The organism is Bifidobacterium adolescentis ATCC 15703, from assembly GCF_000010425.1.
In the GTDB taxonomy this organism is placed as follows: Bacteria; Actinomycetota; Actinomycetes; order Actinomycetales; family Bifidobacteriaceae; genus Bifidobacterium; species Bifidobacterium adolescentis.
In genome coordinates this window covers 922,745-1,038,087 of sequence record NC_008618.1, presented here as the reverse complement: position 1 = coordinate 1,038,087, position 115,343 = coordinate 922,745, and the positions used below count along the sequence as shown (strand labels likewise).

101 protein-coding genes, 7 tRNA genes, 2 pseudogenes and 1 riboswitch (2 of these 111 running past the window's edge) are annotated in these 115,343 nt (G+C 58.2%); of the genes and pseudogenes, 24 read left to right on the top strand and 86 right to left on the bottom strand.

Features of this window, described 5'->3' with window-relative positions:
• A protein-coding gene (gene tal, locus BAD_RS04445) for a transaldolase (RefSeq protein WP_011743200.1) crosses the window boundary here: on the bottom strand, window positions 1-1,011 show its 5' portion. 93 nt of this gene lie to the left of the window's left edge; the window shows 1,011 of its 1,104 coding nt (coding positions 1-1,011); its start codon is at window positions 1,009-1,011; its stop codon lies off the left edge, out of view.
• A gap of 89 nt (window positions 1,012-1,100) precedes the next feature.
• Window positions 1,101-3,209 (bottom strand): transketolase, encoded by a 2,109-nt coding sequence (tkt, locus tag BAD_RS04440; protein WP_003809218.1) that lies wholly within the window; start codon window positions 3,207-3,209, stop codon window positions 1,101-1,103.
• A 374-nt stretch (window positions 3,210-3,583) separates the two neighbouring features.
• Here tkt and hrcA point away from each other — a divergent pair, with 374 nt between their 5' ends.
• A complete protein-coding gene (gene hrcA / locus BAD_RS04435) occupies window positions 3,584-4,711 on the top strand; it encodes a heat-inducible transcriptional repressor HrcA (protein ID WP_011743199.1) in 1,128 nt (375 codons plus the stop codon).
• Window positions 4,712-4,763: 52 nt separating this feature from the next.
• On the top strand, window positions 4,764-5,915 hold the full coding sequence (gene dnaJ / locus BAD_RS04430) for a molecular chaperone DnaJ (RefSeq protein ID WP_011743198.1): 1,152 nt from the start codon (window positions 4,764-4,766) through the stop codon (window positions 5,913-5,915).
• A 108-nt stretch (window positions 5,916-6,023) separates the two neighbouring features.
• Here dnaJ and BAD_RS04425 read toward each other — a convergent pair whose 3' ends face one another.
• Entirely contained in the window at window positions 6,024-6,815 is a 792-nt protein-coding gene (locus tag BAD_RS04425) for a fructosamine kinase family protein (RefSeq protein ID WP_011743197.1), read from the bottom strand.
• A 168-nt stretch (window positions 6,816-6,983) separates the two neighbouring features.
• Here BAD_RS04425 and BAD_RS04420 point away from each other — a divergent pair, with 168 nt between their 5' ends.
• The gene (locus BAD_RS04420; protein ID WP_003809231.1) at window positions 6,984-7,868 is read left to right on the top strand and encodes an undecaprenyl-diphosphate phosphatase; all 885 of its coding nucleotides are present in this window, start codon (window positions 6,984-6,986) and stop codon (window positions 7,866-7,868) included.
• A 92-nt stretch (window positions 7,869-7,960) separates the two neighbouring features.
• On the opposite strand, the gene BAD_RS04415 is transcribed toward BAD_RS04420, so the two are convergent.
• Window positions 7,961-8,788, bottom strand: a complete 828-nt coding sequence (locus BAD_RS04415) for a PAC2 family protein (protein ID WP_011743196.1) — start codon at window positions 8,786-8,788, stop codon at window positions 7,961-7,963.
• A gap of 152 nt (window positions 8,789-8,940) precedes the next feature.
• Here BAD_RS04415 and BAD_RS04410 point away from each other — a divergent pair.
• The 9 genes and pseudogenes from BAD_RS04410 to BAD_RS04375 all read left to right on the top strand — a co-directional run bounded on the left by BAD_RS04410 (window position 8,941) and on the right by BAD_RS04375 (window position 11,711).
• Window positions 8,941-9,013: transfer RNA gene (locus BAD_RS04410), tRNA-Gly, on the top strand.
• A 30-nt stretch (window positions 9,014-9,043) separates the two neighbouring features.
• Window positions 9,044-9,114 (top strand) — tRNA-Cys (locus tag BAD_RS04405).
• Between the two features lie 40 nt (window positions 9,115-9,154).
• Window positions 9,155-9,226, top strand: a tRNA-Val gene (locus tag BAD_RS04400).
• Between the two features lie 30 nt (window positions 9,227-9,256).
• Window positions 9,257-9,329, top strand: a tRNA-Val gene (locus BAD_RS04395).
• A 277-nt stretch (window positions 9,330-9,606) separates the two neighbouring features.
• Entirely contained in the window at window positions 9,607-9,738 is a 132-nt protein-coding gene (locus BAD_RS09360; protein ID WP_003809244.1) for a hypothetical protein, read from the top strand.
• A 100-nt stretch (window positions 9,739-9,838) separates the two neighbouring features.
• On the top strand, window positions 9,839-10,030 hold the full coding sequence (locus tag BAD_RS04390; RefSeq protein ID WP_034984388.1) for a hypothetical protein: 192 nt from the start codon (window positions 9,839-9,841) through the stop codon (window positions 10,028-10,030).
• A gap of 81 nt (window positions 10,031-10,111) precedes the next feature.
• Window positions 10,112-10,549, top strand: a complete 438-nt coding sequence (locus BAD_RS04385; RefSeq protein ID WP_003809247.1) for an FHA domain-containing protein — start codon at window positions 10,112-10,114, stop codon at window positions 10,547-10,549.
• 109 nt (window positions 10,550-10,658) lie between these two features.
• Window positions 10,659-11,280, top strand: a pseudogene (locus tag BAD_RS04380) (MerR family transcriptional regulator).
• Between the two features lie 65 nt (window positions 11,281-11,345).
• Window positions 11,346-11,711, top strand: a complete 366-nt coding sequence (locus BAD_RS04375) for a hypothetical protein (protein WP_041777308.1) — start codon at window positions 11,346-11,348, stop codon at window positions 11,709-11,711.
• Window positions 11,712-11,891: 180 nt separating this feature from the next.
• Here the strand turns inward: BAD_RS04375 and BAD_RS04370 are convergent, their stop codons facing one another.
• The 6 genes from BAD_RS04370 to BAD_RS04345 all read right to left on the bottom strand — a co-directional run bounded on the left by BAD_RS04370 (window position 11,892) and on the right by BAD_RS04345 (window position 19,566).
• Window positions 11,892-12,605: an HAD hydrolase-like protein gene (locus BAD_RS04370; protein ID WP_003809254.1), complete on the bottom strand. Its 714-nt coding sequence runs from the start codon at window positions 12,603-12,605 to the stop codon at window positions 11,892-11,894.
• 105 nt (window positions 12,606-12,710) lie between these two features.
• On the bottom strand, window positions 12,711-13,058 hold the full coding sequence (locus BAD_RS04365) for an RNA polymerase-binding protein RbpA (RefSeq protein ID WP_003809256.1): 348 nt from the start codon (window positions 13,056-13,058) through the stop codon (window positions 12,711-12,713).
• A 108-nt stretch (window positions 13,059-13,166) separates the two neighbouring features.
• Complete coding sequence (locus tag BAD_RS04360; protein WP_041777307.1) at window positions 13,167-15,770, bottom strand: DEAD/DEAH box helicase; 2,604 nt, start codon at window positions 15,768-15,770, stop codon at window positions 13,167-13,169.
• Between the two features lie 14 nt (window positions 15,771-15,784).
• Window positions 15,785-16,102 carry a hypothetical protein gene (locus BAD_RS04355; protein ID WP_003809260.1) on the bottom strand — a complete coding sequence of 106 codons (318 nt, stop codon included), beginning with the start codon at window positions 16,100-16,102 and terminating at the stop codon, window positions 15,785-15,787.
• A gap of 13 nt (window positions 16,103-16,115) precedes the next feature.
• The gene (locus BAD_RS04350) at window positions 16,116-18,029 is read right to left on the bottom strand and encodes a helix-turn-helix transcriptional regulator (RefSeq protein ID WP_011743192.1); all 1,914 of its coding nucleotides are present in this window, start codon (window positions 18,027-18,029) and stop codon (window positions 16,116-16,118) included.
• Between the two features lie 142 nt (window positions 18,030-18,171).
• Entirely contained in the window at window positions 18,172-19,566 is a 1,395-nt protein-coding gene (locus tag BAD_RS04345) for a UTP--glucose-1-phosphate uridylyltransferase (RefSeq protein ID WP_050731478.1), read from the bottom strand.
• Window positions 19,567-19,846: 280 nt separating this feature from the next.
• On the opposite strand from BAD_RS04345, the gene BAD_RS04340 reads away from it, so the two are divergent.
• Both BAD_RS04340 and BAD_RS04335 read left to right on the top strand, forming a co-directional pair.
• Window positions 19,847-19,923 (top strand) — tRNA-Pro (locus BAD_RS04340).
• A 224-nt stretch (window positions 19,924-20,147) separates the two neighbouring features.
• Entirely contained in the window at window positions 20,148-20,561 is a 414-nt protein-coding gene (locus tag BAD_RS04335; protein ID WP_003809266.1) for a hypothetical protein, read from the top strand.
• 125 nt (window positions 20,562-20,686) lie between these two features.
• Here BAD_RS04335 and der read toward each other — a convergent pair whose 3' ends face one another.
• Both der and BAD_RS04325 read right to left on the bottom strand, forming a co-directional pair.
• Window positions 20,687-22,816 carry a bifunctional cytidylate kinase/GTPase Der gene (gene der, locus BAD_RS04330; protein ID WP_041777306.1) on the bottom strand — a complete coding sequence of 710 codons (2,130 nt, stop codon included), beginning with the start codon at window positions 22,814-22,816 and terminating at the stop codon, window positions 20,687-20,689.
• Window positions 22,813-23,586, bottom strand: coding sequence for a pseudouridine synthase (locus BAD_RS04325; RefSeq protein ID WP_021913311.1), 774 nt, complete (start codon window positions 23,584-23,586; stop codon window positions 22,813-22,815). The genes der and BAD_RS04325 overlap by 4 nt, the downstream gene beginning before the upstream one ends.
• Window positions 23,587-23,698: 112 nt before the next feature.
• Here BAD_RS04325 and BAD_RS04320 point away from each other — a divergent pair, with 112 nt between their 5' ends.
• Window positions 23,699-24,634 (top strand): MIP/aquaporin family protein, encoded by a 936-nt coding sequence (locus BAD_RS04320; protein ID WP_011743187.1) that lies wholly within the window; start codon window positions 23,699-23,701, stop codon window positions 24,632-24,634.
• Here the strand turns inward: BAD_RS04320 and BAD_RS09255 are convergent.
• From BAD_RS09255 to BAD_RS04145, 36 genes are all read right to left on the bottom strand, one after another.
• Window positions 24,548-24,832: a DUF3017 domain-containing protein gene (locus BAD_RS09255; RefSeq protein WP_080505085.1), complete on the bottom strand. Its 285-nt coding sequence runs from the start codon at window positions 24,830-24,832 to the stop codon at window positions 24,548-24,550. The two genes, BAD_RS04320 and BAD_RS09255, sit on opposite strands and share 87 nt — an antisense overlap.
• 156 nt (window positions 24,833-24,988) lie before the next feature.
• Entirely contained in the window at window positions 24,989-26,617 is a 1,629-nt protein-coding gene (purH, locus tag BAD_RS04315; RefSeq protein WP_011743186.1) for a bifunctional phosphoribosylaminoimidazolecarboxamide formyltransferase/IMP cyclohydrolase, read from the bottom strand.
• Window positions 26,565-27,953 (bottom strand): cell division protein PerM, encoded by a 1,389-nt coding sequence (locus tag BAD_RS04310; protein WP_041777305.1) that lies wholly within the window; start codon window positions 27,951-27,953, stop codon window positions 26,565-26,567. The genes purH and BAD_RS04310 overlap by 53 nt, the downstream gene beginning before the upstream one ends.
• Window positions 27,950-28,873, bottom strand: coding sequence for a succinate--CoA ligase subunit alpha (gene sucD / locus BAD_RS04305; RefSeq protein WP_011743184.1), 924 nt, complete (start codon window positions 28,871-28,873; stop codon window positions 27,950-27,952). The genes BAD_RS04310 and sucD overlap by 4 nt, the downstream gene beginning before the upstream one ends.
• 1 nt (window position 28,874) lies before the next feature.
• Window positions 28,875-30,062: an ADP-forming succinate--CoA ligase subunit beta gene (gene sucC / locus BAD_RS04300; RefSeq protein WP_011743183.1), complete on the bottom strand. Its 1,188-nt coding sequence runs from the start codon at window positions 30,060-30,062 to the stop codon at window positions 28,875-28,877.
• Between the two features lie 51 nt (window positions 30,063-30,113).
• Window positions 30,114-30,695, bottom strand: a complete 582-nt coding sequence (locus BAD_RS04295) for an adenine phosphoribosyltransferase (RefSeq protein ID WP_011743182.1) — start codon at window positions 30,693-30,695, stop codon at window positions 30,114-30,116.
• Between the two features lie 115 nt (window positions 30,696-30,810).
• Entirely contained in the window at window positions 30,811-31,188 is a 378-nt protein-coding gene (yajC, locus tag BAD_RS04290) for a preprotein translocase subunit YajC (RefSeq protein ID WP_229043300.1), read from the bottom strand.
• A 92-nt stretch (window positions 31,189-31,280) separates the two neighbouring features.
• Window positions 31,281-32,369: a Holliday junction branch migration DNA helicase RuvB gene (ruvB, locus tag BAD_RS04285; protein ID WP_011743180.1), complete on the bottom strand. Its 1,089-nt coding sequence runs from the start codon at window positions 32,367-32,369 to the stop codon at window positions 31,281-31,283.
• Entirely contained in the window at window positions 32,366-32,983 is a 618-nt protein-coding gene (gene ruvA, locus BAD_RS04280) for a Holliday junction branch migration protein RuvA (protein ID WP_011743179.1), read from the bottom strand. The genes ruvB and ruvA overlap by 4 nt, the downstream gene beginning before the upstream one ends.
• A 47-nt stretch (window positions 32,984-33,030) precedes the next feature.
• Window positions 33,031-33,612, bottom strand: a complete 582-nt coding sequence (ruvC, locus tag BAD_RS04275; RefSeq protein ID WP_003809282.1) for a crossover junction endodeoxyribonuclease RuvC — start codon at window positions 33,610-33,612, stop codon at window positions 33,031-33,033.
• 6 nt (window positions 33,613-33,618) lie between these two features.
• Complete coding sequence (locus BAD_RS04270; RefSeq protein ID WP_041777303.1) at window positions 33,619-34,374, bottom strand: YebC/PmpR family DNA-binding transcriptional regulator; 756 nt, start codon at window positions 34,372-34,374, stop codon at window positions 33,619-33,621.
• A 130-nt stretch (window positions 34,375-34,504) separates the two neighbouring features.
• Window positions 34,505-35,167: a phosphatidylinositol phosphate synthase gene (gene pgsA, locus BAD_RS04265; RefSeq protein ID WP_003809290.1), complete on the bottom strand. Its 663-nt coding sequence runs from the start codon at window positions 35,165-35,167 to the stop codon at window positions 34,505-34,507.
• Window positions 35,168-35,280: 113 nt separating this feature from the next.
• The gene (gene thrS / locus BAD_RS04260; RefSeq protein ID WP_003809292.1) at window positions 35,281-37,314 is read right to left on the bottom strand and encodes a threonine--tRNA ligase; all 2,034 of its coding nucleotides are present in this window, start codon (window positions 37,312-37,314) and stop codon (window positions 35,281-35,283) included.
• A 161-nt stretch (window positions 37,315-37,475) separates the two neighbouring features.
• Window positions 37,476-38,303 carry a DUF881 domain-containing protein gene (locus BAD_RS04255; RefSeq protein ID WP_003809294.1) on the bottom strand — a complete coding sequence of 276 codons (828 nt, stop codon included), beginning with the start codon at window positions 38,301-38,303 and terminating at the stop codon, window positions 37,476-37,478.
• A gap of 6 nt (window positions 38,304-38,309) precedes the next feature.
• The gene (locus BAD_RS04250; RefSeq protein WP_003809295.1) at window positions 38,310-38,642 is read right to left on the bottom strand and encodes a small basic family protein; all 333 of its coding nucleotides are present in this window, start codon (window positions 38,640-38,642) and stop codon (window positions 38,310-38,312) included.
• Window positions 38,642-39,613, bottom strand: a complete 972-nt coding sequence (locus BAD_RS04245; protein WP_011743176.1) for a DUF881 domain-containing protein — start codon at window positions 39,611-39,613, stop codon at window positions 38,642-38,644. The genes BAD_RS04250 and BAD_RS04245 overlap by 1 nt, the downstream gene beginning before the upstream one ends.
• A 7-nt stretch (window positions 39,614-39,620) precedes the next feature.
• Window positions 39,621-40,232: a CDP-alcohol phosphatidyltransferase family protein gene (locus tag BAD_RS04240; protein WP_003809300.1), complete on the bottom strand. Its 612-nt coding sequence runs from the start codon at window positions 40,230-40,232 to the stop codon at window positions 39,621-39,623.
• Window positions 40,233-40,245: 13 nt separating this feature from the next.
• Entirely contained in the window at window positions 40,246-41,097 is an 852-nt protein-coding gene (gene hisG, locus BAD_RS04235) for an ATP phosphoribosyltransferase (protein WP_003809302.1), read from the bottom strand.
• Window positions 41,098-41,148: 51 nt separating this feature from the next.
• Window positions 41,149-41,412: a phosphoribosyl-ATP diphosphatase gene (locus BAD_RS04230; protein WP_003809305.1), complete on the bottom strand. Its 264-nt coding sequence runs from the start codon at window positions 41,410-41,412 to the stop codon at window positions 41,149-41,151.
• A 29-nt stretch (window positions 41,413-41,441) separates the two neighbouring features.
• Window positions 41,442-42,107, bottom strand: a complete 666-nt coding sequence (rpe, locus tag BAD_RS04225; protein WP_041777302.1) for a ribulose-phosphate 3-epimerase — start codon at window positions 42,105-42,107, stop codon at window positions 41,442-41,444.
• A gap of 34 nt (window positions 42,108-42,141) precedes the next feature.
• Window positions 42,142-43,152: a prolipoprotein diacylglyceryl transferase gene (gene lgt / locus BAD_RS04220; protein ID WP_011743173.1), complete on the bottom strand. Its 1,011-nt coding sequence runs from the start codon at window positions 43,150-43,152 to the stop codon at window positions 42,142-42,144.
• 69 nt (window positions 43,153-43,221) lie between these two features.
• The gene (gene trpA, locus BAD_RS04215) at window positions 43,222-44,097 is read right to left on the bottom strand and encodes a tryptophan synthase subunit alpha (RefSeq protein ID WP_011743172.1); all 876 of its coding nucleotides are present in this window, start codon (window positions 44,095-44,097) and stop codon (window positions 43,222-43,224) included.
• Window positions 44,098-44,114: 17 nt separating this feature from the next.
• Complete coding sequence (locus BAD_RS04210; protein WP_011743171.1) at window positions 44,115-46,208, bottom strand: bifunctional indole-3-glycerol phosphate synthase/tryptophan synthase subunit beta; 2,094 nt, start codon at window positions 46,206-46,208, stop codon at window positions 44,115-44,117.
• A gap of 43 nt (window positions 46,209-46,251) precedes the next feature.
• Window positions 46,252-47,808, bottom strand: coding sequence for an anthranilate synthase component I (gene trpE, locus BAD_RS04205; RefSeq protein WP_011743170.1), 1,557 nt, complete (start codon window positions 47,806-47,808; stop codon window positions 46,252-46,254).
• Window positions 47,805-48,212, bottom strand: coding sequence for a phosphoribosyl-AMP cyclohydrolase (hisI, locus tag BAD_RS04200; RefSeq protein WP_003809316.1), 408 nt, complete (start codon window positions 48,210-48,212; stop codon window positions 47,805-47,807). Before hisI ends, trpE begins: the two co-directional genes overlap by 4 nt.
• Before the next feature lie 63 nt (window positions 48,213-48,275).
• Window positions 48,276-49,046, bottom strand: a complete 771-nt coding sequence (gene hisF / locus BAD_RS04195; protein WP_003809320.1) for an imidazole glycerol phosphate synthase subunit HisF — start codon at window positions 49,044-49,046, stop codon at window positions 48,276-48,278.
• A gap of 114 nt (window positions 49,047-49,160) precedes the next feature.
• Window positions 49,161-50,321 (bottom strand): 23S rRNA (adenine(2503)-C(2))-methyltransferase RlmN, encoded by a 1,161-nt coding sequence (rlmN, locus tag BAD_RS04190; protein ID WP_003809321.1) that lies wholly within the window; start codon window positions 50,319-50,321, stop codon window positions 49,161-49,163.
• Window positions 50,322-50,346: 25 nt separating this feature from the next.
• Complete coding sequence (locus BAD_RS04185; protein ID WP_033499459.1) at window positions 50,347-51,333, bottom strand: phosphatidate cytidylyltransferase; 987 nt, start codon at window positions 51,331-51,333, stop codon at window positions 50,347-50,349.
• Between the two features lie 56 nt (window positions 51,334-51,389).
• Entirely contained in the window at window positions 51,390-51,944 is a 555-nt protein-coding gene (gene frr / locus BAD_RS04180) for a ribosome recycling factor (RefSeq protein WP_003809323.1), read from the bottom strand.
• A gap of 52 nt (window positions 51,945-51,996) precedes the next feature.
• Complete coding sequence (pyrH, locus tag BAD_RS04175; protein ID WP_003809324.1) at window positions 51,997-52,746, bottom strand: UMP kinase; 750 nt, start codon at window positions 52,744-52,746, stop codon at window positions 51,997-51,999.
• Between the two features lie 179 nt (window positions 52,747-52,925).
• On the bottom strand, window positions 52,926-53,801 hold the full coding sequence (gene tsf, locus BAD_RS04170; RefSeq protein WP_003809325.1) for a translation elongation factor Ts: 876 nt from the start codon (window positions 53,799-53,801) through the stop codon (window positions 52,926-52,928).
• Window positions 53,802-53,876: 75 nt separating this feature from the next.
• Window positions 53,877-54,695, bottom strand: coding sequence for a 30S ribosomal protein S2 (rpsB, locus tag BAD_RS04165; RefSeq protein WP_003809326.1), 819 nt, complete (start codon window positions 54,693-54,695; stop codon window positions 53,877-53,879).
• 261 nt (window positions 54,696-54,956) lie between these two features.
• The gene (locus BAD_RS04160; protein ID WP_041777301.1) at window positions 54,957-55,442 is read right to left on the bottom strand and encodes a peptide deformylase; all 486 of its coding nucleotides are present in this window, start codon (window positions 55,440-55,442) and stop codon (window positions 54,957-54,959) included.
• A 2-nt stretch (window positions 55,443-55,444) separates the two neighbouring features.
• Window positions 55,445-57,484: an AMP-dependent synthetase/ligase gene (locus BAD_RS04155; protein WP_011743166.1), complete on the bottom strand. Its 2,040-nt coding sequence runs from the start codon at window positions 57,482-57,484 to the stop codon at window positions 55,445-55,447.
• A gap of 117 nt (window positions 57,485-57,601) precedes the next feature.
• Window positions 57,602-58,252 carry a hypothetical protein gene (locus BAD_RS04150; RefSeq protein ID WP_003809333.1) on the bottom strand — a complete coding sequence of 217 codons (651 nt, stop codon included), beginning with the start codon at window positions 58,250-58,252 and terminating at the stop codon, window positions 57,602-57,604.
• Between the two features lie 147 nt (window positions 58,253-58,399).
• The gene (locus BAD_RS04145; RefSeq protein WP_021913294.1) at window positions 58,400-59,518 is read right to left on the bottom strand and encodes a GuaB3 family IMP dehydrogenase-related protein; all 1,119 of its coding nucleotides are present in this window, start codon (window positions 59,516-59,518) and stop codon (window positions 58,400-58,402) included.
• A gap of 135 nt (window positions 59,519-59,653) precedes the next feature.
• Between BAD_RS04145 and BAD_RS04140 the strand changes: the two genes are divergently transcribed.
• Both BAD_RS04140 and BAD_RS04135 read left to right on the top strand, forming a co-directional pair.
• Window positions 59,654-60,874, top strand: a complete 1,221-nt coding sequence (locus tag BAD_RS04140) for an NADP-dependent isocitrate dehydrogenase (RefSeq protein WP_003809335.1) — start codon at window positions 59,654-59,656, stop codon at window positions 60,872-60,874.
• Between the two features lie 121 nt (window positions 60,875-60,995).
• A complete protein-coding gene (locus tag BAD_RS04135; protein WP_011743164.1) occupies window positions 60,996-62,504 on the top strand; it encodes a substrate-binding domain-containing protein in 1,509 nt (502 codons plus the stop codon).
• Between the two features lie 90 nt (window positions 62,505-62,594).
• Here the strand turns inward: BAD_RS04135 and BAD_RS04130 are convergent, their stop codons facing one another.
• Both BAD_RS04130 and BAD_RS04125 read right to left on the bottom strand, forming a co-directional pair.
• Window positions 62,595-64,424, bottom strand: a complete 1,830-nt coding sequence (locus BAD_RS04130; RefSeq protein ID WP_011743163.1) for an AMP-dependent synthetase/ligase — start codon at window positions 64,422-64,424, stop codon at window positions 62,595-62,597.
• A 113-nt stretch (window positions 64,425-64,537) separates the two neighbouring features.
• On the bottom strand, window positions 64,538-65,119 hold the full coding sequence (locus BAD_RS04125; RefSeq protein WP_113736408.1) for a M23 family metallopeptidase: 582 nt from the start codon (window positions 65,117-65,119) through the stop codon (window positions 64,538-64,540).
• 215 nt (window positions 65,120-65,334) lie between these two features.
• On the opposite strand from BAD_RS04125, the gene BAD_RS04120 reads away from it, so the two are divergent.
• Window positions 65,335-65,712 carry a hypothetical protein gene (locus BAD_RS04120; protein WP_003809340.1) on the top strand — a complete coding sequence of 126 codons (378 nt, stop codon included), beginning with the start codon at window positions 65,335-65,337 and terminating at the stop codon, window positions 65,710-65,712.
• Between the two features lie 56 nt (window positions 65,713-65,768).
• On the opposite strand, the gene BAD_RS04115 is transcribed toward BAD_RS04120, so the two are convergent.
• The 3 genes from BAD_RS04115 to BAD_RS04105 all read right to left on the bottom strand — a co-directional run bounded on the left by BAD_RS04115 (window position 65,769) and on the right by BAD_RS04105 (window position 66,741).
• Window positions 65,769-65,841: transfer RNA gene (locus BAD_RS04115), tRNA-Asn, on the bottom strand.
• 27 nt (window positions 65,842-65,868) lie between these two features.
• Window positions 65,869-65,941, bottom strand: a tRNA-Asn gene (locus BAD_RS04110).
• Between the two features lie 98 nt (window positions 65,942-66,039).
• On the bottom strand, window positions 66,040-66,741 hold the full coding sequence (locus BAD_RS04105; protein WP_011743161.1) for an ABC transporter ATP-binding protein: 702 nt from the start codon (window positions 66,739-66,741) through the stop codon (window positions 66,040-66,042).
• Window positions 66,742-66,847: 106 nt separating this feature from the next.
• On the opposite strand from BAD_RS04105, the gene BAD_RS04100 reads away from it, so the two are divergent.
• Complete coding sequence (locus tag BAD_RS04100) at window positions 66,848-68,623, top strand: bifunctional ADP-dependent NAD(P)H-hydrate dehydratase/NAD(P)H-hydrate epimerase (RefSeq protein ID WP_011743160.1); 1,776 nt, start codon at window positions 66,848-66,850, stop codon at window positions 68,621-68,623.
• 15 nt (window positions 68,624-68,638) lie between these two features.
• Here BAD_RS04100 and BAD_RS04095 read toward each other — a convergent pair whose 3' ends face one another.
• Both BAD_RS04095 and BAD_RS04090 read right to left on the bottom strand, forming a co-directional pair.
• Complete coding sequence (locus BAD_RS04095) at window positions 68,639-71,935, bottom strand: ABC transporter permease (protein ID WP_041777300.1); 3,297 nt, start codon at window positions 71,933-71,935, stop codon at window positions 68,639-68,641.
• Window positions 71,929-72,630, bottom strand: a complete 702-nt coding sequence (locus BAD_RS04090) for an ABC transporter ATP-binding protein (protein ID WP_041777299.1) — start codon at window positions 72,628-72,630, stop codon at window positions 71,929-71,931. Before BAD_RS04090 ends, BAD_RS04095 begins: the two co-directional genes overlap by 7 nt.
• Before the next feature lie 274 nt (window positions 72,631-72,904).
• Between BAD_RS04090 and BAD_RS04085 the strand changes: the two genes are divergently transcribed.
• Complete coding sequence (locus BAD_RS04085; protein WP_021913284.1) at window positions 72,905-73,540, top strand: HAD family hydrolase; 636 nt, start codon at window positions 72,905-72,907, stop codon at window positions 73,538-73,540.
• Window positions 73,541-73,701: 161 nt separating this feature from the next.
• Window positions 73,702-74,624, top strand: a pseudogene (locus BAD_RS04080) (LysR family transcriptional regulator).
• A gap of 119 nt (window positions 74,625-74,743) precedes the next feature.
• Here the strand turns inward: BAD_RS04080 and pyrE are convergent.
• The 20 genes from pyrE to lepA form a co-directional block, all read right to left on the bottom strand.
• On the bottom strand, window positions 74,744-75,439 hold the full coding sequence (pyrE, locus tag BAD_RS04075; RefSeq protein WP_011743305.1) for an orotate phosphoribosyltransferase: 696 nt from the start codon (window positions 75,437-75,439) through the stop codon (window positions 74,744-74,746).
• 36 nt (window positions 75,440-75,475) lie between these two features.
• Window positions 75,476-76,438, bottom strand: coding sequence for a dihydroorotate dehydrogenase (locus BAD_RS04070; RefSeq protein ID WP_003809360.1), 963 nt, complete (start codon window positions 76,436-76,438; stop codon window positions 75,476-75,478).
• Window positions 76,426-77,244, bottom strand: a complete 819-nt coding sequence (locus BAD_RS04065) for a dihydroorotate dehydrogenase electron transfer subunit (protein WP_011743303.1) — start codon at window positions 77,242-77,244, stop codon at window positions 76,426-76,428. Before BAD_RS04065 ends, BAD_RS04070 begins: the two co-directional genes overlap by 13 nt.
• Window positions 77,245-77,283: 39 nt before the next feature.
• Complete coding sequence (pyrF, locus tag BAD_RS04060) at window positions 77,284-78,246, bottom strand: orotidine-5'-phosphate decarboxylase (protein ID WP_011743302.1); 963 nt, start codon at window positions 78,244-78,246, stop codon at window positions 77,284-77,286.
• Window positions 78,246-79,664, bottom strand: a complete 1,419-nt coding sequence (locus BAD_RS04055; RefSeq protein WP_011743301.1) for a dihydroorotase — start codon at window positions 79,662-79,664, stop codon at window positions 78,246-78,248. The genes pyrF and BAD_RS04055 overlap by 1 nt, the downstream gene beginning before the upstream one ends.
• A gap of 4 nt (window positions 79,665-79,668) precedes the next feature.
• The gene (locus BAD_RS04050) at window positions 79,669-80,088 is read right to left on the bottom strand and encodes an aspartate carbamoyltransferase regulatory subunit (protein WP_033499450.1); all 420 of its coding nucleotides are present in this window, start codon (window positions 80,086-80,088) and stop codon (window positions 79,669-79,671) included.
• Complete coding sequence (gene pyrB, locus BAD_RS04045; protein ID WP_171024943.1) at window positions 80,088-81,050, bottom strand: aspartate carbamoyltransferase; 963 nt, start codon at window positions 81,048-81,050, stop codon at window positions 80,088-80,090. The genes BAD_RS04050 and pyrB overlap by 1 nt, the downstream gene beginning before the upstream one ends.
• A 159-nt stretch (window positions 81,051-81,209) precedes the next feature.
• The gene (locus BAD_RS04040) at window positions 81,210-84,311 is read right to left on the bottom strand and encodes a bifunctional [glutamine synthetase] adenylyltransferase/[glutamine synthetase]-adenylyl-L-tyrosine phosphorylase (protein WP_041777298.1); all 3,102 of its coding nucleotides are present in this window, start codon (window positions 84,309-84,311) and stop codon (window positions 81,210-81,212) included.
• 100 nt (window positions 84,312-84,411) lie between these two features.
• A complete protein-coding gene (metF, locus tag BAD_RS04035) occupies window positions 84,412-85,251 on the bottom strand; it encodes a methylenetetrahydrofolate reductase [NAD(P)H] (RefSeq protein WP_011743158.1) in 840 nt (279 codons plus the stop codon).
• A gap of 42 nt (window positions 85,252-85,293) precedes the next feature.
• Complete coding sequence (metE, locus tag BAD_RS04030) at window positions 85,294-87,600, bottom strand: 5-methyltetrahydropteroyltriglutamate--homocysteine S-methyltransferase (RefSeq protein ID WP_011743157.1); 2,307 nt, start codon at window positions 87,598-87,600, stop codon at window positions 85,294-85,296.
• 181 nt (window positions 87,601-87,781) lie between these two features.
• Window positions 87,782-88,186 carry a cupin domain-containing protein gene (locus BAD_RS04025; protein WP_041777297.1) on the bottom strand — a complete coding sequence of 135 codons (405 nt, stop codon included), beginning with the start codon at window positions 88,184-88,186 and terminating at the stop codon, window positions 87,782-87,784.
• A gap of 130 nt (window positions 88,187-88,316) precedes the next feature.
• Window positions 88,317-88,877 (bottom strand): SixA phosphatase family protein, encoded by a 561-nt coding sequence (locus BAD_RS04020; RefSeq protein ID WP_034984404.1) that lies wholly within the window; start codon window positions 88,875-88,877, stop codon window positions 88,317-88,319.
• A 98-nt stretch (window positions 88,878-88,975) separates the two neighbouring features.
• A complete protein-coding gene (locus tag BAD_RS04015; RefSeq protein WP_011743154.1) occupies window positions 88,976-90,031 on the bottom strand; it encodes a tRNA (adenine-N1)-methyltransferase in 1,056 nt (351 codons plus the stop codon).
• Between the two features lie 160 nt (window positions 90,032-90,191).
• Window positions 90,192-91,043, bottom strand: coding sequence for an ABC transporter ATP-binding protein (locus BAD_RS04010; RefSeq protein WP_172458534.1), 852 nt, complete (start codon window positions 91,041-91,043; stop codon window positions 90,192-90,194).
• Between the two features lie 136 nt (window positions 91,044-91,179).
• Window positions 91,180-92,424 (bottom strand): glycogen synthase, encoded by a 1,245-nt coding sequence (glgA, locus tag BAD_RS04005; protein ID WP_041777296.1) that lies wholly within the window; start codon window positions 92,422-92,424, stop codon window positions 91,180-91,182.
• A gap of 247 nt (window positions 92,425-92,671) precedes the next feature.
• The gene (locus BAD_RS04000; protein ID WP_011743151.1) at window positions 92,672-93,133 is read right to left on the bottom strand and encodes a Yip1 family protein; all 462 of its coding nucleotides are present in this window, start codon (window positions 93,131-93,133) and stop codon (window positions 92,672-92,674) included.
• Between the two features lie 121 nt (window positions 93,134-93,254).
• The gene (locus BAD_RS03995; RefSeq protein WP_011743150.1) at window positions 93,255-94,802 is read right to left on the bottom strand and encodes a glutamate synthase subunit beta; all 1,548 of its coding nucleotides are present in this window, start codon (window positions 94,800-94,802) and stop codon (window positions 93,255-93,257) included.
• A gap of 1 nt (window position 94,803) precedes the next feature.
• On the bottom strand, window positions 94,804-99,375 hold the full coding sequence (gltB, locus tag BAD_RS03990) for a glutamate synthase large subunit (protein ID WP_041777295.1): 4,572 nt from the start codon (window positions 99,373-99,375) through the stop codon (window positions 94,804-94,806).
• 211 nt (window positions 99,376-99,586) lie between these two features.
• Window positions 99,587-100,750: a radical SAM family heme chaperone HemW gene (gene hemW / locus BAD_RS03985; protein WP_011743148.1), complete on the bottom strand. Its 1,164-nt coding sequence runs from the start codon at window positions 100,748-100,750 to the stop codon at window positions 99,587-99,589.
• A 7-nt stretch (window positions 100,751-100,757) separates the two neighbouring features.
• Window positions 100,758-102,638, bottom strand: a complete 1,881-nt coding sequence (gene lepA / locus BAD_RS03980) for a translation elongation factor 4 (protein WP_041777294.1) — start codon at window positions 102,636-102,638, stop codon at window positions 100,758-100,760.
• Between the two features lie 156 nt (window positions 102,639-102,794).
• Between lepA and rpsT the strand changes: the two genes are divergently transcribed.
• The gene (gene rpsT / locus BAD_RS03975; protein ID WP_003809394.1) at window positions 102,795-103,055 is read left to right on the top strand and encodes a 30S ribosomal protein S20; all 261 of its coding nucleotides are present in this window, start codon (window positions 102,795-102,797) and stop codon (window positions 103,053-103,055) included.
• A gap of 88 nt (window positions 103,056-103,143) precedes the next feature.
• On the opposite strand, the gene BAD_RS03970 is transcribed toward rpsT, so the two are convergent.
• The 3 genes from BAD_RS03970 to BAD_RS03960 all read right to left on the bottom strand — a co-directional run bounded on the left by BAD_RS03970 (window position 103,144) and on the right by BAD_RS03960 (window position 106,062).
• On the bottom strand, window positions 103,144-103,884 hold the full coding sequence (locus tag BAD_RS03970) for a trimeric intracellular cation channel family protein (RefSeq protein WP_041777293.1): 741 nt from the start codon (window positions 103,882-103,884) through the stop codon (window positions 103,144-103,146).
• Between the two features lie 194 nt (window positions 103,885-104,078).
• Window positions 104,079-105,206 carry a branched-chain amino acid aminotransferase gene (locus BAD_RS03965; RefSeq protein ID WP_003809399.1) on the bottom strand — a complete coding sequence of 376 codons (1,128 nt, stop codon included), beginning with the start codon at window positions 105,204-105,206 and terminating at the stop codon, window positions 104,079-104,081.
• A gap of 247 nt (window positions 105,207-105,453) precedes the next feature.
• Window positions 105,454-106,062, bottom strand: a complete 609-nt coding sequence (locus BAD_RS03960; protein WP_033499439.1) for a 50S ribosomal protein L25/general stress protein Ctc — start codon at window positions 106,060-106,062, stop codon at window positions 105,454-105,456.
• 261 nt (window positions 106,063-106,323) lie between these two features.
• Between BAD_RS03960 and BAD_RS03955 the strand changes: the two genes are divergently transcribed.
• A complete protein-coding gene (locus BAD_RS03955) occupies window positions 106,324-107,325 on the top strand; it encodes an alpha/beta hydrolase (RefSeq protein ID WP_011743144.1) in 1,002 nt (333 codons plus the stop codon).
• A gap of 103 nt (window positions 107,326-107,428) precedes the next feature.
• Here the strand turns inward: BAD_RS03955 and BAD_RS03950 are convergent, their stop codons facing one another.
• On the bottom strand, window positions 107,429-107,842 hold the full coding sequence (locus BAD_RS03950) for a GNAT family N-acetyltransferase (protein WP_003809404.1): 414 nt from the start codon (window positions 107,840-107,842) through the stop codon (window positions 107,429-107,431).
• 23 nt (window positions 107,843-107,865) lie between these two features.
• Between BAD_RS03950 and BAD_RS03945 the strand changes: the two genes are divergently transcribed.
• Complete coding sequence (locus tag BAD_RS03945) at window positions 107,866-110,418, top strand: excinuclease ABC subunit A (protein WP_011743143.1); 2,553 nt, start codon at window positions 107,866-107,868, stop codon at window positions 110,416-110,418.
• A gap of 27 nt (window positions 110,419-110,445) precedes the next feature.
• Here BAD_RS03945 and BAD_RS03940 read toward each other — a convergent pair whose 3' ends face one another.
• The 7 genes from BAD_RS03940 to BAD_RS03910 form a co-directional block, all read right to left on the bottom strand.
• Window positions 110,446-111,114, bottom strand: coding sequence for a hypothetical protein (locus tag BAD_RS03940; RefSeq protein ID WP_011743142.1), 669 nt, complete (start codon window positions 111,112-111,114; stop codon window positions 110,446-110,448).
• A complete protein-coding gene (locus tag BAD_RS03935; RefSeq protein WP_011743141.1) occupies window positions 111,099-112,646 on the bottom strand; it encodes an ABC transporter ATP-binding protein in 1,548 nt (515 codons plus the stop codon). Before BAD_RS03935 ends, BAD_RS03940 begins: the two co-directional genes overlap by 16 nt.
• The gene (locus tag BAD_RS03930; RefSeq protein WP_230456865.1) at window positions 112,640-113,293 is read right to left on the bottom strand and encodes an energy-coupling factor transporter transmembrane component T; all 654 of its coding nucleotides are present in this window, start codon (window positions 113,291-113,293) and stop codon (window positions 112,640-112,642) included. The genes BAD_RS03935 and BAD_RS03930 overlap by 7 nt, the downstream gene beginning before the upstream one ends.
• Before the next feature lie 32 nt (window positions 113,294-113,325).
• Window positions 113,326-113,943 (bottom strand): MptD family putative ECF transporter S component, encoded by a 618-nt coding sequence (locus BAD_RS03925; protein ID WP_041777291.1) that lies wholly within the window; start codon window positions 113,941-113,943, stop codon window positions 113,326-113,328.
• Window positions 113,944-114,123: 180 nt separating this feature from the next.
• Complete coding sequence (locus BAD_RS03920) at window positions 114,124-114,498, bottom strand: fluoride efflux transporter FluC (protein ID WP_003809412.1); 375 nt, start codon at window positions 114,496-114,498, stop codon at window positions 114,124-114,126.
• Complete coding sequence (locus BAD_RS03915; RefSeq protein WP_041777290.1) at window positions 114,498-114,953, bottom strand: FluC/FEX family fluoride channel; 456 nt, start codon at window positions 114,951-114,953, stop codon at window positions 114,498-114,500. The genes BAD_RS03920 and BAD_RS03915 overlap by 1 nt, the downstream gene beginning before the upstream one ends.
• A 94-nt stretch (window positions 114,954-115,047) precedes the next feature.
• A riboswitch (Fluoride riboswitch) is annotated at window positions 115,048-115,125 on the bottom strand.
• A gap of 59 nt (window positions 115,126-115,184) precedes the next feature.
• Window positions 115,185-115,343, bottom strand: partial view of an MFS transporter gene (locus tag BAD_RS03910; protein WP_011743138.1) — the 3' end only. It continues 1,218 nt past the right edge of the window; only the last 159 of its 1,377 coding nucleotides appear in the window; its start codon lies off the right edge, out of view — the gene reads right to left on this strand; the stop codon is at window positions 115,185-115,187.

Sequence of the window (115,343 nt, the reverse complement as noted above, 5' to 3'; positions counted from 1 at the left end):
GTCGGTGACATCCTTGATGTTGATGCCCAGATCGGCGAGCTTGTTCATGATGGCGTGGGACTCTTCGTAGGTGCCCTTGATGGACGGAGCGCCATTGCCGTGATCGGCGAGAGCGTTCAGGGTCTTCTCCGGCATGGTGTTGACGACGAACGGAGCAACGAGCTCGTCGACGTACTTGCAGTCGGAGTATGCGGCGTTCTTGGTGCCGGTGGAGGCCCACAGCGGACGCTGCTTCTTGGCGCCCTTGGCTTCGAGAGCAGCCCAACGCGGATCGTTGGCGAACTTGTTCTCGAACAGCTCGTAAGCCAGGCGAGCGTTGGCCACAGCGGCCTTGCCCTCGAGAGCCTTGGCTTCGTCGGAGCCGTTGGCTTCCAGCAGCTTGTCCACAGCGGTGTCCACGCGGGAGACGAAGAAGGAAGCGACGGAGCCGATGTGCTTCAGGTCGTGGCCGTTGGCGTCAGCCTGGGCGATGCCCTCGATGTAGGCGTCGATGACCTGCTCGTAACGCTCCAGGGAGAAGATCAGGGTGACGTTCACGGAGATGCCCTTGGCCAGGGTGGCGGTGATTGCCGGCAGGCCTTCGAGGGTGGCCGGAATCTTGATCATGGCGTTCGGACGGTTCACCTTGGCCCAGAGTTCCTCGGCCTGCTTCTCGGTGGCCTCGGTCTCGTGAGCCAGACGCGGATCCACTTCGATGGAGACGCGGCCGTCAACGAAATCGGACTTCTCGGCAACCTCACGGAAGATGTCGGTGGCGTTGCGCACGTCGGTGGTGGTGAGCTCGCGCACGGCGGTCTCAACGTCGACCTTGCCCAGTTCCTTCAGCTGCGGATCGTACGGGCCGACCTCGTGCAGAGCCTTCTGGAAGATGGACGGGTTGGTGGTCACGCCGACAACGTTCTTGTTGGCGATGAGATCCTGCAGAGAGCCGGACTCGATGCGGGAGCGGGACAGGTCGTCCAGCCAGATCGAGACACCGGAGTCAGAGGTGCGCTGAGTTGCTTCAGTCATTGTTTTTTCTCCTTGATACCTTTTTGGATCAAATCTTGTTTATCGGTGAAAGGGGAGGGGCACATGCTGTCGTGTCCCTCCCCGTATCATCACTTGGCGGCTTCGACTTCCGCGATGGAGGCCTTGGCGGCTTCCACAACGTGCTCGGCGGTGATGCCCAGATCGATCATGTTCTGAGCGCCATCACCCTGCAGGCCGAACTGCTCGATGGACACCGGCTTGCCGTAGGAGCCGAGGTACTTGTACCACGGCATGGCAACGCCGGCCTCGACGGAGACGCGGGCCTTGACGGCGGCCGGAAGCACGGCCTCCTTGTATTCGGCGTCCTGCTCCTCGAACCATTCCACGCACGGCACGGACACGACGCGGGCCTTGATGCCCTCGCCGGCCAGGGTCTTGGCAGCGGACACAGCCCACTGGACCTCGGAACCGGTGGCCATGATGATGACGTCCGGGGTGCCCTCGGTGTCGACGAGCACGTAAGCGCCCTTCTTCACGCCGTCCTTGGCCTTCTCAGCGGTCTCGGCGAGAACCGGGACGCCCTGACGGGTCAGAACCATAGCGGTCGGCAGGGTGTTCTTCTTCTCGAAGAAGTAACGGTAGGCTTCAGCGGTCTCGTAAGCGTCGGCCGGACGAGCGACCTCGAGCTGCGGGATGGCGCGGAAGGAAGCCAGATGCTCCACCGGCTGGTGGGTCGGGCCATCTTCGCCGACTGCGACGGAGTCGTGGGACCACACGTACAGGTTCGGAATCTGCATGAGGGCGGCCAGACGCACGGCGGAACGCTCGTAATCGGAGAACATGAAGAAGGTGCCGCCGTACGGACGGGTGTGGGAGCCCAGCAGGATGCCGTTGGTGATGGTGCCCATGGTGAACTCGCGCACGCCGAAGTGGAGCTGACGGCCGTACTTGCTGCAGTTCGGCCACTGCTTGGTGGCGCACTCAGCCGGGGCGAAGGTCTCAGCGCCCTTGAGGTCGGTCTTGTTGGAGCCGCCGAGGTCGGCGGAGCCGCCCCAGAGTTCCGGCATGACGGCTGCGATGGCGTTCAGAGTGGAGCCGGAAGCGCCACGGGTGGCGACGTTCTTGCCGACTTCGAAGGTGGCCTCGAGGTCGTCGATGGCCTTGTCGAAGCCTTCCGGAAGCTCGCCGGCCTTGATGCGGTCGTACAGGGCAGCCTTGTCCGGGTTGGCCTTGCGCCATGCGTTGTACTTCTCGTCCCATTCCTTGTGGGCTTCGAGACCGCGCTCGGCGACCTTGCGGGCGTGGGCGAGGGCCTCTTCGTCAACGTGGAAGGACTCCTCCGGGTCGTAGCCGAGGAGCTTCTTGAGGCCGGCGACGGCCTCGGCGCCCAGCTTGGAGCCATGGGAGGACGGGTCGTTGGTCTTGCCCGGGGTCGGCCATGCGATCAGGGTGTCGACCTTGATGAGCTTCGGCTGGTTCGGGGCGGCGGCGCGGGCCTTGGCGATGGTGTCGGCTAGGCCTTCGACGTCCTCCTTGTAGGAGCCGTCAGGCTGGATGAAGCTGAACTCGTCGGTGTACCAGCCGTATGCCTGGAAGCGCTTGAGCACGTCCTCGGCCAGCACCAGGTTGGTGTCGCCTTCGATCTGGATGCGGTTGGCATCAAAGATCACGGTCAGGTTGCCGAGCTGCTGGTTGGCGGCGAGGGAGGCGGCTTCGCCGGAGATGCCCTCTTCGATATCGCCTTCACCGCAGATGACCCAGATGTTGTGGTCGAACGGGGACTCGCCTTCCGGAGCTTCCGGATCGAGCAGGCCACGCTGGAAACGCTGGCCATAGGCGAAGCCGATGGCGGAGGCGAAGCCCTGGCCCAGCGGACCGGTGGTCATTTCGATGCCCGGGGTCAGGCCGTATTCCGGATGACCCGGGGTACGGGTGTCAGCGCCGCCACGGAAGTTCTTCAGATCGTCCAGGGTCAGGCCGTAGCCGGAGAAGTACAGCTGGACGTACTGGGTGAGGGAGGCGTGGCCACCGGAAAGAATGAAGCGATCGCGGCCTTCCCAGTTGGGGTCGTTCGGATCATGCTTGATGAAGTGCTGGTACAGGGTGTAGGCGATAGGCGCCAGGGAGACGGGGGAACCCGGGTGGCCGTGTCCCGCACGCTCAACCGCGTCGGCCGACAGGACCTTGGCCATCTTGATGGCGCGTTCGTCCAGCTCGGTCTCCTTGAATTCGGTCATGGATTACTTTCCTTCCAATTGGTCGGGCCGCGTATCCGGCTTGTGCCGAGCGCTCGACGCCCTCACATTGCGTTTCCCATAGTAGCGATGTGAGGTGACGTTGTGGTGAAATTTTGGCGTGTTTTGGTAGTTTGTGTGCTGTTAGCGCTCACAATTAACATTCGCGTGAACTTCAGATGTTCGTTTGTCGATATATCTCCCAATGCCAGTCGCCGCAAGGCTTTGCCGCATGAAGGAAACTACTCTGGAAGCGAACCGATTAGCACTCCGGGCGCCGGAGTGCTAAAACATTAAAAGAAGTTTTCCGGGTACGTCTCATCAGCGCCGTCAAACATAAGGCGTACCGGCACACACCTATGCATAAGGAGGCGCGCATGGCGCAATCAAGACGCATGCTGGTGTTGCGTGCCGTGGTCGAGGACTACATCCGTTCTCAGGAACCGGTGGGTTCCACCACACTGACCCGGGATCATGACCTCGGCGTCAGCTCCGCCACCGTGCGCAACGACATGGCGGCCTTGGAAGATGAAGGCTATCTTATTCAGCCGCACACTTCGGCCGGCAGGGTGCCGACCGAAAAAGGGTACCGTTACTTCGTCGACCGTTTGGCGACGGTCGTTCCGCTATCGGAGGCCCAGCGCCGCGGCATCAACAGCTTTCTGTCCGGATCGGTCAATCTGCAGGACACGCTGCAGCGGGCCGCCCGGCTGCTGGCGCAGATCACCGGACAGGTCGCCGTCGTGGCCGCGCCGTCACTGTCGAAGTCGACATTGCGGCATATCGAAATCGTGCCAGTGTCCATTAATACGCTGCTTGCCGTAGTGATCACCGATACCGGCCGTGTCGCGCAGCATATCCTCAACGTCACGAAATTGCCGGACGTGACGACGCTCACTCATCTGACCAACGAGATCAATACGCAATGCTCCGGCGTTTCGCTGACCCGCACGGCCGATTGCGTACGACAGATGGGAGCGCGCAAGGAATACCATGCGATCAGCACGCTTGCGGAAACGCTTGCGCAGGCCTTTGATGGCATGGCGGATGACGAACGCGCGAGCGAATTGTACATGGCGGGCACTTCACGGCTTGCGCATCAACGCACGGTGGCCGACCTGGCCCCGCTGTTCGACGCGTTGGAGGAGCAGGTGGTGCTCATGAAGTTGATGAGCTCGCTGAGCGAAACCACGCAATCCGACGGCGTCGGAGTGGCGATCGGTTCCGAAACGCACACGCCCGGTTTGCTGCACGCCTCAGTGGTAACCAGTGGCTACGGGCGTACCTCCGCGGCCGCCACGGACGGCGCGACGCATGCGGCCGCATCATCACAGACGGAAAATCAAAGCGGTGATGATACGCGGCAGGCGGGCGAACCGGTCGCATTCGTCGGATCGATCGGGCCGACTCATATGGACTACGCGGCGACCATGGCCGCCGTGAGGGCGGTCGCCAGATATCTGACGGCGTTCCTCGCCCACGATGAAGGTCAGCCGGCCGACTGACCCCGCCTTATGGCACAATGACACGCAGAACCAACAGGGAGAAAGAATAATCGTGACGGACTATTACGAAGTGCTGGGCGTCGACCGTTCGGCAAGCGACGACGAGATCAAAAAGGCGTATCGAAAGATGAGCCGCAAATACCATCCCGACATCGCAGGTCCGGAATTCGAAGACAAGTTCAAGGAAGTCAACAACGCGTACGATGTGCTGTCGGATCCTAAGAAACGGCAGATGTACGATGCCGGCGTCGATCCGAACGATCCGAATGCGGGCGGCATGCACGGCGGCGGATTCGGTGGCGGATTCGGCGATATGGGGGACATCTTCAGCATGTTCACCGGTGGCGGATTCGGTGGCACCGGCGGTGGACCGACTCCGCGCACCCAGCCGGGGCGTGACGCGCTTGTTTCCGCGACCATCGATTTGAAGACGGCGGTGTTCGGCGACACCACGCACGTCAAGGTCAACACGTTCGGCCTGTGCCAGGAATGCGGCGGCACCGGCTGCCAGAACGGCACACAGCCCACACAATGTCCCGACTGCCACGGTCAGGGATATGCGCAGCGCGTGGTACGCACCATGCTCGGCCAGATGATGACCACCGCGCCATGCGAACGCTGCGAAGGCCATGGAACGGTCATCGAGAAGCCGTGCCCGTCCTGCCTCGGCCATGGCCGCGTGCGCGTCACCCGCAATGTCGGCGTCGCGGTGCCGGCCGGCGTGGCGAACAACACCCGTCTGCGTCTCGCCAATCAGGGTGAGGTCGGCGAAAATGGCGGCGTCGCGGGCGATTTGTATGTGGATATCCGCATCAAGCCGGATGACATGTTCACTCGTGATGACGACGATTTGCATTGTTGGATCAAGGTGCCGATGAGTTGGGCCGTATTGGGGCACGAAGTCGAAATCGACACCTTCGACGGCAGGCAGACGCTGGATATCCCAGCCGGCAGCCAGCCGGACGATACCGTGACGTTGAAGAACCTCGGCGTCACGCATCTCGACGACAAGAACGAGCGCGGCGATTTGGTGGCGCACGTAGTGGTGGAGATTCCTAAGAAGCTGTCCGATGACGAGCGGGAGCTGATTGAGCGGTTCGGCGAGATGCACGACACGGACGCCCAGCATGTTGCCGTGAAGTCCCGTCCGTCGTCCGGCGCGAAGAAGGGGTTCTTCTCCAAGCTGAAGGACGCGCTGCGCTAGTTTTCGCAATCCAATCGAATACGGGACATATGAAAAGAAGTCCGTATCCCAACTCATAACCTTGGGATACGGACTTCTTTCACATCTGGCGTGACGGGTGATTCCCGCCTATTTGAGCAGCGACCTGCACATGGCGCGATACCGGCTCACATATCCTCCACCGAAGAACACGCAATGTCCTGCAATGGGGTAGAGCTGCCACAATGTGATGCGGTCCTGCCATCCGGCCTTAAGCGGATGCGCCGACTGATAGCCTTCGAGGATGTCCGTAAGATATGACATGCCGAACAGGTCGAGCATGGCAAGGTCTTCCTCACGGTGCCCACCGTGAGCCGCAGGATCGATAAGCACGGCTTCGACGTCACCGGAATCAGCAGTCCACATGACGTTGCCGCTCCACAGGTCGCCATGCACGCGTGCGGGCTTGTCGTTGGCGGCCTTGCCTAGGATGTCGGGCAAGGCGTCGATAACGGCTTCAGTCAGTTCCATGTCATAGTCGGTCAGTTCGCGACGTTTCATGCCGAGTCGTACCATCGGACGCAATCTGCCGTCCGCCAGATAGGTGGCCACATCATCCCAGGCACCGGCATTCATCGGGACGGGATCCTGCAACGGCCCGAAATAGCAGGTGCCGTCGTATCCAGTTGGAGCGGAGCCAAAATGTTCGGCACCGGCATCATGCATATGAGCTAGCGCAACACCGAAATCGCGCGCGGCTTGGATGGTCGGACCGCAGGCGTTCACGCGTTCAATGTCGAGATAATCCTTGCCCCAGTCGTATACGTCGACCACGCGTGGGCCGCCCTGCGATTGCGCCTCGCCGAGCCATTTGAGGCCACGTCCCTCGCATTCAAAGAAACCTTCGGGGCTGAATGCCCTGCTTTTGCGGTATTTGCCCATGCCGATGAGCCTTTCTCCCATGCCGGACATGCCGGCGTACTTTTGGCTCCATTGTGTGCATGGTTTGAGACAACTATGCCGGGATGCCTTGAAAACTAGACCCCTCTCGCTACTCTTGGTCACGGAAAAGCAGACGAAACCATATTTCTACGAACATAAAGAGGGTTCATGAATTTCTTCCAAGCGATTTTCCTTGGCCTGGTGCAGGCGTTGACCGAATACTTGCCGGTCTCTTCCAGCGCCCATATCCGTATCATCGGCGATTTGATGCTGGGCTCCGATCCGGGTGCCGCGTTCACCGCCATCATCCAGATCGGCACCGAGCTTGCCGTGATCCTGTATTTCCGTCATGACATCATCCGCATTCTCGGCGCGTGGTTCGGCTCCTTGTTCGGCAAGGAGGGCAAGGACTTCAAGAGCCGTATGGGCGCGCATAACCGCGACACGCAGATGGGTTGGTTCATCATCATCGGCACGCTGCCGATTCTGATTGCCGGTCTGTTGTTCAAGGACGCCATCGAAAGCACGCTGCGTAATCTGTGGATCACCGTTACCGTGCTGATTATCTTCGGTATTCTGCTGTGGGTGGTCGACGCCCGCGCCAAGCAGGTCAAGACCATGGATGAGATGACCTGGAAGGATGCGCTGATCTTCGGCATCGGTCAGATGCTGGCTCTGATTCCTGGCGTTTCCCGTTCCGGCGGCACCATCACCTTCGGCCGTGCGATGGGTTATACCCGTGAGGCTGCAGTGCGCGTGAGCTTCCTGATGGCCATTCCGGCCGTGTTCGGCGCGGGCATCCTCGAAGCCGTTTCCGCGGTCAAGGATGTGGCCGCAGGCAATGCGGGAATGTTCCCGGGCTGGGGTGCGACCATCGCGGCCACCATCGTGGCGTTCGTGGTCGGCTATGTGGTGATCATCGGCTTCCTGAAGTTCGTGTCCACTTTCTCGTACAAGGCGTTCGCCATCTACCGCATCGCGCTGGCCGTTGTCGTGGCTCTGCTGCTGATCTGCGGCGTGCTGCACCCGACGGAAGTCGTTGCCGCCGCGTAAGCGTGATTCGGCGTAAATAAAGCGAATCCCGGCCATCCGTAAGGCGGCCGGGATTTTTTTCGTCTGAGACCTCCTCCTGGAGGGGGAACGACTCAGACGCCGTTGCGTAGAAGTGATTCGGCCTCACGAAGCAGTTCCTCGCAGGCAGGCATGCCGTTCGAGGCGATTCGCTTCGCTCTCGCGTCCAAATCGTAATCATGTTCCAGACGAGCCAAATAGTCGCCGGCATGCATGTCTGACACCAATCCATCGGCGTCAGAACGCCATTGCATGGCCTTTCTGGTCAAATCTCCTTCAATAAGCGGATACTCGATTATTAAAGACAAGGCGCGCAGCAGCTCCAAAGTGCCTTGCATGCATTCGGTATTGGCATAGTAATGCGGTACGGATACCCATATGGATGTTGTCGGAAAGCCCGCTTCGGCGGCGAAGGCGTCAAGGATGTTGGGGATGCCCACCGGACCGTTGTATTCCCTGTCGGATTCGCATTCGCAGCCGCTTTTGGAGATGTCAAGCGGCAATGGCCGTGTGTGCGGGCATTCATCGAACATGGAGCCAAGCGTGATGACATCACTTACGTCATAGTCTTCTGCGACACGTAGCGTCTGCCTGCAGTATTCCTCCCACCGGTAATTGGGTTCGGGTGCGATCTGCGCAAGCAGGTGCAGCATGGGGGAGACGGCAATGTCATAGAAAGTCGTTTGCGGCCAGATGATGCGCTTACGCCCCTGCACGGAGCAGATCATGGGCCGGGCCACCTGATAGTCGTAGAAACCTTCGTTGTCAATATGGCGCACTTCCTGCGACTCATACCGGGACACCAAATGACGGACGACGTTCGTGGCCGCTTGGCTTGCATCGTTCCATCCTTCGAATGCGGCGATAAGTATCGTCTTGGGCATTGCGCTCTCCTCACACATGCTTTTAATGTATACCGAAAACGGGTGGTGTGACACGCGCTTCAGCCATCGGTGAATACGAATAAACCAAACCGCGACACGCTGACTTGCAAATTACACGAATGTGGTTATAGTAGATACTCGTGCTCACGCAGTGAATCTGCTGGAGACATGCGGACATAGCTTAGTTGGTAAAGCGCAACCTTGCCAAGGTTGAGACCGCGGGTTCGAGTCCCGTTGTCCGCTCTAAGGTTCCGATTGATTATCGACCTTTATGGTGGGTTAGCCAAGCGGTTAGGCAGCGGCCTGCAAAGCCGTATAGACGAGTTCGACTCTCGTACCCACCTCGCATCATGTGAGATTAGTTTTCGCATGTTGGCATGACCCGGGCGGTTGGCGCAGAGGTAGCGCACTTCCCTGACACGGAAGGGGTCACAAGTTCGAATCTTGTATCGCCCACTGGAGCATTGCTCCGTACAAATTAAGACTGGGTGATTGGCGCAGCGGCTAGCGCACTTCCTTCACACGGAAGGGGTCATAGGTTCGATTCCTATATCACCCACCGTTATCACAGCTCGGTTTTGCCGGTTTTTTGTTTCCATTCCTTTTCACGCTACTTCGTCAGATAAGAATGCAAGCATCGACGCGCCGGCAAAAACAGCGATCGACGAAAAACGATTCACCACATTACACAAGAATTGCCGATGAAAATACAAAGAATCAAACGAGAGAAGCATGACTTTTGCCAAACGCATTTCTAAAATGAGTATCGTAAACAGAAAAGAAAACAAACAAGACGCAAGGTGCGTCACAGCACGCCAGCAAGAAAAGGAAACATCATGAACAAGAACAAGATCTTCTCCGCAATCATGCGTGGCTTCGAAGTCAGCGGCATCAACGCTCTGTCTTCGGCTGCCGGCTCCTCTTCCGTCAACGGCGCTCTGCAGGAGATCATCGACACCCGCCGCTGATTTGGACACCACACACTGAATCCTTCTTGAAAAAGCCTGGAACGCGATTAAAAGCGTTCCAGGCTTTTTGTTCCCCGGCAAGCGGCTACAATTGCCTATTGTGAACGAGAGACAATTGAACCTCAACCAACCGGTTAAGGATATGGGCCCCAACGAATTGAAAGCGTACGCCGAGCTGGGGCAGAAACAACACGATGAGGCGAACCGCGAACTGGAACGACGCTGGCGCAGCTACGATGACATGCTGCCGAAGGACGAATTCGTATCCATCATCGACAAGAACGAACGGTAAATACCGTTCACAGTGTATGATTCGTGACCATGCCGGCCACAATACCGGCCAATTGCAAGGGGAGAGGGTAGAATGACAGCTATGACTGATCCGATTCCAAGCGCAGGCGAAACGACCATCATTGGTCTTCCTGCTATCACTGTACCGGTTACTTCCACCGGAGACCGTCCTCTGACGAAGGAGGACCTCAATACGATCATGCGTCTGGCCGACGGCACGGCGCTCCTGATTTCCACCAGGGGAGCGGTGTCCGGCTCGCGTTATCTCCTCGACGAGGACGAGATCACCGTGGGACGCGACCCGAGTTCCGACATCCTGCTGGACGATTCCACCGTCTCCCGCACGCACGCGGTGTTCCGCAGGATTAACGGAAATTATTCGGTGATTGACGCCGGCAGCCTGAACGGCACATACGTGAACCGTCAACGAGTGGATAGCCAGGAACTGAAGAACGGCGACGAAATCATTCTGGGCAAGTTCCGTCTCGTATATTTCACCAACAAGGCCGTCATTGCCTAATGAAACGCCCGATGCGGGATAAACTGTGAGTAACGGTTTTCCTTCAATCGCCTATGGGCTCCGAATGGAAGCTCATAGGCGATTGTTTTATGGCGTGTAGGAGAAGACAATGGACGGCGAGGCAGAACCAACAATGCGGTTGCATCTGCACGTGTCGCACGCGGTGCAGGGGGAGTTGTTCCCCTCCGCGGACGCGCAGTCCGTCACACGGGGCTATCGTGGTACGGTCGCGTCAAAAGTGGCGGGTATCACGTACCGCCAGCTTGACTATTGGGCGCGTAAACAGATAGTGGAACCATCCATCACCCCGTCGCACGGATCCGGCTCACGCAGATTGTATTCGTTCAAAGATGTGGTGATTCTTGCCGTTTCCAAAAGATTGCTGGATGCCGGAATCAATCTGCAGAACGTGACCACCGCCATCGGCTTCCTCGCGCAGCGCACGCCCGAACAGTTGGCCGGCATCACCATCATGTGCGATGGGCAGAATGTGCATGAGTGCACGGACAGCGAACAGATGGTGGCTCTGCTACAAAGCGGCAGAGCTGTGTTCGGGGTGTCCGTCGGATCGCTATGGCATCAGATCAAAGAGGCTCTAGAACATGAGGAATATGTCGATTTGACGAAGACGCCGGCATCGACAGACACCAATAAGGCCAATCGACGACATTGCCGCGATACGTATGAGAAAGAAGCTGGAATCGCGGCGCAAATCCCGCGCAGCAGCCTGATCGCATACAATTGGTACGATTCAGCCCGGAACATTCGAACGATATAACCCGCAGGGGAGTAGCGCATGCTTGATATTCTGCCGGCACTGTTGTGGATCATAGCCGCCGTCATCGCAGTGAACATTTGTTCGATTACTGCGATTCGAGGCAATCTGTTTTCCCAAAAACACCGCGATGTGCATCCGGTGCGTTGGTCGATCATCGCGCTGCATTTCACCTCATTGGTCATTGGCGCGTTGCCATATCCGGTATATGCGATGTTCAGGTCGGATTTCTCGGCGAAGTTCCGGCGTTTCTACGAACATGTCGGATGGCCGTCGGCTGCGGTGATGGCCATGCTGATCGCAGCGGAACTTGTTTTCATGTATCTTCAGGCCCGAAACGGCATGCACAGCGAGATGGAGCGGAAGCTCAATCAGGCCGTCAAATAGAAATCTGACATAACGTACATTATCGGCTTTTCAGGAATGACGTTTTCCAGGCTTGAGGAAGCGTCAAACACGCGGTTCTGACATAACGGCCTCCGTCACTCAATAAATAAAAACGTGGTTGCTGCCACGATATTGCGACAGCAACCACGTAACTGGCCTACAGCGTTTCCGTTTACGGACTCAGGCGAAATACTCCTCGACGGCCTGCGCGAGTTCATCTACCGAATCCAGAATACGGTATGCGCCATGGGCTTTGAGCTCTCCGGGCTCCGCATAGCCCCAGCCGCAGCCGAGGCAGTCCAAACCGCACGCCTTGGCGCCGTCGGCATCGGTCCAACGGTCACCGACCATCAGTGCCTTGTCTCCTGCGTTCTCGTCGAAATCGATGTGCTGGAAAGCCCAACGGATCACTTGGTCCTTGTCAAGACGGGAATTGTCCTCGCTGGCACCGTAGATGCCGTCGACCATGGTGTCCAAGTGGAAATGCTCGCAAATCGGAATGCATTGGTATTGCGGCTTGCAGCTGGCAATCGCCAGATAGTATCCGTCGGCACGCAGTTTGGCGAGCTGCTCCGGAATACCTTGGTAAATCGTGTTGTTCAGGCGGCCGGGGACTTTCTGTCCGGGATTGTTCGGGTCGTCGAACACGGCCTCGTCGGCGTAATACTTGCGGTAAATCCTCACGCCTTCGTCAAGCTTGTCATCCGGAATGCCGTTGCGTTGCATCGATTCGCTGATGGCCGGTCCAATGAAACGATGCAATTCGGCATCGTCCGGCACCGGATATCCCATCTCTTCGAACGCCTTGACAACGCAGCCAATGATTCCTGGATCGGATTTCGTCAGTGTGCCATCGAGGTCAAGCAGAACGACTTTCTTCGGATGTTCGGACATGGATCTGATTCTCCCCTTGGTTGTGTGCTATAAGAATTGATGACAGAAACAATTATGCCCGGTCTCAATGACCGGGCATTCGTTCAAGTGTCGTTCAACTGCAGGTCACTCGTAGTCCGGGAACCATCCGTCACGATGCATTTGCAGACGCTTCTCCAGCAAAGCCTTCAGTTCGTCTTCGGTACGACGTTCCATGAGCATGTCCCAGTGCGTGCGTGTCGGCTTGGCGATTTCATCAGCCTCGTCGTCATTGTCTCCTTCACGGTGCGCGACGGCGCCGCAGCGGCACTCCCACTCATCTGGGAATTCTGCGCCCTCAGCGAACGGCAGAATCGTACGATGGCCTTTCGGACACACGTATGCGACGTCGGTTCGCGCCGCAAAATCCACATTGTCATCGGATTCAAGCGACTTCGCACCGATGCTCATGCCTCGCAGGCTACGTTCCGCCATATTGCTTTTGCCTCCTTGATTATCTGCTTACTCTAAGCTACAAAACACTTCGGACGTGTCACTTATTCCCGGCGTCCGCGAAAACCGATCTCCCGATTGCGCACATGCTCAGTCGACACCTGAATAGGCGACGATGCCACGGTTGACGTTCTCGTACGCCTGTTTCGCAATCGGAGCGAGCGTTTCGGCGCGTTTACCCAGGTATGGTCCGGCCACGGCGATCTGCTGCAACACGTCGGCGAGACGTTTGCATCCGCGTACGAAATCGCCGCCGGTCAAATCGGTGCCGTACAGCACACGCGACAGGCTTTCGCCCTGAGCCCATTCGTAGACGACATCGGTGATGCCGAAATCAAGTTGGCGCGGCTCGTCGAGGGCATAGTCCTCACACAGCATGGCAATCGACGCGTGCACGCCTTTGAGCTGCGCCGCACAGACGGCGACGTTCCCCTGCATTCCTCCGGGATAATGGCGCGGCTCTCCCCCGCTGCCTCTGCGTGGCTCGTAAATCAACGACATGACGGCGCTGGCCAGCTCCGTCGCATCGAGTCCGTCGAACGCGCCATCATCGATCGCCTGGGCAAGCACCAAATCAAGCTCGCTGTACAAGTGCCGCAACAGCTGTCCACGTTCGGTAAGCCGGTAATCGATATGTTCTTTTGCGCCTTCATCAAGCCGATCGAGGTATCCGAGCTCGTTCAGCACATTGCAGATGCGGTCGAATTGACGTGCCACGGAGCCGGTGCGTGAATCGTAGCGGTGCTGCACACGTTCCAATTCACGCATTTCACGCGCCCACCGATGCCCCCATTTGAGATGCTTCTGAATATCGGGGCATTTGCGGCAGGGATGGTCCCTGTCTTTTTCGCGAAGCTCCGCGATACTCCTGTCAAGGTCTTTGAACGCTTCGCTTCGCGCCTTCTGCGTGCGGAACACCTCGTGCTTGAGTTTGCGTCGTTCGTTCTTTTCCAAGTCGCTCAAGCGCATGCGCAGCCGCATGAACTCCTTGAAGTCGCCGAACTCACAATCGAACGCCCGTTCGTATCCGTCCAACGCTTTGCGCAACGTATCCATCTGCGCTTCAAGCTGCCAGGCGGATTCGTTGGCCTCCCATTGCGCGAAGGAATGGTCAAGCGTGATGCGAGCGGTCTCGTAATCGCTGGAATTAAGCAGGTTGACGGCCATGTTGAACGTCGGTTTGAAACTGGAGTGCAGCGGGTACACGCGCTTGCTGGACAGCGCGGCGGCAGTGGCGGGAATGAAGCCATGATGGTCCACAACCACCGCATGGCCGATGGTGTCGATGCCACGTCGGCCAGCGCGTCCGGTAAGCTGGGTGAACTCCCCTGGCGTCAATCCGACATGCCCGGTCCCATCGAATTTCTCAAGTTTTTCCACCACCACGCACCGTGCCGGCATGTTGATGCCCAAGGCAAGTGTTTCCGTGGCGAAGACGACCTTCACCAGCCCCTCTTCGAACAGTCGTTCGACAATTTGGCGGAAGAGCGCCACCATGCCAGCATGATGCGGCGCGAATCCTTCCTCCAAGGCGAAGCGGAACTGCGAGAAATGCAAAGCCTTCAAATCCTCTTGACTGAGTTGGCCTTCGACCATCTCATCGACGATACGGCGGATGCGACGCACCTCGTCATCGGTGGTGAGTTCGAGTCCGGCGTTGATGCATTGTTCGACGGCCTGATCGCATCCGTTGCGGGAGAAGATGAAATAGATGCCCGGCAGGATGCCGAGGAAATTCAATTCATCAATCACGGCCCAACGACGTGGCGTATGGCGTTCGGGTCTGCGGGAATGGTCGTTCCATTTGCCGCCCTTGCCGCCCTTTCGTCTGTCGGGGCGCTGCTCTCCCCTACGTTTCGCGGCCTTGCGGTCGAGCTGATCGAGCCTGCTCACCAGCTGGGCGTTGAGCTTGTCTGTCTGATTGCCGTCTTTATCACGTCGATACAGGTCGATGAGTTCCGGTTCGGTGTGGTCGTCCGCCTGAACAAGCACATGCTGTTCCAACGGCACGGGCCGTTTTTCGGACACCACCAGCGTGGTGTCGCCACGGACCGATTCAATCCATTTGGAGAAGTCCTCGACATTCGACACGGTTGCGGACAGGCCGATGATTCTCACGCTTTGGGGCAGGTGGATGATCACTTCCTCCCACACCGGCCCGCGGAAACGGTCGGCGAGATAGTGCACCTCGTCAAGAATCACGTAACGCAAGGCGTCAAGCGTCATGGAATGCTCGTAGAGCATGTTGCGCAGGACCTCGGTGGTCATGACCACGATGTCGGCTTCGGAGTTGATGGACGTGTCGCCGGTAAGCAGGCCGACTCTGTCCGGCCCGTACGTTTCGACCAGATCATGGTATTTCTGATTGCTCAACGCTTTGATTGGCGTGGTGTAGAACGCTTTGACGTTACGCTCTTGGGCCAGATAGATCGCGAAATCAGCCACGACCGTCTTGCCGGCTCCGGTGGGCGCGGCGACGAGCACATTGTCGCCGGCTTCCAACGCATCATTGGCTTTGACTTGGAAATCGTCCAATTCGAATGGCATGGACCGTGCGAAACGAGACGAGACCGATTGGCGTTTGGCCTGCGTCTGTTTGAACGCCGCATAGCGTTGCGCGGGAGATAGGGCTGTGGTCATCTCGGCATCGTATGTGCCGGTGTCGTTATTGCCATGTCGACGATGATGAGTCATGGTTCCTTTTCGAATCAGTCGTTGGAATGTTTCCACTGCGCCCACTGCCGGGCATGACGGACGCGCTTTTCCTCACGGCGGCTGATGACTTCGGCATGAGCGTCGATATAACGATTGGCCGCGTCCTCAAGTGGACGTGTGAAGAACGGGGACGTGTTCTCCTTTGGTTGCGGCAACGGCTCGGACATGGCCTCGAAACGTTTGGACATGCGTCCGCCTACTTTGATGGCATCTTTGAACGCATGATATCCGCGGATGCATGCGTATGCGCCGCCGCCGACCAGCATCGTCAGCATGAACAGGACGAGTACCAGCCAAATCCACCAAGGCATAGCGCCTCCCCCGTCAGTCTTCGTTCTCTCGGTCGCCGACGCTCAGCTCATGCTGTGCTCGGGCGATGATCATCGTACGCAACGTCTCCGGCGCGACGGCAGTAATATGACGGGCGTGCGCGATGCAGAACGCGACATACCAGGAATCGGAAGACACAATCAGATGCACCTTCTCGCCTTCGCCGCATTTCTCGACGGTGGCTCCCGACAGGCTGTCGATGAACGACAGGTCGTCCTGATTGGTTATGAACACGGCAGGTGTGCCATTGTCGAAACTCCACTTGCGCAGTTCGGATGCGGGCACGTCCGGAAGGTCCACTTTTTCAGTGGGTTCGACCAGCTCCGCATGCTCGATGCGGGAGATGCGAAGCACCTGCCAGATACGAGGCTTGCCAGTAGCCTTGTTGATGGTCGTATCCGTCTTGACGAACTTCATCTTGTCCGCGGGCGCCGCGTTGGACACGTCGGTCCATACCGCCACGTAGTAAACGCCTTCGTCGACAAAAATCTTGTCTGGCGCCACTAGCTTGCGCTGTATACGGCCCGCACCGTCCGTATATTCCATGTCGAGCAGCATGCCTTTGGAGATGGCGCTCTTGACGATGGAGAAGTTCCTTGGTTCCATCTCGTATCCGGTCAGGCTCAGCCACGGCATGTCGCCAGGCTTGACGTGCTGGCGCAGTCGGCTGTACAGCGATTCCGCCTGCTCACGCAGCTTGTCCGGAAGCAAAGAGGAGTGGGCGAGATAGCTCACCGATGCTGTCAGCATGCTCAGGTACTGCTGGGAAATGCCGGCAAGGCGTTCAAGCCCCAGCGAATTCGTGGCGGAGACGATGCCTTCCGCGTCAAGCAAGGACCAATCGATATCGAAGAACTGGCTTCCGGCCATCTCGCCATCATCGGACACCGTGGTCAACGTGTTGATGTCCTTATGAATGATGTTGACGAACTTCTTCAATTCGTCATCGGACTTCGGCCTGCCGATGAATCGTTCCGCAAGTTCTTCAAGAGAGTATTCCTCACCCATGTGGGCGGACAGGAACAGCATCAGGCGAAGACGCCGATCGACCTCACTACCGGTCTGGAACGCGGAGTTCTTCTTCGGACGGCCCTTGCCTTCCTCGGTATCATCCTCATCAGTGCTGTTGCGGTTGATTTCCGGAGACACCACGGTGGAGCTGTCGGTGCCGGTGGATTCATCGGCCGGCACGAACTGCGTGGCCGCATGCAGCCGGCGGTTGAACGCGTCGACAGCCTCCTGAGGGCTCACTATGGACGCACCCGGATGAGACAGCACGAACATGGCCAGATCATCGGAGTCGGCGTAGGCGACATTGAGATGCTCGCCATCAACATCCACAGTGGCGGCGAAACGTCGCTGATCGACCACTTTGACCAGCTCGTCGGGAATGGATTGCGTGCCAAGACCCGGCGCGATGGAATCCAAGCCAAGTCCTGGAATCGGCGTCTGCGGCACGCGCGGCGCGGTACGGGAAGCGTGCTGGGGTTCGTGCGCAGGAGCCGAGGAAATCGACATGGAGCGCGCAAGGTAATTCGCAGCGGCAAGAATCGGCAGATCCTCGTCGCCGAACAGCAGACGCACGCGCGGCTCATCGCCAAGCTGCAGACGGTAGGAAGCGAAATCCTGCCCTTCTGACTTGGAGGAATATTCCGGCTGCCTTGATTCGATGGCGATGCCCATGGCGGCGAGCTTGGCGCGGTCACGCTGAAATTGCTTGGCGAAGGCGGCCTTCGCCGCTTGATCGGCGAGCTCTCCGTACGAATCGGCATACGCCTTCACACGTTGCGCGATCTGACGTGAGGTAAGCCATTGCGGAAAGGCTGAGGAGAGCACAGCCAACACATCAAGCTCATGCTTGCCCCATTTGTCGGAAAAACGTCGCCTACCGTTACTTCCCTCAGCCATTAGTCCTCACGTCTCGTTAACGTTTCTTTTTAAGTGCTTGGCCTCGTAAGCCGCACACAACATTCTATGATAGAGGTTTTTTAAGCGATTTGTGCCTATTTCACGAAAAAACATCGTTTTCGTGTTGCATGGCCGTCCAAAGTCAGACCCAATCGTCCGGTTCCACGCCCTGCGGGCCGACATATTCGCCATTCGGCACATAGCTTGGTTCGCCTTGATCCTCCAGTCGCGCGTCGCTAAACAGCATCACATCCCTGCCGAAGGTCCAATCGCCATCGATATCAACGGATTTCGCCGCGGCGAGCGAAGGCACACCGTATGGGAAACGGGCATCGAAATCGTGGATGTTCTTGTAATAGCGCGCGTCCAAATGGACGTCGGGGAAGATGTAGTTGCCGTCTTCCATCTCGTACTGGTCCGTCAGATGGAATCGGTCGGACCGCATGATGAACAAATCGTCAGTGGTCTTCACCGGCAGGAAACGCATACGGTCGACGCATACGCAGGTCGCGCCATCGAAAAGCGACACCGCGGCTCCCATGGCGGTCTCCAGCTGAATGACCGGCTCGCTGGTCGGATCGGTCGGGTCGACCGTCTTCTTATTGCGGATTACCGGAAGGGGAAGCACGCCGTCATAGGATGCGAGTTTCGCTTTCAGCGCATCGATACGCACCCAAATGCTGTTCGTGTTGAAGTACGGATGCTTGTCGATGTTCTGCGCGTCGTCCTTGTCGTCTGGATGGACCTGGCTCATCTCACGCAGCATCAGACGGCCCGTGGCCTTGTCTCGCACGATGTGGCCGCCCTTACGATCGGCTGGGGTGCGTTTGGCGACCTCGATCATGAACGGTGCGCCCGTATTCTCGAAATGCTGCGCAAGCGTACGGGAGGGACGCGCGCCCAGGTTGTCGGAATTGGAGATGAAAAGGTATTTGAACCCCTGCGCCTCAAGCGCGTCAAGCAGACCGGATTCCCAAATGGTGGAGAACAGGTCGCCGTGGCCCGGCGGGCACCATTCGAGTTCCGGATTGGCCGGGAAGCTGACGGGCATTCCCGTTTCCGCGCTGATCTTCGGCTCCTGATGCTGGATGATTTCCATCGGGATGTCTTCCTGATGGAATTTCTTATTGGTCTGCAGCACCTTCATGGTGTCTTTGGAGGTACGGAAGGAGTTCATCAGAGTCAATGGCAGATCGACGCCAAGTCTGGTCCGCGCGGTCAACACCTGTCCGATGATGATGTCGATGAAACGCATCTGCCGTGCCTTGTGGCGACGTACCGGCAGCAGCGACTTGGCGCAATCGAGTCCCATCGAAGTGCCAAGACCGCCGTTAAGCTTCAGGAACGCCGTTTTGGCGAACGCGTCAACGGCCTTGTCGTGATTGATGGTCTCATACACGTCATGGAAGCTGGGAACGCTGACGAGCGGTTCGACCTCGTCCTCACGAATCCAACTGCTGGCCTCCTCATTGCGCCAGACCTCGTACAGACGACGGAACTGGGCGATGGCCATGTCGGTCATTCCGTGCTTCCGCATCTTCGCGGCAGAGTATTCGAATACGTCCTCAGTCAATGTCTCTCCCTTTCGAACGGGCGTTGTTATTCGATGCGCTTATGCCATAATACGACATTCCGCCAAAATCGGGGGCATTTAGACACAGAACCAACATGAACTTCCGGTGGAGCAATTGCCGGAAAACCCTCAAATATCCGAAGCCAAACTCTCCGGAATGGATGCGACTCGCTTTCCGACACGATGTGTTTGAAAAACCGTAGAGATTATGCTATACTTCATATTCGGTGCTTTTCGCACCGTTCGGACCATAGCGCAGTTTGGTAGCGCACTTGACTGGGGGTCAAGGGGTCGCGGGTTCAAATCCCGCTGGTCCGACCAAGAAAGCCCGTCGCCCCGCCGTTTCCACAGTATTGAAACGGCGGGTTTTTCGTTATGTTTGGGCAGTGAACTGCGGCATACAGCCCCTCAGAATGGCATCTATCGGAGCCGGAAGCTGGACGTCAGGACGGTCTTGAGCGCATGCAAATATGTAGCCTGCGATATTTTTCATGTTTCTTGCCGTTTAATGCGATTAACGCATGGGTTCAGAGAGGTGATTCGGTTTGCAGCAGAACGACACGCAGCCACAGTTCGACGACGTCGACGAATTCGCCCATGTGTTCGATTCAACGCTTCCCGAAGATGAATGGAAGATTCGATTGCCCCGCGAGCTTGGCTTGGAAGCCCGCGAACGCGCTCGGCATGATGGCATCACGCTTACCGAATTGACCCGCAGGGCACTCTTGTCCGACGATTCCGATGGCTGTTCAGACGCGGTCGGCATCGGGCGCATGCCAAAGAACAGCGACGGGCGCAAACAGCTTGGCGACGAATGGAAGATCAAACTCCCCTACGCCGTAGGCCATAAGGCGCGGGCCAAGGCCAAGCAGGACGGCATTTCATTAAGCTCGCTCGCGCGCAGAGCCATAACGGGGTATCTCAGAACACGCAACCAGGATGAACATCCTCTGTTCTGACGCTGTCGGCCTAAGCTGTGCGTAAAGGAAAGCAAAAGCCGGCAACGACCCAGATTCAATAAGGCAGAGGGGCGTGCGCCATGGTCTGAACCAGGCGCACGCCCCTCTTCTAACAGTTCCGGTGGTTACTTGCGTTTCTTCTTCTCACGGACATTCACCGAAATCTGAATCGGCGATCCTTCGAAGCCGAATTCCTCGCGCAGACACCGTTCGATGTAGCGGCGATAGCCATGCTCCAAGAAGCCGGTGGCGAAGATCACGAAGCGCGGCGGTCTGGTGGACGCCTGCGTCGCGAACAGGATTCGCGGCTGCTTGCCGCCACGCAGCGGATGCGGGTGGGCAGCTTGGATCTTGCCAAGGAACGCGTTGAGTTTGCCGGTGGGGATGCGCTTGTCCCATGATGCCAAGGCGCCACGCATGGCATTGGCCAAACGATTGGTGTGCCATCCGGTCTTTGCCGACAGATTGACGCGCTGAGCCCAAGTGACGCGATTGAACTCGGTCTTCCACAGGCGTTCCATACGCTGACGGTCGAACTCGTCCATCAGGTCCCACTTGTTGAACACAAGCACGATGCAACGGCCCGCGTCCACGGCCTGGCTCATGACCTTCAGGTCTTGGTCGGAAATCGGCTGGGAGGCATCGAACAGCACCAAGGCAAGCTCGGAACGTTCGATCGCGGCCTGCGTACGCAACGAGGAGAAGTATTCCGCGCCGGACAGCTTGTGCAGACGACGTTTGATACCTGCGGTATCGATGAACAGCCAATCCTCGCCATCGACGGTGACGACCTCATCGACCGGATCTCGCGTGGTGCCCGCAAGATCGTTGACGACGGTGCGTTCCTCGTGGGCCAGCTGATTGAGCAGGGAGGATTTGCCGACGTTCGGGCGTCCGACCAGAGCCACGCGGCGCAGATGCGACGGCGTAAGGAAGCCGGATGTCCTTTCCGCTTTCTTCAACGAGTCGAGTGCGGCGTCAAGCAGTTCGCCGATGCCACGACCGTGCATGGCGGAAATGCCATACGGCTCCCCCAGACCCATCTTCCAGAATTCGGCGGTCAGGTATTCGCTTTCGCGATCATCGACCTTGTTCACCGCAAGCGTCACCGGCTTGCCGGCGGCACGGAGCATTTTGACGATGCGTTCGTCCGTGTCGGTGAGACCGACCAGACCGTCCACCACGAGAATCACGGCATCGGCAAGCTGCACGGCGATTTGCGCTTGGGATGCGATGGCGGATTCGATGCCTTCCACGTCGGTTTCCCAGCCGCCCGTGTCGACCAGTTTGAAATCGGTGCCGCACCATTCGGCGTCGTAGCTCACACGGTCGCGAGTCACGCCGGGGGTGTCCTCCACCACGGCTGCGCGACGGCCGAGAATACGGTTCACCAGAGTGGATTTGCCGACGTTCGGACGTCCGACCACGGCAAGTACGCCGACCGGTTTCGGACCATTCTTGCTTTCGCCACCAGAGAACGCCGTTCCATCGATCAGCTCCTCATCGCCTTCATCCAGCTCATAGCCTTCGAGGTTGGAAACGTACTGGCGGTATTCCTGTTCCTCGATGGCGTCGTCAACGATACGGACGAGCACGTCAAGGGTCTCGCCGAAGTTGAGATCGGAGTTGTCGACGGTCAACACGCCTTCCGCGGCGGATGTGAAGTTGGTGACTTTCGAATCGGCCTTGTCGCGTGCCGCGACATTTTCCGCACCCACACCCGAGACGGCCTGTCCGCTACGTCGGGCCTGACGGACCTCTTCACGCGCGGTAAGCAGGATGCGCACTTCGGCGTCGGGAGCGACGACGGTGGTGATATCACGGCCCTCAGCAACAATACCGGCGCCTTCGGAGAAGGAATCGACCGAAGCCTCTCGTGCGATGTAGGCACGTTGCGCGGCGATCAACACGTGACGCACAGGGATGATGTTGGACACCTTGGACACGTGCGAAGAGACCTCGGAAGAACGGATGGCCTCGCTGATGTCCTCGTCATCGGCGTACACCTTCGGATCGTCCGGATCGACGCTGATGTCGAAATGGCCGTCGGTGAAGAATTCGCCGACGGTTTCGGTGACGAGCTGCTCATCGATGGTTTCGGCATCCAAATCGATGCCTTTGTGCATGCACCACCAGGCGCAGGCACGGTACATCGCGCCTGTGTCGAGGTATGCGAAACCATAATATTTGGCCAGTGCCTTGGACGTGGATGATTTGCCGACGCCCGCAGGCCCATCAATAGCTACACGGATCACAGTCCCACCGCCTTGGATAGAGAACGGACCTCAGCCTGCGACAACACGCGATACGTGCCGCTTTTCAGGTCGCCGAGTTTGATCGGACCGATCTGCGTGCGTACCAGACGCTTGACGGGAAAACCGATCGAGCCGAAAATACGGCGCACGATGCGGTTCTTGCCCGAATGCAGCACGACCTTGACCAACGTGCTTTCGCGGCTGGAGTCGAGAATAGCGCAGCGGTCGAGTTTGATCCACCCATCGTCGAGCTTCACGCCCGTGGTGACGAGCCTGCGGCACACCTGACCGCTGATGCGTCCTTCCAGCGTGGCGATGTAGGTCTTTTCGACCTCATATTTGGGGTGCATGACGTGCTGGCTCAGTTCGCCGTCGTTCGTCATGAGGATTAGGCCTTCCGAATCATAATCCAGACGGCCCATGTGGAAAATACGCTCGTACTTGTCTCCGACGATGTCGCGCAAAGTGTAGCGTCCCTTGGGATCCTCCATGGCGCTCAGCACGCGTTTCGGCTTGTTCAACGCAAGCGTGACATGGTTAGGGTTCACACGCACGCGAGAACCGTCGACACGGACCTCCTGACGTTTCGGATCGACTCGGGTGCCAAGTTCGGTAATCAGCTCGCCATCGATCTCAACGCGACCATCGGTGATGATTTCCTCGCATTTACGGCGCGAGCCGAAGCCCGCCTGAGCGAGAAGTTTCTGCAGGCGAATGCCTTCATTGTCATGATTGTGCGCCTTGGCGGCGCGAGAATATGCGTTTGGCATCGTTCTCCCAACGTGGCCGGATAATACTTACAGGGACTGCTGGTAGTATGGCAGTCGTTTGGCGGCTTTCATAAAAACCGCAACTTGTCCACTATATGACAGAGGAAAGACTATGACTGCTGTTGAAGCAACGTCCGTAACAGAGGAAGAACAGAGCAAGCCACTGGCCCTTCGCGCAGGCGCGGAGCTGGTGGGAAGCTTCATCATCTGCTTCGCCATCTACTCGATTTGCACGCTTGGTTCCGCGATCTACGGCGTGAATATGGCGTTCATCGCCTTGCTGACAGGTTTGGTGTACGCCGCCGCCACCCTGATATTCGGCACGATTTCCGGCGCCCAGTTCAATCCGGCGGTCTCCGTTGCGGCGATGCTGTCCGGCAAAACCCATGTGCTTGACGGAGTGCTCTATATTATCGCTCAGGTGCTGGGTGGTATCGGCGCAGGCGCCGCCATCCGCTTCCTGCTGCCGACATCCGAGCAGGTAACGCTGAAAATCTGGCTGACGCCGGTCATTAACGGTTTTGACAAGAATTCCGTCTCCTATGCCACGCTCGGCAATTACGGCGTGTCCTTCAGCATCACTCTGGCCATCGCCGTTGAACTCGTCGCGGGCATCATCATCGTCGCCACCGCGCTCAACACCACCAGTGAATCCGGAAAGACCAATACCAGCCATGCCATCGCCATGGGTCTCGCCTACGGTGTCGGCGCCGCAATCTCCTATCCGGTAACAGGCGCCGCTCTGAATCCGGCTCGTGCCACTGGCATCGCCATCTTCGCCCAGAATCAGGGCCTTTCCCAAGAGCCTCTGCAGCAGCTGTGGGTGTTCTGGATCTGCCCGATTCTCGCAGCCGCCATCGTCTCGCTTGTGGCCATAGTCGCGTCCATGATCGGCACCAAGAAAAACGTTTCGGAAGCCGAGCAGGATTCCGAAACGCTGGAGACCATAGCCGACGACGCGTCAGACGATGCCGACGGGCACGAGGGCGAGCAGGATGAACAGTCCGACGCCCAGACCGATGCCGATGAAAGCGTCGAAGCCAACTGAACGGACTTTCCAAGGACTACGCTCGCGCATTACGAGTCTGATTAGTCCTGTTATGATGGCCGTCACCGCGATTACCGTGGTGGCGGCTTTTACATGGCCTAAGACCGCAAGCACTGTGGCTATAACCACCATTGCCGCAACGATCCATTCAAACCACGGCTTGCCTTCATGGTCTTCGGAAACGTAGGGATGACTCATATCGCAGGCCTTTCGTTATATGTCAACGCGCGTCCGCGCACGGAACGCAATCATAATAATAAAACGTGGCGTCCGAAACCAGCGAATGGTTTCGGACGCCACGTCATTTATCGCGCCGCGACGCTCCCAGCTTGCCGGTCGACGCTTCCACTGAACTCAGTGGAAGAAGTGTCGGGTACCGGTCACATACATGGTGACGCCGGCCTTGCGGGCCGCCTCGAACACTTCCTCATCACGAATGGACCCACCAGGCTGGACGATGGCCTTGACACCGGCGTTGATCAGAATCTCGGCACCGTCGGCGAACGGGAAGAACGCGTCGGACGCGGCCACCGCTCCCTTGGTGCGGTTGGCTCCGTCAGCCAGCGTGTTGGCACGCTCGACGGACAGATTGGCGGAATCCACACGATTGACCTGGCCCATGCCGATGCCTACGGTTGCCTGATCGTGAGCGATAAGTATGGCGTTGGATTTGACGCACCGGATGGCACGCCATGCGAACACCAGATCCCTGACGGTTTCAGCGTCGGCCGGCTCGCCGGAAACCAGCTTCCACGCGTTCGGATCGTCGCCTGGAGCGTCAATCAGATCGGTGGACTGCACGAGCAGACCGCCGTCAATCTGACGGAACTGGGTCTTGGTCTTCGGAGGCTCAGACACCTTCAGGATACGCAGGTTCTTCTTCTTGGTCTGGAGCAGTTCAAGCGCATCGGCGTCGTAATCGGGCGCGACGATGACTTCGGTGAAGATTGGACGAACACTTTCGGCCATTTCCATGGTGACCTTGCTGTTCGCAGCAATCACACCGCCATAGGCGCTCATCGGATCGCATGCGTGCGCCTTCTTGTGCGCCTCTGCCACGGTAGCGCCGATGGCCAGACCGCATGGATTGTTGTGCTTGACCACTGCGACGGCGATCTGAGGCGCGAAATCCCACACGGCACGCCATGCGGCGTCGGCATCGACGTAATTGTTGTAGCTCATCGGCTTGCCGCCAAGCTGTTCAGCGTGTGCGAAGCCGTTCTGGTTGAGCGGATCCAGATACAGCGAAGCCTGCTGGTGAGGGTTCTCGCCGTAACGCAGCACGTGCGCGCGGTCCCACGTACGGGTGAACGTGGCCGGGAACTTGGCCTCATTCACTTCGGTCTCGCCTTCGGAAACCGGCTGTTCGATGGACGCCGGCTTCGGCCAATGCTTCGCGGTCCACTCGTTGATGGTGGCGTCGTAGGCGGCCGTATGGGCGAACGCCTTTCCTGCGAGCCAGCGACGCTCATCAAGGGAGAAGCCCTCGCCGTTCTCGATGCGGGAGGCGACGAGTGCATAATCGTTCGGATCGGTGATGATGGCGACGGTGGCGCTGTTCTTGGCTGCGCCACGCACCATGGACGGACCGCCGATATCGATCTTTTCGATGGTGGCGGCTTCGTCAGCTCCGGAGCGGACCGTGTCGGCGAACGGATACAGATTGACGACCACCAGATCGAACGGCTTGATGCCAAACTTCTCGAGCTGGGAGGCATGGTCGGGGTTGGTCATGTCGGCGAGGATACCGGCATGGATATGCGGGTCAAGGGTCTTGACGCGGCCATCAAGGCATTCCGGGAAACCAGTGACTTCGGAGACCTCGGTCACTTTGACACCCAGCTCAGCCAGACGCTTCGCGGTGGAACCGGTGGAAACCACCTCGGTGCCCGCCTTGATGAACGCTTCGGCAAGTACCTCGATGCCTTCCTTATGGAAGACTGATACCAGAGCCCGTCGTATCGGTCGATTCGTTGTTGTCACCCTGATCCTCCTTGTTATTGTTGTTCGAGGCGACCGTGCGAAGCGCACGTGTTTCCTCACGGCTGTTTTCCGTGGATTCGGGGGCGGTCTCCCTCTTTCCACGTTCGCGTATACGCTTCATCATCCAGCGTATGGCGAAAAATATGCTCACGGCCACCAAAGTCAGCAGCCATGCGGAGAACAAACCCATGGCGGTGGGTTGTCCCACCTTACGGGTTGATGCGATCACGTCTACGCCGACGTGCGCAAGATGTTTCGATCCCAAGCCTCCGTTTCCCAAGGCGAACAGCAAGCTGGAAGCCACGGACACGACGGCGCTGGTAATCGAAAAAGCAGCAATCGGATAGGCAAAACTCAGCACAACGCGTTTGACGTCGATGTTCCGTCCTGATTCACCTACTCTGATATGGAATCCCTTATTAAACAACATGACGACCATGCCGGTAGCAAAAGCGGATGCCAATGGTATGCACATCAGCGCGATTCTCACCCAATCCGTCTCAACCGCCTGTGGCATCATACCGAAAAGAGGCAAGGCGGGGAGCCCGTCACCCTGTCCGGTCCATAATGTGAATTCGGCTAAATCGCCGATTGAGAAGCCGGCGCCGAAAGTCCATGAGACAGCCCAAATCATCAGATTCGGAAGCCATGCGAGCATACTGATCGTGGTAAGAATACGAGACCCGTTCTGCATGCCCGAAAGTTCATATAGCTTCGCTATCGATGATTGATTGCTTATTGCCCAAAAAACAACGACGATCAGACCGACCAGCAGATACGCCGCCTCCAGCAGCAGCCCTAGGACGGAACCGATGACCATGGTCTTTCGCACCGGCGATGACACATGAGATCGAATCCATTCGGTACAGGCTTGGGGCCATGACGCATTCGGAATCGCCGCGACCGCATATCCGAGGATGAAAACAAGCGCCGTTTTGATGGCGATCATCGTCATCGAATCAACGATTTCGATATTTATGCTTCTGGCGAAGAAGATGTTTACGGCTTCCCAAAAGACCAGACCGGCCGCGAATCCACGCAGACTCGTGCCGAATCTTCTGGCGAGCTGCGCGATAAGGGCGATAAGCAGTACCGTCAAGAGCAACGGCACAATCGTCAACGTGATGGCATCAGTCTTGAACCCGATACCTTGGCTGAGCAGCACCAACGCCTCGGTAAGAGGCACCGAGAAGGCGGAGAGATTGTCCCCGCCTTCTTCCATGGATATGACCAGAAGCATTAGGGCCATATAGCAGCCCAAGGCAACGGCGTAAATAATCATGGACACTGCCGCGACGGCAAGCCCTTTCAGCCAATACTTCAGGTTCGTCATCATAGCGATTGGGAAGCGAGCACCTCTCGCATGATTTCAGCGGTCTGTCCGGGAGTACGACCGACACGGATGCCAACGGCCTCAAGGGCTTCTTTCTTATCCTGCGCGGTGCCCTTGCCGCCGGAAACGATGGCGCCGGCATGGCCCATCTGCTTGCCTTCCGGCGCGGTGAATCCCGCGATGTAGGCCACGACGGGCTTGGTCATATGTTCGGAAGCCCACTTGGCAGCGTCCTGTTCGGCGCTGCCACCGATTTCGCCGATCATGACAACGGCTTTGGTGGCTTCATCGTTCTCAAAGGCTTCCAAAGCCTCCTGCAAGGTCGTGCCGACGATCGGATCGCCGCCCGCGCCAAGGCATGCGGTGAAACCGATGTCAGACAGCTCCCCCATCAGCTGATAGGTCAACGTTCCGGACTTGGACACCAAACCCAACGGGCCGCGGGACACGATGCCATCTGGAATAATGCCGAGGTTGCAGCCCTTGGCGTCCTTAGAAGATGGCAGCGTCAACAGACCAGGACAATTCGGCCCAACGATGCGCACGCCCTTACGCAAGGCCAACTCGACGAAATACGCGCTGTCCGCCACCGGAATGCCTTCGGTGATGACGACAATCAGTTCGATGCCGGCTTCAATGGCCTCAACGACGGCGTCCTTGGCGAAGCGCGGCGGCACGAACACGACGCTTGCTTTGGCTCCAGTGGCTTCGATGGCTTCAGAGCAGTTGGCGAACACGTGAATGGTGGCGTCCTCGCCATTTTTGGCTTCAGGGAAGGTGACGTCCAGCCCAGCCTTGCGGGCGTTCACGCCACCGACGATGTTGGTGCCGGCCTTGAGCATGCGGGCCGTGTGGGTCATGCCCTGATGCCCGGTCATGCCCTGGACGATGACCGGAGCGCCATCTTCAATGAAAAGCGTCATTTCAGCGAACCTCCTTGGCCGCGAAACGTGCGGCCTGCTGTGCGGCTTCCTCCATGGTCTGAGCGACGTGCAGGTTGGCGCGGCCGGCTTGGGCCAAAATGTTCAGACCTTCCGCCGCCGCATTGCCATCGAATCGCACGACGATAGGCTTGCTGCTGCCAAGTTCGTCAAGCGCCTCGAGAATGCCCTTCGCGACCTGTTCACACGAGGTGATGCCACCGTACACATTGATGAGCACGGATTCGACCTGCGGGTCGGACAGCACGATTCCAAGACTATTCGACATCACTTCGGCGGAAGCGCCTCCGCCGATGTCGAGGAAGTTTGCGGGCTTGACATTCGTGCCCTGATCCTCGCCTGCGCCTGACACCGCGTCAAGAGAGCTCATGACGAGTCCCGCACCATTGCCGATCACACCGACGGAACCCTTGAGATGCACATAATGCAGTCCATGTTCGCGGGCTTTTTGCTCATATGGATCGACATAAATCGGATCGGTGAAACGTTTCCAACCATCATGGCGGAACGATGCATTGTCATCAAGGGAGATCTTGGCGTCCAGCGCGCACAACGACTTGGAAGATTCGTCATCCGGATCGCCGATTTTTGCAAGCGGGTTGATTTCCACAAGCGTGGCGTCGTTCTCCTTGAAGCAACGCCACATTTTCAGCAGAATCTGCGCGGCCTGATCAACATCGGCATGATAGAAGCCGATGCTTTCAGCCATCTTGGTGGCCGCTTCCAAATCGAAATCGTCAAGAGCATCGATATGCAGACGCTTCACGGATTCCGGATGCTCTTTGGCGATTTCCTCAACCTCAGTACCGCCATTCGCAGTGGCGAGCACGTCGAAATCACGAGAGGATCGGTCCACTGAGATGGAGACGTAATACTCGTGAAGGATGTTCTTCGCCTCGGCCACCAGCACGCCGCTAACCTTGTGCTTGTGAATGGTCATCGGCAGAATGTCTTCCGACGCGAGAATGGACTCGTCACGGGTCTTGGCGAGCTTGACTCCGCCGGCCTGGCCACGGTGTCCAATCTTCACCTGCGCCTTAATCACATTGGGATATCCAATCTGGTCGGCCGCTTCGGCGACTTCATGGGAGTTCTGGGCGAATATTGCCTTAGGAGTCGGGATACCCTGTTCTTCGAGCAATTCCCTGGCTTGATACTCATAGAGATCCATGGATCATTCCCTTTGGTTGTTTGTTCTGAATGGTTGACGAAAACGGAGTTATCAGGCAGGCATGCACACCAGCGAGCTTGTCGGATAATCGCCTAGCGATTTCATGCCGTCAATACCGGTAAGTTCCATGACGAAGCTGAATCCAGCAACGACGCCTCCGCACTTCTCGATGAGGCTACGCGCCGCATTGGCGGTTCCACCGGTGGCGATCAGATCGTCGACGATCAATACGCGCACTCCCTCATGGACAACGTTGGTTTCGATTTCCATTGACGCCTGACCATATTCGAGGTCATAGCTTTGCGACATGGTTTCTGGAGGCAATTTGCCGGCTTTACGGACCGCGATAAACCCCTTTCCGAGACGGGCGGCCAACGCTGGACCGAACAGGAATCCACGGGCTTCAAGGCCGACGACCATGTCGAAATCATCGACGTCTACTGGCAATGCCGCTTCAAGGGCCCCCATCAAAATACCGAACGCGCGCGCATCAGCCAACACCGGCATGAAATCGCGGAATAGGATGCCCTCCTTCGGAAAGCCCGGAATAGTACGTATTTTCGATACAAGATATGCTGCGTCTTCGGCTCCAACTTTGTTCAAGCCCGAAACGGTGATATCCGATGCTGCCATGACAGTGGTTTCCTTCTACCTTGGTTTACGGCACTTTGAATTATAGGTTTCCCGTGCGAAAAAGAACGGCGAAAACCTCAAAAATGAGATTTTCGCCGTCTAAAAATCAAAGAAATCAATCGTTCTTCTGCTCGTCAATGGGCTGCTGAATAACATCGGCATCCTGTGCGGGCTCTTCAGTCGCGTCGACGACAGGCTTCTGGTCGGGCTCGTCTTCCTTGGATAGCGGATTGCCGTTCTCATCGACCTCATCATCATGCACGTATGCCGGACGGACATATTCACGGCTGATGGCGTTGAAGCCGAAACGCAGTTGCGATCCTTCGGAATCAACGACGATCTCCTCGTATTCCGTATCGACGGAAACGACCTTGCCGATGATGCCACCGATGGTGATCACTTCAGTGCCGGGCTGCAGACTAGAACGGAAATTCTGACGTTCAGCTTGCTGCTGCTTGGCTTTCTTGGACTGCCAGAACATCATGCCGAACATTACAACGATAAGAACAACGAGAAAAAGGATATCCAAAATAAACTCCTCGGAGTCAGGGTCTCAACCGGAACACATTACTCAGGATGTGAAGTCTATGACATCTCATTGACATCATATGCGGATTCGTCGGGAGTGATACCAAGATGCTCCCATGCCTTGCGCGTGGCCACGCGGCCTTTCGGCGTGCGGATGAGGAAGCCCTCACGTACCAGATACGGTTCGCATACCGTTTCCACCGTTTCCGACTCCTCGCCCACCATGGCCGCCAGATTGTTCAAGCCGACGGGGCCTCCGTTGAAATTGGTGACGATGGCCTTAAGCACTGCTATATCCAGACGGTCAAGACCTTCGGTATCGATCTGATAAAGCGCCAACGCCTCCTTGACATCATCGGGACGCACCGATTCGAGATCGTGCACGATGGCCCAATCCCTAACACGACGAAGCAGGCGGTTGGCAATTCTCGGCGTGCCGCGGGAACGCATGGCCAGTTGGCGAGCGGCCCCGTCCTCCAACTGGATTCCCAACACTGCGGAGGAACGCTCAATCAGCTTTTCAAGCTCCTCATGCGGGTAGAAATCCAGATGCGCCGTGAAACCGAACCGCGCACGCAGCGGCGAGGGAAGCATGCCCTCTCGCGTGGTAGCACCGATAACCGTAAACCGAGGCAATGTCAGCGGAATGGATGAAGCTCCAGGGCCTTTGCCGACCATCACATCAACACGGAAATCCTCCATGGCGATGTACAGCAGTTCCTCGGCGGCACGGGGCAGACGGTGGATCTCATCGATAAAGAGCACCTCGCCGGCGTCCAGCGAACTCAGAATCGAAGCCAAATCACCAGCATGTTGGATGGCGGGACCGGAAGTGACGCGGATTGGAACTTCCAATTCATTGGCCACAATCATGGCCAAAGTGGTTTTGCCAAGTCCCGGAGGCCCCGCAAGCAGGATATGGTCCGGAGGAACGTCACGTTTTCGAGCAGCATCGAGGAAAAGCTGCAACTGCGCTTTGAGCCTTGGCTGTCCGATGAATCCCTCGAGGATATGAGGACGAAGCTCCTCGTCGCTGACCGGTTCGTTGCCGACGGGTGCGGCGGAAACCATACGGAGGGATTCCTCGTTCGCCCCGGTGTTCGGCTGTTCGAATGTATCAGTGTTCGTCATAATGGTCCGTTTCATCTACCTCTATCCAACGATGTCAGCGCGAGCTTCAGCACGCGTGGAACATCCTTGGCGTTCAACGGCGTCTCGATTTGATTATCGGCGCAGACCGTCTGCACCGCATGGGCAGCGTCCTGCTGGTGCCATCCCAAAGACATCAGACCTTCGACGACCTGTTCGGCCCCAGTGTCTTCAGGAGTCGAAGCGGTTGCGGAAGAACCCTCAATCTGGCTCAGATCAATGGAACCTTTCAGTTCGAGGATGATTTTCTGCGCGCCTTTCTTGCCTAATCCCGGAGCCTTGGCCAACGCAGTGGCATCACCATCCGCCACAGCCCTCGCAAGTCGATCGGGAGGCAAAGTGGACAGCAACGATAGCGCGACTTTCGGTCCGATGCCACTGACCTTCTGCAATTGCAGGAACATGCGTTTCGAGGCCAGCGTGCCGAAGCCGAATAAAGTGATGGCGTCCTGGGACACATTCAACGAAGTGTAGACCTTGATTTCCTGGCCGGCGTGCATGGAAGCCAAGTCGGCGGATGGCATCCTGACCTCATAGCCGACTCCCCCGACCTCGATAATGGCCGATACGGCGTCTACCGACTCCACATGGCCACGTAGCATGCCAATCATTATGGACGTCTCCTTCGCACAGGTCTAGAACATCTGTTCGATACAGCTTACATGCCTCTGCGGACGCCTTGTCTGCGCGCTGCTTTTTGCGAAGCCTGCGCCCACTGTCGTTGCGCCGCCGTGAGATGCTGTTCGCGTTCGCCGCCTTGCAGCGCACCAGCCGGACGCAACGCGTGACAGATCGCAATAGCCAGCGCGTCAGCCGCATCAGCCGGCTTTGGCAGCGTGTTCAATCCCAATATCCGCGCCACCATACGTTCCATCTGGATTTTCTCTGCTTTGCCGTTGCCGGTGATTGCAAGCTTTGATTCCGTCGGCGTATGCAACGCCACAGGAATGCCGCGTTGCGCCGCAGCGAGCATCGCCAACCCTGCCGCCTGTGCGGTTCCCAGCACCGTGTTACGGTTTTCTTGCGCGAACACTCGTTCGATGGACACCGCATCGGGAGCAAATCGTTCGATTTTTTCCACCAAGCCGTTGTAGATGGCCAGCAGACGCAGATCCTGGGAGGTTTTTGGATCGGAACGCACCACATCCACGTGGATAAAAGAAAGCCGGCGGTATGCGCCGGCTTCAATCACGCCGACCCCGCAGCGAGTCAGCCCGGGGTCGACGCCAAGAATAATCACGCTGGATTACTCCTCGTCAAGCTGGGCCATGACCTCGTCGGAGGCGGTCCAGTTGGAGTAGATGTTCTGGACATCGTCCAGATCATCGAGGTTGTCGATGAGCTTGGAGACCTTCTGGGCATCCTCAAGGCTCAGCTCGACCTCGTTCTTCGGCATCATGACCAGATCAGCGGAATCGTAATCGAAACCGGCGTCCTGGAGAGCCTTGCGCACGTCGATCATGTCGGACGGATCGGGTGTGACGGTGAATACCTCACCATCGTCGGTCACGTCTTCGGCACCGGCTTCGGCGGCCTTCTCGAACAGGTTGTCGAAGTCAACGCCTTCGGCCGGAACAACGATCTGTCCCTTGCGTTCGAAGTTGAAGCTCACGGAACCAGTGGTGGCCAGGGAGCCATTGCCCTTGGTCAGGGTGGAACGCACGTCGGCGGCCGCACGGTTGCGGTTGTCGGTGAGGCATTCGATGATCAGGCCAACACCTGCCGGGGCGTAACCCTCGTACACGATGTCTTCATAGTTGGCGCCGCCGGCTTCCTCACCGGAACCACGCTTGACGGCGCGCTTGATGTTGTCGGCCGGCATGGAGGCCTTCTTGGCCTTGTAGATGGCGTCATACAGGGACGGGTTGCCGTCGGGATCGCCGCCACCCATACGTGCTGCGATCTCGATGTTCTTGATCAGCTTGGCGAACAGCTTGCCGCGCTTCGCGTCGATGGCGGCCTTCTTGTGCTTGGTGGTCGCCCACTTGGAATGACCTGACATAATGCTCCTAGGCAGGTTGCGGATGTTTCAAACGAAATGATTCTAAAGCGGTTCGCCGACAAAATGCCGAATACGAACCTGTGGCATTTCGCTTTTCGAACTTTTGGATGGGGTCTGCCCCCGGCTGTGACTACCGCCGATATGTTTTCTCCCCTATGACCATTTGGCGCTTGGCTTCGAAGATGCGTTGGAATACGGTGACTAATCCCAATCCGGCCAACAGTATCATGGCGATGGCGAGCCACAATCCCTGACGCGTCAATCCGGTGATGGCCATGCCCACCAGAATGATGGTCAAGCGATCGGCACGAGTGGCGATGCCGTTTTTCACCTCATAGCCGACTGATTCGGCACGAGCACGGGCATATGAAGTGACGAACGATGTCATCACGGCCACCGCGGCGGCGGCGATACCGATCATGCTCGTATAGTCAGGCGTGTTGTCGATGGCCGTATGCCACCAGTCACGATGCATAAGAAAGAAGATGATCACGCCTACGAGCATCGCCCAATCAGCGATGCGATCGAGCGTGGAGTCGAGAAAAGCCCCGAATTCGGTCCCACCCGTGGTAAGCGCGGCGATCGAGCCATCCAACGAATCGGCAAGCACAAGCAGAGTCAGAACAACCGCTCCCCCAAATAGCCATCCGGTCACACCGGTGGCGATGGCCACGACGATGGTGCCGACAGCACCAATCACCGTCACCGCATTGGCGGTCAGTCCTATGGCGATCAACGCTTTGGCTATTGGCTCGATGAGTTTTTTGAACGGCGCACGAAGATGCTCAAGCATGTGTTACTTCCTTCTCGATGAGAAAATGAGAAACGGCGCACAAACCTCTTGTCGAGATTCGTGCGCCGTTTCACGGTTCATGGTCGCGTGCGACTTGTTGCCACCGGTCTCGCTCAGTCGGCGAGGGCGGCCTTGAAGTCGTCTGCGGTGTTGACCTGGACGCGCTTCTTGATTACGGTCAGAATGTTCGCCTTCGCCTCATCGACCGGCACGCCGTTCAACTGGCTGCCGTCGCGGAAGCGGAAGCTGACCGCGTTGTTGTTCATATCCTCTTCGCCGACGATGAGGATGAACGGCGCCTTGGACTTGGATGCGTTGCGGATCTTCTTGCCGAAGCGATCGTCGGACAGGTCGATCTCGCAACGGACGGTCTCCTCTTCCAAGCTGGCGATGAACTTCTGCAGGTGCGGGGCGAACTCGTCCGCGACCGGCACGCCAAGCACCTGGACCGGGGCGAGCCACGCCGGGAAGGCGCCCGCGTAATGCTCAAGCAGCACCGCGAAGAAGCGTTCGATGGAGCCGAACAGCGCGCGGTGGATCATCACCGGACGCTGGTGCGTGCCATCGGCGGCGATGTATTCGAGCTTGAAACGTTCCGGAAGGTTGAAGTCGAGCTGGATGGTGGACACCTGCCAGGTACGTCCGATGGCGTCACGGGCCTGCACGGAGATCTTCGGACCGTAGAAGGCTGCGCCGCACGGATCGTCGACCAAGTCCAAACCGGATTCCTTGGCGACCTCGGCCAGCGTGTTGGTGGCTTCCTCCCAAATCTCGTCGGAACCGACGTACTTGTGCGGATCCTTGGTGGACAGCTCCAGATAGAAGTCATCCAGACCGAAGTCCTTCAACAGGCCGAGCACGAAGGTAAGCAGGCTCTTAAGCTCGTCCTTCATCTGCTCGCGGGTGCAGTAGATGTGGGAATCATCCTGAGTCAAGCCGCGCACGCGGGTCAGGCCATGCACTTCACCGGACTTCTCATAACGGTACACGGTGCCGAATTCGAACAGGCGCAGCGGCAGCTCACGGTAGGAACGCTGGCGGGACTTGAAGATCAGGTTGTGCATCGGGCAGTTCATCGGTTTCAGGTAGTAATCGAAGCCTTGCTTGATGACGTTGCCGTTCTCGTCCTTCTCCTCGTCCAGACGCATCGGCGGATACATGCTGTCCTTGTACCACTGCAGGTGGCCGGAGGTCTCATACAGGCCGCCCTTGGTGATGTGCGGGGTCTGCACGAAGCTGTAGTGGTGCTTGCGGTGCATCTCACGGGAATAGTCCTCCATGGCGTTGATGACGGCCGCGCCCTTCGGATGGAAGACGGCAAGGCCCGGACCGATCTCATCCGGGAAGGAGAACAGGTCCATTTCCGCGCCGAGCTTGCGGTGGTCGCGCTTGGCGGCCTCCTCCAGACGGGTCTGGTATGCCTTCAGGTCCTCCTTGGTGGCGAAGGCGGCGCCGTAAATGCGCTGCAGCATCGGATTGGCCTCGCTGCCGCGCCAGTATGCGGCGGCGGAACGCTCGATCTTGAACGCCTTGATGTAACGGGTGTTCGGCAGGTGCGGACCACGGCACAGGTCCTTCCAAACCACATTGCCTTCACGGTCGACGTTATCGTAGAAGCTCAGTTCCTTGCCGCTGATTTCGGTGGCGGCTTCCGGGTCAAGATGCGCTTCCTTATCCTTGATAAGTTCAAGCTTGTAGGGCTGGTCGGCTTCCTCGGCAAGAGCCTCTTCCTCGGTCACCACGCGGCGGCGGAAGGACTGGGAGGACTTGATAATGCGCTGCATGCGCTTTTCGATTTCCTTGAGGTCCTCCGGAGTGAAAGGAGTCTCGACATCGAAATCGTAGTAGAAGCCGTCTTTGATGACCGGTCCAACACCAAGCTTGGCGTCAGGGCGAATCTCCTGCACGGCCTGGGCCATGACATGGGTTGCGGAATGGCGCATGATGGCCACACCGTCCTCGCTATCGAGCGCGATGGGTTCCACAACGTCGCCGTCGTGCAGCTCGGTATAGAGATCGCGGGGTTCGCCGTTCAAACGCACCGCGATGATGTTCTTGTCGTCGGAGAAGAGCTGGACGCCGGTCTGGTCTGCCGCCACCTCCTTCTTTTCGCCGTTGAGTGTGATGGAGATGGTCTGTTCAGCCATGAGTTGTCCTTTGCTATCGGGGTCCGCGTTACCAATGTGCAGGCCTGGACTATATATCAACGATGAACAAGATAGGGTCAAGCGCAGACAACGGCACGCCATTTCGGTGAACGGAAGAACAACGCTGATTGAATGTCGCGAAAGGAAAGGTCCTTTACTGTTTACTGTCCGATGACGTGCGCATATGTATACTGCGGAGCCTGACGTGTGGACTTGATCATCACTTTGTCAGAGGGGCTGACCGATACCGTAGCGCCATACTTCACTTTGAGCCGCGACCCGACGCCACCGGCCAGATTGACCGCGTTCTGCAGATTGTCGCTGTCGCCGATCGCGCGAATGGTGAATGGGGATTTCAGTTTGGTGCCATCGCAGACGAGACTGCCGGCCGTGCCACTGATGTAAGTGCTGGTTACCACGCGGACATTGTTGATCTCAATGACCTCGGCACCACTGTTGCGCAATTCCTCAAGCAACGTGAACAATATCGCGGAGTCAATCTTCTGTTTGGAACCCTGCGATATGCGGATGACCACGCCTTCTCCCGTAGCCGCGAGACGGCCGGATAGGATGCCGTTGGTCTGCGCGTTCTGCTTGGCGATTTCCGCGGCTTTCTCATTTTTGTCCGCGGTGTCTTTCAAAGCGTTCAGCTGGCTGGAGAGTTCGTTCTTACGCTGTTCGAGCTTTTGGACCTGAGCATTGGTCTCGCTGATGAGCTTGGTTAATTCATCTTCGCTCATCGTCTCATAGGTGGATGTCGTGTTGTTTATCTGGATCACATAGCCGAAGCCAAGCAAGGCGCACAATATCGTGACCAGAATGCTGGAATACAGTCGGGTTCGTGTGACCTTCGCATCAAGTGAGATTCGCTTCTTGGCCTTGACCATGGGGAACGCACCGGTTTGGGTGCTGTCATTGTTCTGGTCCTTGACCCTCTGCTCATGGATTCTGGACAGCATGTCCTTGCTGTTCGCGTCTTGTCCGCTCATACCGCATCAACCTTTAAAGATGAAGCGTCGAATGGAGGACACATTGGTAAAGATTCGTATGCCGAGCACTACGATCACTGCGGTCTGCAGCTGGGAGCCGACTCCCAACTGGTTGCCGAGGAACACCAGCAGCGTCGCGGTGATGACATTCGAGAAGAAGGAGATCACGAACACTTTATCGGAAAAGCTGCGTTGGAAATACGCGCGTGCGGCGCCTAGCAACGCATCCAACGCGGCCAATACCATAATCGGCAGATACGGTTGGAGCTCGATGGGGATGTCCGGACGAACGAATACACCGATTACCACGCCGATGATAAGTCCCAAGACAGCTGCCATTACTTGTCCTTCCTCACATGCGTCGTGTCGCCAGCCACTGCAGCATCAAGTGTAATCGATTTGCTTTTGCTTATCTGCGGATAGATGCCGGCCTTTTTGAAATCGTCATACAGTTGTTTCTGCGTTGTCTTGCTTACCGATTTCGCCAAGGTCGCCTGATTGCCTATCGCCTCGATTCGATATGGGCTTTGCACCGAATTGACTCCGATGAGAATCGTCGATCCGGCAGTTCGAATCGAGGTTTGCACGCCAAGGCGGTTGCCGTTGATCGCGATCGCCTCCGCTCCGGATTGCCATAGCAAGGAGACAAGCAGCTGCAAATCGGAATCGGTGACGACTCGAACCTGGCTGCCATTTTCTCTTGGCAGTGAGGAGTCGGCATTGTCGCCGCTGACGGAAAGCGGGTTGGCTACGGTCAGGACAATGCCTTCCCCTTGCACCGGAAGCGTTCCATTGACCATTTCATCATCCTGCATCGTCTGGTTTAGGGACCAGCTTGCCAAGGATTCCGATTCAGATTCGATTTGCGACCGCAAGTCGTTGACGTCCTTGGTGAGGTCGCCGACCCGCTTCGTTTGTTCGGTCAGCTGGCTTGCCAACTGCTTGCGTACTTCTTTGCGTGGGTCAGTGCTCAGCTGGCGCACGAAAACGCTTCCCGCGGCACCCACAGCGATGCAGATGAGGAACACCAGAATCCTGGTGGCCCAAATCGAAACCGCCGAACGTTTTTTAGTGGCCAGGCGGGAGTCCGAATACAGGACGTCCATCGGACGATTGGTCAAATCGTCAATAAGCCGAAGCGAATCGTCATCGACATGTCTATGGCGTTGCGGCATGGCGGGCATGGAGGCCGGTTGCACATGATGGGATGACAGGCCGGCGAAGGATGACGAAAAAATGGCACGATGCTTTGTGGGTACGTTCTCCGGGGAAACGGGGAACGACGCGAAACGTGGAGCATCGGACTTCATATATGCGTCAATCCTTGCTGTTTGTATCGTTCTTCAACAGTTGGATGCCTTGGCGCATGTAGATGTACCCTGCAAGCCAATACAGTCCAACGCCCCAGATTCCGGTGGCAAGACCGCATAGATGCAGTGTATCCGCAGCGGAGTTGGACCAGATGTCGGCGAAGATCAACGCGACGATGGCGATAAGCAGCATCGCGGTACCGGCCTTGCCTACGAAATGAACAGGCAATGGGCCATAATCGTGCTGCGCCAAAACCAGTATCAGAACAGCCATGATCAAATCTCGCAGGCCGACGACGATCAGCATCCACCATGGAATGATGTTCGCCACACCCAAAGCAAGAATGCTGCAGAAGATCAGCAGACGATCGGCAATCGGATCGAGAATTTGCCCGATTTTGCTCACCTGATTGAATGATCTGGCGATCAGTCCGTCCAAACCATCGGATATCGCCGATAGCGCAAGCACGACCAAGGCGGTCACCATCCTGTGATGAGAGACCAGCATCGCGATAAAAGGAATCGAAATGATTCTCAACAGGCTGATGAAGTTCGGAACCGTGAAATAGATGTCTCGCGGTTCCGGACTGTATTGCTTCTTAATAATCAGTTTGCTCATATTACGAGCAACACTACATTCTCGAAGCCTGCAACGCGGTGACTATTATGCCACGGGCACCAACTTCATACAACTGGTCCATAAGCTGGTTCACCTTCGCCTTCGGAACCACCACACGCACGGCCGCCCACTGCTTATCATGCAGAGGCGAAATCGTCGGGCTTTCGAAACCCGGAGTGATATCCACTGCGGCGGACACCTTCTCGACCGGAATGTCGTAGTCCATAAGCACATTACGCTGGGCAGTGAGCACGCCTTGCAGACGCCTGCTCAGAATCGTCAGACGCTCGTCATCCGCCTCAAGACGAGGGGAACGAATCAATACGGCTTCAGAGTGCATCAGCGGTTCAGCGAAAATGCGCAGTCCCGCATTACGCAGAGTGGTCCCTGTGGAAACCACATCGGCGATCAGATCGGCGACGCCAAGCTGGACGGACGATTCGACGGCGCCGTCAAGGTGCACGGTTTCCGCGTTGATGCCATGCTCGACCAGATAGTCGTGTACGAGCTTGTCGAATGTGGTGGCGACTCGCTTGCCTTCAATATCCTCAAGCTTGGTAATCGGCGAATCGTTCGGGGCTGCGAAACGGAACGTGGAGGCTCCGAAGCCAAGCTGCATATGCTCCTCCGCATCGGTGCCGGAGTTCACGAGCAAATCATGCCCGGTGATTCCAACGTCGATGGTGCCGCGACCGACATAGACCGCAATGTCGAGGGGACGCAGGTAGAACAACTCAACATCATTGTCGGGATCCTCCACGACCAACTGGCGAGGGTTGCTCCTCAAACGGTAGCCGGCTTCCGCCAGCATGTTCCAGGCGGGTTCGGACAGCATGCCCTTATTAGGCACAGCGATTCTTAGCATGTTTCTCCTCTAAAAAAGGCCACACCTTCAACTGGCATGGCCCCGGGTTTCTCACAGGTTCTTGTAGATGTCCTCGAGTGTGATGCCACGATCGATCATCATGACCTGCAGATGGTAGATGAGCTGGCTCATTTCTTCGGCCGTGCGATCAGCACCCTCATATTCGGCGGCGATCCAAGTCTCTCCAGCCTCTTCGACGATCTTCTTGCCGATGAAGTGCGTGCCTTTGGCAAGCTCGTCGACGGTCAGGGAACCGGCCTGCTTGGTGGCGGCTTTCTCGCTCAATTCCGCGAACAGCGATTCAAAAGTCTTCATATTCGTATGCTTCCTTGTATGGTGGGCGTTCACGCCTTGAAGGCTGCTTCGGCCTTCTCGCGGATGGAGTCGATAGCCTCGGCCGGATTCTCGGCACCGTACACGGCGGAACCGGCGACCAGCACATCGGCACCGGCTTCGGCAACGATATGGGCGGTCTTGGGGCTCACGCCACCATCGACCTGGATCTTCGTCTTCAGGCCACGGCGGGTGATTTCGTCACGCAGACGACGAACCTTGGTCATCTGGTTGTCAAGGAACTTCTGACCGCCGAAGCCCGGTTCGACCGTCATGATAAGCACCATGTCGAATTCGTCAAGGATGTCGAAGATCGGCTCGACCGGTTCGGCCGGACGGACCGCGAAGCAAGCCTTGCAGCCCATGTCGCGCAGCTGACGCGCAAGACGAACCGGAGCATGCGTCGCTCCCATATGGAAGCTGACGGAAGCCGCACCAAGCTTGGCGTATTCCGGAGCCCAACGGTCCGGATCCTCGATCATCAGATGCACGTCGACCGGAAGGTCAGTGACTTGGCAGATGCGAGCTACAATCGGCTCACCCAACGTCAGATTCGGAACGAAATGATGGTCCATCACGTCCACGTGAACGAGATCGGCGTTGGAAATGGCCTTAAGGTCACGTTCCAGATTGCAGAAGTCAGCGGACAGGATGCTAGGTGCGATTTGAATAGTCATGGTTCTCATTCTATGGAAGGTAATCGACTTGATGTTACTTGTTGTCGGACTGGTCATCGGCATATGAGACGGATGAGCCATCGTTTGCCGTGATTTCATCCTTGGTTTTCGTAAGGTTGGCCTTCGCGGTCGGGAGACCGGTTTCTCCATCCTCGACGAGGCTTAGCTCAATCTCGGTGACGGTGCGCAACTTCTCGGCAAGCAGCTCGGTGGACTTTCCCATCTGCTGAATAACGATGAAAGCCACCACGCCAAGCACGAACACCGCCATGGACACCCATACGTTGATGCGCACGCCAAGGAACTCGTGCGCGAAATCAATGCGCAGAGCCTCGATCCAAGTGCGTCCCACCGTGTACCACATGATGTATATGGCGAACAAGGACCCGGCCTTGAGTTTTTTCATGATTTTGGAACCAAGGAAAACGATGAGCGCAGCACCGATGAGATTCCAAATCATCTCATACAGGAAGGTGGGGTGGAACAGCGTGCCTGTCGGGCAGGTCGCTCCGTCATAGCATTGTTCGCTGTGACCGATGGCGCTTCCCTCCATATTCAACTTCAAACCCCAAGGCAAGGTCGTCGGCGCGCCGTAGAGCTCTTGGTTGAACCAGTTGCCCAGACGTCCCACGGCCTGCGCCACGAGCAATCCTGGCGCGACGGCGTCACCGAGCAGAGCCATTGGATAATGCTTGTGACGACACCATGCCCAAGCGGCAAGCGCTCCAAGCAGGACGCCGCCCCAGATGCCCAGTCCGCCATTCCAGATGCGGAACATCTCCACCCAATCGCCGGTCGGTCCGAAGAAACGTTCCGGAGTGGTGATGATGTGGTATATACGCGCACCGATGATGCCGCTCGGCACCGCGACAAGCGTGATGTCGAGAATCTGATCGAAATTACCGCCATATCGTTTCCAATGAACGGTTGTCATCCATACCGCCAGCACGATGCCGAGCAGAATGCACAGCGCGTAGAAATGGATGGTCACCGGCCCGATGGAAAACTGCGAAATGGTGGGTGACGGAATGTAAGCAAGTGTCATGGTTTCCTGATGGTAGTCCACGTATACGATATGGTACGTGGACTACCAGTATGTTGTCTTTGGACTGGTTCAGTTGCGGGCGTTGTGGATGCCTTCGGCAAGCTCCTCAGTCTTCGCCGCCAAGGCCTTGAGACCGGTGGCTTCGTCGACTGCATGCTTGCCGGATTCGTCAATCATGGTATGCACCAGAGCCGAGCCTACGATGACACCGTCCGCATACGATCCGACACGAGCCCCCTGTTCCGCGGTGGACACGCCGATGCCTACGCACACGTTTTTCGCACCGGCCTTGCGGGTACGGGCGACCAGTTCCTTCGGGGATGCATCGATGGTGGAGCGTTCTCCGGTGACGCCCATGCGGGCGGCAGCATAGACGAAACCCCGCGCATTGTCCGCAACGACTTTCAGACGGTCTTCGGTGGAATCCGGAGATACCAGGAAGATGCGGTCGAGTCCGTGACGGTCGGAGGCTTCGATCCACTCGCCGGCCTCGTCCGGAATGAGATCCGGGGTGATGAGACCGGCTCCACCGGCGTTTTCGAAATCACGTGCGAATCGTTCGACGCCGTAATGGAAGATGAGGTTCCAATAGCTCATGACCAATGGCACTCCCCCGGCGTTCGCCACTGTTTCCACCGCTTTGAATACGTTGGCGATTTTTTCACCATTGTCGATGGCGATTTGCGATGCCGCCTGGATGACGGGACCGTCCATGACGGGGTCGGAATACGGCAGCCCGATTTCGACCGCGTTCACGCCGTGTTCGACCATGGTGCGGAAAGCTTTGAGCGAATAATCCGGATCAGGGAATCCGTATGGCAGATATCCGATGAATGCCGGCTTGTCGGCGGCTTTGAATTCATCGAACATGGTTTCCGTCGGGCTTGGCTTGTGGCTGATGCCGAGTGGCTGGCCGGACGGCGTGGATGATGTTGCGTTCGTCATGATGGTTGCTCCTTTTCTCACTCGCCGTCCGCGTTGTTGCCTTGCGCGCCGTTGGATTCCAAGGCTTTGGCCTGCTCGTCGGTCAGGTATCCGAACCATTTGCCGGCGGTGTTCATGTCCTTGTCTCCACGGCCAGAGATGTTGATGATCATGACCGGATGCTCATACCCTTTGGCCTTGAGGTCTGCAGCTGCCTTGTACGCGCCGGCCACTGCGTGGGAGCTTTCGATGGCAGGGATGATGCCTTCGGTTTCGCACAGATCCTTGAACGCGCTCATGGCTTCCTGATCAGTGGCCCAGGAATAGTTGACGCGGCCGATATCCTTGAGCCATGCATGTTCGGGGCCGACGGAGGCGTAATCCAAGCCTGCGGAGATGGAGTACGTGTCAAGGGTCTGGCCTTCGGGGTTTTCCAACAGATAGCTCTTGGCTCCTTGGAACATGCCCAGTTCACCGGTACCTGGCGCGAATCGAATGGCATGGCGACCGGATTCGGGCCCGTTACCGCCGGCCTCGTAACCGTACAGGTTCACTCGTTCGTCATCGAGGAAGGCGTTCATGATGCCGATGGCATTGGAGCCGCCGCCGACGCATGCGCAGATAGCATCGGGATGGTCGATGCCATACCAATCCTGCAGCTGCTGTTTCGCTTCCTCTCCGATGATCTTTTGGAAGTCGCGCACCATGGATGGGAACGGATGAGGTCCTGCGACCGTGCCGAGCAGATAATGGGTGTCTTTGACGTTGGTGACCCAGTCGCGCAGCGCCTCGTTGATGGCGTCCTTGAGGATGCGATCACCCAAGGTGACTTCGACGACCTCCGCGCCAAGCATGCGCATGCGGGCAACGTTCAGCGCCTGACGGCGGGCATCGATCTGTCCCATGTAGATGCGGCACTTGAGTCCCAGCATGGCACAGACCGTGGCAGTGGCCACACCATGCTGGCCTGCACCGGTTTCGGCGATCACACGGGTTTTGCCCATGCGCTTGACCAGTAGGGCCTGTCCAAGCGCGTTGTTGATCTTGTGGGCGCCGGTGTGGTTCAGGTCTTCACGCTTGAGGAACACACGGGCATCAAGACCGGTTTTCTCCTTGAGCCTCTGCGCGAAACGAGGCGCTTCAGTCAATGGGGACGGACGTCCAACATACTGCTGGTTCAACCGCGCCAATTCCTTATGGAATTCCGGATCGGCCTTGGCTTCCGTATACACGCGTTCAAGCTCGTCGAGCGCCGTGATCAGCGCTTCCGGAACATAGCGTCCGCCAAACTGTCCGAAATATGGTCCTTCATGGCTTGCCAACGGGGTCTGTTCGGATGCCTTCACTCTTGCTCCTGCCTTTACTAATCGTTCCACTGCCTGCTCATGGTTGGCCGCGGTGGCCACGCCTTCTCCCACCAGCACCGCATCCGCGCCGGCACGGGCGTAATCCTCAAGCTCAACCGAACCGAACACACCGGATTCCGCCACGCGAATCACATCGTCCGGCAAATCCGCGGCCAGTTCGTTGTACTTGTTCACATCCACCTTGAGGTCTTTAAGATTGCGGGCGTTGATGCCAATGACCTTGGCCCCGGCATTGATGGCCCGTTGAATCTCCTCACGGGTGTGTGTTTCCACCAGCACCGTCATATTGAGGCTATGCGCGAGATCGAGCAGCGACTTGAGCTTGACGTCGTCCAATGCGGCGACGATGAGCAGCACCAGATCGGCACCATGCGCACGTGCTTCCCAAATCTGATATTCGGTAACGATGAAATCCTTGCGCAGCACGGGAATCCTCACTGCGGCGCGCACCTTGTCGAAATCTTCAAGAGAGCCAAGGAACCGACGGCCTTCAGTCAGCACGGAAATCGCGCTTGCACCTCCCTGCTCGTATTCGCGGGCCAAAGCGGCCGGATCCGGAATATCGCTCAAATGGCCTTTGGATGGGGAGGCACGCTTGATCTCGGCGATGACCGGAATGCCATCCGCCTTTTTCAGCCACTGGCGCGCATCGATTGGCGCTGAAGCCTCGAACGCCATCCGCTTGACCTCAGCGAGCGGCACGTTGTTTTCTCTTGATCGCTGATCCTCGACGGCTCCCGCCACCAATTCATCGAGCACAGACATTACTGCTTCCTTTCACAACACAATTGAACGGTCAGAATGTGACTCACAACTGGCGAAGCTGCGCGGCGATCTGTACCGCTTCAACGCTGGCTTCGGCCTTGTTGCGAGTCTCCTGCCACTCACTGGCCGGCACGGAATCGAGGACGATTCCAGCTCCGGCCTGCACGCTCGCTTCATGGTCGCGAATGAATGCAGTTCGAATGGCGATGGCCATATCGAGGTTGCCTGAAAAATCAAAATAACCGACGGTGCCGCCGTAAATACCACGGTCGGCCGGCTCAAGTTCATCGATAATCTCGATGGCGCGCGGCTTCGGCGCTCCGGACAGCGTCCCCGCGGGGAAGGCGGAAGTGAACACGTCGAACGCCGTCATATGCGGATCGACCTGCCCGGTAACAGTTGAGCAGATGTGCATGATATGGCTGAACCGTTTGATGTCCATCAAGGAAACGACTTCGACGCTTTCCGGACGGCACACGCGGCTCAGATCGTTGCGGGCCAGATCGACCAGCATGATATGCTCGCTGCGTTCCTTCGGGTCTGCCAATAGTTCCTTGGCGAGACGTTCATCTTCCTCAGGAGTGGCGCCTCGTGGTCTGGAACCGGCGATTGGGAAAGACATGGCATGGCCGTTGTCCACCTTGATCAGTGTTTCCGGGCTGGAACCGATGACGTTGAAATCACGTCCTTGAGCATCGGTGAGTGCCATGAAATACATGTACGGGCTCGGATTGAGGGTACGCAGCACACGATACACATCAAACGGATCGGCGGGAGAATCAATATCCAGTCGCTGCGAAATGACCACTTGGAACACATCGCCATCGATGATATGGCGTTTGGCCTCTTCAACGGAACGTTCGTAATCGCTTTTCTCCGTGCGGAATCGCAGTTGGGGCTGGCCGACCGACTCGTCGAGCACATTGACCCGGGCTTCGTTTTCGACGGGTGCGGCAGCCTTGCGCTGCATATCATCCAGACGTGCCAGCGCTTCATCGTAGGCGGCATCGGCACGAGTCGGACGGTCATCGACATTCACAGCATTGGCAATCAGCCATACCGAGCCAGACACGTGGTCGACTACTGCGATGTCCGTGGCGAGAGCCAGAACGGTTTCCGGCTGTCCGGTCTCATTCGGGGCTTCGGCACGGAGCGTCGGTTCCCAATGTCGGATGGAATCCCATCCGACAGTACCAACGAGGCCACTGGTCAGATTCGGCAATCCCTCGACGTGCGGAGCCTTCAATGTCTTCAGCGCGGCATGTGCCACTTCGACAACATCACCGTCGGTGGGCACTCCGACAGGCACCTGTCCCAGCCAATCGGCTTTGCCGTTGTTCGAACGCAGCTGCGCTATGGAATGCACGCCAATGAAGCTGTATCGACTCCACGCTCCGCCAAATTCAGCCGATTCGAGGATGAACGTACCGGAACGGCCTCCTGCGAGACGCTCGTAGAAGCCGACTGGGGTCAATGAATCAGCCAGCAAACGACGTACGATGGGGATGACACGGTAGCCTTGGTCGGCCAATTCATGGAACTGCTCACGGCTTGGCCATGTAGCACCCCACTTGAGGGTCTGTACGCTGCATTCGCTCACCGCTGACCCTCCTGTTCTTTGGTTCGATGGCCCACGACCACAGGCAGCTGTCCGCCTTCTTCAAAACAGGAACGTTTGCCGGTATGGCAAGCCGCTCCCACTTGGTCAACTTCTACCAGAATGGCATCTCCATCGCAATCCAGCGCGAAGGACTTCACATACTGGGCATGTCCCGACGTATCGCCCTTACGCCAATACTCCTGCCTGGACCTCGACCAGAATGTGACGCGTCCGGTGGTGAGGGTACGTCTGATGGCTTCGTCGTTCATATAGCCGACCATCAGTACCTCTTTGGTATCGAACTGCTGGATGACGGCCGCGACCAAGCCTTTGTCATCGTGCTTGAGACGCTGTGCGATGCGCGGGTCGAGAGTGGTGGTGTTGTCGTATGCTTCGTTGGTCATGATGGTATTGCGATTCGTTGTTCAGTACTACAGGGTTGGTTTGCGTAGTTTCCGTGGTTCTATTCAGCGTACGGTGTATCCGGCTGCCTTGATGGCGTCTTTGACTTCACCAATGGTGACTTTGCCGTAATGGAAAATCGAGGCAGCGAGCACGGCATCGGCGCCCGCCTCGATTGCCGGCGGAAAATCCGAGGCTTTGCCGGCGCCGCCAGAAGCGATAATCGGGATTTTGACTTCCTTGCGGACAGCTTTGATCATCTCCAGATCGAAGCCTTGTTGGGTGCCATCGGCATCCATTGAATTAAGGAGAATCTCCCCCGCACCAAGTTCTTGGGCGCGCTTGACCCACCAAATGGCGTCAATGCCAGTGGATTTGCGCCCGCCCATGGTGGTGACTTCGAAACCTGACTGCGTATGTCGTTCTCCCTGTTCGCGACGTGCATCGACGGACAGCACAAGCACCTGATTGCCGAATCGTTCGGCGACACGACTGATGAGGGTAGGGTCATTGATGGCCGCGGTGTTGACGCCGACCTTATCCGCACCGCAACGAAGCAGGGAATCGACGTCTTCAGGGGTACGTACGCCGCCGCCGACAGTCAGTGGAATAAAAATCTGTTCGGCGGTGCGGCTCACCACATCGACCATGGTCTGCCTATGGGAGCTTGACGCCGTCACATCAAGGAACGTCAGTTCGTCCGCGCCCTGGCGGTAGTATTCCGCGGCGAGTTCGACCGGGTCTCCTGCATCGCGAAGATTCTCGAAATGCACGCCTTTGACCACTCGTCCCGCATCGACATCAAGACATGGAATGACTCGGACCGCCAGTGACATGCTGCTCTACTCCTTCACGCATAACGGTTGCAATGATTGCAAGAGTAACCGCAATACGTTACGTCGGTTCATGCGGATTCCGAGTAGCGGACAGAACCGGGCCTTTCGGAGGAATCAGTCACGTTCTTTGGCTGCAAGCTGTCCGCATGCGCCATCAATGTCCTGTCCTCTGGTATCACGCAGTGTGGCTGTGATGCCAGCGTTATGGAGAATCTCAAGGAATCTACGCTCGTCTTCTGGTTTGGACGCGGTCCACTTCGATCCCTCGATCGGATTGAGCGGAATCGGATTGACATGCGCCCAATCATCTCCATAGTGGTTCAGACGCTTCGCCAGCAATTTGGCATGTTCCGCCTGGTCGTTGATGCCGCGCATCAAGGCGTATTCGATGCTGACTCGCCGTTTGGAAGCCAGATAATAATCATGCGCAGCGTCGAGCACCTGTTTGGTGTTGAAACGCTTGTTCATGGGCACAAGTTCATCGCGCAATTCATCGCTCGGCGCGTGCAGGGATACTGCGAGACGTACTGGGATGCCTTCTTCGGCCAGTTTCCTGATGCCAGGCACCACGCCAACGGTGGAAACCGTGATGTTACGTGCGGAGATGCCGAAGCCTTCGGGAGGCATGGAACTAATTTGGCGGACTGCGCTCAAGACGGATTTATAGTTGCCCATTGGTTCGCCCATGCCCATGAACACGATGTTGCTCAGTCGTCCGGAGCCTCCGGCCACTTCACCGTCACGCATGGCCTTCGCGGCCACACGAACCTGCTCAACGATTTCACCTGCGGACATGTTCCTGGTCAGTCCCAGTTGTCCAGTGGCGCAGAATGGGCAACCCATGCCGCAGCCGACCTGGCTGGAAATGCAAAGCGTGGTTCTGGTGGGATAACGCATCAATACGGATTCGATCAGCGACCCATCAAACAGGCGCCACAACGTTTTGATGGTGGTGCCTCCATCGGCGACTTGGCGTGTCACCTCATGGATGAGTTCCGGGAAGAAAGCTTCAGCCGCGTCGGAGCGTCTTGCCGCCGGAAAATCGGAAAATTCTTCCGCATTGACATCGAAATGGCCATAGTAATGATTAGCCAGCTGTTTGACCCTGAATTTCGGCAATCCAAGTTCCTTGGCCTTACCGATACGTTCCTCTTCGGACATATCGGCGAAATGCAGTGGCGGCTTGCCACGGCGGGCATGGTCTTTCGACAGCACATCCCGGAAGGCGCCCGAAGTGCCTCCAGGAGTGATGCCTGTTTCCGGCTGATCATTCATGGAATTCACGGTTATTGGCCCTTTCTCACATTCCGGTGGCCCACAGGAGCACGCACACGAAAGGAGCGCACAGGAGGATGGAGTCGACACGATCCATCACTCCGCCATGACCTTTAAGCAGATGGCCCATATCCTTAATACCAATGTCACGCTTCAGCATGGAAGCGCATAGGTCGCCGAAGGTTCCGGCTATACCGATCATGAAACCAGCGACAATAGGCACCCACCATCGAACCGTCCAAACGGATGGCTCGTAAGTGCAAAACATCACCACAAAAGAACCGGCCATGGCAAACAAGATGGATCCTGCCAGGCCCTCCCATGATTTCTTCGGTGAGATACGGGGACTGAGTTTATGTTTGCCAAGCCATGCACCTGCAAACAGACCACCGGTGTCACTCAGCGCGGGCATGAAGACAAGCATGATGGCATGTGCCACCGGATGACCGTTGAACGTCAACGGCATGATCAGGCAGGAGGCAAGCAGCGGAATGTACAGAACGGTGAACATGGAGACTGCCACATGGCTCAGTCGGCTGTGGCGCACTTCACCCTGTTCATGATTGAACGACGATTCGAGACGAGCACCTGCATCGGTGTGCGACAGTTTGTCCGCCACGGCCAGGGAAAGCCGACTGCCGAACGTCACCTTGGCACTTGCGGCGATCGCTACAAGCAGCAAGGAGGCCAGTACACAGACCGTCATAGCCACAATATGATGCTTACTGTAGTAGGTGGCCAGCAAAGTCACCGCGGAACATGCCCACAGCGCCACCACGGGAATATGCAATCCCGCGGTGGCGAAATCGACGCGCAGCTCCCACAATGCGAGCACCATGAACAGCACGACAAGATAGACGAACAAATCAACGCTGATCAACAGGCATGCCAAGATGATGGCGATCAGGACGACCGCCGTGGCGATGGCCTGCGGCATGTTGCGTCCGGTTTTCTTGTTGATGGCGTTAATGGCCTCTTCGGCTTCTTTTTCGCGTTGCTCCTGTTTTTCCATCGTGGTCTCTCCTGTGGTACCGTGCGTCGATTGATGATTATGGAGATTCGAAGGAATCAGACCTCCATGATCTCCTTCTGCTTGGTTTCCAGCAGAGCGTCAAGCTCGTCGGTGGTCTGCTTGGTGACCTTGTCGAGTTCCTTGAGCAGACGATCGCCTTCGTCCTCGCCCATGTCGCCGTCTTTGATGGCCTTGTCAAGGGATTCCTTGGCCTTGCGACGAATGTTGCGCACCGCGACCTTGCCGTCTTCAGCCTTGCCCTTGGCAATCTTGACATATTCCTTGCGACGCTCTTCGGTCAGCTCCGGCATGGTCAGGCGAATGACGTTGCCGTCGCGACGGGGGCTGGCTCCGAGATCGGAATCACGAAGCGCCTTCTCCACGGCGTTGGCCTGGGACGCATCGAAAGGAGTGACCGCCAAGGTGCGCGGCTCCGGAACACCGATGGTGGCAACGGCCTTCAGCGGGGTCGGTGCGCCGTAATAGTCAACGGTGATGCCGTTAAGCAGCGCCGGATTCGCACGACCGGTGCGAATACCGGAGAAGTTCTCCTTGGTGGATTCCACGGACTTGGCCATCTGCGCCTTGGCCTGATCGACGATAGTTGCCATTGTTTGCTCCTTTAATATTGTTGGTTTAATCGATATTCGGCTTTGAATGTCGTCACTCGGCGAGGGTGGATTCCGCGGTGGAAACCATGGTGCCGATCTCCTCGCCCAGCAAAGCCTGGGTCACATTGCCGGCGCCCTCGAGTCCGAAGACACGGATACGCTGCTTGTTGTCCCGCGCCATGGAAAGCGCCGCAGCATCCATGACCGCAAGATTGTCGACCAATGCACGGTTATAGCTCAACGTGGCGAAGCGCTTGGCGTTCTCGTCTTTGCGCGGATCGGCAGTGTATACGCCGTCCACGCCGTTCTTGCCCATCAGCACCTCATCGCAGTGGATTTCCAGAGAACGCTGGATGGACACGGTGTCAGTGGAGAAATACGGCATGCCTGCTCCGGCGCCGAAAATCACCACGCGTCCCTTTTCCAGATGACGAATGGCCTTAAGCGGAATGTACGGCTCGGCGACCTGTCCCATGGTGATGGCGGTTTGCACGCGCGTGGCCTGTCCCTCCTGCTCGAGGAAATCCTGCAGAGCGAGGCAGTTCATCACCGTTCCCAGCATGCCCATATAGTCGCCGCGGGAACGATCGATGCCGGCCTGCTGCAGTTCGGCGCCACGGAAGAAGTTGCCGCCACCAACAACGATGGCGACCTGCACACCTTGCTTGACCGCGGGAACGATTTCCTCCGCAATACGACGAACGACGGTGGTGTCGATGCCGACTTTGCCTCCGCCGAATGCCTCTCCGGACAGCTTGAGCAGTACCCTGCGGGGATTGTCGCCAGTGTTTTCGCCAGTCATGAAATGCCTTTCTTACCCGAAAACCCATGAAATTTACCGTTTTCAAGACTATCGGCAAACACAGACACCAAAACACGATGGGGTTTAGTGCAAAAAAATGTCCGCAATCCTGTTGGATTGCGGACATTGGAGATATGCCAAGCCCACGTTCGAAAGCGTGAGCTCAATTCACATCAGATTCACTCGGCGTCGCCCTTGCCGACCTCCACACGAGCGAAGGAAAGCGCGGTTCCCCCGACTTCCTTGAACAGGTCGCCGACGGTCTTGGACGGATCCTTGACGTACGCCTGCTCAAGCAGCACGGTCTCCTTGTAGAATGCGCCGAGACGGCCTTCCACGATCTTCGGAGCGATCTTCTCGATCACGGCCTCCGGCTTGCCCTTGCTCTTGAGCTCCTCCGTGGTCTTCTCGGTGGCCACGCGACGCTCGGATTCCAGCACATCAGCCGGAACATCCTCGCGGGTCAGCCACTGGGCGCCCATCGCGGAAATCTGCAGAGCGGCCTCATGAGCCACAGCAGCGCCGGCTTCATCGGTGGCAATCATGGCCACGATGCTCGGCGGCATCTCAGCGGACTTCTTGTGGGCGTAGACCTCGACATGCGGACCCTCGACCTTGGCGAACTGGCCTACCTTGACGTGCTCACCGAACAGAGCAGCGGCTTCCTCGACGGCTTCCTTCACGGTGGTGTCACCGGAGGCTGCTGCCAGAACCTCATCCACGGAGGATGCTTCGGCCTTGACGGCGTCATCGAGCACGCTGCCGGCGAATTCCACGAACTTCGGGGTCTTGGCCACGAAGTCGGTCTCGGAGTTCAGCTCGACCGCATAGCCGGTCTGGCCGTTGGCGGATTCGACAACGGTGGAGGCGATGGTGCCTTCCTGAGCCTTGCGGCCTTCACGCTTGCCAGCGGCCTGGATGCCCTTGGCGCGGATGATTTCCTTGGCGCGAGCCACATCGCCTTCGGCTTCGGTCAGGGCCTTCTTGACGTCCATCATGCCGGCGCCGGTTTCCTCGCGCACCTGCTTGATCAGAGCTGCAGTGATTGCTGCCATTGATTTGTCTCCTCTGAAAATTTGGTGATGCCCCGATGATGGGAGGCATAGCACCTCCCATCATAGAGCATGGTCTCACTCGGCCTTGGTTTCGCCTTCAGCCTCAGCCGGGGCTTCAGCTGCCGGAGCGCCCTCGGTGAGGAGCTCCTTTTCCCAAGCAGCCATCGGCTGCTCGGCTTCGCCTTCGGCCTTGGCGGCCTTGCCGGAACGCTCCAGCAGACCTTCGGCCACTGCGTCAGCCATGAGGCTGGTCAGCAGTTCGATGCCGCGGATGGCGTCATCGTTGGCGGCGATCGGATACTCAACGGATTCCGGATCGGCGTTGGTGTCGACGATGGCGACAACCGGAATGCCCAGCTTGTGGGCTTCCTCGACGGCCAGAGCTTCCTTGTTCACATCGACCACGAACATGGCGGACGGGGTGCGGTTCATGTTGCGGATACCGCCCAGCTGCTTAGCCAGCTTGTCCTTCTCACGCTCGAGGAGCAGCAGCTCCTTCTTGGTCAGACCGGAGCCGTGCACGTCGGTGAAGTCCATTTCCTCAAGTTCCTTGAGGCGGGAGACGCGCTTGGACACGGTCTGGAAGTTGGTCAGCATGCCGCCGAGCCAACGCTCGGAGACATACGGCATGTTCACGCGGGTGGCCTGAGCGGAAACAGCTTCCTGAGCCTGCTTCTTGGTGCCGACGAACAGCACGGTGCCGTTGTGGGCAACAGTGGCCTTGATGAAGTCGTAGGCCTTGTCGATCATGTCGAGCGACTTGAACAGGTTGATGATGTGGATGCCGTTGCGCTGGGTGAGGATGAACTGCTTCATCTTCGGGTTCCAACGACGGGTCTGGTGGCCGAAGTGCAGGCCTGCCTTCAGCATGTCGCTCATAGTGATCTGAGCCATGGTATTGCTACCTCTTTCTTTGTCGGTTCTTGCCTGGTCATGCGTTCCTGCGTGCAGCCAATGCCTTGCAGGCATCAGCCGACCGACACAGGTCGTCGCGAGCATGACGCGAATTGGTTGCGCACCGGTTGACAATAATTGGGCGGTTTGAAGCACTCGCGGCAGCGCTTCTCACCAAATTGGCGCACAAATACTAAAAATACCATGGGGCCACGTCTTTCTGACGTGGCCCCATGGTTGAATCGTCGTTCGCTGTTTCGATCACTTGCGATGGGTGCGCATGTAACGCATCGCCTCGCGGCGTTCTTCCTTTTCCAGACGATCAAGATAGACGTGACCGTCCAAATGATCAGTCTCGTGCTGCAGCATGCGGCCCATGATGCCATGGCCTTCCAACACTACCGGCTTGCCGTCCAGATCAATGCCCCGCACGCGAGCATAATCGGCGCGACGAGTCTTGTACCACAATCCTGGAACGGAAAGGCAGCCTTCATCGCCATATTGCTCTCCGCTGGCCTCCTCCAACACCGGGTTAAGCACATAGCCGATTTTGCCGTCGATATTGTAGGAAAACGCACGCAGACTCACGCCGATTTGGTTGGCGGACAATCCGGCGCGTCCCGGGTCATCAACGGTATCCAACAAATCCTGCACCAGATGGCGCACCGCGGGCGTGATCTCCTTGATGGGATCGCATGGGGTGCGCAGCACTGGATCAGGTACGACTCGAATCTCACGGATTGCCAAAATTAACGCTCCTCGTTGTTCTTGGTTGCGGAAGGCTCGACGGACGGTGCCGTCTCGTCATCCGGTTCATCGGACTGCTTCTTGATTCTCTCCTGCATGGTATCAAATGCCTGCCGAACCTTCGGGCTGACGGATTCAGAAGCCTGCCGCATGCTTTCCGACGCCTGCTTGACGGTTTCGGTGGTGCGGTCGAGAATCTGGACGGTCTTCGGCAACGGCCTGTTGGAGGGTTTTGGCGCGTAAATCACGTTTTCGATGACGTCTGCGTAGCGCTGCAGCACCTTGGGACGAACAACTTTCAGGCTTGCCGTCAAGGTGCCGTCCTGTTGGTTGAATTCCTCATCGAGAATCTCGAATTTTCGTACGGATTCCGCACGGGAAACGTTCGCGTTGGCCTTTTCGACATACTGCTGCACGAAAGCGCGCACGGCATCGTTTTCCGCTACCTGCTTCATGGACATATCGGCATCAAGACCCTGCTGGGAAAGCCAAGAACGAGTCATATCAGGATCCAGTTCAATCAAAGCGCTGATGAACGGCTTGCCATCGCCAATGACCACAGCATGGGACACGATAGGACAGGTGTCGATGATGTCCTCCATCGGGGCGGGGCTGACGTTCTTGCCTCCGGCTGTGATGATGATGTCCTTCTTGCGGCCGGTGATATACACGAATCCATCATCGTCGATGGCCCCCAGATCGCCGGTCCTCAGCCAACCATCAGGCATTTTGACTTCAGCGGTCTTCTCAGGATTCTTGTAGTAGCCAAGAAAAACATTGGGGCCCATGACCTGCAGCTCGCCATCATCATCGGTGCGCACACCCATACCCGGCCCGGGCTTACCAACGGAACCGACGCGATTCGCATTTTGCCAGTTGACGATCATCGGAGCCGCGGTTTCCGTCATACCGTACCCCTGAATGAACGTGATGCCATCCATGCCATTGAAGAAGTGGGCAAGGTCGACGTTCAGCGGGGCGCCGCCGCATGCCAGATATTTCAGGTTCGGACCAAGCGCGGAACGAATGGACTTGCCGACGACGGACATGAAGAAGGAATGCTCGGCTCGGGCCACCATCGAATGATGTCCCCCGTCCTGCTCGTCCTTGGACCATTGCACGAAATGATCGAACGCCTTGGCGAAGACCCTGCCGCGAATACCCGCACCGGCCTTCTGCGAGGCAGCGTTGTACACTTTTTCGAACACACGTGGCACGCCAAGCAAATACGTCGGTTTGAAACTGCGCAGATCGGCGAGCAGATGCTTGGCTCCAGGCAGATAGCCGACCACGCCTTGTCCGCCAATCGCCACGTATTGGATATAGCGGGCGAAGCAGTGCGCCAACGGCAGGAACAGCATCAACCTGTTGGGCTGGTACAGCATCTCGTCAAGAATGATGTAGCCATTGAGCACGATATGCGTGAAGTTGCGATGGGACAGCATCGCACCCTTCGGACGTCCCGTGGAGCCCGATGTGTAAACGATGGTGAGCATGTCGTCCGCCTTGATCCGGGCAATGACCTGATCAAGGGTATCGTCATCGACGCCCTCTCCGAAATCGGCAACCGCGTCAAGACCGTCCGCTTTGAAATTGAACACGTAACGCAGCCCTTCATGCATGTCACGAATCTGTTCGAGCGTCTGCGTGTGGGCGGAATCTCCAGCGAAGGCAATAACCGGCTCCACCTCTTCCACGATGGAAGCGGCCTGCTTGGCCGAATCGGTTTCATAAATCGGAACGCTTACCGCGCCGATGGCCGCGCATGCGAAATCGACCACACCCCACTCGTAACAGGTGGGAGAGTAAATGACCACCATGCTTCCGGCTTTGACTCCAAGACCGATAAGGCCCTTCGCCACGGCGCGCACACGAGCGAGCATCTGGCCTGCCGTCACATCATGCCATTGCCGAGTCTCATCATCCTGCCATTGTGCGATAAGATCATCCGGATTCTTCTGCGCACGACGCGACAGCAACGCATATACCGTGTCATCATCCGTGGTGCTGTAGGCCGGCTCTGGTACAAATTCTCTCAACATGGTTCTCTATAGTAGTTCCCGTATGCTTAAGGCACGCTGAAAGCCCTTGGCATCGACTGCGAACATCGACGCCAAGGGCTTTTTGCAGATTCCTACCGTATCATCGCATCAATGCGATCACCCGAAATCAGCCAAGACGCACTTCCACGTGGAGCCTTTGAGCCTGAATGCGGTGTTGCATCTCAACCGCGTTTCGCCGATGTTGAGCAAAGCCGCACATTCGAATTTCGTGGTCGAAGTCAACCAGCCGTTAATGGCGGACACGTTGATGGGAAGCAGACCAATCTTGGCATATAGATTTGCGTCTTCCTTCATATAATGGCCTATTATGGAAGCTGCGATTTTAAGCCTACGCATACAGTCCTCCGTTAGAATACGCTCTACATGCGCCGGCTTTTGCCGACCACGGAAGATGTCGATGGCATCGCACGACATGCGCGCGCCCAATAACGCCAAGGAATAGGCTTGCTTCGCGTCCCACGGTGTGGAATCGGACCGGATAACATGGAAGGGCACCCGCATACCGGATAATTGTGTTTCCAAAAACCCATCATATGAAGGAAGCTTCTCGACGGATTTTCCTATGCACTGCAGCCATTGGCCATTGTTTTCCGCTTCTTTAAGACCGACATACGAATCAGGGTCTGACGGTGGGATTTCGTCAGGCTCATTGCCTTCTATCTCCTTGTCGTCTTCCGGCTCCCGCTCAGAGCCGGACTGCCATTCCGGAGGTGAAACGCCATCGTCAGATAAGTCGTCCATTGCCATGGATCCCTCATTTCTTTACCTATTTAATGTCATCCAACTCTCTTCACTGAGAAGGACCAAAAACATTAATACATAAAGACAATCCCCCCGTCAAGTCGACGGAGGGATTGTGGATAACTTTTTTATCCACAGGACGAAGCTATCTGATCAGTGGCTCGAAGCGACCGTAACCGGACAACGTTGGAAGCTCTTCAAATCGACATAACCGGTCGTGGCCATGGCTCTGCGAAGCGCCCCAACAAAATTGGTGGTTCCGTCGGCGTTATGGCTCGGGCCGAACATGACCTCCTGCAAGGAACCTACGGTGCCCACGTTAGTGCGGAATCCGCGCGGCAACGTCTGGTGGCGGGCCTCGGCGCCCCAATGCATGCCTTTGCCAGGAGCCTCGGAGGCGCGTGCCAGAGGCGAGCCCAGCATCACCGCATCGGCGCCCAGCGCGAATGCCTTGACGAAGCTGCCGGAATCACCCATACCGCCGTCGGCAATCACCTGCACATAGCGTCCGCCCGATTCGTCCATGTAATCGCGGCGGGCCTCGGCGACATCGGCGATGGCTGTGGCCATCGGCGCGTGCACTCCAATCGTGTTGCGGTTGGCGGATACCGCACCGCCACCGAAGCCGACAAGCACGCCAGCGGCTCCCGTGCGCATCAAATGCAACGCAGCCGTGTAGTTGGCCGCGCCGCCAACAATGACGGGGACATCCAGGTCATAGATGAATTTCTTAAGGTTCAGGGGCTCATGGTCCTTGGAGACATGCTCCGCCGACACCACGGTGCCACGAATGACAAACAGATCGACACCGGCCTCAAGCACGGTGGAATAATAATCCTGCGTACGCTGCGGAGACAGCGCGCCGGCTACGGTGACGCCGGCATCACGAATCTCATGCAGACGTTCGACGATGAGTTCCGGCTTGATCGGCTCAGCGTAAATCTGCTGGATGCGTTCGGTGGCCTTGTCCGCAGACAGCTGCGCGATTTCGTCCAGCAGCGGCTGGGGATCGTCATAGCGGGTCCACAATCCTTCTAGGTCAAGCACGCCAAGCGCGCCCATCTTGCCCATGGCGATGGCCGTGGCCGGGCTGGTCACGGAATCCATCGGGGCGCCGATGACCGGCACGTCGAATTCATAGGCGTCGACCTGCCAAGAGGTGGACACATCCTGAGGATCACGGGTACGACGGGAGGGAACGATGGAGACATCGTCCAGCGAATAGGCCAGACGGCCCTTCTTGCCCAAACCGATTTCAATTTCCTGAGACATGGTTTCAAGGCTAATGCTCAGCTATGACAGTGCCTTCGCGCGTGTCCCCACGGTTTTGGACATTTCCATACGGAATTAACACACATGTAATAAGACGGAACCCATCACCTTCAATTCCGACAGGGAGGACAAACCATGGCCAAAATCAAGGTCGAAGGCAAAGTCGTCGAACTCGACGGCGACGAGATGACCCGTGTCATCTGGAAAGACATCAAGAACCGTCTGATCCTGCCGTACCTCGACGTGGATTTGGATTATTACGATCTGGGCATCGAAAACCGCGACGCCACCGACGATCAGGTGACCGTCGACGCGGCGAAGGCCATCCAGCGCGAACATGTCGGCGTCAAATGCGCCACCATCACCCCGGACGAGGCGCGCGTCAAGGAGTTCGGCCTCAAGAAGATGTGGAAGTCCCCCAATGGTACCATCCGCAACATTCTCGGCGGCACCATCTTCCGCGAGCCAATCGTCATGAGCAATGTGCCTCGCCTGGTCCCGGGATGGACCAAGCCGATCGTCGTGGCACGTCACGCCTTCGGAGACCAGTACAAAGCCACTGATTTCAAGGTTCCGGGAGCCGGCACCCTCACCGTAACCTTCACTCCGGAAGACGGCTCCGAGCCGATTGAGCACGTCGTTTACAATTATGGCCCTGACGGCGGAGTTGCCCAGGTGCAATACAACGTGAACGATTCCATCCGAGGTTTCGCACGCGCCTGCTTCAACTATGGTCTGATGCGCGGCTATCCGGTGTACCTGTCCACCAAGAACACGATTCTCAAGGCGTACGACGGCCAGTTCAAGGATACGTTCGCCGAGGTGTTCGAAAACGAATACAAGGACAAGTACGAGGCGGCTGGCCTGACCTACGAGCACCGACTCATTGATGACATGGTGGCAAGCTCCCTCAAGTGGCATGGCGGCTATATCTGGGCTTGCAAGAACTACGATGGCGACGTGCAGTCGGATTCCGTCGCACAGGGATTCGGCTCCCTTGGCCTAATGACCTCCGTGCTGATGACTCCCGACGGGCAGACCGTCGAAGCCGAAGCCGCGCACGGCACCGTGACCCGCCATTATCGCCGTTGGCAGAAGGGTGAAAAGACCTCGACCAATCCGATCGCCTCCATCTTCGCATGGACCGGCGGTCTGAAGCATCGCGCCGACCTTGACAACACTCCGGAAGTCAAGCATTTCGCCGAAACTTTGGAGAAAGTCATCATCTCCACCGTCGAAGGCGGACAGATGACCAAGGATCTGGCCATGCTCATCGGACCGGACCAGCCTTGGCTCGATACCGAGGGTTTCATGAACGCCCTCGACGAGAATCTGGCAAAGGCTCTGGCAGAGTAATCTATCTGAGCTGTCGAAAGCCCGTATGCGCAATCACACACGCGTACGGGCTTTTTGACGTCCGGATATTACAATCGATGGTCAGTATAAGGAACGTCTATTCTTCCGCAAAGGACATGGCATGATTCTGCATCGCACAATCCCGGCGAAACGTCTGCTCGCTCTGCTGGCATCGGTCTGCATGGCAACAGCCATGGGGGCCTGCTCGCCCAACGGTGATTCGCAATCGCAGCAACAGCCGTCATCACAATCCAGCGCAACAGCCGATGCCGGCAATGTGGCGATTTTCGCTCCGACAGACAGCATCACCATCTCTCAACAGACGCCATTGAGCAAATGGGAAAAACTCGTTCCCGAAATCGTGTCCTCGTTGAAACGGACCGGTGTCAAAAGCGGCGACATCACCGTGAAAACCGCTTCGAACCTCGACAAACAAAGTCAAAGCGTCCAAGACTATGTGGTGAATCACATCAACGGGACCGAGCATTCGTCCACGAAAGCCAAAACCACCTTGGTGGTGGCGCCTGTCGCCGAGATGCCGGAATCCGACAGGCAATACGGCGACTATGCACGGCATGATATCACGTGGAACTCCGACGCGTCGGATGAGGACGAACAGGATTATGCGCAATCAGCGCAACGGCTGGTTTCGGCGTTGCAGCTTGCGCAGAATGAAGGAATGAAGGTCGTTCTGATCTCCAATACGCTTCAAGGGTATGCGCCGGACGTGTACGTGCCGATGACCACGGCCGAGCAGATTGGAGAACTGCAAGCCAAAGAGCTCGTCAACAAGCTCGAGCTCGACAAGGCATCGTCCGATGCCCCCAAGCAAATCGAGGTACTACTCCCCTACGACGCGGCCGACGGACATGATGCCAAAACGGACACGTCCTTCGCCCAGAACATGTTCAAAGGCATCTGGAAAGTGCTCGAACCGTATTTCAAGGACGGCAAAGCGGCATCTCCTTCCGAGACGCTCACCGCTTCGACCACCAAGGATGACTGGCGGTCCGTGGCATTCGATTCGTCAAAAGCCGAACAAATCAAATCGGTGCTTGCCGAACGTCTCGACGCGGACAAGGACGATTCGCACCCTGTCCACCTTGATGGCGTCATCTCCTGCAACGACTATGTGGCGAAGAACATCGCCGACGAGTTGGACAAACTCGGCTACACAGGTTCCTCAGCCGATATCAACCCTTCCATCTCAATCTCCGGCATCGTGGACAGCATCACGGGCAAAAAAGACCTGAAACGGCAGGCAGTGCCTGACCCTGCGAAGACGTCGTCATCGGATGACGACAGCGATTCCGATAACAAGGAAAACGCAAAATGGCCGATCATCACCGGCTATGGGGCCTATATCAGTTCCATGCCGAACATCGTCAACGGCAAGCAATGGATGACCGCCATGGAGAACCGCAAGGCGTTGGCCGATGACATCGCGCAGACATGCGTGCGACTGAACACTTCGGGCAAACTTTCCAAACTCGGTTTCATCCGTTCCGCAACGGTCGAGGGGAAGAAAATTACGACCATCCATGAGGAGACATTGGCGATCAGCGCCGACAATCTCAAGAAAACGCTGATTGAACCCGGCTACATTTCGCTGGCGGATGCGGGCCTATGATTCTTCCGGGATTCTTCCGGGATTCTTCCGGATATGGTGGGGGCCGATGGCATCACTCGGATGTCACCGGCCCCCACCATATTTCGAACATCATTCGGCGTGAGCCGCCGGCTTCCTCGGCACGTAGATGACCTTGTCGATCAACGTCCGGTAATGTTCAACCACTGCCTGCCTGCGGGCCTTCATGCTCGGCGTGACCAAACCGTTCTCCTCAGTGAACTCGTCGGGAACGATTTCGAACTTGCGGATTGATTCGGCACGTGAGGCGAGCTCATTGGCTTTGTTGACGGCACGCTCCACTTCCGCACGCACAATGGGATTCTTCGAGGCTTCATCCAAATCAGCGACCTGTTCCGCTCCCTTGGATTCCAGCCATAGGTTCGTCTCCGCCAAATCAAGGGAGATGATTGCGGCGATGAATGGCTTGCGATCGCCGATCATGACGCATTGGCTCACCACCGGCGAAGTCATGATGGATGCTTCCATCTCGCATGGGGAGACGTTCTTGCCGCCTGCGGTGATGATGAGATCCTTCTTACGCCCGACGATGGAAACGAAGCCGTCATCATCAATGGAGCCGAGATCACCGGTATGCAGCCATCCATCGACAATTTGCTGCTTGGTAACGTCAGGATTGTTGTGGTATCCGGCGCATACGGCAGGGCTCTTTATGCACAGCTCCCCTTCTTCGTCGACCCCCATGGTCACGCCTTGCAGAGGCAAGCCGATGGTGCCGATCTTGTAGCCTTCGGTCGGATTGACACTCGAGGGGGCGCACGTTTCGGTCATGCCGTAGCCTTCCAATAGCGACAGACCGACACCGTTGAAGAAATGCGCGATAGAGGAATCAAGCGGCGCTCCGCCGGAGACCGCATACTCGACGTGGCCGCCGAACACTTCCATGATTGACGAATACACCAGCTTGTTGTACAGGGCATGTTTTGCGTTCAGCGCGAGTGGAATGCTCCCACCGGACTGCTGAGCATGCGACCAATCGCATGCCGTCTGGGTGGCGTCAGCGAAAACACGTCCCTTGAAACCGGCTCCGGCCTTCTGCGAGGCCGCATTGTAGATCTTTTCGAAAATCCGCGGCACGGCGAGGATGAACGTCGGTTTGAACGCCTTGAAATCGGCGAGAATGGTCTTCAGATTGCTGGACAGACCGAGTGAAACGTTTCCGGCAAAGCAGAAGAACTGCATGTATCGGGCGAATACATGGGCGAGCGGCAGGAACAGCAGCAGTCGACGATTCGGTTTCATGGCGATGTCCGGCATGGAGTTGACGCCGGAATAGGTGATGAACACGAAATTGGCATGCGTCAGTTCAACGCCCTTCGGGGTGCCAGTGGATCCCGACGTATATACGATGGTGGCTAGATCGGAGCCTTTGACCGCTTGTTCACGTTCAAGGAATTCGGCGTCGGAGACCGCGCGGCCGTATTCGATGATCGTGTCAATTGCACCAAGTCCGATGACGTACACGTCGCCAAGATCCGGGCACTGATCACGGACGGATTCGATTTTGTCGCGCTGGAAATCATCCTCAGCGAACGCCATCTTGACATTGGCATCATTGAAAATCATCTTCACCTGCGCCGGCGAATTCGTTTCATAGACCGGAACGGTAAGGGCGCCGATGGACATGATGGCCACATCAAGCGCGGTCCACTGCCAGCAGGTATGCGCGATAATGGATACCGAATCTCCAGGCATTACGCCACGAGCGATAAGTCCTTTGGCGAGGGCGACGACCTTGTTTTTGAACTCCGCAGCGGTGAACGCCGCCCATTCGCCCTGAGCGTTCTTGTATTCGACAAGATTGTCGTCAGGAGTGCGTTCCACACGCTCCTCAAGTACTGAGAAGATGTTTTTGTCCGAGTCAATTCCCTGTTCCAAAGGGCGCGTGTATTCCTTGATCATAAGCTTCTCGCTCCTCGAAATCTAATGTACAGACAGCATCATAGCCGGAATACCGCACTTTTTCTTTAAGGCCACGACCCCAGGAACAACGACAACACCCGTGGATATGGCCGTTACAACGGTTTCAGTTCAACCCGCATCGACCTCACTCTGCCCGACGGATCCGCATAATCACGTCCTCCGCTCTTGAGGCCCCAATGCAGGCATCCATCGGCGCAATGTTCCGAGCCACCTTCAACACGAGCGAAACGCTCCCCCTTGGCGATGACGGCCCCGACCGGTCGCGTAGTGACCGCGGGTTCAAACGTCGACGTCAGGCTTCCTGTTTCCGCACCGTGGCGAAGCGTTACCACGGATTTGCCCGCCACTTTGCCACTGAAGGCGACCACACCATCCGCGGGCGCGATGATGGCGTCTTGCGGCCGTGCACGCAAATCCAAACCGCGATGCCCAGGCAACCATTGTTTAGCCGGCGCATCATATTCGCCGATTACTTGCGCGTGCTCCAAAGGCCACTGCATTGATGTGCGGCATGCCGCTTGTGCGACTTCATGCGCCACGTCATCAGCCGATTGCGCGTATGCCGACGCCGTAGGTTGCGCGCAGCATATCGTGAACGCGATATTCGCCAATACGCATACGGCCATCGCCGCGGCGCACCGGTGCCGGTTGCGCTTGTCAATGTCATCGGACATCTTATTGTGTCGAACACGACGACGGTATTCCCATTTGTTCATGAGGCCTCCTGTGGTCCGCGTCTCTATCGGGAATCGATATCATGGCACGTTCGAAGACCGCCCGTCGACTTGGAACGACCTTGTGGTCGGAGAACAACACTTATCCACAGATGCCGGGCGTGTCGCGCCATGACATGCCAAAACGCCACCGAACGTGGCATACGATGGGACGCATGAGTGACAACACTACGCAACGCAAGGCATTGCAGCAGTTGGAGAGCGAGCCGTCCGAGGAACGCATCGCCTACTACCGCAAGCCATTCATGGTGCTATGGGCCGCCATTCAGGAGGCTTCAAGCGAGCTGCAGGACGATTACACGCTTTCACCCGAATTGTCCCAGTTATGGGTTGGCGAGCAAATACGGCAGGTTTCGGATTCGCTAGTGGATCGGCTCGCGGAAATCGCCGTGGCGCATGGCGAGTCAAAATCGAATGTGGCACGTGCGGCCAACGCAAGTCCCGACAACGTCATACGTCGCTTCCCTCGACTCAAGGCTGATGCGGCACACGACCGCACACTCATTGACGACGTGCTCGATTCGTTGGAATAGCAGCGAAAAGTTCTTACGGAAACAAAAAAGCCCTTGGAAAACCAAGGGCTAAAAAGCTCCTGCGACTGGGCTTGAACCAGTGACCGTTCGATTAACAGTCGAATGCTCTGCCAACTGAGCTACGCAGGAATATGTTCCGGAGTACCCGAAACTGCGCTCCTGCGACTGGGCTTGAACCAGTGACCGTCCGATTAACAGTCGGATGCTCTGCCAACTGAGCTACGCAGGAATGTTCCCACCGGAAGACTTAGCTTCCGTGCACAAGTCACATATATTACACGAATCAGCCATTTACGCAAATCATACGTATCACAGCGTGTCGCAACGTCACCATTCAAGCTCTTCGATATCCATCGGATGCTCGTTGACCTCAATCGATGACACACGTCCATCATGCATGCGAATTACACGGTCCGCAATCGGCGCAATCGCAGAATTATGCGTCACGATCACCACTGTCGCGCCCTTCTTGCGGCTCATGTCCTGCAGAATGCGGAGCACTTGCTTGCCGGTGTTGTAGTCAAGCGCGCCGGTCGGTTCGTCACACAGCAGAATCTTCGGATTCTTCGCCACCGCTCGAGCGATCGCCACACGCTGCTGCTCGCCGCCCGACAACTGCGCGGGAAAATTGTCGACGCGGTCCGCAAGCCCTACGTCGGCGAGCGCCTGTCGGGCGTCTTGTGCGTCGGGAACGATTTGTGAGGCGAGTTCCACGTTTTCGCGTGCGGTGAGGTTGGCGACGAGGTTGTAGAACTGGAATACGAAGCCGATGTCGGTGCGGCGGTATGCGGTGAGTTGTTTGGGTGTGTAGTTGGAGATGTCTTTGCCGTCGATGATTACTTGTCCTGAGGTGTTGGTGTCCATGCCTCCTAGGATGTTGAGCACTGTTGATTTGCCTGCGCCGGATGCGCCGAGGATGATGGCGAGTTCGTCTTGTTCGATGGTGAAGGAGACGTTGTCGTTGGCGGTGATGGTGGTGGATCCCATGTGGTAGAGCTTGGTGCTGTTTTTCATTTCGATGTATGCCATGTTCCGCTCCGTTTTCTTGTTTGGCGTCCATGCCGTTTTTGTTTGTTGTTTTTAATATACGACTAAAGTGGTGTTTGTGGTTCCACGCCGAGGGGAAGGATTTTCCATGGATGTCTCCGATGATGCCGACCGTTTGCAGACGTTGTTGTATAGTTCCTATTCCGCCGATGTTGTCCGGCAGTTGGAGCGTCCTTTGTTGGATGATGGTGTGCCGTTGATGCGTATGGCTGCTTCTGCGGTGGCTCGTGTGACGTTGTCGTTGCTTGATGATGAGGATTTGGATGTTGAGGATGCGCGGGTCACGGTGTTGGCTGGCGCTGGGGACAATGGTGGCGATGGCTTGTATGCGGGGGCTGAGTTGGCGCGTGAGGGTGCGCAGGTTACCGCGGTTGCTGTTGGCCGTTCGTTGCATGAGGATGCGTTTAGGGAGTTTGTTCGTGCGGGTGGGCGTGTGTTGGTGTTGGATCCGGCGGCTGATATTCCTGGGTGCACGTCTGGTTTTTCCGCGGGTGAGGCTGGTGAGCGGCTGCAGGCTGCGGTCGAGTGTGCGCGGGGTGCGCATGTGGTGCTTGATGCTATGACGGGGATTGGCGTGGCCGGCGCGTTGCGTGGTGTCGCTGGCACGTTGGCTTCGTCTTTGGGTATGGATGGCGTGTTGCCGGACAAGCCTGCGTTGCCGAACAATGACCCTTCCGCTGATTTGCCGTTGGTGGTGGCCGTCGATGCGCCGTCGGGTGTGGGTGTTGATGATGGTTCGTTGCCGGGGCCGTATATTCCTGCGGATGTGACGGTGACGTTCGGTGCGATGAAGCCGTGTGCGATGGTGCCGCCGGCTTCGTATGCTTGCGGACGGATCACGTTGGTCGATTTCGGTTTCGATGTCGATGATGCTGTTCCGTTTGCCGAGATGACGGATGGCGATTTTGTGGCGGATTCGGTTCGTCTTCCGTCTCTTGCGGATGGCAAGTATTCGCGTGGGGTGGTTGGTTTGGTGACTGGTTCGGCGCGGTATCCGGGTGCTGCCGTGTTGTCGGCGAGGGCCGCGGCGTGCGCGAATGTGGGCATGGTGCGTTATCTGGGGCCGCAGCGTGCGCAGGATATGATATTGGCCGTGTTGCCGGAGGCTGTGTTGGGCAAGGGCCGGGTGCAGTCGTGGGTGGTTGGATCCGGCGTGCCCGCCGAGGGTGACGTTGCTTCCGGTGATGACATGCAGCGTGCGACCATTGCCGCGCTGCTGGATCATTACGCGTTGGAGGATGGCGATGGCTCGCGGAACGAGCGGGCGGAGGGCATGCCTCCCATTGTGGTTGATGCCGGCGCGTTGGATTTGCTGCCGTGCCATGTTGTGCCGCAGGTCGTTATCACTCCGCATGCCGGCGAATTGGCCGCATTGCTGAATCGGTTGGATGCCGATATGGCTGATGTTGTTTCCAGGCAGTGGGTGGAGGCCCGGCCATTGCGGGCGGCGTTGCGCGCGCATGAGCTTACGGGGGCCACGGTGCTGCTTAAGGGCGCGGTCACCATTGTGGTTGGAGCTGATGGAGATGGGAACACGCGGATCATCCTGTCCGGGCGCGCGCCTGCCTGGATGGCCACCGCCGGTTCGGGCGATGTGCTGGCCGGCGTGTTGGGCGCGTTGCTGGCGCAGCAGGACGACATGCTGTCCGACGATCCGGCTTTGGTTCCGGAGGTCGCCGCGGCCGCCGCGTATATGCATGGGCTTGCCGGCGCGATGGCCAGCGGGTCGGAGCAGCGCGGATGGCATCGTCCGCATCTGTATGGGCATGCGGGCAAGACTCCGGCGAGCGCGATCGGGCATCCGATTGTTGCCGGTGATGTCGTCGCGGCTGTTCCCCGGGCTTTTGGCGAGCTGCTCCGCTGACCGTTTCGTGGAGGGTCATTCCACTGATTTCAGTGCTTCGAGCATGTCCACCGTTTCGAGCTGGCGGTATACGATCCAGCCGAGCACGGCTAGTACCACGGCCACGACGATGGCCGGGGCCGCCAATGCGATCCAGCTGATGGCGAGGTCGAACATGACTTCGTCGGGTGGCACTTCGGTGATGATGTATCGGTGCAGCCATTCTCCGAAGCCGTATCCGGCGAGTATGCCCAGCAGTGACAGCAGGATCGTTTCGCGGTAGATGTACATCGTGGTCTCGCTGGTGTGGAAGCCGAGCACTTTGATCGTGGATAGCTCGCGTATGCGTTCCGACACGTTGAGGTTGGTCAGGTCGTAGAGGATCACCACGGCCAGCAGCACGGCCACGAGAATCAGCACTTCCATGATCTGGTTGAGCGATCCCACGATTGTGGACACCATGTTCTTCTGCGTCGTGTTCTGCACGACGCCGCGCACGGCGGCCAGTTTCATGAATTTGGCGCCTTGGCGTTCCGTGTTGGCGTTGCTGTGGTCTTTCAGTCCGACCATGTATGCGTTTGTGCTGTACTGGTCGCCGAACACGTGTTCGTAGCATTGCGCGTTCATGAATATGAAATGGCCGATGTACATTTCGCTGATGCCGGCGACTTTGATGGTGCGTTGCGCGCCGTTTTCGTCGTTTACCGTGAAGGTGTCGCCGACCGAGACGTTGAGCATTTCGGCGAGCCGTTCGGAGATTACCGCGCCATTGTTGACCAGTATCTGTGGTTGGTGTGTTTTGCGGTCGCGTAATGTCAGGTATTCGTTGAAGTTGTATGCGTCGTCGATGGCCAGCAGGGTGATCGACTGCTTATCGTTCTCCTTGCCTGCGGTTTTCGACAGTTCCTCGTAGCGCACCGCTGTCGAGGATTGGACGGTTTTGCCCTTCAGCGTCGTGGCGATTTCCTCGCGTTGCGCGCTGTTGGTGTCGGATTCCTCGGCGACGATCAGGTCGTAGTGGATGAGTTCCTCGAACTGTCGGTTTCCTATCTGTCCGATCGAGGATTGGACGGCGAGGCCGGCCGTCAGCAGGAATACCGCTCCGCATACGCCGAAGATCGTCATGAACATGCGTGTTTTGTATCGGAAGATGTTACGGGCGGTCACTTTGTGTGTGAAATTCAGACGGTTCCATAGTGGTGGGAAATGTTCCAAAAGAATTTTCGAGCCTTTGGCCGGCGGCTTGGGCAGCAGTAGGCTCGCCGGTTTTTCGCGCAGTTCCTTGGACGCGGCCAGCCATGACGGCACGACGGCGCTTATCCATGCAAGTGCGAATGCGGCCATGGTGATCCAGGGGTGGAATTTGAGCATGATGTCCGGCATGGTGAATCCCGCGCTGTATGCGTGGGCGACGATAAGCGGCAGCAGCGTGTGGCCGGCGAGCACGCCGATGCATGTGCCCAGGGTGGATGCGGCGAATCCGTATACGGTGAATTTGAGCATCACATCCGCGTTGCCGTAGCCGAGCGCCTTCAACGTTCCGGAATTGGTGCGTTCCTCGTCCACCATGCGTCCCATGGTGCTGAAGGTGACGAGCGCCGCGACGAAGTAGAGGAAGATCGGGAAGATGTCCGCCAGTTTCGCCACGATGCCTTCGATGACCATGTACACGCGGTAGCCTTGCGAGGTCGGGCCTTCGCGGCGGCCGCTGACGGAATAGGCCGGGACTGTGAGATTGTCGATCTTCTCCTCGGCGAGGGTTATCTGCCGTTCGGCTTCGGATATCTTGCGTTCGGCTTCGGGCTTCTGCGCGTTGAATTCGGCGAGTTTGCTCTGGTATTCCGTTTCGGCCTTGTCGATGTCCCTCTGGCCTTGGATAAGCTGCGTGACGCCGTCTGCGACTTGCTTGCCGGCCTGCGACACCGCTTTGCCGAGCTCGTTTTGTTTTTCGGCCATCTGTTTGGATGCCTGTGCGAGATTGTCCGCATTGCTCCGATACGCCTGCGAGCCTTGGTCGAGCCGCGCTACGGCGTTCTGGTATTGTTGCAGTCCCGCATTGTAGGCGTTCAGCTGTCTGTTGTATTCGGCGCAGGCTTCGTTGTACTGGTTGATCGCCATGTCGTATTTGCCGCGTATTTGTTCGTAGAGTTTGCCGGTGATGCCGGTCTGTTCCCATTTGCCGAGCGTCGCGCCGACTTTGTCGAGCACGGTTTTGCTTGTTTCGAGTTGTTCTCGCGCCGCGTCCAGCTGCGTTTTGCCGTTCGCCAGCTGGTTCCATGAATCGGAGAGCTGGTTCTGTCCTTGAGCCAGTTGCGTCTGTGCCGCCTGCAGTTGCGTCTGTCCGGAGGCGACCGACGCGTTGGCCGAGGCCAGTTGCGCTTGCGCCGTGGCCAGCTGGGCCGCGGCCGCCGACCCTTCCTCCACTGCCTCGGCGCTGCCTTCGCTCAACTGGTCCTTGGCGTTGTCGATCTGCTGTTTGGCATCGTCCAGCTGCCGTTGCGCGTCGGCAAGCTGCTGTTTGGATGTTTTGACTTTGTCCTTGGCCTCGTCGATTTTCTTGCGCTGTTGGCTGCGTATCGTCGCTTCGCGGGCTTTTGGCTGGTTCGCGAGCAACGTCACGAGCTGATCCTTATGCTTCTGCACGGCATCGCGGTATTCGGCGCTCCAGTAGTCCAATCCCTCGGTGTCTTCGTAGGTCGCCCGGGCGATCATCTTCACGTCGGAATCGAACTCTCCCGGAACGGCCACGGCATAGCCTTTGAGCTCGCCGCCGCCGGCCGTGGATTGTCCCATGTTGAGGCAGGACAGAGTCTCGCTGGCCCGGACGAAACCGACGACGGTGAATTTGTGGTGGCGTAGCACGGTGCCGCCTGCGATGTCCGTTTTCTCGGTAACGTTCAAGGTGCTGCCGACGGCGAATCTGTCGCGTTCTTTCATGTCCAACGCGATTTCGCCGGTCCGCTTCGGCAGTCGTCCTTCCGTCACGTCATAGGTGGAGACGGCATCGGGTTTGGAATAGATGCGCATGCTCCTGTCGGTGCCGGAGATGACCACGTCCTTGAAGTACCCGTATTCGACTTCCTTGATGCCGTCGGCCTTGCCGATGATCCTCTCGTCGTCTTTGGAGATGCCGTAGTTGGAGACCACGGTGATGTCGGCGAGGTTGTTACGCCCGTAGAAGTCGGCGGCGGTCGCCTGCATGTCCGGCCCGGTGACCTTCAGTCCCACCAGCGCGAATGAGCCAAGCGCCATGAGGCATACGATGGACACGACCCGGCCTTTCGACTTGGACAGTGTTTGCCGGATGTCCTTCCACAGCATGCGTTTCACCATTCCAGCTCCTCGATGTCCATCGGATGCTCGTTGGTTTCGATTGATTTGACGCGGGCGTCGTGCATGCGGATCACCCTGTCCGCGATGGGGGCGATCGCGGAGTTGTGCGTCACGATCACCACCGTCGCCCCGCGTTTGCGGCTCATGTCCTGCAGGATGCGGAGCACCTGCTTGCCGGTATGGTAGTCGAGCGCGCCGGTCGGTTCGTCGCATAGCAGGATCTTCGGGTTCTTCGCCACGGCTCTCGCGATGGCCACGCGCTGCTGCTCGCCGCCGGAAAGCTGCGCGGGGAAATTGTCGATGCGGTCGCCAAGTCCCACATCGACCAGCGTCTGCACTGGATCGGCCACGTTCTTGACGAGTTCGGAGGCGAGTTCCACGTTCTCCTTGGCGGTGAGGTTGGCCACCAGATTGTAGAACTGGAATACGAATCCGATGTTGTTGCGCCGGTAATCGGTCAGTTGCTTCGCGTCGAAGTCCGAGATGTCGACGCCGTCGATGATGACCTTGCCTTCGGAATTCGTGTCCATGCCGCCCAGGATGTTGAGCACCGTCGATTTGCCGGCTCCGGATGATCCCAGAATGATCGCAAGCTCGCCGCGTTCGATGCCGAAACTCACATCGTTGTTGGCGGTGATTGTGATGTCGCCCATATGGTAGCGCTTGAAGCTGTGCACCATTTCGATATATGCCATCGTCGGCCCCTTCCTAATGCTTTCCACTAGGACACCCGTCTATTCAGACAACATGTTGATTTAATTTCGGATTGATTGTATGTTCGAAATGGTCGGCATGACAATCATCACAATCGCCGAAAACGTCTAGATTAGCCTTTTTCAAAACCCAAGCGAGCCTTTCCGCCCCAATGACTTTCAGGAAACGCCGCATGCGAAGACGAAAACGTCCTTCACGAACATGGGTACGGTACACTGGCGGAAGACAGACGCACGCTACAAGAAGGGTTTCCCGATGACCGTTGCAGTTCCGACCATCACCGACGTCGTTTTCGATTTCTGCGGAGTGTTGCTGGATTGGCGGACACGGGCATGTCTTGAAGGCAGATTCGACGACGCGACCGTCGACCGCATCTGCGCCGACGACGACCCCTGCGGCTTCTTCGGATACGAGGACCGTATGGACGCCGGGGAGGACTTCGATTCGATATGGCCCGATGTGGTGGCCGAGCAGGGAGAACGCGTCGCCGGGATCTTCCGTTATTACATCGCGCATTACGACGACGCGCTGCCACGCATGCTGCCCGGCATGGAGCGGCTGCTGCGCGATCTGAAGGCGGCCGGCTATGGCGTGTGGGGATTGACGAATTGGTCCCATGAGACGTTCCATTTCGCATTCGAGAAGTTCCCGCAGCTTGCCGAACTGCTGCAGGGCACCGTCGTCTCCGGCGTGGAGAAGATGCACAAGCCGAACGCCGACATCTACGAACTGGCGATGAGCCGTTTCGGCCTAAGCCCCGAGAGCAGCGTGTTCCTCGACGACACCGCGAAGAACGTCGCCGGGGCGCGGTCGGCCGGCATGCACGCCTTCCGTTTCGTCGACGCCGACCAGGCGCGCAGGGACCTGGAATCCTTGGGCGTGCGCGTGTGAGCGCGGCGGACGTGCGCCTGCGTCCCGCGGAACGGGCCTCGGCCATGCGCCCATATCATCGTCCGCTGTAGGCCGCACATCCACCGACCGCGTGTCCACTATGCAAAACGAAGCGCTATAAATCGTCGTTTCGTAAAGCGACGCTGGTATAAATGGGCGTTATGACCCTCCTTCAGCTGAAATACATCGTCAAAATAGTGGAATGCGGCTCCATGAACGAGGCCTCGCACGAGCTGTACGTATCCCAGCCCGCGTTGAGCTCCTCGGTGAAGGAGCTTGAGAACGAGCTCGGCATCGAGATCTTCACCCGTTCCTCCCAAGGCATCGCGTTGACCGTGGACGGCGCGGAATTCCTCACCTACGCGCGTCAGGTCCTCGATCAGGCGTCGCTGCTGGAGGAACGGTACAAGAACGCGAAACCCCGCAAACAGCTGTGCTCCGTGTCCACGCAGCATTACATGTTCGCCGTGGAGGCGTTCGTGGAGATGATCGATCCACCAAATCCGACGAATACGAGTCCACCATCCGCGAGACCCGCACGAAGGACATCATCAACCAGGTGGCGAACATGCTTTCGGAGATCGGCATCATCTACCTGTCCGACTTCAACAAGGACGTGATCGGCAAGCTGCTGCGCGAGAAGCATCTCGAGTTCCATCCGCTGTTCCGCGCGCCGTTGCACGTGTTCATCTCGCGCGACAATCCGCTGGCCGGCAAGAAGAAGGTCACCATGGACGATCTGAAGCCGTTCCCGTTCATCCAATACGAGCAGGGCGAGGAAGGCAGCTTCTTCTTCGCGGAGGAGGCCGTCTGGCCGGAGTACTCCCCCAAGCAGATCAACGTGACCGACCGCGCCACGATTCTGAACTTCATCATCGGCCTGAACGGCTACACGGTATGCACCGGCATCGACAACGGCGATCTCAACAACGAGAAGATCGTCACCGTGCCGCTCGACACCGATGAGACGATGCTTGTCGGATGGATCACCAATGAGCGCGCGAAGCTGTCCAAGGCCGCCGAAACGTACTTGGAGAAGCTCAAGTCGGTGGTCGCCAGCCACGGCTACACGCTCATCGACTGACCCCGGAACAGAGGAACCACAACGAAAAGGCACTGTACTGCCCGAAAGCAGCACAGTGCCTTTCTGTCATATCCGAGATTATAACAGCCGATGAGCGCGGTTCAGCGCGAACGCCGCAGTCAGGCGCCGTACTGTTCCAGGTACGCGTCGGCGGCGGCCTTGATCTCCGGTGTGACGTACGGGGTGCCGTCGGCGTTCTGGATGCGCTGGCCGGCTTCGAAGATCTCCTTCACGTTGGCGATGGCGAACACCGGGAAGCCGAATTCGGCTTCGACGGCCTTCACCGCGGACGTGTCGGAATCCTTGGTCTTCTCCATGCGGTCCACGCTCAGTACCAGGCCGATGACCTCGACGTTCGCCTCGGCCTTGAGCTTCGGGATGACCTCGCGCACAGCGGTGCCGGCGGTCATCACGTCGTCGACGAGCAGGACCTTCATGCCGTCCGCAAGCTGCGTGCCGACCATCATGCCGCCGTCGCCATGGTCCTTCTTCTCCTTGCGGTCGAAGGTGTAGCCGACCTCCATGCCATGGGCGGACGTCAGCGCGATGGCGGTGGACACGCCCAGCGGGATGCCCTTGTAGGCAGGGCCGAACACGGTGTCGACATCCTTGGGCAGGTTGCCCGCCTCGATCTCCTCGACAATCTTCTCGGCGTAGAACGCGCCGAGACGGGCGATCTTGCGTCCGTCGTTGAATGCGCCGGCGTTGATGAAGTACGGCGACTTGCGGCCGGACTTCAATGTGAACTCGCCGAATTTCAACGCCTGCGATTCCAGCAGGAACTCGGTGAAACGATGGTCGAGCGATGCGGTCATTTGCTTGTTCTCCTTACATTGATCGATTACGAAATTTCAGCGCCAGGTCTCGCCTTTGGCGAGCTTGTCGGCGAGTTCGGGACGTTCGTCGAGCAGATCGTCGAGTTCGCGGGCCACGCGCAGCGGCGCGGTCGGCTCGAACAATGCGGCCGCGCCGACTTCGACGGCGTTGGCGCCGGCATACAGGTATTCGAGCGCGGTCTCGCCGGAGTCGATGCCTCCGATGCCGATGATCGGTATTTCTGGCAATGCGGCGCGCACGCGCCATACCGCGGCCAGTCCGACCGGCAGGACGGCCGGGCCGGACACGCCGCCGGTGACGTGCGTGATGACCGGCTCGCCGGTGCGGATGTTGATGCGCATGCCGAGCAGCGTGTTGATCAGGCTCAATGCGTCGGCTCCGCTTTCCACCGCGGCTCGTGCCGGCACGGTGATGTCGGTGACGTTCGGGGTGAGTTTGACGATCATCTTCTTGTCGGTGAGCTTGCGCAGTCTGGTGATGAGGCGGCTCAAAGCCACCGGGTCGGTGCCGACGCTCATGCCGCCTGCGGACACGTTCGGACAGCTCACGTTGATTTCCAGCATGTCGGCCGGGGAATCGTCGAGCTTGGACACGACTTCCGCGTAGTCGTCGTCGCAGTGTCCGGCGACGTTGGCGATGACGGTGGCGTTGATGGCCTTGAGTTTCGGCAGATCGTCCTCAAGGTAATGGTCCACGCCGGGATTCTGCAGGCCGACGGCGTTGATGTTGCTGGAGGGGCCTTCCGCAGTACGGATGCCAGGATTGCCTTCCCATGGCACCGGAGACACGCCTTTAGTGGTGACGGCGCCCAGCTGGCTCACGTCATAGAACCAGCGCACGGCAGCATATTGGAACGTGCCGGAAGCGGTCGCCACCGGATTCTTCCACGGGATACCAGCCACCTGGGTGGGATGCTTCCATTCGTGCTGTTCGTACAGGTTCGCATGTTGTTCTGCGGTCATGCTCACTCCCCCCATCCCAATTGTTCGCGGGTGAACACAGGTCCGTCCGAGCAGACCTTCAATCGTCCTTCGGCGGTGTCGACGGTGCACAGCACGCATGTGCCGTATCCGCAGCCCATGCGCTGTTCCAAGCTCAGCTGTGCCTCGATGCCGCGTTTCGCCGCCCATGCGGCGACGGCCTTCATCATCGGCAACGGCCCGCATGAGAGGATGACCGGCTTCAGCTCGCCGTTCACCAGTTCATTTTCAATACGGTCAAGGAGCGTTACGACATTGCCTTCGGATTCGTCGATGCTGTATGTCTTGTCCGCGTACCGGCCGACGTATCCGTCTCCGAAACGCACGTTGCGGTATCCGAACACCGCGGTGCTCGTCGACCCCTCCGATTCGGCGATGGCCTGCGCGGCGCGCACCAGCGGCGGCACGCCGAGACCGCCGGCCACCAGCACGTAGTTCGCGTTCTCCTTGGTGTTGAAGGAGTTGCCGAGAGGACCCATCACCCGAATGGTGTCGCCCGCACGCAATTCGGAGAATTCGGCGGTGCCTTTGCCGACGACGGCGAAGATAAGGCTCACCTCATCGCCATCCACTTCTGCCACGCCGAACGGGCGGGGCATCAGTCTGCTCGGATTGTTGGAATACACGTCGACGAACTGCGCCGGCTTGGCATGTCCCGCGATGAATTCGTCGCGGAATGTCAATCGGTACACGCCATCGGCCAGCATGCGGTTGTCGACGATTTCGACCGTGTGCCTGCTGGGGAAGAATCCCGCTTCCCTCGCCTGGCCGACGGTCGGCATGAACGTTGCTGCGGCGGTCATGACTCCCTTTCCTGTGTTTCGTTCGATTGTTCTGGTAGCTTACGGCAGTACCGCGCGCAGATTGTCGCGCATGTCCTTCGCGGCCTCGCGCGCCGATTCGGCGACCAAGTCAAGCGCATCGTCTGCGCTCATGGATTCGCTGTATTTGCTGGACTTCTTCCAGGCTCCGATGATGCCACGCGACGAATTGACGAGCGCGCCCATGCCGTCTTTGTCGAACATGCCGGCCACGCCTTGGGCGGTACCGCCCTGCGCGCCGTAACCGGGGACCAGGAAGAACGTGTGCGGCATGCGCGCCCGCAACGCCTTGCCTTCCTCGGGATGGGTGGCTCCGACCACCGCGCCGACACGGGAATACCCGTTCGCGCCGATGGTTTCGGCTCCCCAGCCTTCCACGAGGTCGGCGACATGCTCGTACACGCGCTCGCCTGAGGCGAGTTCGAGTTCCTGCAGTTCGCTGCTGGATGGATTGGAGGTGCGTACCAGTACGAAGATGTCCTTGTCGGCACCAGTGGCGGCTTCGACGAACGGGGTGATGCCGTCGGTGCCGAGGTAGGGGTTCACGGTGACCGCGTCCTCATGCCACGGGTCGAAAGCGTGCTCCCCCGCGTTCACACCGCTCAGATGGTGGGCGTAGGCGGCTGCGGTGGAGCCGATGTCGCCGCGCTTGACGTCGCCGAGGACGTACAGTCCCTGCTGTTTGGCGTATTCGCAGGTCATGCTGTAGGCGTCGATGCCGGCTGGTCCGAGCGCCTCATACATGGCGATCTGCGGTTTGACGGCCGGGACGATGTCGGCTACTGCGTCGATGATGGCGCGGTTGAATTCGAAGAAGGCGACGGACAGTTGGGCTGCCGGCGCTTCCGTCGGATCCTCCACCTGTTCGGCGATTTCCTCGGCGAAGCTGGCCACGACCTGATTCGGCACCAGCGCTTCGGTGGGGTCGAGTCCCACGACGCTTGGATTCTGCTTGTCTTCGATGGCTTCGATCAGACGGTCCATCAGTCCTCCTTGTCGATGCGGCTGAAGGCCAGCTTCGAGCCGATGATGGTGGCGAGCGGCCGGCCGGTGACCTGCCATCCGCCGAATGGGGTGTTACGTGCCGAGGAGTGGAACTTCTCCGGGTCGACGGTCCATTCCTCTCCGGTGTTCAGCACCACGAGATCCACCTGGTCGCTTTCGGGCACGCGGCCCAGATCAAGCACGCGCTTGGTGTCGTCGTCTCCCGGCACGGCGTCGGCGTAGTCGTCGAGTACCGCCGTGATGTCCGTTTTGTCGTGGCCCATGAGTTCGGCCGGACCGGTGGACATGAGTTCGATGAGACGTTCGTCGGAAATGAATCCGCCGTCGACAAGTATCTTGTGGCAGACGCCGTATGCGCATTCCAGCCCGATGATGCCGTTGGGCGCGTCGAGGAAGCCGAGTTCCTTCTCTTCCATGGTGTGGGGCGCATGGTCGGTGGCCAACAAATCGACCGTGCCGTCGGCGACGGCTGCGATGGTGGCCTGGCGGTCCGCTTCGGAGCGCAGCGGCGGGTTCATTTTGGCCAAAGTGCCGTACTTAAGCAGCGCCTCGTCGTTCAATGCGATGTAATGCGGCGCGGTCTCGCAGGTGATCGGAAGTCCTTCGGCCTTGGCTTTGCGGATGGCGTCGAAGGAGATCGCGGTGCTGACGTGCTGGAAGTGCACGTGCACGCCGGTTTTGCGGGACATGTCAATGTCGCGTTCGACGATTTTGAGTTCCGTGTCCTCCGGAATGCCTGGAACGCCAAGCTTGCGGGACACCGGACCGTCATTGACCGCGCCGGTGTCGTGGTGTTCGCAATGCTCGATGAGGTACAGTCCCGACTCCTTGACGTTTTCGAACACCTGTTCGAGAATGCTGGGGGTCACCGCGGAACCGTCATCGCTGATGGCGGTCACCGGATGCGCCAGCTGGTAGGCGTCCTTATGCTCGTCGCCATGTTCGGGCAGGTAGCCGATCCAGTCGGCCACTTCGGTGGCCTCATGGCCGGCACGCCCCTTTGAGGCGCATACGCATAGGTCGTAGCGCACCGGCAGTTTCACGCCATGAGCGGCCTCGTAATGCTGCAGGTAATCGATGACCGTGTCGTATTCGGCGTCGAGCACTTCGGAGGCGCCCGGCTGGCCGGCCTCCACCTTCACGCCATCCATGGCCGGCACGGTGTTTGGCATGATGAGCACGTTCGTGTATCCGCCGGATGCCGCCGCCGCGCAGCCGGAGATCATGGACTCCTTGTAGGTCTGTCCGGGATCGCGGAAATGCACGTGCGGGTCTTCGAATCCGGGGGCGATGGTCATCGCCGAGGCGTCCACGGACGCGTCCGTGTCGGAGGGGACGACGAGGTCAATGACTTCGCCGGTGTTCCAGACCTTGATGTCGTGAAGGGTGAGGGTCATGATTTCAGAACTTCGCTTCCTCGTCGCAGTAGTCGCAACGGTATTCCTGACGGTCGGAATGCACCAGATGGAACATCTGCACCGCAGGCTCGGTGGTGGTGACGCAGCGCGGGTTCACGCATTTGATGATGTTGACGACATGTTCCGGCAGGGTCGGCTTCTTCTTTTCGACGATTTTGCCGCCGCGGACGATGCCGACGGTCGCGGTGCGCGCCACGAGGCCGAGCACGTCGAGGTCGATGGATTCGGTCTCATCCTCGATTTTGATGATGTCCTTCGTGCCGTACATGTGGCTGTCGGCGTTCATGATCAACGCGAGTTTGGTTTTGGACGGGTCGATCTTCAGATACTCAAGTACCTTGAGCGCGGTTCCGGCGGGCACGTGATCGATGATGATGCCGTTCTGAATGCTGGTGACTTCCATCAGGCTTCAACCTCCTTGGCTGCGAGCGGTTCGTATCCCGGCAGTTCGTCACCGACCACCGAGCTTTCCAATGCCATGCGCATGAGCATACCGTTCTTGACCTGTTCGAAGTAGGCTGCACGCGGATCGTCGTCAACTTCCACGGCGATTTCGTTGACGCGCGGCAGCGGGTGCAGCACGGCCATGTCCTTCTTGGCGTACGCCATCTTGGCTTCGTCGAGGATGTAGGTGTCGCGCAGACGCAGATAATCGTCCTCGTTGAAGAAACGTTCTTTCTGCACGCGGGTCATGTACAGCACGTCAAGATCGCCGATGACGGAGACCAGATCCTTGACTTCGGTGTAGGAGCAGGATTCGGTGGCGTTGATGCGGTCAAGCACGTACTGCGGGGTCTTGAGCTCGTCGGGGCTGATGAGCACGAAGTTGACGTTGCCGAAGCGGCACAGTGTTTCGATCAGGGAGTGCACGGTGCGGCCGAAGGTCAGATCGCCGCACAGGCCGACGGTCAGGTTGGTGACACGGCCGAAGCGCGATTGAAGCGTGGCCAGGTCGGCGAGCGTCTGCGTCGGATGCATGTGTCCGCCGTCGCCCGCGTTGATGACCGGCACGGAGGCGGCGCGGGATGCGACCAGCGCGGCGCCTTCCTTCGGATGGCGGATGGCCACCACGTCGACGTAGTTGGACACCGTCTTCAACGTGTCGGCGATCGTCTCGCCCTTGGTGACGGAGGCGAGCTGGGCGCCGGCGAAACCGATCACCTTGCCGCCGAGGCGCAGCATGGCGGTTTCGAAACTCAGACGCGTGCGCGTGCTCGGCTCATAAAACAAAGTGGCAAGCACCCTGCCTTCGCAGGTGTGTGCCACTTCTTTACGATGGGAATCGATGTACTGCGCTTTGTGCAGCATTTCCTGAATCTGACGAATGGAAAGATCATCGAGAGTGATGACGCTTTTTCCGACCATCGGCGTTTCGACCGCCGGTTCGAGTACTGAGGACAACGGCTCACCTTTCATGCAACTTGTGGTTGAAGGTGGCCACTGAAAGTGACCTAGCCAACTATAGCCCGAAACACTGACCCGGAGCGTTCACCGCGTGTTCACCGAGCGCCCGCTCGAATCGTTTCATGAAAGGCCGTAGAACAGACGTTCCGTCACGTCGCGCGCCTTGCGCATTACGGCAAGCAGATCGTTTTCGAAATGCTGTCCGCGATTCGCGTCGTATCCGAGATAGACGGCGAGTCCTCCCAGCGAATACGTGTCATCCGGCAGGATATCCGCCTGGTTGACGCGCCCGCTCCACAGGTAGCTGCCGTTGCGCGCGGCCGTGCACATCCACCATGCGCGTCGCAATACGACGGCGTCGCCGGCGGAAACCAGCTTGCGCCGCTCCAACTCGTCCAACGCCTGCATCGTGCCGTTGACTCGCAGGTTCGCGTTGTCGCCGGCATGCTGCAACTGCAGCAGCTGAATCGTCCATTCCACGTCGGACAGACCACCTTTGCCCAGCTTCAGGTGACGGTCCCTACGCACGCCGCGCGGCAATCGCTCGGCTTCCATACGCGCCTTGAGCTTGCGTATTTCGGCGACCTGCGCCTCCGTCAAATCGATCTTCGGATAGCGCAGCGGGTCGGCGACGTTCATCAGGAAATCCTCGGCGAGCGCCGCGTCGCCTGCCGCGTAACGCGCACGCAGGAGCGCCTGGTGCTCCCATGTGCTCGCCCAGGAACGGTAGTATTCCTCGCAGGACGCGTAGGAGCGCACGAGGGGTCCGTTTTTGCCTTCGGGCCGCAGGTCCATGTCGAGTTCGATTTTGGGTTCGAGCGTGGTCGGTCCTTGCAGGATGGCGCGGAGGTCTTCCTGCACTTTGCGTGCGAAGAGGTTGGCTTGGTTGTCGTCGGCGTTATCGGACGGCCGGTAGATGATGATGACGTCGGCGTCGGAGCTGAAGTTCACTTCCCTGCCGCCGTAGCGTCCCATGCCGATGACGGCGATTGCCGCCGGCGCTTCGTCGAATCCCATTTCCTGCGTTTGGTGGCGGATGGCCCAGGTGAGCGATGCGTCGATGGCCGTGTCGTATACGTCGGTCATACCTGCGAGCGACGCCTTGTCGTCGATGACGCCGCTCATCCACCCTAGTCCGATGCGTTCGATTTCGTGGCGTCGCATGGCGCGGATGGAGTTGGCGAAGTCGTTGATGCTGCCTACGTTGCGTTCGAGGGAGGCGTGTGTCTGCACGTCGAGGCTTTCGCGCGAACGTGGCTGCAGGTCGTTGTCGCTGCCGAGCCAGGTGACGGATTCGACGGATTTGTTGAGCGCGTCGCCCAGGAACCGTGAATTGGACAGGACGTGGCACAGGCGTTGCGCGGCGGACGGCGAGTCGCGCAGGAAGCCGAGGTATTCGCTGTCCGTGCCAAAGTGTTCTTCGAGTTTGCGCCAGTTGAGCAGCCCCATGTCGGGGTTCTGCCCTTCGCCGAGCCATTGGAGGACGGCGGGCAGGAGGATGCGGTTGATTTTCGCGGCACGGGAGATGCCGGCGGTCAGTGCGGTGACGTGGCGCATGGCGGCGTCGGGGTCGGCGAATCCGATGGAGGCGAAGCGTTCCTGCATGGCGTTGGCGGACAGTTCCACTTGTTCGTCGTCGAGGCCGGCGTTGATGGGCAGCATGGGCCGGTAGTAGATGTCCATGTGCAGGTGGCGCACTTCACGTCGGGTTTCGTCGTATTTGTCGACGAGTTCCTCAGGGTGCATGTGGAAGGCCCGGGCGAGTCTGCGCAGTTCGAGGTTGTGGTTGAGTTCGTCGTCGTTGGCGTCGCGTTTGCGTTCGATGCCGCCGAGACTGGCTTTGCCGAGGTCCGGGAACAGGTGGGTGCGTTTGAGCGCCCACATTTGCTGGCGGTGTTCCATGACGCGTTCGAAGCGGTAGTCCCAGGAGAGCTTCTTGGCTTGTCTGCGTGAGACGTACCCGCCTTCGGCGAGGCGTTGCAGCGATTCGAGGGTGGAGCTGGTGCGCAGGGTCTCGTCGGCGCGGCCGTGGACGAGTTGGAGCATCTGCACGGTGAATTCCACGTCTCGTAGGCCTCCGCGGCCGAGTTTGATTTCACGGTCCTTCAGGGGCGCGGGGATGAGGTCTTCGACTCGTTTGCGCATCTGCTGGCAGTCGTAGACGAAGTTGTCGCGTTTGGAGGCGGTCCATACGAACGGTCGGGTCATGTCCATGTACGCTTGGCCGAGGTCGGGGTCACCGGCCACGGGGCGGGCCTTGAGCAGGGCTTGGAATTCCCAGTTTTCCGCCCACTGTTCGTAGTAGGCTTCGTGCGATTCGAGTTTGCGTACGAGCGGGCCGTCCTTGCCTTCGGGGCGCAGTCCGCCATCGATCTGCCACAATGTAGGTTCGGCGACGCCCATGATGACGGATTGGCATACGCGCTGCAGGGTGGTGGCCATTTTGGTGCCGACACGGTTGAGGGTCATGCCGTTGGTGTCCGCGTCCGCCGGTTCCACCACGTAGATGAGGTCCACGTCGGATACGTAGTTGAGTTCGCGTGCGCCGAGCTTGCCCATGCCGATGATGGCGAAGCGCACGTGTTCGCTGCTGTCCACTTCGTTGCGGGCGATGGCGAGCGCGCCTTCCAGGGCCGCGTCGGCAAGATCGGACAGTTCCTGGCTGATTCTCGGTTGTATTTCGATTGGGTCGTCCGCGGTGGCGTCCTGCGCCATGATGGCGGCGAGCTGTTTTCTGTAGGTCTGCCGTAGCGCGGTCGCCGCTTCGGCGAGTGGTTTCGTGGCTTTTGGCATGCGATTGTCGGCCGGGTCGGCACCGACCGCTTCGAGGACATGCGCGCGGCGTTGCGCGTGGTTGTACAGATGGCTTTCGCATGAGTCGCTGGCTGCGGCCATGACGAGTTCGGGGCGGAAGCGCATGAGCTTGCCCATTCCGTCGGACACGCCGAGCACGGTGACGAGTCGTACGAGTCCGGCGTCGTCGGTGATGACCTGGTGGAAGTCGCGGCCTTGGCTTTGCAACGCTTTGATGATGTCGACGAGGTTGCGTAGCGCGATGTCGGGCTCGCAGGTCTGTTCCAATGTTTTCATCAGCAGGCATAGCCGGTCGTCGTCGATGCCGTCGGCGCGCAACTCGTCAAGCAACGTGCGTGCCGTGTCCAGATCCTGCAATCCCGCCCGAATCAGATCGAGCACCTCAAACTGATGCGTAGAAGAAGCCATGGTTCCCATAGTAATCGTTCATATCCGTAAGTATGGCGAAAGGGACGGTTTCCGACAGTTGCCGGAAATCATCCCTTTCGTGTTTGTTGCATCGTCTGAATCAGACGAAGAATGGTTTGACGTTGGACCAGATGCGCCGGCTGACGCATGGATGGTTCATCGTGTACAGGTGCACGCCGTCGACGCCGCGTGCCGCCAAGTCGCAGATCTGTTCGGACGCGTAAGCGATACCCGCCTCTTTAAGCAGCGCGGTGTCGCTCCCCCACTTGTCAAGCAGGACGGCAAGTTTTTCAGGAACACGCGATTCGCACATCTTCGACATGCGCAGCACCGACTTCGCGTTCATCACCGGCATGATGCCGGCTTCGATCGGAACGTCGATGCCGGCGGCACGAGCCTTGTCCACGAATCGAAGGAAATCCTCGTTGTCGTAGAACAGCTGGGAGATGAGGTGGCTTACGCCCGCGTCGACCTTCTTCTTGAGATTGTCGATATCCTCCTCAAGCGTGGCCGCCTGCGGGTGCTTTTCCGGATAGCAGGCGCCGTAGATCTTGAGATCCGGACGCTTCTCGCGGATGTAGGCCGCCAGATCGCTCGCATGGTCGAACACTCCCGCCGGTTCGGCTCCTTCCACACGGTCGCCTCGCAAAGCGAGCACGCCGGAGACTTTGGCCTGGTCGAACAGGTCGAGCGCCTCATCCACGTCGTCTTTGTCAAGGTATTGCGCGGTCAGGTGCGCCACGGCCGGAATGCCGTATTCGTTCACCGTATGCGCGATGCGTGCGGTCAACGTGCGGTCGGACGATTTGCCGGTGCCGTAGGTGACGGAGATGAAGTCGGGGTCCAGCCCCTGCAGGCCATCCAACGTATCGTAGATGGTACCCACAGGGCTGGTGCGCTTGGGAGGGAACACCTCCAGCGAGAAGATTGGCGAATGCATGTGATTCCTTGGAAATCTTGCCTGTTTATGCCTATGCCGGCCTTACTTGGCGAGTTTGGCGCGCACGGCCTTGGCCGCTGCGACGAGGTTCTCCAGGCTCGGCCAGGTTTCGGCGTTGCCACGGGTCTTCAGGCCGCAGTCCGGGTTGATCCACACCTTTTCGACGTCCATCTTCTTCAGGATCTCGTAGATGCGGTCCTCGATCTCCTGTTCGGACGGAATGCGCGGAGAGTGGATGTCGTACACGCCCGGGCCGGCTTCGGTTTCGAAGTTGGCGTCGTGGATGGCGTCGAGCACCACAAGGTCGCCACGGGAGGCTTCGAAGGAGATCACGTCGGCGTCCATCGCGTCGATGTCCTTGATGATGTCGTTGAACTCCGAATAGCACATGTGCGTGTGGATCTGCGTGGTCGGCTTGACGGCGGAATGCACCAGACGGAACGCCGGAATGGCCCAGTCGAGGTACTTCTTGTGCCAGTCGGTCTTCCTCAGCGGCAGCTTCTCGCGCAGTGCGGCCTCGTCGATCTGGATGACCTTGATGCCGGCCTTCTCCAAATCGAGCACTTCGTCGCGGATGGCGAGCGCGAGCTGCTGGGTCTGCTGCTCGTGGGTGATGTCCTCGCGCGGCCAGGACCAATTGAGGATGGTGACCGGACCGGTGAGCATGCCCTTCATCACATGATCGGTGCGGGACTGCGCGTAGGCGCTCCATTCCACGGTGATCGGGTTGGCGCGGGATACGTCGCCCCACACGATCGGAGGCTTGACGCAACGTGTGCCGTAGGACTGCACCCACGCGTTCTTGGTGAACAGGAAGCCGTTGAGGTTCTGGCCGAAGTATTCGACCATGTCGTTGCGTTCGAATTCGCCGTGGACGAGCACGTCGAGGCCGATTTCCTCCTGATGCTTGATGCAGGCGTCGATCTGGTTCTTCATGAATTCGTCGTATTCGGCCTTGGTGATCTCGCCCTTGCGCAGCTTGGCGCGTTCGGCGCGCACTTCCTTGGTTTGCGGGAAGGAGCCGATGGTGGTGGTGGGCAGCAGCGGCAGGTTCAGCGCCTCACGCTGCTCCTTCTGGCGTTCGGCGCGTGCCGGCTGACGTACGAAGTCGGCGTCGGTAAGGCTTGCGATTCGCTTGGCGACCGCAGGATCGGCGGCGACGCGGGTGCCGTCGAACAGCGCCTGGTTGGCTGCGAGTTCGGCGGATGCCTTCTTCTCGTCGTCGGAAGCGTCGGCGAGCACGGCGACTTCGTGCAGTTCGTCGAGCTTCTGGACGGCGAAGGCGAAGTGCTTGCGCACGTCGTCGGCGAGACCGTCCTCGCCTTCGGTGCTGAACGGCACGTGCAGCAGGGAGCTGGCGGTGGAGACGGCCACGTTGGCGGTGACCTGCTTCAGCGCGTCGACCAGGCCGAGGCTCACGGCGTAGTTGTTGCGCCAGATGTTGCGGCCGTTGATCACGCCGGCGAAGATGGTGGTTTTTTCTGCCACGCCGTACTTTTCGACGGCGGCGAGGTTTTCGTCCTTGCCTTCGTTCAGGTCCAGGCCGATGCCGTCGAAGCCGAGCAGGTTGACGGTTTCGTACACGTCGGCGATGTGTCCGAAGTAGGTGTTGAGCAGCACCTTGACCTTGCCTTCGCGGGCGGGCAGGATCTTGGCGTACAGGCTCTTGAACAGTTCGACGTCGCCCGGCTCCTTGTCGAGCACGAGGTACGGTTCGTCGATCTGGATCCACTGCACGCCCAGTTCGGCGAACTTGGCGACGACTTCGGCGTACACCGCGGCGACCGCGTTGACGAGGCCCTTGTCGTAGTCGAGCTCCTCGGCCTGCGGATTGCGGGCGAGCTTGAGGAAGGTGTACGGGCCGATGAGCACCGGCTTGGTGGTGATGCCGAGCGCCTTCGCCTCGTTGAATTCGTCGAACGGCTTGGTGCTGTTGAGCTTGATGTCGGTGGCGGAGTCGATTTCCGGCACGAGGTAGTGGTAGTTGGTGGTGAACCACTTCTTCATCGGCAGGGCGGTCACGTCGCCCTTCTCGCCCTGATAGCCGCGACCCATTGCGAAGAGGGTCTCTTCCGGGTTCTCGAAGGCGAGACGCTGGTAGCGCTGCGGAATGACGTTGAGCAGGATGGCAGTGTCGAGCATCTGGTCGTAATAGCTGAAGTCGTTGCTCGGAATCAGGTCGATGCCGGCGGCCTGCTGCAGCTTCCAATGCTTGGCGCGCAGTTCCTTGGCTGTGGCACGCACCTCATCGAGGGTGGTGTTGCCCTTCCAATACGCTTCGATGATTTTCTTCAGCTCACGGTTCTGGCCGATGCGCGGGAAACCGGAGACGGAAGTAAGAGCGGACATGAATCCTCCATCTGATATGAACAATGCAACCCGCTCAAGCTATCACAAAACCGCCAGCTATAAGACATCAAGAAAATTTGAATGTCGTTATAAACTGTCCTTATAACGCAGTCCGTATGCCGTCTATATTCACACATTTATGTTTATGGATCAATAATGCAGAACAGCCCGGCAAGCGGATTTAACGCAATGTCTCGTATGCGTCGGGGTCTACGGGTTCCAGCCATTCATTCGTCACGTCGCCCGTGCCATCCGCAATCATGAACGCCAAATGGCTGAAAGCTTCGCGAGGGGCGGCACCGTGCCAATGCTTAACGTCCGGCGGAATACGGACGGCCTGTCCCGGTTCAAGCTCCTTCGGCTCTTCGCCCTCAAGCTGGTAGTAGCCACGCCCTCCAACCGCAATGAGAATCTGGGCCGCGTGATGGTGGATATGCCAGTGGTTCCGGCATCCAGGTTCGAACGTCACATTGTGGATTGACACTTCAGGCGCGTCAAGTACCGGCGCAAGCCAGCTCTGTCCGTCGAAATACTGGGCGAAACCGTCATTTGGTTCCCCAAGAGGGAACGCACTGGGATTGTTCATATGGGCTCTCCTATCCATCATTCTGAACATCGGTTCAGAAAGCACCATACAACCTTGAAGCCGCTTGAAGTCAAATCACAGCACTCTGCGGAATGCTCATCGTTCCGAATCAGCCCGGAACACGCAAGCCCTACTCGAAGTCTTTGGCGGTAAGCAGCGCGATGAGTTCGCCGCTGTGCAGCTGCCACTGGTTGAATGGCTCGTTCGAGCCGAATACGGCGATCGAGGCCGGGGACATGCCGAGATTCAGCAGGTCAAGCAACGTCGGATCGGATTCGGTGCTGGCCAGCCATTGGCAGGCGATCGAAATGGTCGGTTCGTGGCCAAGCACGAGCAGCGTGCGATGCTTTTCCTTGGTTTGCGCGAGCTCGTCGAACACGGATTGCACGCCGCCTTCGTACAGGCTTTGCCGGTAGTCGACTTTCGGATCGTCGCCGAACACCTTGAGCATGCGATCGCAGGTCTGACGGGCGCGGGTGGCGCTGGAGCATGCGATGCGAGTGGGCACCATTTTGAACGCCGCCAATCCTTTGGCCACGGCTTTGGCCTGCTTACGTCCTTTGTCGGTGAGCTCACGTCCCACGTCGCTGCCGTTGCCGCCGAACGGCTCGGTTTTGGCGTGGCGCATCGCCAGCAGCACATACTTGTATTCCTTGGCCTTTTTAGCGACCTTCTTCAGGCTCGTTCCCATAATCGCACGCTCCGATCCGGTTCCAGCGCCGCATTTCAAATGTCTAATGTCCATTGTCTCAGATTTTCCGCTGGGACATGGCATGAAACGCTCTAAATCTACTCCTTTATGGCTTCGACCTGCGCGTCGAGGTCACGCAGCACCTTGCGCAGCTTGCGATCGGAAATGTCACGCAATTCCAGATCCTCAAGCTGTTCGGCACGCTCCTCGGGCGTCAACGAATCGATGTCGGTCGTCGTGTCCTTCGTGGCACGGTCGCGTTTACGCAACGCCTGGAAGCCCGGAGCCATCGCGCGAGAAACCATGAGGAAACCGGTGTGTCCAATCATCTGGTGATCGGGACGGATGGCCAGTCCTTGCGCCTTCCAATTACGTTCCAAAGTCTCCTGCATGTCCGGCTCGGTCCAGCAGCCGACCTCGCGCAACGCTTCGGCAAGACGGCTCAACTGCGTGGTGGTGGTGACGTACGCGACGAGCACGCCGCCAGGCGCGATCACGCGATACGCCTGTTCAAGACGGTTCCACGGGTCAAGCATGTCAAGCATGATGCGGTCGAAGGAGTGTTCCGGCAAACCAGCCGCGACCGAATCGAAATCGCCGGTCCTCAAATCCCACCATGCGGGACGTTTGCCAAAGTAAACCGTCGCGTTGGCTTCGGCGACGCGCGCGAATTCCGAACGCATCTCGATGGTGGTGAGGCTTCCGCCCTCCCCCACGGCATCCAGCAGATTGATGCTCATCGCGCCCGAACCGGCTCCGGATTCCAGCACGTTCATACCGGAACGAATATCACCGAGCTGGATGACCTGCGCGATGTCCTTCGGATACATGATCTGCGCGCCACGCGGCATGGACAGCACATAGTCAGCCAAGCGCGGACGCATGACGGCGAACTCCCAACCACCGATGGCACGCGTTCCCTTCCACGGCTTGTTCGCGTCGCGTTCCGGATGCGTCTGGTTGACCTGAGCCTCACGTTTCGCACTCACCGTCACGACAACGGATCCTTCCGTCTGGCCAATCACATCATCATGCAGGATGATGCCATGCGAGGTCTGCGTCACACCACCCGGCACCAGCTGATCGGTGATTTTATTCGACCTGCGGTCCGTGAACTGCACTTTTTCACCGGCGGCAAGCGGCCCTCGACGCATGGTTTACGCTCCTTCGTACGTTCGTTCAGTATGCGATTTCACGACTATGGCTTACGATTGCAGACCGCATTCCACGGACAGCAACGAACCTATGCTACCGTATCCGCCGTCATACCGGCAGACGGCACGAAGCGACGGCAATGTGACGGCGACGTCGACATCACACCGCGTACGCGTTCCAACGACCATTCGCATGCGTGACCTTCAAATCCAATCCAAACACCTGGCTCAACCGTTCAGAAGTAAAACCATGCTCCAAATCACCCGTATATACGATAGTGCCCGGCGCCGGATCGTTGCCGGCGACGTTATCGGCATACGCATCCGCCTCGTTGCCGGTGATACGTCCCATGATCGCCACGTGGTCGAAGCCTTGCGGAATCTCCTCAAGACGGTGCGTCACCAGAATCACGGCGCGGTCAGACTGCTCCGCACCAACACGACTCAACGCACGCAAAGCAATCTCACGCCCACCCAAATCAAGACCCGTGGTCGGCTCGTCAAGAATCAGCAAATCGGGATCCGCCATCAACGCACGGCAGATAAGCACGCGAGTGCGTTCGCCTTCGGAAAGCTTGAACATCATCTTGCCTTCCAGGTATTCGATGCCGAATTCACGCATCAATGAGCGGGCTTTGGCGTAATCCTCGTCAGTATAGGTGTCGCGCCAACGGCCGGTGGTTGCGGTCAGCGCCGTCACGATGGCGTCAAGAGGATCTTCCTGCGGCGGGAACGCGCGTCCGAGTTCGGCCGAGCTCAAACCGATGCGGTTGCGGTAGGAGAACACGTTCACTTTGCCCAGACGTTTTCCCAGAATGTCGACTGTGCCTTCGGATGGGAATCCACGGGTGCTCATCATCTGCACCAACGTGGATTTGCCGATGCCGTTGGGACCGAACAGCACCCATTTCTCGCCTTTTTTGACTTCCAGATTGACTTTGGTGAGAATTACGCGCCTGCGGCGACGGAATTCCACATCGTCCAGTTTCAACGCGATGTTCTGTTCGTTCATGGTCCCCTCCATTTTCACAAACCACTTGGATACGATGATGCCTCCTGCCAGCATAGTGCGTCGGCAGGAGGCATTTCAGGATTATTCTGGCTGTCGATCAGCCGGATCGGTTATCCGCGATCAGACAGGTTCGGTTCTACTTCCGTTCGGCAAGCACGTCCTCGTAGACTTTGACGGTCTTGTCTGCGATGGACTCCCAGCTGAAGTGGTCGCGGGCGCGCTCGTAACCGGCCTGTCCCATCCGCTTCGCCTTTTCAGGGTCAGCCATGATGCGGTTGATGGCGTCGGCCATATCGTGCACGAATTTGTCAGGGTTGGTGGGGGTGCCAGTGCCGTCATGCAGTTGGTCGACCGGCACCAGATATCCGGTCTCGCCGTCGACGACGACTTCCGGAATGCCACCGGTCGCAGAGGCGACCACCGGCAGACCGCATGCCATGGCTTCCAGATTCACGATGCCGAGCGGCTCGTAGATGGATGGGCAGATGAATGCGTCGCAGCCATGTTCGAGTGCGTTGAGCTCCGGCTTCGGCAGCATCTCCTCAATCCAGATGATGTTGCCGCGTTCCTCGTCGAGCTTGGCGAAGGCGGTCTTGACCTCTTCCATGATTTCCGGCGTGTCGGGAGCGCCGGCGCACAGAACGACCTGGATGTTCGGGTCCACGAAGTGCAGTGCCTGAAGCAGGTACGGCAGACCCTTTTGACGAGTGATGCGTCCGACGAACAGCAAGGTCGGTTTGCTGCGGTCGATGTTGTAACGTTCGAACACCTTCCAGCCCGGATCGTCATCCGCCGGGGTTTCAAACTGGCTCATGGTGATGCCGTTGTGCACTACGACCACCTTGTCCGGGTCAAGGTTCGGATAGGCGGTGAGGATGTCCTCACGCATGCCCGCGGATACGGCGATCACGCGGTCGGCATGCTCGTAGGCGTCTTTCTCAGCCCAGGAGCTCAGATTGTAGCCGCCGCCCAACTGTTCACGTTTCCATGGACGGAACGGTTCAAGCGAGTGCGCGGTGATGACCAATGGGGTGTCATGCAGCATTTTGGCGAGATAGCCAGCAAGGCATGCGTACCATGTATGCGCATGGATGATGTCGGCATCAACGTCGTTGGCGATTTGCAAATCGACGCCAAACGTTTTCAGCGCACCGTTCGCATCCTCAAGCTCCTTCGGCACGTCGTAGCCGACGACAGTGAGCGACCCTTTCGGGTCTGTTCCGGGAATCGCGGGAATGTCGGCGGCCGTGCGCGGCCCGTCGAATGCGCGGACCGTCACATCGACACGTTCCGCCAGCACCTTGGAAAGCTCTTCGGCATGCACCCCCGCGCCGCCATACACCTTGGGCGGGTATTCACGCGATAGAATGTCAACCTTCATGTCTGTAATCTCCTCCTCGAGTCTTCCAGCGTTTCCTGTTCTACTGTAAAACATCAGACACGAAAAACACTCATTGTTTTCATCGTTTTTCAGAAAGTTCCATTCTTTTTCTGAAAAACGATGAAACAGCATTCTCGCATACCCTTTACGGTTAGTCGAAGTCAAGTAGCGCATACCTAAAATCCGATAGAAAAAGCGGTGAGACAAATGCTTCTGGTTGTCTCACCGCTTTCCATCGTTTTTGTGATCAGACGGCTGTTCCGTTTTGGTCGAGATTCGGATTGTGCTTCGGGTTGCCGGCCGTGAAGAACAGGCTCAGCACACCGACTGCGAAGACGATGGCGACTGTGGAGATGAGCCACATCGGATGCGACGGCAGCCACATGACCACGAGGAAGGCGATGGCCGACAGCGCAATCAGCACCCAGCTGGCCACACGGAACCATTGACGGACGGAATGGGGTGCCTTGAACATCTTCGGATTCTTGTAATCAGGATTGGTGTTCAGCGCGTTTTCCGTTTCCGTGACCGTACTGGCACTCGGCTTCCATGGCCCATCGGTGCCGTCCTGCAGACGACGTGACTTTTCCTGCAGCTGATACTCGTCCAACATGCCGGAACGTGCGCGGCCTTGGGTTTGGTCGTATTGCTGTGGCACTCCCCTGCGATTGCGCTTGGCTTGGGCACGTCGTTCTGCGCGATTTGGCATTAGTCACTCCTTTGTTGCATGGTGCTGGGATTACTTTACCGCATTTCGGGTGAAAAACAGGTGGCCCGGCTCACTATTCGCGAGCCGGGCCACCTCGTTCATACCCTTACAACAGTGTTGTCTATCGCGGCAGCATCATTGGACGCTTGGAAGCGACGATCGGTGCCGGCAGTTCGGTGGAGCCGGTAAGGTACTCGTCGACCGCGGCCGCGCAGGAGCGACCTTCGGAGATGGCCCACACGACGAGGCTCTGGCCACGTCCGGCATCGCCGCAGGCGAAGACGCCGTCCTGGGAGGTGGCGAACTTGTCGTTACGCGCCACATTGCCTCGACCGTCAAGGTCGACCGGCAGCTGATCCACCAGCGTGGTGGTGTCAGGGTGCAGGAAGCCCACGGAGATGAGCACCAGATCGGCGGGAATCACTCGTTCGGTGCCTGGCTGGCGGGTGAACGGCCCGTTCTCTCCTGGAGCGACGTTGACGACCTTCAGACCGGTGACATGTCCGTTCTCGTCGGCGACGAAGCCTTCGGTGGCGGTGGAGTTCTCCACCTTCACCTTGGCCTTGTCCTCGTCGGAGCCCTCGAAGTTGACCGAGTCGGTGTTGTACACGTATTCGGCGCGCTGCGTTTCGAAACCTTCCTTCATGGAGGAGGTTTCCTTGTACAGGCGGGCGAAGGTCGGCCATGGCTGGTTGGCCGGACGCTCCTTCGGTTCCTGCGGCATGATCTGCAGCACGGTGACGTCCTTAGCGCCTTGGCGCAGGGATGTGCCGAGGCAGTCGGAACCGGTGTCGCCGCCGCCGATGATCACCACATGCTTGCCTTCGGCGGTGATGTCGTTGACCGGCTTGACACCGTACACGCGACGTGTGGCGTCCGGCAGGAACTCCATGGCGAAATGGATACCCTTGAGCTCGCGGCCTGGAATCTTCATGTCACGCGGCACGGTGGAGCCGATGGCAACCACCACTGCGTCGTAGCGGGAACGCAGGTCATCCCAGGAGATGTCCTTGCCGATTTCCACGCCGGTGCGGAACACGGTGCCTTCGGCTCCCATCTGCTCGACTCGGCGGTCGATGAGGCGCTTGTCGAGTTTGAAGTTCGGAATGCCGTAACGCATCAGACCACCGATGGCGTCATCACGCTCGTATACGACCACGGTGTGGCCGGCACGGGTGAGCTGCTGGGCGCAGGCGAGACCGGATGGGCCGGAACCGACCACGGCAACGGTCTGGTCGGTCAGACGCTGCGGCGGCAGAGGCTTGACGTAGTCAAGGCTCCATGCCTGATCGATGATGGTGCGTTCGTCGTTCTGAATCATCGTGGCCGGCTGATGGATGCCAAGCACGCAGGCGGCTTCGCACAATGCCGGGCAGATGCGACCGGTCACTTCGGGGAAGTTGTTGGTTTCGGACAGACGGTTGTACGCGTCCTCCCACTTCTCCTGACGGACCAGATCGTTGAATTCCGGAATGATGTTGCCGAGCGGGCATCCGCTCATGCAGAACGGAGTGCCGCAATCCATGCAGCGGGCCGCCTGCTCGGTGGTCCAGGACTGCAGGCCGGATTCGGTGTGAACGTCGAACCAGTCCTTGATTCGCTCTTCAACGGGGCGTTCGGCCAGTTCGCGACGGGTACGGACCTTCAGGAATCCACGAGGATCTCCCATGTCAGCGCGCTCCTTCCATAACCTGCTCGTACACCTGTTCCCAGACGCCGGGCGTATTGAAATCGATGTTCTTCTCCTCGGCTTCCTTCATCGCCTTCTGCATGGCGAGGAAGTGCTTCGGAACGATGTGGGTGAATCGCTTGGCGCTGTTTTCCCAGTCGTCAAGCAGGGCCTTCGCGAAGGCGGAGCCGGTCTCTTCGGCATGCTGCTTGACGAGACCGTGCACCAGCTTGTCGGCATCGGCGTCAAGCGGCTCGAACAGCAGCGCGCCGTTGGTGGCGGCCGCCGGGTTGACCTGCTTCATGTCGAGGTCGAGCACGTACACGTTGCCGCCGGAGAAGCCCGCGCCGAGGTTACGGCCGGTGGAGCCGAGAATCACGACCGTACCGCCGGTCATGTATTCGCAGCCGTGGTCGCCCACGCCTTCCACCACGAAGGTGGCGCCGCCGTTACGTACGGCGAAACGTTCGCCTGCGCGGCCGGCCACGAACATTTGGCCGGAAGTCGCGCCGAAGCCGGTGACATTGCCTGCGATCACGTTCTCGTGCGGATCGAAGGTGATGCCGTCCTCTGGACGGACCACCATGCGGCCGCCGGACAGGCCCTTACCCGCGTAGTCGTTGACTTCGCCGTAGACGCGGATGGTTTCGCCACGCGGAATGAACGCGCCAATGGACTGGCCGCCGGCACCATGGAACGTCATGCCGATGGTGTCGTCCGGCAGACCTTCCTCGCCGTAACGCTTGGTGATCTCATAGCCGAGCATGGTGCCGAGCGTACGGTACACGTTGCGGATCGGCATTTCGATACGCACGGGCTCCTTCTTGTCAAGGGCTGGCTGGGCAAGCTCGATGAGCTTGTTGTCGAGCGCCTTGTCGAGCTCATGGTTCTGATCGATCGTCTTGTGCAGGATGGTTCCCGGAACCGGACCCGGCTGCATGAGCACGTTGCTCAGGTCGATGCCGTCGGACTTCCAACGCTTGATGGCTTCGTCCTGGTCGAGGCATTCGACATGGCCGACGGCCTCTTCCAGCGTGCGGAAGCCGAGCTGCGCGAGCAGTTCGCGGACTTCCTCGGCGATGAACATGAAGAAGTTGACGACATGTTCCGGCTTGCCCTTGAAGCGTGCTCGGAGCTCCGGATCCTGGGTGGCGATACCCTGCGGGCAGGTGTTCTTCTGGCAGGCGCGCATCATGACGCAGCCTTCGACGATCAGCGCGGCGGTGGCGAAGCCGAATTCCTCGGCGCCAAGCAGCGCGGCGATCACCACGTCGCGACCGGTCTTGAGCTCGCCGTCGCACTGCACGGTGATGCGGGAACGCAGGCCGTTCAGAACCAGCGTCTGCTGGGTTTCGGACAGGCCGATCTCCCACGGGGTGCCGGCATGCTTGATGGCGTTGAGCGGAGCCGCGCCGGTGCCGCCGTCATAGCCGGAAATCAGCACCACATCGGCATGGCACTTGGCCACGCCGGCAGCGATGGTGCCGACGCCGAATTCGGAGACGAGCTTGACGTGGATGCGGGCCTTCGGATTGGCCATCTTCGCATCGTTGATCAGCTGCTTCAGATCCTCAATGGAGTAGATGTCGTGGTGCGGCGGTGGGGAGATGAGCTCCACGCCCGGGGTGGCGTGACGTACCTTGGCGATCCACGGCGGAACCTTGGCTCCCGGCAGGTGGCCACCTTCGCCAGGCTTCGCGCCCTGGGCGAGCTTGATCTGCAGGTCGGTGGCATGCACCAGATAGTCGCTGGTCACACCGAAGCGGGCCGAAGCAATCTGCTTGATCTTGCTGTAGCGCAGCGGATCGTTGATACGATCCTCGGATTCGCCGCCTTCACCGGAGTTGGAGCGTGCGCCAATCGTGTTCATGGCAATGGCGAGCGTCTCATGCGCCTCCTGGGAGATGGAGCCGTAGCTCATGGCGCCGGTGGAGAAACGCTTGACGATTTCGCTGGCCGGCTCGACTTCGGAAATGTCGATCGGCTTGCGAGTGGACTTGAACTTCATCAGGCCACGCAGCGTCATCAGACGGTTGGAGGTGTCGTTGATGTGGTTCGAGTACTTCTTGAACAGGTTGTAGTCGCCGCGCTGGGTGGACTGCTGCAGCAGGAAGATGGCTTCCGGATCGTTCAGATGGTCCTCGCCGGTACGACGCCACTTGTAGTCGCCGCCGGTACGCAGGTTGCGGTGCGGGCGGGCGGTCCATTGGGTCGGATACGCCACGCGATGGCGGCTGGCGACTTCCTCGGCGAGCTCGTCGAGGCCGACGCCGCCCACACGGGACGTGGTGCCGGTGAAGTACTCGTCGATGACGTCCTTGTTGAGGCCGACCGCTTCGAACAGCTGCGCGCCACGGTAGCTCATGATGGTGGAGACACCCATCTTGGCCATGATCTTGAGCACGCCGGTGGACAGCGCGCGGGTCAGGTTCTTCACGGCGGTTTCCGCGTCGACCTTGAGGTAGCCCTTGCGGGAGAGGTCTTCGACGGATTCGAATGCCAGATACGGGTTCACCGCGGCAGCGCCATAGGCGATCAGCAGTGCCACATGGTGGATTTCGCGTACATCGCCGGCTTCGACCACCATGGAGATCTGCGTACGCGTGTGGCGGCGCAGCAGATGGTGCTGCACTGCGGAAGTGAGCAGCAACGATGGAATCGGACCCCACGCATAGTTGGAATCGCGGTCGGACAGCACCAGGAAGTTGGCACCGTTCTCAATCGCCTCGTCGATCTCCTGGAAGATCTCGTCAAGACGGTCCTTCAGTGCCTGTCCGCCGCCGGCCACCTGGTAAAGGCCCTTGACGATGAACGGCTTGTAATAGCCACCGAGAATCTTGGCGCGGTCGAGGCGCTTGAGCTGTGCCATCTCGTCGGAGTTGAGCACCGGCAGCGGGATGAGGATCTTCTTGGCGTGCAGTTCGGAATCGGCCAGCAGGTTCGGCTCGGGACCGATGGCGGATTCGAGGCTGGTCACGATCTTCTCACGTTCCCAGTCGAGCGGCGGGTTGGTGACTTGCGCGAACTTCTGGGTGAAGTAATCGAACAGCATGCGGCTGTGCTTGGACAGCGCGGCGAGCGGCGTATCGTTGCCCATGGAGCCGAGCGGCTCCTTGCCGGTGTTGGCCATTGGGGCGAGCAGCAGCTTCAGATCTTCCTCGGTGTAGCCGAAGGCGCGCTGACGACGCTGCACGGACTGACCGGAGTGGTTGACGTGCTCGCGCTTGGGCAGCTGACTCAATTCCACGGAGTTGCCTTCCACCCACTTGCGGTAGGGGTGCTGGCTGGCAAGAGTCTTCTTGATTTCCTCGTCGGGGATGATGCGACCCTCGTCGGTGTCGACGAGGAACATCTTGCCCGGTTCCAGACGGCCCTTGGTGACGATATGCTCCTCGGCGACTTCCGGCAGCACACCGGTTTCGGACGCGAGCACGACGTAGCCGTCATCGGTGACCTGCCAACGTCCCGGGCGGAAGCCGTTGCGGTCGAGCAGTGCGCCGACCTGGGTGCCGTCGGTGAAGATGATGTGCGCCGGGCCATCCCATGGTTCGATCAGCGTGTTGTTGTATTCGTAGAAAGCCTTGACGTCCGGATCGAGCTGGTCGTTGTTCTCCCATGCCGGCGGCAGCATCATGGAGATGGCGTGCGGCATGGAACGGCCGGCGAGGTGCAGCAGTTCGAGGCATTCGTCGAAAGTGCCGGAATCGGAATAGCCGGAGGTGGCGATCGGCAGCAGCGGCTTGAATTCACCGAGCAGTTCGGAACTCAGTCGGCCTTCACGTGCGGACAGCCAGTTGCGGTTGCCTTGGATGGTGTTGATCTCGCCGTTGTGCGCCAGCTGGCGGAACGGCTGTGCCAGCGGCCAGCTTGGGAACGTGTTGGTGGAGAAGCGGGAATGCACGATGGCGATTTTCGCCTTCATGCGCTCGTCGGACAGGTCCAGGAAGAAGGGCTTGAGCTGCATGGTGGTGAGCATGCCCTTGTAGGTGATGGTGCGTGCGGACAGGGACGCGAAGTAGATGCCCACCTCATGTTCCACACGCTTGCGGATGCGGAAGGTCTTGCGATCGAGCTCGATGCCACCGAGTTCGCCTTCCGGATCGGCCACGACCAGCGTCTTGAACGCCGGCATGCTGGCCAACGACTGCAGGCCGAGTCCGTCCGGATTGGTGGGTACGACGCGCCATGCGAGCACTTCGAGGCCCTCTTCGCGCACGATCTTGGAAATGGCCTGCTCCTGCTGGCCGGAAGTGGCGATGTCGCGATCCAAGAAGGCGATGCCCGCGGCGTAATGGCCTTCTTCAGGAAGCTCCACACCGGCGGTGGCACGCATGAATTCGTCAGGCATACTCATGAGAATGCCTGCGCCGTCGCCCGTGTTCTCCTCGGCGCCCACGGCACCACGATGGTTCAGATTGACCAGCACCTCGATGGCGTCATCGACGATCTTGCGTTCCGGACGCTTGTTGAGGGTGGTGACCATACCCACGCCGCAAGCGTCATGCTCGGCTCCAGGATCGTACATACCTTGGGAATCATGGATCGTCAGATCTAACGGGGCGTGGAAAGTCACCGAAACCACCTTCAATGTTTTTGGGCAAGAAAAGTCTTGCGGTTCTTTAATGCGTGGTTTAGAATACCGCGCCATTATGTCGGCAACGTTGCACGTGTCCATATAACGAATGGCTATTTTTGTCAATGCCTCGCAGAGGATTTAGCCCATGAACGCATACTTCGCATGTCATGCTCATGCGCACGCACTTCACTTATGCTCATTAACCCGGTCAGTCCAGTGTTTCCAACAGCTCCGTGATGATGGTGTCGTTGAGCAGTCGGCCTCGCAAAGTGGGTATGGCGCGGCCATCAAGCATTGTGATCAGCCCGTCGTGCTCAAGCTCAATCCATTTTTGCTCAGGAATCAAGTGGCTGAATTGTCTGGTGTCGAGTCCTTCACGAATGCGCAGGCCCAACATGATGGTCTCTTCGATGTCCTCGTCGGCAGTGATGCGTTCACTGCCGGCCCATGGCACATTGCCCTCATTGATGGCGGTGCCCCACAATCGCGGATGCGCGATATCCCAGGAGCGCAATCCTTTGCCGTCTTCGCAATCGCCATAATGCGAATGCGCACCGGGACCGAGACCGGCCCAATCGACGTTCCTCCAATAGCCAAGGTTGTGTTGCGACTCGTATCCAGGACGAGCCCAATTGCTAATCTCATACCATTCGAGGCCGGCTTCGGTGAACATCGTGTCGGCGATTTCGTATTTGTTCGCTTCGTCGTCATCGTCCGGTCTCGACAACGTGCCCGCCGCGATCCGTCGTCCCATTTTCGTATTCGGCGCGATGGTGAGCGCATATGCGGAAATATGGTTGACGCCCAAATCGATGGCGGTGCGGACGGATGTGCGCCAATCGTCAAGGCTCTCCCCCGGCGCGCCGTAGATCAGATCGACGCTGGAACGCATGCCTGCTGCATTGGCCGCTGCGATTCCGGCAGCGACGTTTTCCGGCGTATGCGTACGGTCGAGCGTTGCAAGCACATGCGGTACCGCGGATTGCATGCCGAAGGAAATACGATTGAAACCGCCGTCTGCGAGTTCTTTCACATAGTCGGCATTCACCGTGTCGGGATTCGCTTCGGTGGTGATTTCCGCGTCATCGGCGATGCCCCATGTGGCGCGTACCGCATCCAGCATGGCGACCAAATCGCTTGCCTTGAGTGTGGTCGGCGTACCGCCGCCGAAGAAGACGGTTGCCACCTTCGGCTCGTTGATACCGTGCGTTGTCTGCCAATCGCGGACAATCGCCATTTCGCGGATAACCATGTTCGCGTAGTTGCCGCGTGACGCGCCCGCGCCCATGTCCACGGCCGTGTAGGTGTTGAAGTCGCAATAGCCGCAGCGACGTAAGCAAAACGGAACATGAATGTAGATTTCGAACGTCACGAAAGGCTCAGCCTTCGGACTTCTGCGCGGCGCGAATCTTGTCCTTGGTGTCGCGGTCGTTGCCCGCTTCGCCGGTGGACAGGGCTGCGATGAACGCCTCCTGCGGCACTTCCACATGGCCGAGCATCTTCATACGCTTCTTGCCGGCCTTCTGCTTTTCGAGCAGCTTACGCTTACGGGAGATGTCGCCGCCGTAACACTTGGCGAGCACGTCCTTGCGCAGGGCGCGGATGGTTTCGCGTGCGATGATTCGAGAACCGATGGCAGCCTGGATGGGAATCTCGAACTGCTGACGCGGAATGAGCTCACGCAGCTTCTTGGTCATCATCACGCCATAGCTGTACGCCTTGTCACGGTGCACGATGGCGCTGAACGCATCGACTTTCTCGCCTTGAATAAGGATGTCGACCTTCACCAGATCGGCGGACTGTTCGCCATCCTCGTGGTAGTCGAGCGACGCATACCCCTTGGTACGGCTCTTCAGTTGGTCGAAGAAGTCGAAGACGATTTCGGCGAGTGGAATACGGTAATGCATTTCCACACGGTCGGCGGAAATGTATTCCATGGTGCCCATCTGGCCACGGTGGTCTTGGCACAGGTCCATCACCGCACCGATGAAATCCTTCGGCGTGATGATGTCGGCGGCAACCATCGGTTCGACGATCTTCTTGATCTTGCCTTCGGGGAATTCGCTCGGATTGGTGACGCGATGCACGGAATTGTCTTCCGCGGTGACCTCGTACGGCACGTTCGGCGCGGTGGAGATCAGGTCAAGGTCGAATTCGCGGCTCAAACGTTCGGTGACGATCTCCATGTGCAGCAAGCCCAGGAAGCCGCAACGAAAGCCGAAGCCCAACGCCACGGAGGTTTCCGGTTCGTAGATGAGGGCCGCGTCGTTGAGCTTGAGCTTGTCAAGCGCCTCGCGCAGTTCCGGATATTGCGCGTTGTCGATTGGGAACAGGCCGGCGTAGACCATTGGTTGCGGATCACGGTAGCCTTCGAGCGGCTCGGTAGCCGGATTTATGGCGGAGGTGATGGTGTCGCCCACCTTGGACTGGCTGACGTCTTTCGCTCCGGTGATCACATAGCCGACCTCTCCTGCGCCAAGCGCCTTGGTGGGCATCATGTCGGGGCTGATCACGCCGATTTCGATGGGGTCATGCGTCATGCCGATACCCATCATGTGCAGCTTCTCGCGCGATTTCAGTTCACCGTCGACCATACGAATGTAAGTGACGATGCCACGATAGGAGTCGTATACGGAGTCGAAAATGAGCGCGCGGGCAGGCGCGTCCGGATTGCCCGTCGGCGCGGGCACTTCGGCGACGATACGGTCGAGCAGTTCGGCGACGCCTTCTCCGGTTTTGCCGGAGACGCGCAACACGTCGGACGGGTCACAACCAATCAGGCCGGCGATTTCCTCGGCATGCTTGTCGGGTTCGGCGCTGGGCAGGTCGATTTTGTTGAGCACGGGGATGATGGCCAGATCATGGTCGATGGCCATATACAGGTTGGACAGCGTCTGCGCTTCAATGCCCTGCGTGGCGTCGACAAGCAGCACCGCACCCTCGCATGCGGCCAACGCTCGGGACACCTCGTATGTGAAGTCCACATGGCCGGGGGTATCAATCATGCCGAGTGTGTATTCGGTGCCGTCAACCGTCCACGGCACGCGCACGGCCTGCGATTTGATGGTGATGCCGCGTTCCTGCTCGATATCCATGCGGTCGAGGAAGCGATCGCGCATCTCGCGCTCCGGCACGATGCCACTCAACTGCAGAATACGGTCCGCCACCGTTGATTTGCCGTGATCGATATGCGCGATGATGCAAAAGTTGCGGATCAACGACTGATCGGTGTACCCGGGCTGATTATGCTGCTGCCCCACGCCATCCTCCTCTGGAAATATTCGACGCAAACGATTCTAACTGGTAGTGTCGGCATGTCCTTCCGCGACACTCTTATACGCATTGGCGATTTATCCGCGTGCCATGTTATCATCATCGTTTGTATGTCCTTATAGCAAACGTCGTTTGGAGAAATAGTGGCAAACATCAAGTCGCAGAAGAAGCGCGTTCTCACCAACGAGAAGGCGCACAAGCGTAACGTGGCCGTGAAGTCCAGCCTGAAGACTGCCGTTCGCGCCACCCGCGAAGCCATCGCCGCTGGCGATAAGGCCGCCGCCGAAGCCGCCTACAAGGTCGCAGCCCAGAAGCTCGACAAGGCCGCCGGCGCTGGCGTGATCCACAAGAACCAGGCTGCCAACCGCAAGTCCGGTCTCGCTGTGGCCATCAACGCTCTCTGAGTTTTCGTAACTCACAGCTTGTAAGAAGCCCCGCAGGAAAACCTGCGGGGCTTCTTCTTTTTTACATTTCGTGCTCTGTTGAAAATGCTCACTTACGCTTGATATCGTCATCATTCCGATCGGGATGGATGACCGGACGTTTGAGATATTTGGCTTCGCTCGGCAGGTAGGTGTTATGCCTGGCCAAAGCCCCCGGCAATTGAATGTCGAAAAACACGGAGATAAGCCGCATGGCCACCACCAGCACTACAATCAGCACATCAAGCACGACTTCGGCGGGAAAACTGACGATTCCCTCGTTCACTCCTTTACATACGAGTACCGTCAATACGCATCCAACGGCTGAAGGCACCGCGTACCAATGCTTGTCGCGGATCACCATGGGCACCTCGTTGATGAGCATGTCACGGATGAGTCCGCCGCCAAGTGCCGTGAACATGCCCAGGAACACTGCCGTGGTGCCGGACATGTGGTACATCATGGCTTTGGATGTGCCGTTGACGGCGTAAAGGCCCAATGCCAGCGCGTCCAATGACAGCATGGACCATTTGAGCTTGTCGACTTCGGGATAAATGATGGCTACGGCCACAGCTGCGAGCAGTGCGGTGATCACCAGCCCTTTGTCGGAGACGCCTGCGGGAGGAAGCGCTCCGAGCAGCACATCACGAATGATGCCGCCACCCAATGCGGTGAGCCATGTGGTGACAAGAATCGCAAAAATATCATAGCCTTTGCGTACGGCGGCGAGCCCGCCGACCATGCCGCAGCAGAAGGTCGCCAGATATTCGATACCTATGAAGAAGCCGTTGCTTTCCAGCGCCACTTCCATGGCCACTCCCCTTCCCTCACATATTTCTTTTCCAACCAGCTGTTAAAAATAGCACAATATGGGGCAAGAGCTGCAATAAAAGAGCCGGAGGGCGGCACGTACATTGTCAGACCATGTGAACTTGGCCTGAAGCACGCGCCACCCTCCGGCGGCCATTACAGCTATATGTCAGCTAATAATCGCTAACGGGAAAATCAGCAGACCTTCCACATCCAGTTGTGTGGGTCTTCGATCTCGCCAAGCTGGATGCCGAGCAGCTGGTTGCGCAGTGCGAGGGTGAACTCGCCGGAACCGCCGTCGGCGACGGTCACATCGAACTTCTCGGACTTGAAGCGACCGATCGGGGTGATGATGGCGGCGGTACCGCAGGCGAACACCTCGGTGACTTCGCCGGACTTGATGTCCTCAAGCAGCTGATCCAGGGCGATCATGGTCTCGACCACATCGTGGCCGTTGTCCTGGATGAGCTGGATCAGGGAGCGGCGGGTCACGCCCGGCAGGATGTTGCCGGTCAGGGACGGGGTTTCCACGTGGCCGTCCTTGTGCACGACCATCATGTTCATGCCGCCAAGCTCCTCCAGGTAGGTCTTGGTGGCGGCGTCGACGAAGCACACCTGCTGGCAGCCATGGTCGATGCCGGTGTATTCACCGAGCAGAGAGGCTGCGTAGTTGCCGCCGCACTTGGCGAAGCCAGTGCCGCCAGGGCCGGTGCGGAACCACTTGTCCTCGACCCAGATGCTGACCGGCTTCACGCCGCCCGGGAAGTACGGGCCGGACGGGGAGGCGATCACGCAATAATCCACTTCCTGCGGAGCGCGCACACCAAGGAACGGCTCGGAAGCGAACATGAACGGACGCATGTACAGCGTGTATTCGCGACGGGACGGAACCCAGTTCACATCACGCTTGACCAGTGCCGCGACAGAGCCGATGAAGTCGTCGATCGGCAGTTCCGGCAGGTACAGGCGCTTGGCGGAGTTCTGGAAACGCTCGGCGTTCGCGTCCGGGCGGAACAGCCAGGTGGAGCCGTCGGCGTGACGGTAGGCCTTCAGACCTTCGAAGCATTCCTGGGCGTAATGCAGAACAGATGCGCCCGGATCCATCTTCAGCGGCGCGTACGGCTCGATGCGACGGTCGGACCAGCCTTCACCCTTGGTCCAGGTCATGTGGGCCATATTGTCGGAGAAGACCTGACCGAAGGCCGGCTTGTCGATGAGTTCGGCGCGCTTGGCGTCGGATGCCGGATTGTCGTTCGGGAGCACGGTGAACTTCTCAGCGAGCTTGTCAAGCTCCGCCGGATCGTGATGATTCTGTTCAGTCATTCTTTACTTCTTCTAGTTGCATCAGCCACCCAAAGGCGGCCAGCGGTTATTGGTCTCCGGCGCTTGTGGCGCCGGGTTCTGGTATGTACTTTCTCACACCATAAACGCTTTCGATAACCGGCGTTCGCGATATGAGATAGCAAGAAACATAAGGAAACGCAAAGGTCCCCACGTGTTTTCACACACAGGGACCTTGTACTACCGATATGGCAGGCATATCGGAATCAAATCAGCTTGAGCAACGATCTCACTCAGCGTCAGCAGCCGGAGCGGCAGCGGCGTCAGCAGCCGGAGCGGCCTCAACCGGTGCGGCATCTTCCGGCACCTCGACGGTGACGACGGATTCTTCCGGATCCTCGACATCGAGTACGACGCCTTCCGGCAGCACAACGTCCTTGGCGAAGACCTTGGAACCATCGGTCAGGCCATCAACGTTGACCACGATCTTCTCCGGCAGGTTGGCCACATCGGCGCGGACCTTGAGCTCCTGGATGTCGACGAACGCGACGGCAGCGCCCTTCGGAGTACCCTCAACGAACACCGGCACCTCGACGTCGATCTTCTCGCCGGCCTTGACCTCGTAGAAATCGACATGCTCGACGATGCGCTTCACCGGGTTGCGCTGGACGTCCTTGACAACGGCCATCTTGGTCTCGTCACCATACTTGATGGTGAACAGGGCGTTGGTGTGACGCAGAGCCAGAGTGGTCTCCTTCATCGGCAGCTGCACGAAGGTCGGATCCTCGCCACCCGCGTAAACGGTGGCCGGGATGAGGTTCGCGACGCGCATGCGGCGGGCAGCGCCCTTGCCGAACTCGGTACGAGCAGCACCTTCAAGAGTGATGGTGGTAGCCATAATCAATATCTCCTTGATACATCGTTCTTATGTTTCGGCGCACCGACGAGCCGCATAGAAAACCCAAGGAGTTTCATATCATACGCCAAGTCGATAACGGAGGCGGAACCTCCCTCGCCAAGACAACAGTTATCTAGTATACATGGTGCCGCTGACATTTCCCTGCAATCAGAGGAGCAAGGTGCATAAAACGCGGACTATGCGCAAACCCACGTACAATCGTAGTCAGACAAGCACCAACCAGTGGTAAGGAATCAGAAAATGGCAACGACGCATGACCATTCCGCGCTCATCCGCAACATTCAGCTCGCGACTGGCGTCACGACCGTCGCAGCGACGGGATTGCTCGCGGCGTCAGCACATATGCTGTTCCGCTTTGCCATCGACACGCAGTGGAAGCATTCCATTTTCCATCAGGCGCTGATCGCTCCGGATCGCGAGGGAAAGATGAACCAAGGCGAGGCCAAAGAGGCCGGGCAATGGTTTTCCGAAACGAAACAGCCGGTATCCATCACCAGCCGCGATGGGCTTAAGCTGCATGGCTGGCTCTTCGATCCGGATTGCATCGACCCGACGCCGCATATATATGCCATCTGCGTGCATGGCTATACCGGAGCCCCTGAAGAACAAGCCAAATGGGCACACCGCTATGCCCGCATGGGCTTCACCGTCCTCACACCATCCCAACGGGCCCAGGATCTGAGCGAAGGACGATATGTAGGCATGGGATGGTTGGAGCGCAATGATCTGCTTGATTGGATACGGCTGATTGTGGATAGCGACGATCAAGCACGCATTCTCCTATTCGGAGGATCCATGGGAGCCACGACGGTGATGATGACGACCGGCACGCCGGAACTGCCACGCAATGTCATCGCGGCAATCGCCGAAAGCGGATACACTTCCGCCCGCATGGAATTCATAGACAGCGCGCGAGGCATGTTCCACATGCCAAAGCTTCTCGCCTCGGCATGTGTGGACGCGGCGGGTCTGATCTGCAAGCGCCGTGCCGGCTATGATTTCACCGAAGCGTCCTGCATACCGTCATTGCGGCATACGGTCATTCCGATGCTGTTCATCCATGGAGGAAAGGACCGCATGGTCAGCCCACGTTTCCTCGACATGAACTACAACGCCTGCTCCAGCATCGACCGCGAACGTCTGCTGGTTCCGGACGCCGATCATATGGAAAGCTCCGCCGTGGATCCGAAACGCTACTGGGACACCGTATACGGATTCATCCGTCGTTCATTCAAGATCTGACAGCCGAACCCCAAAAAATATAAGCGGTAATGGAAACGCCTCCGGCGAAAGATGGCGCCCCTCACCGCCCGAAGTTCTCAAGACATGCCCGATGCCCGTTCCGTCAGTGCCGTTCTCCCGGATTGCATATCTGCATGGCGACGCCATCCTCCATAATATGGAATCCATGCTTCTCATAGAACGTGGCATTCTTGCTTTCCTCAGGCATAACCTCGATATACAGGTAATCGTGGTACCGCTGCTTGACCATGCCGACAAGATGTCCGGCAATGCCGCGCCCTTGGTATTCAGGATCGACCAGCACATAGTGCATGTATGCCACCATCTCCGTGTCATCAAGCACTCGCACCAGACCCACCAGACGTTCGCCATCCCATGCGCTGAATACGGTGGATGACCCCATCAACGCCTTATGCAACCGTTCAGGATATTGACCGGACACCCAGCCGACTGAAAGAAACAGTCGCTGGGTCTGTTCCTTGGTGAATTTCTTTTCATCCGTATATGTGATAACCATATGGCAAGCATAGAATTGCCGGTATGAAACCGTCTCCTTCTATCTTTGCATACGAAACACAAGTGTCTCGGCCACTCCCCTCATGTATCGAAGTGCGCGGAGCCCACGTACATAATCTGAAAGACGTCGACATCGACATCCCGCTCAACAGCATGGTCGGCATAGCCGGAATCTCAGGCTCAGGAAAAAGCTCCCTCGCGCTTGGCGTGCTGTACGCGGAGGGATCACGACGCTATCTGGAAGCGCTATCGACCTATACAAGAAGACGTATGACCCAGGCAAGCCGCGCAACCGTCGACGAGGTGCGTCATATTCCGGCGGCATTGGCACTGCATCAGCGTCCATCAGTGCCTGGAGTCCGTTCCACGTTCGGCACAATGAGCGAACTGCTCAACAGTCTGCGCCTCCTGTTCTCCCGGATCGGATCGCACGTGTGCGAACACTGCGGAGCACGCAACCAACCCACGATGAACGTTGCCGCCGAGCTTCCGATGCATTGCACGTTCTGCGGCGGACTCATGCATCCGCCATCAGCGGAGGATCTCGCATTCAACGCCGCGGGCGCGTGTCCGACATGCTCAGGCACCGGAATCATGAGGGAAGTCGACCGTTCCGCCTTGGTACCGGATGAGTCGAAAAGCATTGACGAGGGAGCCGTGCTGCCGTGGGGATCGTTGATGTGGGATTTGATGAAGCAAGTATGCGGGGCCATGGGAGTACGTACCAACGTACCGTTCAACCAACTCACCGAACAAGAACGAGATATCGTGTTCGCCGGCCCAGCCATCAAGAAGCACATCCTATACAAGCCGAAAAAAGGCGACGATTTCGCCGAACTCGACTTCACGTACTACAACGCCGTATACACCGTGGAGAACGCCCTCACCAAAGCCAAGGACGAAAAAGGGCTTAAACGTGTTGCGAGGTTCCTCAAAGAGCGTCCCTGCAGCGATTGCGGAGGGACCAGACTTTCCGAACGCGCCCGCCAGCCACGTATCAGAGACATCAATCTGGCTCAGGCAACCGCGATGTCTCTGGACGCACTCGTTTCCTGGGTAGGGTCCGTGCCGGAATCGCTGGAACCACATATGCGCACCATGGCGAGCGCCATCTGTGAATCGTTCCTCAATACGTCACGGCGTTTATTGGAACTCGGTCTCGGGTATCTGTCCTTGGACCGCGCCGGAGCCACACTGTCCACCGGCGAGCGCCAACGCGTGCAGCTTGCCCGCGCCGTGCGCAATCGCACCACAGGCGTGTTATATGTGCTGGATGAGCCGTCGATTGGGTTGCATCCCGCGAATGTCGACGGACTGCTCGGTGTCATGCGTGACCTGGTGGCTGATGGCAATTCCGTGGTAGTGGTCGATCATGACACTCGGGTGCTGGCCGAAACCGATTATCTCATCGAGATGGGGCCAGGTGCCGGCGCAAAGGGCGGTCAGGTGATTGCGCAGGGAACGGTGCCGCAGGTGATTGATACCCGCGAATCGCGCATCGCGCCGTTCCTTGCCCAGGGTGGCAACGTTCATGACCGTGTGCGTGACAACATTGACGCCCATGAAATCTTCTCCGCAGGACGAATTCATATGGAAACCGACCGTCTGCATACCGTCGGCCCGTTATCGGTAGATATTCCCCGTGGACGGCTGACCGCCGTAACAGGGGTATCCGGTTCCGGCAAGACGACGATGGTACTGGAGATGTTGATGCCCGCTTTGCAGTCGCGGATCGACAGGTCGCCGCAGCCGACGCAGGTGCGGCTCCTCGAGGCGGACGGTGTGTCCAAGGCGCATCTTATCGATGCCACGCCTATCGGCGCGAACATACGTTCCACCGTCGCTACATATTGCGGCGTCCATGACGATCTTCGACGCGCGTTCGCAAAAACAGATGCTGCGCGGACCATCGGTCTGAAAGCGGGGGCATTCTCCTATAACACTGGCAAGCTGCGTTGCGCGACGTGCGACGGCACGGGATCGATTTCGCTCGACGTGCAGTTCCTGCCTGACGTCGATATCGAATGCCCGGCATGCCATGGCTCGCGGTATTCCGATGCAATCGCCGAGCTGAAGCTCCCCTGCACCGACGGAGTGGCGTATTCGATGCCGCAGTTAATGACAATGACCGTCGACGATGCCATGCCTGTCTTACGAGATGTCAAACCGATCCAAACGAAGCTTGCCACGTTGCATGAATTGGGTTTGGGCTATCTTGCGTTGGGCGAGCCAACTCCCGCGCTGTCGGGCGGTGAGGCCCAGCGTTTGAAATTGGCCAGCGAGATGGGGCGGAAACAGCATGATGCGGTATTCGTGTTCGATGAGCCGACAATCGGCTTGCATCCGCTTGATGTTCGCGTGCTGCTGCACGTATTTGATGAACTTGTAGCGAATGGCGCGACGGTGGTCGTCATCGAACATGATTTGGACGTGATTGCCAATGCGGACTATGTGGTGGATATGGGACCGGGCGGCGGTGAAGCAGGCGGACGCGTAGTATGCGAGGGAGCGCCTTCTCGGATCGCCGCATGTCCGGAAAGCGTCACTGGACGATACCTACAATCGTCGCAATGCTGATATTGTCCCATCTTCGGGCATCTGCAGTCAGTCTGATGATGGGACAGGCAGTTCCCGCCATGCTTGAAGATGATGCAGCGCACGTACGATGTTGCATTGATCAAGTAACGTCCCTTCAGCGGCGCACATGGTGGGATACCACATGCGATGGCGGAGCGTGGCTTGTTTGCCAGTACCTTTGATGAGTTCGCCTTCATCAGAGGCATATTGAAAATGCAGATGACTGAGCAGTCCCCCGTGTCTGAGCGCGGAGCGTTCAGGCATGGGCTCCATCGCGATGAGTACGGCGAAGGGATCGGAGGCACCGGCATCGCTAGCGTGGAACACATAGCAGGGTTTGCCTTCCAGCCCCTTGTCGTGCACATGATCGAGCCGATATTCATGTGTTGTGATGGGGGTGCGTTTTTCGTCCAGCCAAGTCAGGTTAAAGCCTGCGACAGCATCATCGTCGCCAACTGCGGACGGCTGCTCGATATGCCATCCACCAATGCGGAATCGCCACTCCTTGCCCGAGGTTTTGCAGGCTTTTGCCCAGAAGCGTCGCGCATCGCCGAGCATCATGATCGCGAACAGCGGCTTGGATCGCATGGCTTTCGTCGAATCCTTCCAAGCCCGGTCAAGGTTCGGGTCATGATTGTTGATCAAATGTTCGAAGCTAATCCAGTCTCCCAGCCAATCGTTCACATTGAAGTCCATGCCAGACGATCCTCTTCTTCTCCCTGTTCGTTATGCAGTTCGTCTTCCAGCGCTATGATGCGGTCGCACCATAGCGCTGCAAGCTCATAATCATGTGTTACGACCAACACCGCTTTGCCACGGTCCGCGAGCTTTCGCAGAAGTCCGCCGACTTGGGTCATATGCAACCGGTCCAGTCCGCTGGTCGGTTCGTCCAAAACAATGAATCGCTTATCGCTCATCAAAGCGCAGGCTATAGCCAGCCTCTGCTTTTGACCGCCGGATAAACTCATCGGGTGGCGCTGCACGGAATCCAATAGGTCGAGGTCTCGTAGCACAGCATCGCATCGGTCACGCACAGCGTCATCCATCCCATCAAGTCCCAGTAATGCCTCTTCCCGAACACTATCGGAGAAGAGCTGGTAATTGACGTCCTGCATGACGAGAAATCCGGCACGAGTCAAAGCGCCGCGGCTCGCTTTCGTCCCATTCAATAGCACCATGCCGTTCAACGGAGCGGCAAGACCGCATAGCGTACGTGCCAAAGTGCTTTTGCCAACCCCGTTCGACCCCATAAGGCCAAGAATCTCACCCTCGTGAATGTCGAAATCGGGAATATCACGTGCGAATACGGGTGTCTTGCGGCCTAGAAGTCCCCGCTTTGTATGGCCTACACTCAGGCCGCGCACACCAATGACGACCTGTCGCTTGTCCTCGTCGGGCGCAATGCCTCCATGTTGGAGTTTACGATGCACGGCAAGCCTGTATGGTCTGTCATCGAGGGCGCGCAATCCTAATGCCGCGACGCGCTGTTCGGACATCGCCAGAAAATCGGACGCCTCATATTCACCGAGAATCGTACCGTGATCGAACACTATGAAACGGTCCGCTAAATCCGCGCACCATGCAAGACGGTGTTCGGCAATGACGATGGTCATTCCATCAGCTCTCAATCGGGAGACCATGTCATGCAGCCTGCGAATCGCCACCATATCTAAATTACTTGTCGGCTCATCCATAACGATGAGTCCAGGAGCCAGCATGGTCGATGCCGCGACAGCAAGCTGTTGCTTCTGGCCACCTGAAAGCGTCATGATCCTACGACCTAATAGATGCCTGATGTGAAACTGCTCCGCGACATCATGCACGCGTTGCCGAATCCGCGCGGGAGACATGCCCGTATTCTCGCAGGGGAATGCCAGCTCATCGGTGGAATCGGCATTGAAATACTGCGTCTTCGGATTCTGGAATACGCTGCCCACCTGTCCCACATAGCTTTCCACAGGAGCCAATCCGGCGCGGATTCCGCACGTCATATGGATGCCCTGCAAATCGCCGGAATAGAAACCAGGTATCAGACCATTGAGCAAACGTGTGTACGTGGTTTTGCCACAGCCGCTTTGTCCACATAAGATGGCAATCTCGCCTTGCGGTATGGCACAGCTGATGTCATTCAGCGCATCGACCTCAGCAGCTTCATCAGCATGATATGCGAATGAGCACCGTTGCGTCCATGCGACTATCCGATTGATATCACTTCCGATACTCACCATGCTCCTCCAATGCCCAATGCCAGAGGAACCGTGCAGATGACCATCCATGCCCAATCAATGCCATGCATGCGGATTTCGGTATGACATGTATGAGGCCCGCGAATGCCGATTCCTTTGGTCAGTGCGGCTACGGACAAATCCTGGGCGACCCCCGTAGCGTTCATCAACAACGGCATCAGGATGTATTCCAAAGACTGAGCCGGATGACGGAGCAGGGCGAATGTCCCCTGGGCGATGCCACGTAATGCCATCGCGTCACGAATCTGATGGTAATCGTCATGGATTGTCGGGAAGAACCGGATGCACACCACACATGGAATCACAATCGTCTCCGGAATGCGCATGCGCCGCAGGGCACACACGAATTGACTGGCCGTAGTCGTGGTGAATGCGTATATGCCGGCAATCAGACAAGGCATCATCATCCGGATGCCGACACAAAGCAAACCAAGCATATGCAACCAGCTGCCGCCATCGTCAAGCGTCGATGCCCAAGTCCCCACCAGTAGCAATACATAGATGCAACCGAAGCGTACCGCAGCCGCCCATCGTCCCGCGCCGAGCAGTGGCAGAAGAAGCAGCAATACTGTAAGCGACTCCACAACCACGTCGACATGGAAGAACAGCAACAGGTTGGCCAATGCCACTAGGTACAGTTTGGTTCTTGGGTCCAGGGCCATCAGATGATGCCGGTCTTCGCAAAATGCTTCTTCAGCATACGCTGCCCAAACCAGCCTCCGAGCAACGCACATACCAGTACCGCTATCATGGCAATGAAAAACGTGCCGGTATTGACATGTGCGAACACACCATCGATATAGGACGAGTCCTTGCCACGGGCCTGCAGACTGGCCACATAGGCATCCTTCATGAACCACAACGGCAGAATCGGACCGGTCAGCCCATAGCAGAACACGACATAACTCGCCAGGATACCTGTCTTGCTCCGATAGTCCCCGGCGCGAGCGATGGCATCAGCGATGACCGGAAACACGATGCTCGCAGCAAGGGAAAGGATGAAATGTCCGGATACGAACAAGAACAATCCGACGACGATGCCCATCACGCTAATCGCGCCGAATTTTCCGACCTTGGCAACCAGGAGCATATATACGCAACCACAGATCAATGCGGCGACCGCAGGCAGAAGAATCATGCCGAATCCCATCAAAGCCACGGAACTGAACAGCGTGGCCACGGCGACCAGCACGAAATACAAGGCAGTGAACACACCTATCGTGATGAGATCGGGAATGGTCAGATGCCTCGACTTGGTCGACATGCCCTGCTGCGTCATGGTCAGTCCTTTCGATTGTCATGGGCGGCCAGCCACCAATGTATCGAGGAAACACGGAAAAGACAATAGTTTTTCCTCGTTTTCATGGAAAACTATCCAATCCGCGTCGCGGTAATCCATAAACCATCCATACCCAGAGACAATGAAACGACGCCCCGAGTCAACGTCCTCGCTCCAGTCTCAGACGACAAGGCAATATCCCAATGCCGCGGCCATCACAGGAACCACCACCGACGTCAGCACATATCCCACGAACACGGTGATCCGCCCACCGCGCAACAACGTCACGGATTCGTTCATCATGGTGGAGAATGTGGAGAATCCACCAAGGAAGCCGGTCGCCAACATCACATGCGCGGGATCCGACAGAAACCGGCGTGAGTACAGACCTGCAATCACGCCTGCCAGGAATCCGGCAATACTGTTGATCACAAAGGTCGACAAAGGAAATGCCTTATGCCAAGAAGCTTTGATAACGGAATCACAAACATACCTTGCGGCGGCGCCGAGACCACCACACAGGCACACCGATACGGCGATGACCGCATTATTCATCAGTCCGCCTCCTTGCCCATGGCATGGCGATCACCATCGTTATGCTCAGTACCGGCAAACCGCAGCCCGACATGCGCGCCAACGTATGCCAGCAGACAGCCCACGATGAAGGTCGTGCAACAATACGCCGCACAATCCATGGCTTTGCCGTCATGCAGCATAGTGAATTCCTCGAGGGCGAGAGTGGACATGGTGGACAATCCTCCACACATGCCCATGCCACATCCACGGTTCACATATTCCTTCGCGCGTCCCACGATTCTGCGGGTTCCTCCCAGCCATGCCGAAAGCGCCGCGTATACGAAGCAGGCGGCCATATTCGCCGCGAATGTGCCGATATGGAATGCGCCGCAGTCGGGAATGACCGAACAAGCGTAGCGTAATGCGGTTCCGATGCATCCCCCAAGGAACACCACGCATATGAGATCGACTCGAATGATATGTTGTCGTGCCATGTATCTTCTTTCCAGCGAGGTGCCGAACCAATATGACAGACATGGAAGAATGGCGATGCCACAACCGCTGAAAGCCATAAGGTACAGCACACCCTATGTCGTAGGAACCATCAGCGGGTTTGCGGTTCGAAGCCTGTAACGGCTTCAGGCGAGTCCCATCACCGCAGTCCAGTATATCCGGCACGCGAGGCCATCCGTACCATCATTCACGATGCGGACAACTTCCCCGGACTACCGCAACGTACGATCCATAACCGTTGCCAATAGCGCGGCGACCCCCAAAACCGCAACTGTGATGCCAATGCCGTGGAGCCCTCCATCAGTGACCGTCTCACCGAAGAACACGCCACTCAATGAGGACGCACCGATAGACCCGATATAGATGGACGT

What these genes read in the sequence shown, in the direction of transcription:
- tkt (WP_003809218.1), bottom strand. Translation starts at nt 3,209, where the DNA reads ATGACCGAATTCAAGGAGACCGAGCTGGACGAACGCGCCATCAAGATG.
- hrcA (WP_011743199.1), top strand. Translation starts at nt 3,584, where the DNA reads ATGGCGCAATCAAGACGCATGCTGGTGTTGCGTGCCGTGGTCGAGGAC.
- BAD_RS04425 (WP_011743197.1), bottom strand. Translation starts at nt 6,815, where the DNA reads ATGGGCAAATACCGCAAAAGCAGGGCATTCAGCCCCGAAGGTTTCTTT.
- BAD_RS04420 (WP_003809231.1), top strand. Translation starts at nt 6,984, where the DNA reads ATGAATTTCTTCCAAGCGATTTTCCTTGGCCTGGTGCAGGCGTTGACC.
- BAD_RS04415 (WP_011743196.1), bottom strand. Translation starts at nt 8,788, where the DNA reads ATGTGTGAGGAGAGCGCAATGCCCAAGACGATACTTATCGCCGCATTC.
- BAD_RS09360 (WP_003809244.1), top strand. Translation starts at nt 9,607, where the DNA reads ATGAACAAGAACAAGATCTTCTCCGCAATCATGCGTGGCTTCGAAGTC.
- BAD_RS04385 (WP_003809247.1), top strand. Translation starts at nt 10,112, where the DNA reads ATGACTGATCCGATTCCAAGCGCAGGCGAAACGACCATCATTGGTCTT.
- BAD_RS04375 (WP_041777308.1), top strand. Translation starts at nt 11,346, where the DNA reads ATGCTTGATATTCTGCCGGCACTGTTGTGGATCATAGCCGCCGTCATC.
- BAD_RS04370 (WP_003809254.1), bottom strand. Translation starts at nt 12,605, where the DNA reads ATGTCCGAACATCCGAAGAAAGTCGTTCTGCTTGACCTCGATGGCACA.
- BAD_RS04365 (WP_003809256.1), bottom strand. Translation starts at nt 13,058, where the DNA reads ATGGCGGAACGTAGCCTGCGAGGCATGAGCATCGGTGCGAAGTCGCTT.
- BAD_RS04360 (WP_041777307.1), bottom strand. Translation starts at nt 15,770, where the DNA reads ATGACTCATCATCGTCGACATGGCAATAACGACACCGGCACATACGAT.
- BAD_RS04355 (WP_003809260.1), bottom strand. Translation starts at nt 16,102, where the DNA reads ATGCCTTGGTGGATTTGGCTGGTACTCGTCCTGTTCATGCTGACGATG.
- BAD_RS04350 (WP_011743192.1), bottom strand. Translation starts at nt 18,029, where the DNA reads ATGGCTGAGGGAAGTAACGGTAGGCGACGTTTTTCCGACAAATGGGGC.
- BAD_RS04345 (WP_050731478.1), bottom strand. Translation starts at nt 19,566, where the DNA reads ATGCGGAAGCACGGAATGACCGACATGGCCATCGCCCAGTTCCGTCGT.
- BAD_RS04325 (WP_021913311.1), bottom strand. Translation starts at nt 23,586, where the DNA reads ATGCCAAACGCATATTCTCGCGCCGCCAAGGCGCACAATCATGACAAT.
- BAD_RS04320 (WP_011743187.1), top strand. Translation starts at nt 23,699, where the DNA reads ATGACTGCTGTTGAAGCAACGTCCGTAACAGAGGAAGAACAGAGCAAG.
- BAD_RS09255 (WP_080505085.1), bottom strand. Translation starts at nt 24,832, where the DNA reads ATGAGTCATCCCTACGTTTCCGAAGACCATGAAGGCAAGCCGTGGTTT.
- BAD_RS04310 (WP_041777305.1), bottom strand. Translation starts at nt 27,953, where the DNA reads ATGATGACGAACCTGAAGTATTGGCTGAAAGGGCTTGCCGTCGCGGCA.
- sucD (WP_011743184.1), bottom strand. Translation starts at nt 28,873, where the DNA reads ATGACGCTTTTCATTGAAGATGGCGCTCCGGTCATCGTCCAGGGCATG.
- sucC (WP_011743183.1), bottom strand. Translation starts at nt 30,062, where the DNA reads ATGGATCTCTATGAGTATCAAGCCAGGGAATTGCTCGAAGAACAGGGT.
- BAD_RS04295 (WP_011743182.1), bottom strand. Translation starts at nt 30,695, where the DNA reads ATGGCAGCATCGGATATCACCGTTTCGGGCTTGAACAAAGTTGGAGCC.
- yajC (WP_229043300.1), bottom strand. Translation starts at nt 31,188, where the DNA reads ATGTTCGGCATGATGTTCTGGCAGTCCAAGAAAGCCAAGCAGCAGCAA.
- ruvB (WP_011743180.1), bottom strand. Translation starts at nt 32,369, where the DNA reads ATGAAACGGACCATTATGACGAACACTGATACATTCGAACAGCCGAAC.
- ruvA (WP_011743179.1), bottom strand. Translation starts at nt 32,983, where the DNA reads ATGATTGGCATGCTACGTGGCCATGTGGAGTCGGTAGACGCCGTATCG.
- BAD_RS04270 (WP_041777303.1), bottom strand. Translation starts at nt 34,374, where the DNA reads ATGTCAGGTCATTCCAAGTGGGCGACCACCAAGCACAAGAAGGCCGCC.
- pgsA (WP_003809290.1), bottom strand. Translation starts at nt 35,167, where the DNA reads ATGCTTGAGCATCTTCGTGCGCCGTTCAAAAAACTCATCGAGCCAATA.
- thrS (WP_003809292.1), bottom strand. Translation starts at nt 37,314, where the DNA reads ATGGCTGAACAGACCATCTCCATCACACTCAACGGCGAAAAGAAGGAG.
- BAD_RS04255 (WP_003809294.1), bottom strand. Translation starts at nt 38,303, where the DNA reads ATGAGCGGACAAGACGCGAACAGCAAGGACATGCTGTCCAGAATCCAT.
- BAD_RS04250 (WP_003809295.1), bottom strand. Translation starts at nt 38,642, where the DNA reads ATGGCAGCTGTCTTGGGACTTATCATCGGCGTGGTAATCGGTGTATTC.
- BAD_RS04245 (WP_011743176.1), bottom strand. Translation starts at nt 39,613, where the DNA reads ATGAAGTCCGATGCTCCACGTTTCGCGTCGTTCCCCGTTTCCCCGGAG.
- BAD_RS04240 (WP_003809300.1), bottom strand. Translation starts at nt 40,232, where the DNA reads ATGAGCAAACTGATTATTAAGAAGCAATACAGTCCGGAACCGCGAGAC.
- hisG (WP_003809302.1), bottom strand. Translation starts at nt 41,097, where the DNA reads ATGCTAAGAATCGCTGTGCCTAATAAGGGCATGCTGTCCGAACCCGCC.
- BAD_RS04230 (WP_003809305.1), bottom strand. Translation starts at nt 41,412, where the DNA reads ATGAAGACTTTTGAATCGCTGTTCGCGGAATTGAGCGAGAAAGCCGCC.
- rpe (WP_041777302.1), bottom strand. Translation starts at nt 42,107, where the DNA reads ATGACTATTCAAATCGCACCTAGCATCCTGTCCGCTGACTTCTGCAAT.
- lgt (WP_011743173.1), bottom strand. Translation starts at nt 43,152, where the DNA reads ATGACACTTGCTTACATTCCGTCACCCACCATTTCGCAGTTTTCCATC.
- trpA (WP_011743172.1), bottom strand. Translation starts at nt 44,097, where the DNA reads ATGACGAACGCAACATCATCCACGCCGTCCGGCCAGCCACTCGGCATC.
- BAD_RS04210 (WP_011743171.1), bottom strand. Translation starts at nt 46,208, where the DNA reads ATGTCTGTGCTCGATGAATTGGTGGCGGGAGCCGTCGAGGATCAGCGA.
- hisI (WP_003809316.1), bottom strand. Translation starts at nt 48,212, where the DNA reads ATGACCAACGAAGCATACGACAACACCACCACTCTCGACCCGCGCATC.
- hisF (WP_003809320.1), bottom strand. Translation starts at nt 49,046, where the DNA reads ATGTCACTGGCGGTCCGAGTCATTCCATGTCTTGATGTCGATGCGGGA.
- rlmN (WP_003809321.1), bottom strand. Translation starts at nt 50,321, where the DNA reads ATGAATGATCAGCCGGAAACAGGCATCACTCCTGGAGGCACTTCGGGC.
- BAD_RS04185 (WP_033499459.1), bottom strand. Translation starts at nt 51,333, where the DNA reads ATGGAAAAACAGGAGCAACGCGAAAAAGAAGCCGAAGAGGCCATTAAC.
- frr (WP_003809323.1), bottom strand. Translation starts at nt 51,944, where the DNA reads ATGGCAACTATCGTCGATCAGGCCAAGGCGCAGATGGCCAAGTCCGTG.
- pyrH (WP_003809324.1), bottom strand. Translation starts at nt 52,746, where the DNA reads ATGACTGGCGAAAACACTGGCGACAATCCCCGCAGGGTACTGCTCAAG.
- tsf (WP_003809325.1), bottom strand. Translation starts at nt 53,801, where the DNA reads ATGGCAGCAATCACTGCAGCTCTGATCAAGCAGGTGCGCGAGGAAACC.
- rpsB (WP_003809326.1), bottom strand. Translation starts at nt 54,695, where the DNA reads ATGGCTCAGATCACTATGAGCGACATGCTGAAGGCAGGCCTGCACTTC.
- BAD_RS04155 (WP_011743166.1), bottom strand. Translation starts at nt 57,484, where the DNA reads ATGTTGAGAGAATTTGTACCAGAGCCGGCCTACAGCACCACGGATGAT.
- BAD_RS04150 (WP_003809333.1), bottom strand. Translation starts at nt 58,252, where the DNA reads ATGGCAATGGACGACTTATCTGACGATGGCGTTTCACCTCCGGAATGG.
- BAD_RS04145 (WP_021913294.1), bottom strand. Translation starts at nt 59,518, where the DNA reads ATGTCTCAGGAAATTGAAATCGGTTTGGGCAAGAAGGGCCGTCTGGCC.
- BAD_RS04140 (WP_003809335.1), top strand. Translation starts at nt 59,654, where the DNA reads ATGGCCAAAATCAAGGTCGAAGGCAAAGTCGTCGAACTCGACGGCGAC.
- BAD_RS04135 (WP_011743164.1), top strand. Translation starts at nt 60,996, where the DNA reads ATGATTCTGCATCGCACAATCCCGGCGAAACGTCTGCTCGCTCTGCTG.
- BAD_RS04130 (WP_011743163.1), bottom strand. Translation starts at nt 64,424, where the DNA reads ATGATCAAGGAATACACGCGCCCTTTGGAACAGGGAATTGACTCGGAC.
- BAD_RS04125 (WP_113736408.1), bottom strand. Translation starts at nt 65,119, where the DNA reads ATGTCCGATGACATTGACAAGCGCAACCGGCACCGGTGCGCCGCGGCG.
- BAD_RS04120 (WP_003809340.1), top strand. Translation starts at nt 65,335, where the DNA reads ATGAGTGACAACACTACGCAACGCAAGGCATTGCAGCAGTTGGAGAGC.
- BAD_RS04105 (WP_011743161.1), bottom strand. Translation starts at nt 66,741, where the DNA reads ATGGCATACATCGAAATGAAAAACAGCACCAAGCTCTACCACATGGGA.
- BAD_RS04100 (WP_011743160.1), top strand. Translation starts at nt 66,848, where the DNA reads ATGGATGTCTCCGATGATGCCGACCGTTTGCAGACGTTGTTGTATAGT.
- BAD_RS04095 (WP_041777300.1), bottom strand. Translation starts at nt 71,935, where the DNA reads ATGGTGAAACGCATGCTGTGGAAGGACATCCGGCAAACACTGTCCAAG.
- BAD_RS04090 (WP_041777299.1), bottom strand. Translation starts at nt 72,630, where the DNA reads ATGGCATATATCGAAATGGTGCACAGCTTCAAGCGCTACCATATGGGC.
- BAD_RS04085 (WP_021913284.1), top strand. Translation starts at nt 72,905, where the DNA reads ATGACCGTTGCAGTTCCGACCATCACCGACGTCGTTTTCGATTTCTGC.
- pyrE (WP_011743305.1), bottom strand. Translation starts at nt 75,439, where the DNA reads ATGACCGCATCGCTCGACCATCGTTTCACCGAGTTCCTGCTGGAATCG.
- BAD_RS04070 (WP_003809360.1), bottom strand. Translation starts at nt 76,438, where the DNA reads ATGGGGGGAGTGAGCATGACCGCAGAACAACATGCGAACCTGTACGAA.
- BAD_RS04065 (WP_011743303.1), bottom strand. Translation starts at nt 77,244, where the DNA reads ATGACCGCCGCAGCAACGTTCATGCCGACCGTCGGCCAGGCGAGGGAA.
- pyrF (WP_011743302.1), bottom strand. Translation starts at nt 78,246, where the DNA reads ATGGACCGTCTGATCGAAGCCATCGAAGACAAGCAGAATCCAAGCGTC.
- BAD_RS04055 (WP_011743301.1), bottom strand. Translation starts at nt 79,664, where the DNA reads ATGACCCTCACCCTTCACGACATCAAGGTCTGGAACACCGGCGAAGTC.
- BAD_RS04050 (WP_033499450.1), bottom strand. Translation starts at nt 80,088, where the DNA reads ATGGAAGTCACCAGCATTCAGAACGGCATCATCATCGATCACGTGCCC.
- pyrB (WP_171024943.1), bottom strand. Translation starts at nt 81,050, where the DNA reads ATGGTCGGAAAAAGCGTCATCACTCTCGATGATCTTTCCATTCGTCAG.
- BAD_RS04040 (WP_041777298.1), bottom strand. Translation starts at nt 84,311, where the DNA reads ATGGCTTCTTCTACGCATCAGTTTGAGGTGCTCGATCTGATTCGGGCG.
- metF (WP_011743158.1), bottom strand. Translation starts at nt 85,251, where the DNA reads ATGCATTCGCCAATCTTCTCGCTGGAGGTGTTCCCTCCCAAGCGCACC.
- metE (WP_011743157.1), bottom strand. Translation starts at nt 87,600, where the DNA reads ATGTCCGCTCTTACTTCCGTCTCCGGTTTCCCGCGCATCGGCCAGAAC.
- BAD_RS04025 (WP_041777297.1), bottom strand. Translation starts at nt 88,186, where the DNA reads ATGAACAATCCCAGTGCGTTCCCTCTTGGGGAACCAAATGACGGTTTC.
- BAD_RS04020 (WP_034984404.1), bottom strand. Translation starts at nt 88,877, where the DNA reads ATGGGAACGAGCCTGAAGAAGGTCGCTAAAAAGGCCAAGGAATACAAG.
- BAD_RS04015 (WP_011743154.1), bottom strand. Translation starts at nt 90,031, where the DNA reads ATGCGTCGAGGGCCGCTTGCCGCCGGTGAAAAAGTGCAGTTCACGGAC.
- BAD_RS04010 (WP_172458534.1), bottom strand. Translation starts at nt 91,043, where the DNA reads ATGAACGAACAGAACATCGCGTTGAAACTGGACGATGTGGAATTCCGT.
- glgA (WP_041777296.1), bottom strand. Translation starts at nt 92,424, where the DNA reads ATGAAGGTTGACATTCTATCGCGTGAATACCCGCCCAAGGTGTATGGC.
- BAD_RS04000 (WP_011743151.1), bottom strand. Translation starts at nt 93,133, where the DNA reads ATGCCAAATCGCGCAGAACGACGTGCCCAAGCCAAGCGCAATCGCAGG.
- BAD_RS03995 (WP_011743150.1), bottom strand. Translation starts at nt 94,802, where the DNA reads ATGGGAGATCCTCGTGGATTCCTGAAGGTCCGTACCCGTCGCGAACTG.
- BAD_RS03970 (WP_041777293.1), bottom strand. Translation starts at nt 103,884, where the DNA reads ATGGAAGTGGCGCTGGAAAGCAACGGCTTCTTCATAGGTATCGAATAT.
- BAD_RS03965 (WP_003809399.1), bottom strand. Translation starts at nt 105,206, where the DNA reads ATGACTGAACAGAATCATCACGATCCGGCGGAGCTTGACAAGCTCGCT.
- BAD_RS03960 (WP_033499439.1), bottom strand. Translation starts at nt 106,062, where the DNA reads ATGGCTACCACCATCACTCTTGAAGGTGCTGCTCGTACCGAGTTCGGC.
- BAD_RS03955 (WP_011743144.1), top strand. Translation starts at nt 106,324, where the DNA reads ATGGCAACGACGCATGACCATTCCGCGCTCATCCGCAACATTCAGCTC.
- BAD_RS03950 (WP_003809404.1), bottom strand. Translation starts at nt 107,842, where the DNA reads ATGGTTATCACATATACGGATGAAAAGAAATTCACCAAGGAACAGACC.
- BAD_RS03945 (WP_011743143.1), top strand. Translation starts at nt 107,866, where the DNA reads ATGAAACCGTCTCCTTCTATCTTTGCATACGAAACACAAGTGTCTCGG.
- BAD_RS03940 (WP_011743142.1), bottom strand. Translation starts at nt 111,114, where the DNA reads ATGGACTTCAATGTGAACGATTGGCTGGGAGACTGGATTAGCTTCGAA.
- BAD_RS03935 (WP_011743141.1), bottom strand. Translation starts at nt 112,646, where the DNA reads ATGGTGAGTATCGGAAGTGATATCAATCGGATAGTCGCATGGACGCAA.
- BAD_RS03925 (WP_041777291.1), bottom strand. Translation starts at nt 113,943, where the DNA reads ATGACGCAGCAGGGCATGTCGACCAAGTCGAGGCATCTGACCATTCCC.
- BAD_RS03920 (WP_003809412.1), bottom strand. Translation starts at nt 114,498, where the DNA reads ATGAATAATGCGGTCATCGCCGTATCGGTGTGCCTGTGTGGTGGTCTC.
- BAD_RS03915 (WP_041777290.1), bottom strand. Translation starts at nt 114,953, where the DNA reads ATGGCACGACAACATATCATTCGAGTCGATCTCATATGCGTGGTGTTC.